Origin of the sequence: Pedobacter arcticus A12 (assembly GCF_000302595.1) — a bacterium.
GTDB lineage: Bacteria > Bacteroidota > Bacteroidia > Sphingobacteriales > Sphingobacteriaceae > Pseudopedobacter > Pseudopedobacter arcticus.
On sequence record NZ_JH947128.1, the window covers coordinates 173,015 to 288,357 of the forward strand.

The 115,343-nt window shown below is 36.9% G+C and carries 69 protein-coding genes and 1 tRNA gene (2 of these 70 running past the window's edge); 7 read left to right on the forward strand and 63 right to left on the reverse strand.

What is annotated here, in order from left to right; translation table 11 throughout:
- The 3 genes in view from B176_RS0116770 to fucP are tightly spaced (at most 4 nt apart) and all read right to left on the reverse strand, a layout consistent with a single transcriptional unit that may run on beyond the window.
- Nucleotides 1-1,018, reverse strand: the 5' portion of a protein-coding gene (locus tag B176_RS0116770; RefSeq protein ID WP_017259994.1) for a UxaA family hydrolase. It extends 626 nt beyond the left edge of the window; 1,018 of the gene's 1,644 nt are visible here — the first part of the coding sequence; it begins with the start codon at nt 1,016-1,018; its stop codon lies off the left edge, out of view.
- A gap of 4 nt (nt 1,019-1,022) precedes the next feature.
- Nucleotides 1,023-1,358: an L-rhamnose mutarotase gene (locus B176_RS0116775; RefSeq protein WP_017259995.1), complete on the reverse strand. Its 336-nt coding sequence runs from the start codon at nt 1,356-1,358 to the stop codon at nt 1,023-1,025.
- Nucleotides 1,355-2,608, reverse strand: a complete 1,254-nt coding sequence (fucP, locus tag B176_RS0116780) for an L-fucose:H+ symporter permease (protein ID WP_017259996.1) — start codon at nt 2,606-2,608, stop codon at nt 1,355-1,357. Before fucP ends, B176_RS0116775 begins: the two co-directional genes overlap by 4 nt.
- Before the next feature lie 104 nt (nt 2,609-2,712).
- Here fucP and B176_RS0116785 point away from each other — a divergent pair, with 104 nt between their 5' ends.
- From B176_RS0116785 to B176_RS0116795, 3 genes are all read left to right on the forward strand, one after another.
- Nucleotides 2,713-3,438 carry an IclR family transcriptional regulator gene (locus tag B176_RS0116785; RefSeq protein ID WP_017259997.1) on the forward strand — a complete coding sequence of 242 codons (726 nt, stop codon included), beginning with the start codon at nt 2,713-2,715 and terminating at the stop codon, nt 3,436-3,438.
- Between the two features lie 200 nt (nt 3,439-3,638).
- Nucleotides 3,639-3,715, forward strand: a tRNA-Asp gene (locus B176_RS0116790).
- A gap of 637 nt (nt 3,716-4,352) precedes the next feature.
- Nucleotides 4,353-5,225 carry an AraC family transcriptional regulator gene (locus B176_RS0116795; protein ID WP_017259998.1) on the forward strand — a complete coding sequence of 291 codons (873 nt, stop codon included), beginning with the start codon at nt 4,353-4,355 and terminating at the stop codon, nt 5,223-5,225.
- 150 nt (nt 5,226-5,375) lie between these two features.
- On the opposite strand, the gene B176_RS19830 is transcribed toward B176_RS0116795, so the two are convergent.
- The 9 genes from B176_RS19830 to B176_RS0116850 form a co-directional block, all read right to left on the reverse strand.
- Nucleotides 5,376-7,139 carry a sialidase family protein gene (locus B176_RS19830; protein WP_017260000.1) on the reverse strand — a complete coding sequence of 588 codons (1,764 nt, stop codon included), beginning with the start codon at nt 7,137-7,139 and terminating at the stop codon, nt 5,376-5,378.
- A gap of 69 nt (nt 7,140-7,208) precedes the next feature.
- Entirely contained in the window at nt 7,209-8,978 is a 1,770-nt protein-coding gene (locus B176_RS20430; protein ID WP_017260001.1) for a T9SS type A sorting domain-containing protein, read from the reverse strand.
- 171 nt (nt 8,979-9,149) lie between these two features.
- Nucleotides 9,150-9,809 carry a hypothetical protein gene (locus tag B176_RS0116815; RefSeq protein ID WP_017260002.1) on the reverse strand — a complete coding sequence of 220 codons (660 nt, stop codon included), beginning with the start codon at nt 9,807-9,809 and terminating at the stop codon, nt 9,150-9,152.
- A 136-nt stretch (nt 9,810-9,945) separates the two neighbouring features.
- On the reverse strand, nt 9,946-11,142 hold the full coding sequence (locus B176_RS0116820; RefSeq protein WP_017260003.1) for a sialidase family protein: 1,197 nt from the start codon (nt 11,140-11,142) through the stop codon (nt 9,946-9,948).
- Nucleotides 11,143-11,302: 160 nt separating this feature from the next.
- Entirely contained in the window at nt 11,303-12,592 is a 1,290-nt protein-coding gene (locus tag B176_RS0116825; RefSeq protein ID WP_017260004.1) for an MFS transporter, read from the reverse strand.
- 32 nt (nt 12,593-12,624) lie between these two features.
- A complete protein-coding gene (locus tag B176_RS0116830; protein WP_202803360.1) occupies nt 12,625-13,269 on the reverse strand; it encodes a bifunctional 4-hydroxy-2-oxoglutarate aldolase/2-dehydro-3-deoxy-phosphogluconate aldolase in 645 nt (214 codons plus the stop codon).
- The gene (locus B176_RS0116835) at nt 13,253-14,266 is read right to left on the reverse strand and encodes a 2-dehydro-3-deoxygalactonokinase (RefSeq protein ID WP_017260006.1); all 1,014 of its coding nucleotides are present in this window, start codon (nt 14,264-14,266) and stop codon (nt 13,253-13,255) included. Before B176_RS0116835 ends, B176_RS0116830 begins: the two co-directional genes overlap by 17 nt.
- A gap of 454 nt (nt 14,267-14,720) precedes the next feature.
- A complete protein-coding gene (locus B176_RS0116845; protein WP_017260008.1) occupies nt 14,721-16,358 on the reverse strand; it encodes a ribulokinase in 1,638 nt (545 codons plus the stop codon).
- A 2-nt stretch (nt 16,359-16,360) separates the two neighbouring features.
- A complete protein-coding gene (locus B176_RS0116850) occupies nt 16,361-17,995 on the reverse strand; it encodes a fucose isomerase (protein ID WP_040540756.1) in 1,635 nt (544 codons plus the stop codon).
- Between the two features lie 268 nt (nt 17,996-18,263).
- Between B176_RS0116850 and B176_RS0116855 the strand changes: the two genes are divergently transcribed.
- Nucleotides 18,264-19,142, forward strand: coding sequence for an AraC family transcriptional regulator (locus B176_RS0116855; protein WP_017260010.1), 879 nt, complete (start codon nt 18,264-18,266; stop codon nt 19,140-19,142).
- A 149-nt stretch (nt 19,143-19,291) separates the two neighbouring features.
- Here the strand turns inward: B176_RS0116855 and B176_RS0116860 are convergent, their stop codons facing one another.
- The 14 genes from B176_RS0116860 to B176_RS19855 form a co-directional block, all read right to left on the reverse strand.
- A complete protein-coding gene (locus B176_RS0116860; protein WP_026063410.1) occupies nt 19,292-21,265 on the reverse strand; it encodes an FG-GAP repeat domain-containing protein in 1,974 nt (657 codons plus the stop codon).
- A 23-nt stretch (nt 21,266-21,288) separates the two neighbouring features.
- A complete protein-coding gene (locus B176_RS0116865; protein WP_017260012.1) occupies nt 21,289-22,728 on the reverse strand; it encodes a sialate O-acetylesterase in 1,440 nt (479 codons plus the stop codon).
- Between the two features lie 143 nt (nt 22,729-22,871).
- Nucleotides 22,872-24,848 (reverse strand): FG-GAP repeat domain-containing protein, encoded by a 1,977-nt coding sequence (locus B176_RS0116870; protein ID WP_026063411.1) that lies wholly within the window; start codon nt 24,846-24,848, stop codon nt 22,872-22,874.
- A gap of 42 nt (nt 24,849-24,890) precedes the next feature.
- Nucleotides 24,891-25,793 (reverse strand): alpha/beta hydrolase, encoded by a 903-nt coding sequence (locus tag B176_RS0116875; RefSeq protein ID WP_017260014.1) that lies wholly within the window; start codon nt 25,791-25,793, stop codon nt 24,891-24,893.
- A gap of 712 nt (nt 25,794-26,505) precedes the next feature.
- Nucleotides 26,506-27,921: a sialate O-acetylesterase gene (locus B176_RS0116885; protein WP_026063412.1), complete on the reverse strand. Its 1,416-nt coding sequence runs from the start codon at nt 27,919-27,921 to the stop codon at nt 26,506-26,508.
- A gap of 16 nt (nt 27,922-27,937) precedes the next feature.
- Complete coding sequence (locus B176_RS0116890; protein WP_026063413.1) at nt 27,938-29,971, reverse strand: SUMF1/EgtB/PvdO family nonheme iron enzyme; 2,034 nt, start codon at nt 29,969-29,971, stop codon at nt 27,938-27,940.
- Nucleotides 29,972-29,991: 20 nt separating this feature from the next.
- Nucleotides 29,992-30,897: a glycerophosphodiester phosphodiesterase family protein gene (locus tag B176_RS0116895; protein WP_017260018.1), complete on the reverse strand. Its 906-nt coding sequence runs from the start codon at nt 30,895-30,897 to the stop codon at nt 29,992-29,994.
- The gene (locus B176_RS20435; RefSeq protein WP_017260019.1) at nt 30,897-32,555 is read right to left on the reverse strand and encodes a sialidase family protein; all 1,659 of its coding nucleotides are present in this window, start codon (nt 32,553-32,555) and stop codon (nt 30,897-30,899) included. Before B176_RS20435 ends, B176_RS0116895 begins: the two co-directional genes overlap by 1 nt.
- Nucleotides 32,556-32,559: 4 nt before the next feature.
- Nucleotides 32,560-34,341 carry a T9SS type A sorting domain-containing protein gene (locus tag B176_RS20440; RefSeq protein ID WP_017260020.1) on the reverse strand — a complete coding sequence of 594 codons (1,782 nt, stop codon included), beginning with the start codon at nt 34,339-34,341 and terminating at the stop codon, nt 32,560-32,562.
- A 25-nt stretch (nt 34,342-34,366) separates the two neighbouring features.
- The gene (locus tag B176_RS0116910) at nt 34,367-34,993 is read right to left on the reverse strand and encodes a hypothetical protein (protein WP_017260021.1); all 627 of its coding nucleotides are present in this window, start codon (nt 34,991-34,993) and stop codon (nt 34,367-34,369) included.
- 86 nt (nt 34,994-35,079) lie between these two features.
- Nucleotides 35,080-36,393 carry a DUF5689 domain-containing protein gene (locus tag B176_RS20445; RefSeq protein WP_017260022.1) on the reverse strand — a complete coding sequence of 438 codons (1,314 nt, stop codon included), beginning with the start codon at nt 36,391-36,393 and terminating at the stop codon, nt 35,080-35,082.
- Between the two features lie 28 nt (nt 36,394-36,421).
- Nucleotides 36,422-37,891 carry a SusD/RagB family nutrient-binding outer membrane lipoprotein gene (locus B176_RS0116920; protein WP_017260023.1) on the reverse strand — a complete coding sequence of 490 codons (1,470 nt, stop codon included), beginning with the start codon at nt 37,889-37,891 and terminating at the stop codon, nt 36,422-36,424.
- Between the two features lie 19 nt (nt 37,892-37,910).
- Nucleotides 37,911-41,291 (reverse strand): SusC/RagA family TonB-linked outer membrane protein, encoded by a 3,381-nt coding sequence (locus B176_RS0116925; RefSeq protein WP_017260024.1) that lies wholly within the window; start codon nt 41,289-41,291, stop codon nt 37,911-37,913.
- Nucleotides 41,292-41,504: 213 nt separating this feature from the next.
- Nucleotides 41,505-42,671 (reverse strand): FecR family protein, encoded by a 1,167-nt coding sequence (locus tag B176_RS19855; protein WP_017260025.1) that lies wholly within the window; start codon nt 42,669-42,671, stop codon nt 41,505-41,507.
- A gap of 230 nt (nt 42,672-42,901) precedes the next feature.
- On the opposite strand from B176_RS19855, the gene B176_RS19860 reads away from it, so the two are divergent.
- Nucleotides 42,902-43,492, forward strand: coding sequence for an RNA polymerase sigma factor (locus B176_RS19860; protein WP_017260026.1), 591 nt, complete (start codon nt 42,902-42,904; stop codon nt 43,490-43,492).
- A gap of 493 nt (nt 43,493-43,985) precedes the next feature.
- Here B176_RS19860 and B176_RS20450 read toward each other — a convergent pair whose 3' ends face one another.
- From B176_RS20450 to B176_RS0116990, 11 genes are all read right to left on the reverse strand, one after another.
- Nucleotides 43,986-47,486 (reverse strand): T9SS type A sorting domain-containing protein, encoded by a 3,501-nt coding sequence (locus B176_RS20450; RefSeq protein WP_017260027.1) that lies wholly within the window; start codon nt 47,484-47,486, stop codon nt 43,986-43,988.
- Between the two features lie 28 nt (nt 47,487-47,514).
- Nucleotides 47,515-49,308, reverse strand: coding sequence for a sialidase family protein (locus B176_RS20455; protein ID WP_017260028.1), 1,794 nt, complete (start codon nt 49,306-49,308; stop codon nt 47,515-47,517).
- Nucleotides 49,309-49,531: 223 nt separating this feature from the next.
- Complete coding sequence (locus B176_RS0116950; protein ID WP_017260029.1) at nt 49,532-50,530, reverse strand: DUF5017 domain-containing protein; 999 nt, start codon at nt 50,528-50,530, stop codon at nt 49,532-49,534.
- A 13-nt stretch (nt 50,531-50,543) separates the two neighbouring features.
- Nucleotides 50,544-51,473 carry a DUF5017 domain-containing protein gene (locus B176_RS0116955; protein WP_161603037.1) on the reverse strand — a complete coding sequence of 310 codons (930 nt, stop codon included), beginning with the start codon at nt 51,471-51,473 and terminating at the stop codon, nt 50,544-50,546.
- Nucleotides 51,474-51,475: 2 nt separating this feature from the next.
- Complete coding sequence (locus tag B176_RS0116960) at nt 51,476-53,080, reverse strand: RagB/SusD family nutrient uptake outer membrane protein (RefSeq protein ID WP_017260031.1); 1,605 nt, start codon at nt 53,078-53,080, stop codon at nt 51,476-51,478.
- Nucleotides 53,081-53,091: 11 nt separating this feature from the next.
- On the reverse strand, nt 53,092-56,238 hold the full coding sequence (locus B176_RS0116965; protein WP_017260032.1) for a SusC/RagA family TonB-linked outer membrane protein: 3,147 nt from the start codon (nt 56,236-56,238) through the stop codon (nt 53,092-53,094).
- Between the two features lie 49 nt (nt 56,239-56,287).
- Entirely contained in the window at nt 56,288-58,060 is a 1,773-nt protein-coding gene (locus tag B176_RS0116970; RefSeq protein ID WP_017260033.1) for a T9SS type A sorting domain-containing protein, read from the reverse strand.
- 100 nt (nt 58,061-58,160) lie between these two features.
- A complete protein-coding gene (locus B176_RS0116975; RefSeq protein ID WP_154648027.1) occupies nt 58,161-58,811 on the reverse strand; it encodes a hypothetical protein in 651 nt (216 codons plus the stop codon).
- Between the two features lie 32 nt (nt 58,812-58,843).
- Nucleotides 58,844-60,112, reverse strand: coding sequence for a sialidase family protein (locus tag B176_RS19875; RefSeq protein ID WP_161603038.1), 1,269 nt, complete (start codon nt 60,110-60,112; stop codon nt 58,844-58,846).
- 238 nt (nt 60,113-60,350) lie between these two features.
- Nucleotides 60,351-63,293, reverse strand: a complete 2,943-nt coding sequence (locus B176_RS20460) for a T9SS type A sorting domain-containing protein (RefSeq protein ID WP_083852741.1) — start codon at nt 63,291-63,293, stop codon at nt 60,351-60,353.
- Between the two features lie 38 nt (nt 63,294-63,331).
- The gene (locus B176_RS0116990; protein ID WP_017260037.1) at nt 63,332-65,311 is read right to left on the reverse strand and encodes an FG-GAP repeat domain-containing protein; all 1,980 of its coding nucleotides are present in this window, start codon (nt 65,309-65,311) and stop codon (nt 63,332-63,334) included.
- A gap of 774 nt (nt 65,312-66,085) precedes the next feature.
- Between B176_RS0116990 and tnpA the strand changes: the two genes are divergently transcribed.
- Entirely contained in the window at nt 66,086-66,532 is a 447-nt protein-coding gene (gene tnpA, locus B176_RS0117000) for an IS200/IS605 family transposase (RefSeq protein WP_017258097.1), read from the forward strand.
- 86 nt (nt 66,533-66,618) lie between these two features.
- Here tnpA and B176_RS0117005 read toward each other — a convergent pair whose 3' ends face one another.
- The 14 genes from B176_RS0117005 to B176_RS0117070 all read right to left on the reverse strand — a co-directional run bounded on the left by B176_RS0117005 (nt 66,619) and on the right by B176_RS0117070 (nt 91,203).
- Entirely contained in the window at nt 66,619-68,244 is a 1,626-nt protein-coding gene (locus B176_RS0117005) for a beta-N-acetylhexosaminidase (RefSeq protein ID WP_040540763.1), read from the reverse strand.
- A gap of 22 nt (nt 68,245-68,266) precedes the next feature.
- Nucleotides 68,267-71,593 (reverse strand): glycoside hydrolase family 2 TIM barrel-domain containing protein, encoded by a 3,327-nt coding sequence (locus B176_RS0117010; protein WP_017260040.1) that lies wholly within the window; start codon nt 71,591-71,593, stop codon nt 68,267-68,269.
- A gap of 3 nt (nt 71,594-71,596) precedes the next feature.
- Entirely contained in the window at nt 71,597-72,973 is a 1,377-nt protein-coding gene (locus tag B176_RS0117015; protein ID WP_017260041.1) for a Gfo/Idh/MocA family protein, read from the reverse strand.
- A gap of 298 nt (nt 72,974-73,271) precedes the next feature.
- The gene (locus B176_RS0117020; RefSeq protein WP_193372313.1) at nt 73,272-74,171 is read right to left on the reverse strand and encodes a hypothetical protein; all 900 of its coding nucleotides are present in this window, start codon (nt 74,169-74,171) and stop codon (nt 73,272-73,274) included.
- Between the two features lie 85 nt (nt 74,172-74,256).
- Nucleotides 74,257-75,078: a glycoside hydrolase family 16 protein gene (locus tag B176_RS0117025; RefSeq protein ID WP_017260043.1), complete on the reverse strand. Its 822-nt coding sequence runs from the start codon at nt 75,076-75,078 to the stop codon at nt 74,257-74,259.
- 345 nt (nt 75,079-75,423) lie between these two features.
- Complete coding sequence (locus tag B176_RS0117030; RefSeq protein WP_193372314.1) at nt 75,424-78,015, reverse strand: family 20 glycosylhydrolase; 2,592 nt, start codon at nt 78,013-78,015, stop codon at nt 75,424-75,426.
- Between the two features lie 20 nt (nt 78,016-78,035).
- On the reverse strand, nt 78,036-79,217 hold the full coding sequence (locus B176_RS0117035; protein ID WP_017260045.1) for an AGE family epimerase/isomerase: 1,182 nt from the start codon (nt 79,215-79,217) through the stop codon (nt 78,036-78,038).
- Nucleotides 79,207-81,294, reverse strand: coding sequence for a GDSL-type esterase/lipase family protein (locus B176_RS0117040; protein ID WP_017260046.1), 2,088 nt, complete (start codon nt 81,292-81,294; stop codon nt 79,207-79,209). Before B176_RS0117040 ends, B176_RS0117035 begins: the two co-directional genes overlap by 11 nt.
- Nucleotides 81,295-81,297: 3 nt before the next feature.
- Nucleotides 81,298-82,833: a sialidase family protein gene (locus B176_RS0117045; RefSeq protein WP_161603040.1), complete on the reverse strand. Its 1,536-nt coding sequence runs from the start codon at nt 82,831-82,833 to the stop codon at nt 81,298-81,300.
- A gap of 34 nt (nt 82,834-82,867) precedes the next feature.
- The gene (locus tag B176_RS0117050; protein WP_017260048.1) at nt 82,868-84,100 is read right to left on the reverse strand and encodes an MFS transporter; all 1,233 of its coding nucleotides are present in this window, start codon (nt 84,098-84,100) and stop codon (nt 82,868-82,870) included.
- Nucleotides 84,097-85,173 (reverse strand): Kelch repeat-containing protein, encoded by a 1,077-nt coding sequence (locus tag B176_RS0117055; RefSeq protein ID WP_154648029.1) that lies wholly within the window; start codon nt 85,171-85,173, stop codon nt 84,097-84,099. Before B176_RS0117055 ends, B176_RS0117050 begins: the two co-directional genes overlap by 4 nt.
- 138 nt (nt 85,174-85,311) lie before the next feature.
- A complete protein-coding gene (locus B176_RS0117060; protein ID WP_017260050.1) occupies nt 85,312-86,262 on the reverse strand; it encodes a dihydrodipicolinate synthase family protein in 951 nt (316 codons plus the stop codon).
- A gap of 84 nt (nt 86,263-86,346) precedes the next feature.
- A complete protein-coding gene (nanU, locus tag B176_RS0117065) occupies nt 86,347-87,885 on the reverse strand; it encodes a SusD family outer membrane lipoprotein NanU (RefSeq protein ID WP_017260051.1) in 1,539 nt (512 codons plus the stop codon).
- A gap of 18 nt (nt 87,886-87,903) precedes the next feature.
- Nucleotides 87,904-91,203, reverse strand: a complete 3,300-nt coding sequence (locus B176_RS0117070) for a SusC/RagA family TonB-linked outer membrane protein (protein ID WP_026063416.1) — start codon at nt 91,201-91,203, stop codon at nt 87,904-87,906.
- A 166-nt stretch (nt 91,204-91,369) separates the two neighbouring features.
- Here B176_RS0117070 and B176_RS0117075 point away from each other — a divergent pair, with 166 nt between their 5' ends.
- Nucleotides 91,370-92,065 (forward strand): FadR/GntR family transcriptional regulator, encoded by a 696-nt coding sequence (locus B176_RS0117075; RefSeq protein WP_017260053.1) that lies wholly within the window; start codon nt 91,370-91,372, stop codon nt 92,063-92,065.
- 163 nt (nt 92,066-92,228) lie between these two features.
- Here B176_RS0117075 and B176_RS0117080 read toward each other — a convergent pair whose 3' ends face one another.
- The 12 genes from B176_RS0117080 to B176_RS0117135 all read right to left on the reverse strand — a co-directional run.
- A complete protein-coding gene (locus B176_RS0117080) occupies nt 92,229-94,463 on the reverse strand; it encodes an alginate lyase family protein (protein WP_017260054.1) in 2,235 nt (744 codons plus the stop codon).
- A gap of 77 nt (nt 94,464-94,540) precedes the next feature.
- Nucleotides 94,541-95,653: an SGNH/GDSL hydrolase family protein gene (locus B176_RS19885; RefSeq protein ID WP_017260055.1), complete on the reverse strand. Its 1,113-nt coding sequence runs from the start codon at nt 95,651-95,653 to the stop codon at nt 94,541-94,543.
- A gap of 157 nt (nt 95,654-95,810) precedes the next feature.
- Nucleotides 95,811-97,289, reverse strand: coding sequence for a T9SS type A sorting domain-containing protein (locus B176_RS20465; RefSeq protein ID WP_017260056.1), 1,479 nt, complete (start codon nt 97,287-97,289; stop codon nt 95,811-95,813).
- A 35-nt stretch (nt 97,290-97,324) separates the two neighbouring features.
- Nucleotides 97,325-101,620, reverse strand: a complete 4,296-nt coding sequence (locus tag B176_RS0117095; RefSeq protein ID WP_017260057.1) for a polysaccharide lyase family 8 super-sandwich domain-containing protein — start codon at nt 101,618-101,620, stop codon at nt 97,325-97,327.
- A gap of 152 nt (nt 101,621-101,772) precedes the next feature.
- Nucleotides 101,773-103,398 (reverse strand): T9SS type A sorting domain-containing protein, encoded by a 1,626-nt coding sequence (locus tag B176_RS0117100; RefSeq protein ID WP_017260058.1) that lies wholly within the window; start codon nt 103,396-103,398, stop codon nt 101,773-101,775.
- A gap of 126 nt (nt 103,399-103,524) precedes the next feature.
- A complete protein-coding gene (locus B176_RS0117105; protein WP_017260059.1) occupies nt 103,525-103,851 on the reverse strand; it encodes a hypothetical protein in 327 nt (108 codons plus the stop codon).
- Nucleotides 103,852-104,009: 158 nt separating this feature from the next.
- Nucleotides 104,010-106,376 carry a hypothetical protein gene (locus B176_RS0117110; RefSeq protein WP_017260060.1) on the reverse strand — a complete coding sequence of 789 codons (2,367 nt, stop codon included), beginning with the start codon at nt 106,374-106,376 and terminating at the stop codon, nt 104,010-104,012.
- Between the two features lie 147 nt (nt 106,377-106,523).
- Nucleotides 106,524-108,863, reverse strand: coding sequence for an alpha/beta fold hydrolase (locus tag B176_RS19895; protein ID WP_017260061.1), 2,340 nt, complete (start codon nt 108,861-108,863; stop codon nt 106,524-106,526).
- A 188-nt stretch (nt 108,864-109,051) separates the two neighbouring features.
- Entirely contained in the window at nt 109,052-110,008 is a 957-nt protein-coding gene (locus B176_RS0117120; RefSeq protein WP_017260062.1) for a DUF5017 domain-containing protein, read from the reverse strand.
- A gap of 10 nt (nt 110,009-110,018) precedes the next feature.
- Entirely contained in the window at nt 110,019-111,929 is a 1,911-nt protein-coding gene (locus B176_RS0117125) for a RagB/SusD family nutrient uptake outer membrane protein (protein WP_017260063.1), read from the reverse strand.
- A gap of 19 nt (nt 111,930-111,948) precedes the next feature.
- A complete protein-coding gene (locus tag B176_RS0117130; protein ID WP_085997938.1) occupies nt 111,949-115,122 on the reverse strand; it encodes a SusC/RagA family TonB-linked outer membrane protein in 3,174 nt (1,057 codons plus the stop codon).
- Between the two features lie 220 nt (nt 115,123-115,342).
- A protein-coding gene (locus B176_RS0117135) for a heparinase II/III domain-containing protein (protein WP_017260065.1) crosses the window boundary here: on the reverse strand, nt 115,343 shows a 1-nt sliver of it. 2,297 nt of this gene lie beyond the right edge of the window; just 1 of its 2,298 coding nucleotides falls inside the window; the start codon falls outside the window, past its right edge — the gene reads right to left on this strand; the stop codon is cut by the window's right edge — 1 of its three bases falls inside, at nt 115,343.

The window sequence follows — 115,343 nt, forward strand, 5'->3', positions numbered from 1 at the left end:
CGCCTAAAGTGACCAGCAAATCTGCAGTATAACCTACTGCAGGATTGGCTGATATCCCACTAAAGCCATCACTGCCACCACATTTTACACCTACGGTTAGGTGCTTTAAGGAAGCTGGCTTTCGTTCAATTTTATTAATTTGTACTAAACCCTGTATGGTTTGCTGTATAGCGCCCTTAATTAAAGCCTCTTCGCTCTGCGTTTTTTGCTGTTCAAAAATCAGCATCGGTTTGTCAAAGTTTGGATGATATTTTTTGATATCTGCCAAAAAGTTGCTTACCTGCAAATGCTGACATCCCAAACTTAAAAGTGTAACACCGGCAACATTTGGATGGTTTGCATAAGAAGCCAGCAATTTACCCAACATCTCAGAATCTTGCCTTGTTCCACCGCAACCTCCCTGATGGTTTAAAAACTTGATACCATCAACATTTTTGAAATATCGGTTTTGACGTGGTTCTTCTGATGGCGAAAAATCAACGTCATTAATTGCCTTTCCATCTTTTAGGTTCTGCAGCAGCTGTTCCGAAAAAAGCTTGTATTTATCGGTTACGGCATAGCCCAATGTTTGGTATAAAGCTTCTTTGATCACATCCATGTTTCTGTTTTCACAGAACACGGTTGGTATAAAAAGCCAGTAATTGGCTGTTCCTACATTTCCGTCGTTTCTGTGATAACCATTAAATGTGCGATTAGTAAATTTAGAAACGTCTGGCTTATGCCATTGATAATCTACTTCGCGGTAATCGTAGGGTTCTGCAGCATGTCTTGTATTTTCGGTAGTCATCCGTTCACCGCTTTTAACAGCGTACTGCACTTTCCCCACCAAAACACCATACATTATAATCTCATCACCCGCTTCCATATCGTTGATAAAAACTTTATGTTTTGCCGGAATTTTATCTTTAATAATTACTGATGAACCTTGGAAAACGATATCCATTCCAGGCATTAAATCCTGCAAGGCAACCAATACATTATCTTTTTTATCGAGTTGTAAAATTAGATGTGCTGACATTTTATTATTGATTTAAATCAAATATTTTATTCATTAAAACCCATTTTTCACCGGGTTTTGCATAGCTCAAAGGTTCTTGAAACTCTAACATCAAGGCGTTCCATTCTTGTACTTTTTTATTGGATGATTCTAATGAGGCTTTCTTCTCGAAACTGAAAGATGTATCAACCTCTATAATCATAAACAAGCGGGTGTTTATCCTATAAATCTGCATTTCTCTTATCCCACAAGAGATCATATTATGGATTACATGAGGCCAAACCTTTGCATGCCAATCATCATAGGCTTTTATGCTCTCCGCATTATTTTTTAAATCGAGTGTTAAACAATGCCTGATCATAAACTAGCTTTTAAAGGTTTTACCTTATGACCGAAAAGACCGAAACAAAGGATAACAACGAAACATACCAAAGGCACAATATAACCGTACTGGATATTGTGGTAAATATCACTAATATGACCAAAAACAGGAGGTAATAAAGCGCCTCCAACAATTGACATAATGATTAAACTACTGCCAAACTTTGTATCGGCACCTAAATCTTTGATACCCAAAGAAAATATGGTTGGAAACATTACCGACATAAAGAAAGCCGTTGTTATAACCACAAATATTGCAAGCATGCCTCCAGCAAACATGGCAACAACACTCAGCAACACGCAGATCAATGCATATATGCTCAATAACTTTACTGGGCTTATATATCGCATAAAAAATGTACCTACGAACCGCCCAATCATAAATGCCATACCCACGCCAAAGCCTGCGTAACTGGCAGCTTCAAGTTCGGTAATTCCGGCAGCTTCTGTAGCATAAAGAATAAAAAAACTAAACACACATACCTGCGCACCCACGTAAAAAAACTGAGAAGCAATTGCCCACCTTAGATGACTGTGCCTTAATGCACTAGAAATACTTACGCCAGTTGATGATTCTTCCTTTATTTGAGGGAGTTTGATGAACCAAAATATGATGGCAACTACTAAAATAACGGAACCTAAAATTAAGTAAGGAAGCTTAACTGATGAAGCCTCGGTAGCTAAAGCTATTGCCCTAGCTTGTGGCTCCATACTTTGCAAAATTGCCTCGGGTACACCTTCTGTGAGAATAATTTTAGCGCCAATAATAGGAGCAATTGTAGCGGCCAAACCATTGAACGACTGCGCTAAATTTAATCGCTGTACGGCAGTTTCTGGATCACCCAATAGAGATGCGAAAGGGTTCGCCGCTGTTTCTAGAATTGTTAATCCACAAGCAATCACGAACAGGGCTACCAAAAAGAAACCATACGATTGTGTATTTGCAGACGGAATAAAAAGATAGGAACCTATTGCAAAAAACAACAGCCCGACGATGATACCCGCCTTGTAACCGTATTTTCTCATAATCAATCCGGCCGGAAGTGCCATCACAAAATAGGCTATAAACACAGCAGAGTCTACCAACGATGCTTGTAATGTGGTTAAGCTAAATGCTTTTTTTAAATGAGGAATTAGAATTGGATCAAGATTGTGCACAAATCCCCATAAAAAGAATAGCGACGTGATCATTACAAAGGCGAACTTTGTAGAACTTTTAGAATTGGTCATTTATAATCTGGCTTAAGATATTAACAAAGTAAATAATTACGTTTATATAAAGCAAAAACTTTATATTGTGGAACGTTTTAAGTACATCTGATTAAAATTAAGGTATGATACAAGTTATAAACCGCTCGATAGACATTTTAGAATACGTTGCACAAGAGGTAAATAAACCTAAACTAATGGGGAATATTGCCCAGGATTTAAACTTGAACACTAGCACCTGCGCTAATATTATAAAAACCTTGGTAAGCCGTGGTTTGTTAAAAAGGGCCGAGGATGAAAAGGGATATCTAATAGGTTCACGGTTGCTCGAAATCAGCAACGGGAGTTTAGGTTTCAGCGATTTGATAGAACGGACAAACCATCTGTTCGTTGACAAACCCAAAGCATTTGATGAAAATTGCCTGATAGCCATTTTAAAAGATGATAAACGCCAGGTCATTTTTAACAAACCGAGCTCACAGCTCATACAAGCTACTACCCCGACAGAAAAAACAGCTTATGATTCATCTACAGGAAGACTGCTGATTGCTTTTTTAGAAGAGAAAGACTTACTGCTTTATATCAAAAAATACGGCTTACCCAATAAAAACACCTGGCCTAAAGCAACATCAAGAATTGGTTTGTTTGAGGAAATCAAAAGAATAAAAAACCAGGGATATGCCCTGATTGAAGATAGTGTGCAGGTGGTAGGCGTTGCAACGCCAATTTATAAGGGCAAAAAAGTGATTGCCAGTTTTAGTATTTATTTACCGTCGTTTAGGTTTAATAACTCGGTTAGAGAAGACATTGTAAAACTGGCATTGGAGACATCGGAAAAGCTAGCTGAATAGATTCCGCTGTTAAAGAATTTTGGATGATTAAAACCGTTGACGATTTGAGTTTTTGATGGAAGTAAAGGATATATAAAACAACCTGTATTATTTTAATTTAAAATTAAGTCGAGATTTTGAATAAATAATCTATACTAACAGTCCCTAACGCAATGTAAGGGGAATAAAATTGAAAATTTAATACAAGTTTTTAACCAAAAGGAGTGGTAGTTCAGCTCGTTAGAATGCCTGCCTGTCACGCAGGAGGTCGCGGGTTCGAATCCCTTCCATTCCGCCAAATACATTTCAAAAATGTGCAAAAGCCTTCAAGTCGCATGATTTGAAGGCTTTTTTGTTTAATAACCTTAACAAAATATATCAATATCCGTTTTTCCCTTCTTTATCAATTATTGATTACCGTTCAATTTTTAGATTTAGGATAATTAACAGGAAAAATAGTATAAGTTTTGCCTTTTCCAGTTTTAAAATTAATTAAATATCCTTTTCCAATAGCTAAATCTTGCTGGCATTTTTACCATTCCAAAAGATGGGATAAATGGAACTACTTACAACGGATTTAAATTTCCGTTATTCAAATCAATTACCCGTAACACAACTTTACGAATATTACTGTTCTCAAACGGCAATCGCCTCCCAATTTAGCGTAATTCTTAGGTTAGTTTGCCTTTTCCCAAGCAACATCTACTATAACATTTCCTCTAGCTTGAATTAAAGTTAATTAAGCTTTCCTCTACTTTCTTAGGTAAGTGTAGAACCAATAATCGCATTGCTAAAAAACACTATTTATATTTTATTAGAAATATTACCCTTCAAAAATTAGGCAGAATAAAAAACTTGCTAGACAAGCAATATGTATATGTTCCGTTTTTACATATTTGGTTATATTTACGTTGAACCTTTTATAATAAAGCAAGATGAAACCTGTTTTAATGCGCCATACCGAAATAGTTGAGCAATCTTTTAAAGTTTGGGAAAACAGCAATCCGTATATACACAATCCTTGGCATTACCATCCAGAGTGTGAGATAACTTATATTGAAAATGCCCAAGGAACCTTGATTATTGGAGATAAGGCAATTGATTATACGAGTGACTCATTAATTTTTATCGGTTCAAATTTACCTCATGAATTTAGAGGCATAAACAAGGAAACACCAGATCTTAAATCAAAATCATACTCCGTACATTTTCAGAAAAATTTTCCGGGTAAGGATTTCTACAAAATGCCTGAACTTGCAGTAATTAATCAATTATTCGATATTTCTGCCAGAGGGATTAAGATACATGACCAAAAAAGCAAAGACTTAGCAAAGAAATATCTTCTTAAACTTTTCAAATCTGAGGGCGTAGAAAGAGTTGGCCATTTATTAAAACTATTAAATATCATCTCACTCTCTCCAAAATTAGAAATCCTCTCGAGTCAAATATTTGGACAATCACCAGAATTACCACAAAATCAAAGGATTAACCAGGTTTGCAAATATGTTATGGACAATTTCAGAAATGAAATTACCATAGAACAATTGGTAACACATTTTCACATGACCCCAACTTCCTTTTCCAGATTTTTTAAAAAAAGGACTAATAAATCTTTCACACAATATGTAAACGAGATTAGAATTGGTTATGCCTGCAAACTGATGTTCCAAGAAAACTTTAGCATCTCGCAAATCGCATTTGAATGCGGGTTCGGGAATTTATCTAACTTTAATCAACAGTTTAAAAAAATTAAGCTAATAACTCCTTCTCAATTTATAGCTCAACTTTCTAAAAAGGATGTATTATAGTGGGAGTTTGATTATAAAAAAAACATGCGCAATGCAAATCTCTTTAAAGTTTAAAAAAAACGGAAAGAGCGACTTAATTTTTAACGATAACTACCTAATATAAGCCGATCCGATAAACTCAGCGAAAAATCAAAATACTTTTCGTTGAGTTTATTGAGTTACTTCGCCACCTACTTTTATATAACTTAGTGTGGCAAGTTGATTATCTGTGACGGCCCCACCCCAAAGATACAGTCGGAATATTATTGCTTTATCAGCCGATATCTTCTGAAGGTCTTTTAAACCAGAAAGATATAAAACAGACTTCGGGTCTGCCTGGCTTTCTATTGGGAAATCGTAATTTGTGATATCCACAAAATTATTACCTCCATCTACACTGTAACTCCATTTGCATTTTTTAGACCTATCATTAGTAACCTCTTTTATTTCATAATCCAAACTAGTGACTGAAAGTTTTGTGTTTTTTTGTGAGTGAAGCTGGAACTGAATATACTGATTGTTCTCCCTAGCTTTAGTACGACTTTTTGTTGGCTTATTGGCTTTAAAACTAAGTCCTTTAGTTCCGTTTACAAACGTAAGCCCATCTCCAAAAACTAATTCAGAAACTTCCAGGTTTTTATTGACGATTATTGGTCTAGTACGCTCATTTTTATCAAAACTCCAATAAGCAATTTCTTTCGTTTTTGTTATTGCGAGTAAATCTTTAGGCGAGTCTTCCACTTTCTTATTCCTGAAGTTTTCTATCCGATGAAAAGTAATCATATTAGCATCATGGTACCTTGCCCCATACCACGATGTACGACTTACAGCAACAATATCATCACCTTCAATCAGCCAATCTGCGTATTGAAAACCGAAGACATCCCATGTTTTAATTTGATAGCCTTCATTCCAACGCAATATTTTGTATTGCATTTCCCAATTTTTTAAATCTTTTGATGAGTAAAGGCATAAAACATTTCTTTGGTGCCAATTGCCATTGTAGGTTTCCAAGCCATTTTGAAAAGTAGAAATTTTGTTCACAATAGTCCAATATTTACCCGATACCTTATCATAACGGATGGTAAACTTTGACTCTGCACCAGGGAAATGGACGTACTCGGCCGGCTTATTATTAAAAGTCACTACCTTTCCATCATTGCTAATGCTGATTATTGCTGCTACTTCATTTCTGGGGATACCGGTAGCCGAACCTTCTAAACTATAGTTGCCTTTTTCCCCTTGCCAGCTATCCATACGCATAAAATCTACCAAGTCTCCATTTGGGGTAACCACTATATTACCCTCAAACCAATTTGGTCTTTTGGCATTTATCCATGTTTCATCAAAACGAATACTATTAGACCTAGTCCAGCTAGATGCTTTTAATAAATCTGCACCTACTGGCGCAGAAATAACAAGCGCATGAAAATCTCTATGCTTACTATCGTCAACTATTTCCTCAAACGCTCGCCATATTCTGCCTTTATGAACCACCACTGGAACAGGTGCTGTATGGTATTTCCCTTTAAAAATAACTCCCGAATTTTCATCTTTTGAAGCAGTCCAGGTATAGCCACCATCATTAGATTTATGTATGATAATGTCACCAAATGAATTGGATATACCCATTAAATACAAACTACCTTCATTTACAAATAAACCTGCCCAATGCCCTACCAAAACTTTAGTGATAAATTTCCAGGTTTTTCCTTTGTCCTCAGACCTATATATTCCCGAACCTTTTGGCATATCATGCGATACAACGTAGGTACCGTCTGGAAGAATAGCAATACTTGGCGATGCTGCTCTAACTTTTAAAGGATCGGGGCTTTGATAGATTACTGTACCGGGGAAAACCGGTTGCGCCTTAACATCAAAGTTTACTAAAAAAAATACAAATAGTAGCGAAATACCTTTAATAAGTCTTCTCATTGTTCTGAATTAAAGTTTGATTACCTGTTTATTAAAATATCATAAATAGCTATTAAAACAAGTATTTGCTTACCAAATAAATTTAGTGATCAATGCTTTTTTATTGTTCGTTAGTTTAGCTACATAGATGCCTTTGCTATTCCCTAAAAAAGAAATTTTAAAACTATTGTTAGCACTGCCGTTTAAATCAACATGCTGTTTATAAACAATACGACCGTTAACATCACTTATCTGAAGCAGTCCCTTTCCACTTACCTCACCCTGCACACTTAGTTCAATAGAATTGTCATTTTGATAAGCTCTCATCTCAGCATTAGCGTTTATGCTATTGTTTATTGAGATAATTTTAGAGTCTTCGTACTTTCCGTCTCGATCTACCTGGCGCAACTGATAGTAATTTACCCCAGCTAATGGCTCATAATCAAACAAACTGTAATTATTAACGGTTGTTGCGTTACCTGCCCCGCTAACTGTACCCACTAAAATATTCGGTTTTACATTTGATGATCTGTAAACTTCGAAGTGAGAATTATTTTTCTCGGAAACGGTTTTCCAAGATAATTTGATTCCATTAAGTTCTTTTTTAGCAGTGAACGATGTTAATGTTACGGGTAAAGTCCCCATATCCTCTACCGTTCCGTAAGTACTTAAACTACTTTCACCAGCAACTAAATTTCTACCTAAACCAAACACAGAGGTAATATCGGTTGCTCCCCATAAATAAATCCTAAATTCTACATTATTAACATCAGTTAGATTTTGTAAATCTACTATAGTACTTACATCCATATCTGCTAATACAGTACCATCATCTGTTGCACTTATTACTCCATTAGCCCCTGGAACTAATGTAACTGCCCCGCCGTCTTTCACGTAAGCAAGCTGGTAATTATTGGCACCAGTTGCTTTTCTACGGTACTTAAAATTAAGTGCACTAACGTTTATTTTAACATCTATTTTGGGCTGCAAATTAAAACTGTAATATTCGTTATTATTAGATGCATCAATATAAGAAGCACTTAGGTTTTTAGAGGTAGCAACAAATCCTCGGGATAAACTACTTAACTCCAACCCCGGCCCGCGTGTTAATGTAGAGGCATTGAGTGCCGGACTTAAAGCAGTAACACCAAAACTAGCTGTGCTACTTGGCGCACTATACAAACTCCACTCTAAAAGTAAAGGCTTATTGGTGACATTTGCCATTAGAGATAAAACCTCCCGCTCTGAAGTATTACTTTTTCCAAATCCAAACCCACTATTGCCTCCGCTAACACTGGCGCCCCAAGCGTATATTCTAAAATAAACCGTTTTCCCAGGCGCAATTGACTGCAGCGCTAAGATATTGGAAACATCTTCTGATCTATCTTCTCCCTGCGTATCTGTTAGCCCAATACTATTGTCTGTACTACCAATTTCTTTAAAAGCACTCTCCGCTAGGTCATCTATACTATATTTCCATCTATAGTTTGTCACAGATTGAGCAGTTGCTGTCCTTAACCTAGCATTTATTGTAGTAAAAGACATATACTTCCCCGCTTCTGCGGTGACTGCAAGCTGATAATAAGACCCAGCAGTATAAGCTTGTGCTTTAGTTTCACCGTTTGTAAAATTAGCAACGTAAGAATAAGTTGAATTGCTGGCGTAGATAATACCTGGCCCACGACTTAAAGTTACTGCATTAATATCTGCTGTTTTAAAATTAGCTGAGATAGGATTATCTTGCCCTGCTAGCAATACCGTTGTAGCTTGATAAAAAGAAGCGATTTTGGTCTGTGAAAAACCATTTACACTAAACATCAGCAGTAGTGATGCGAAAAAAACAAAGTAACTTTTTTTCATAATATTTATTTTAAATTTTAATAATTAATTGATTTTATATACTACTTGCAGGCTAATTTTCCGATAATAATTAAGACTTCAGGTTGTGCTAAATAGCAACCAACGTAAGGTTTTTGGTTTTTTTTTAAATCTATTCGTTTTTAAACACCCTATAACAAACTACGTAGCCAACTAATTTACTGGACTTACCAAGCCTTTAACGGCTAGTACATTGCTTCCTTTCATATTTGATTTTCCAAAACCAAAAGATCTTTGGTCGCCTGTATTAGCAGTAGCTCCCCAAGTGTAAATTCGAATAGTAATTATTTTTGATGATGACACATCTTGCAATTCTTTATACTGAGCCAGACTAACTGAGGGTTGTTTCGCACCGTTATTGTTGAGATCTTCTACAGTAATATCTGCTTTGCCAATTTCTGTAAAATCTTGACCGTCCAAACTGTACATCCAACGGTAAACGTATGGCGATTGCAACTGTCTTCTCAGCACCGCATCAATAGATGTTAACGAAACCTTAAATCCTTTTTTAGCCTGCACAGTAAATTGATAGTATGCATTTGATTTCTTGGATTCTTCTTTTGTTGTATTTACTGGAAAAGTAGCACTAAATCCCCTCGTATTTCCTTGCTTTTTCGGATCCGCTGCTGCTCCTCTTGTTAATACAGATTGCTCTAAGTTAGGATCAATCGTAGTTGCTTTTGCTGTAACATCTTGCCCTTTTGATGGCTCAGGCAAAGAAAATTGCCACGCAGCCACTTGGCTATAACCCGCCGAACTTATCAGCGTAAATAAGCCTATCATAAATGCTTTACCAAAATTTATCTTTTTCATAATTTTCAAATTTATTTTTGTATTTCTAATCTTGTTAATGGCTTTTACATATATCAAATCAGTCTTTGAAGGTTAAAAATTAAAGACTTGCGTTGTTTTTTTTAAAGAAAAACAGTTTTATAACTCCCATACGTCGCTATTTATTGACTCTAGTTTTAAAAACAGCTTTTGCATTTCCATCAATAATATCCTGCTCGGTTACACTACAATAGTTTATCTCTTTTGCCCCTTTTCTATCTCTATCAAATGTGATGTGTATTTTACCATTACTATCTTCATCAGCGTCTGGATATGATACGTTTTCTCTGTTGTCTAACAGTAATTTATAAGGCCAGGTTTCTCCTCCATCTTTCGAGATAAAAGCGGTCATATTAGTCCGTTTTTCATTATCGTTTAAGATTAGCAATAAATTACCCGAGCGTAATTTCCCTACATAAAAACGACTGGCTGTGGTTGGCCCTGTAGTTGTAAAAGGTTGCAAAACAGTCCAAGACTTACCATAGTCTTTACTTTTAGAAAAATAGACGCCTTTTTTTGTACGTACCAAACAAAGGAAATCTCCTGCATTATTAATTTGGACAAGTTGATGTTCGTCAAAAGTTCTTAATTTATTTGGCAAGGTGTTTATGGAAGAATGCTCATTTAGGTAGCCCAGTTTTTTACCTTTTTTATAAGAATAATTATATATAAATGTACCATCTGGGATATAATTAGGTTCTTTGGTGAAATTTTTACCTAACTGCCATATTGAAACAGGAAAAAGCACTTCATCTATTTGTGGAACGTATACCGGTTTATTCATCATAACACCGTAAGAAAGTAGTTTTGGTTTTTCCCAAGCAATTTTTTTACCGTCCCAAGCAACTGGTATTGCATTAACGCCATCTCTCAAATCAAAGTGCATGTTATTCATTGATACTGCATAAAACAGCCACACTTTGCCAAACTTATCTCGCCACAATACTGGATCAAAAAATCTGCTGGTAGTATCTTTTGGATAAACAACCAACTCATCATTTTTCCAGCTGTGTCCGCCATCTGTACTCACGGATAACGTAACATAATTGCCCGGCCCCTCGCCCGGACCGCCCGTATACCATGCTAAATAAATTACTTTTCCATCTTCAGAAGTTGCGATAGAAGAAACCAACTCGTGTTGGCGGTTTAACACCCTGATATCGGTATATGGTTTTTCTAATATAATGGCTGCGTTTGCTCTATTTTTATCAAGCTGTACGCCGTTTACCTGCGCAGTTGAATTGTAATTAAATACCAATAAAAGAGGGAGAAATAAAAAATTTGGTTTTACAAATACGGTAAAATTTAGTTTCATGAGCGCTTTATAAAAGTTAGGTTTTGGTTAGTTTAAAAAACTTATATTTTTTAAACAATTGCTTAGTCAATATTAACAATTCGTTTGATGCGTAGCTTTTAGAAAACTATCAGATACTAATGAAAATATATCCTTATTAGTGTTACATTTTAAATACTTGTTACTTTAAGGGTTTTAGGGTCTGCTTTTTTGTAAGTAGATAAATGATAAGCCAAGCAAATAGATAAGTAAAGCCGCAGATGGTAAATAATAGGTTATAGCCTCCTGCTAAGTTTCCCTGCATCTTATAGCTATCTAATAAGTAACCAATCAATATTGGAAAAAGGATTCCACCTAAGGCACCTGCCATACCCCCTATACCCACAACAGAGCTTACCGTTTCTTTTGGAAACATATCTGAAGCAAGTGTAAATATATTTGTAGCCCAGGCTTGGTGTACTGCAACGGCCAAACTTATCAATCCTACGGCAACCCAAATATCTGTTGCAAATTGAGCCAGTATAATAGAGATTTCTAACACTGCAAATATGAGTAAAGCAATACGTCTGGCTTTTAAAGTAGGCAAACCTCTTTTTATTAACCATGATGAAAAATAACCGCCCCCTATACTACCTACCGTGGTTGCCGCATAAATAAGCATTAATTGCGGGCTTGGTTTAGTGAGGTCGAGATTAAATGTTGATGAGAAATAGGAAGGCAACCAGAATAAGAAAAACCAGTAGATAGGATCTATTAACAGCTTACCAGTAATAAATGCCCAGGTTTGAGGCATTGAGAATAGGCTTGACCATTTTATCTTTTCTCCAGCTATTTCTTGGCTAGTAGCATTTTCATTTTGATCATTCTGTATTAAATTTAATTCCTCGGCAGTTATTCTTTTTTGTTTCGATGGAATTTCATAAAGTACCAACCAAAAAATCAACCACACAAAACCTAAAGCTCCAGTAATCCAAAATACTTCTTGCCAGCCATGATGGGCTAATATCCAGGGCACAACAAAAAGAGCAACTACAACACCAACACTTGTTCCAGCATTAAAAATCCCGGTTGCAATGGCTCTTTCTTTTTTTGGAAACCATTCTGCCACTGCTTTCATTGCAGCAGGGAAATTACCCGCTTCGCCAACTCCCAAACCTACTCTCGCCAAGCCAAAGCCAAAAGCACTCCTGGCAACAGCATGCAACATGCCAGCAACACTCCAAAATACTACAGAAATAGAGTATCCTATTTTTGTACCCACTTTATCTATTATTCTACCAAAAACCAAAAGTCCAATGGCATAAGCTGCGGTAAAGGCCATCACAATGTGTGCAAAATCTGTTTCTGACCAATCGAACTCTTTTTCGAGCGTAGGTTTTAGTAGCCCAATAATCTGGCGATCCATATAATTGATAGTTGTAGCAATAAATAATAGCGCAACTACAATCCATCGATAATTTCTTATTTTCATATTGAACATCTGGTATCTTGATTAATGAGAAACTAGGCAGTTATTTTTTTTACGAAATCTTCAAAATGCGAACTCAACGCACCCCAATCCTTTGCTTCGATATGTTTTTTGTTAAACAAAGGACTTCCAATACCAAAACCACTTGCACCCGCTTGGTAAAACTCTTGGATATTATCAATACTTACGCCGCCTGTAGGCAATAGCTTTATTTGATTAAACGGTCCTTTAATATCTTTTATGAAATTTGCACCCAACGCTGTTGCTGGAAAAACTTTTACCATATCAGCTCCAGCTTTCCACGCTTTGTGAATTTCTGTTGGCGTAAATGCACCCGAAAATATTGGTATGCTTCTTACTTTACAGGTCTTAATAATTTTTTTATCCACTATTGGCGTTACGATAAACTGTGCTCCGTAAGCCATTGCGGTATCTAAATCTTTTAAACTACAAACCGTTCCTACGCCAATGTTTAAATCAGAATAATTTTCAACAGCATAACGAATACTTTTCTCCGCATCAGAACTGTTTAATGTAATTTCTAAAGTATTTAAACCTGCCTTTTTATATACTGGCAAAATTTCTTTCACTAGCTCAAAAGGAATGTTACGCATAATTCCAATAATCGGCACTAGACGAAATACCTCCCAGCTGAATCGATTTTCAATATTTGACATCATGATATTTGGATTGGTAGATTTTGATCTGGCCTAAAATCGTTGCATCTGTCATAGCTTCAGGTAAAACAAAATGAGCCACTGAGCCCATACCGAGTTCTTCAATTGCTTTTTTATAAAGTTCAAACAGCTTATTGCCACTGCACAATATTATTTTCTCCCAATTTCCATTAAGAACTGACCTAAGCTCTGTGCCAATTAACAAACCACTTAAATAAAAATAATTTTGCCGCTTATTGCGATGCTGAAATAGCTCTCCCGTTCTAACGCTAAACAAATTCTTTAGTAGGTTAAACGATGCTGACTTTTGGATGCCATAAGAAAACGCGTCGAAATCATCTAGAGTTAGGTCGCCTGTTGGCATTTCTATAGCTTGTTTCAACAAACTATTTTTTTGCAGAACCGAAAACAGTTCACCCGTCATATAAGTATTAAAATCAACCATCTTACCGTCTATCACTCTAATGTGTTTAGAGTGCGTACCTGTCATAATCAGTAAAGAATTTGAAATACCATCTAAAGATTGTATGATTTGTTCTAACCCTATAAATTGTGTCTCTTCTCCCCTCATTACATCAATGTTTGATTGTACTCCCGAAACCAGCAAAATACTATGGGGGAAAATTTCCGACTCTTCGATTACACAAATACCTGCTTTTTCTCCGCTTAAATCAAACGGCAATACGCTATATGGCAGTTCTACCATTCCAATTGAGGATGAAGCCATACCAGATATAACCAATGGAACGCTTTTTAAAGAAAGATTTATAGCGCTAGAAATATTGTCGATATGAATTTTTAAACGGCTTTGATAAAAAGGCAATCGCTCTACTTCGCTAGTTTCTTTCCACTCATTAAAAACCTTAGACACACCATCCTCGGCGTTACTGGTTGCAACGGTTTTGCTGGAAATTATATCTACTAATTGCAATCTGAGCGAAGAGGTTCCCCAATCACAACATAAAAGGTAAGATTCCGCTGCCAAACTTGAATAACTCATTTAAAATAGATTAACACGGTATTGCTTTAAATAATGTTTACTGATTATTCTCCGTTTCTACTTAGAAAAAAAACGGTGGTTTAATATTACAATAATCGCAAATAGCAGAGGTTAATACTTATGAAAAGCTATCCATTGCTAATGAATTTATATCTAAAAATTGGTTAAGTAATTGAGCTTGTTTTTTGATTACATTTTTATTTCTCGATTTAAAATGCTTCCCTGAATTAGCAAAGAGGGTGTTTTGAGAATATCTCTTTAATATCGAACAATAAATGTTTGGTTGTTTAAGCTTTTCGGCAAAAACCAAAGGACAAAAAATCAGTGATTTTCAAACAACACAAAAAGAGCCATTCATGTGCGTAATGAATGGCTCTTTTTGTGTTGTGTAACTAAGCCTTTATATTGAACGTTTTAAAATTTAAGCAGTTTTAAGGAAACTGTAATATGTTATTTAAACAACTGCCAATTTTGAGTATTTCTGATATAAAACTTCGTAGGTTCTAACTTTATCAACTTCTGGAGTGTAAACTTTATCAAAACCAGAAGTCATTTGAGCTTGTGCCTCGCTAACATTATTGTAAATACCAGCTACAGTAGCTGCAAACATAGCAGCGCCTAATGCACATGCTTGTTCACTGGTAACTACCTTTATTTTTGTATTGAGTACGTTGGCTAAGGTTTGCATCACAAAGTCAGATTTTTTTGTAATTCCACCTAAAGCTAATACTTCGTTAATTACAACACCTTCTTTTTCGAAACGTTCAACTATGGCTTTAGAGCCAAATGCTGTAGCTTCTACCAATGCCTTAAAAACATGGGCCGGCTTTGTATCCAGCGTAATATCTGCTATTAAACATTTAAGATTCATATCTACATCAGGTGTTCGCTTTCCATTGATCCAATCTAAAGCAACAACATCGTCTTTGGTTAAAGGAAGTTCGCCTGCGACTTTATTTAGATAGGGCAAAAGCTTATCATCTAGCGCTTGCAAATCAGACTCTGATAGCATACCCGCTCCCAGACTGTATAACGGAGACAAAAGAAATTCTTTAAACCATTGGTATAAATCGCCAAAAGCAGACTGCCCAGCTTCCATCCCCAACATTTGTGGATGTATAGATCCATCAACTTGGCCGCAAATTCCTTTTATCAATTTGCCTTTATAGGCATCAACATTTGCCACCACCATATCACAGGTAGATGTGCCTATTACTTTCACTAAAGTGTTTTCTTTAATACCGGCACCTACCGCTCCAAAGTGCGCATCAATTGCACCTACTGCAACTACTACGTTTGAGGGTAAACCAAGTTTGGCCATCCATTCGTTAGAAACCACACCAACAGATTCATCAGCGGTAAAAGTATCTTGGTATAATCTTTCTCGCAACCCAGCTAAGCGGTTATCCAACTTATTCAAAAATGCTTCTGAAGGAAGTCCGCCAAATTCCTCATTCCACATGGCCTTATGGCCGGCTGCGCAACGACTTCTTTTTAGCGTTAATGGATTAGTGTTCCCCGTTAATAATGCAGGAATCCAGTCACAATGCTCAACCCACGAAAAAGCTTTTGCTGAAACCTCGCTATCTATTCTTAGAACATGTAATATTTTAGACCAAAACCACTCTGAGGAATAAATACCTCCAGAATACTTGGTAAAATCTACTTCCCAGCTCTTTGCAAGTGCGTTAATCTCATCCGCTTCATTATTTGCACTATGATCTTTCCATAAAACAAACATTGCGTTAGGGTTTTCCGCAAACGCTGGCAAAAGCGCTAAAGGTGTTCCGTTTTCATCAACAGCTACCGGTGTAGAACCTGTAGTATCAATAGCGATACCTTTAATATTCTGCTGTATTTCTGGCGAAACATTAGAAAGCACTTGTTTAATTGTACTTTCTAAACCCTCCATATAATCTAAAGGATGTTGCCTAAACTCAGATTTTGTGGGATTACAATATTTCCCTTGCTTCCACCTTGGATATTGATGTACGGCAGTTGCCAGCTCTTTTCCGGTAAGTGCATCAACTAACAATGCCCTTACGGAATCTGTGCCGTAATCAAGTCCAATTACATATTTGCCTGTTGCCATAGTTATGAAAATCTTTTTCCTTCGTGATCTACATCACCACAAAAATGAACCTGAATACCTAATTCTGCAATTGCTGCAGCTTTTATACGGCAAGCTCTATGTGCAGCTGCTTCATCATCCGCATATACTACATGAATGTGGTTTGCTTTATGCCTAGCCATCATTTGATCACGACTTACGCCATCTAAAGTAGCATGCATAATTGGCCATTGTGGGCTAGTTAAATCCCATCTTCTTTGTGTTTCTTCTTCTGGCAACTTTACAGATTTACCTACTCCTAAATCACAATGTAACTGATTGTTTTGGATATAAATACGGCTCCAAACTATACTTCCAGGTTTACTTACCCCTCTAAGCGTTCCTCCTCCTAAACGAAAGAACATAGGAGGCTGTCTCATGCTATCTGCACCTTTATACCCTCCGGTAAAATGTGATGGTGGAGCAGCTCCCGAGATTAAGAACACCCAAACAAAATCATCTACACCTTCTCCTTTAAAATGTTGGCCCCAACGTAAATCATGCAACGTATTATCGCCCTGCATGCCAAGTTCTTTCCATAATTTATAGGTTAAAAGCGCATCAATACCAGCGCACTCATCTACCTCATTAAAATGTGGCAATGCTTCGCCAGCAAATAATTCTTTTCCAGAAACTGAATATGCTGGTGGGCGTTCTTGGTTGTTTAACAATCCTTCAACCAAATCACTTGCTGGAGCTAAATCTTTTAATCCTTGCTGGTATTGTATACCGATGGTATCGCAACCAAATTCATCTGCTAGGCGTAATGCAGCAATGTACATTTTGCACTGTATAAGCGTTTGGTTTCTGGTTAATTCTGTAGCTTCATCTGTTCCCCAATGAAACTTCATCCCTTTGTCCAACAGCCAGGCTAATATTTTCTCTGCTTCTTCATCTTTCACTTCCAACATTTTAGCATATAAAGTAGATTGGCTCAATCTTTCTTTAAATATACCTGTTGCGTGGAGTAAATCGTCAGGAACAATGGCATTGAACATACCCATACATCCTTCATCAAACACGCCCATAATGGCCTTATCGTCTCTAAGTTTTTTGCCAAATGCTCTGCCTATTTCTTCATCTTTACTAGGTATCGAAACAGCAGACATGGATTTAACCTGAGTACTATCATGCGTGATTTTTGCTGTTGTTAACCATTCGTTTAGTCCCTTTTTAAAGAAATTATCTGTAAAATCCTCGCTCCATAAAAAGCTGTATTTCACATTGGCTTTGGTAAGAGAGCCGGTTAAATTAAGCGCACCTACCAAACCAGGAAATTGCCCACTCCAATTTGCAACAATTAAAATAGGTCCTTTATGAGTAGTTAGACCTGCTAAAACATGATGACTATACTGCCAAACACTTTCTGCAACGATAAGTGGCAAGTTTGGATCTAAGGTTTTAAACACTTCAATTCCCATTCTCTGAGAATCTATGAATCCATGTTTTTTTATTGGATTGTAAGCATGTCCTCTTTTAACGGAAAACCCTTCGGCAGTTAATGCCTCTGCTAATTGTTCTTCCATTTTTGACTGTGCGTCCCAACAACTTAAATTTGCTGATTCTCGCAAATCTCCACTACATACGAGATAAACTTGTTTATTTTCAGTTATTGCCATAATAATTGGTTTTGGGTTTATTTTTCTTTGTCTGTTACTGAAATTATACTTTCATTAACTTCCTAAACAAATATGCTAAGCAAAACTCCAAATTCTATAAGTGTTTTTACCCGCTTTATATACTATATTATCCTAGATTTTTGTTTGAGCACTTTTTTGTTTTATATTAGATTTAAACCAAAAACGAATATTGCTTCTAATAAGAGCCCGTGAGGATTTCTTATTCCAAGAAAACAACAATTTTTATATAAGACAAATTTACATAGTGATGAAGCCTTATTTTCATAAAGTACCTACTAAATTAGAAACTTCATTTAGTATAAGAAATGACACATTACCTAATTTTGGTACACTTTGGCATTACCACCCAGAGCTAGAGCTACACCATGTAAAAAAAGGAAAGGGTGTGAAATTTATTGGGGATAATATTAGCAATTTTTCAGACGGAGAGTTAATTCTGATTGGAGAAAACCTGCCTCATACCTGGCGATGCGAGGACAATTATTTTTTACCAGAATCTAAATTAAGAGTAGAAGCTTGTGTAATGCACTTCTTACCCAATTGCTTAGGACAAGATTTTATAAACTTACCCGAAGCACATCAGATTTCGAGGCTTTATGAGAAAGCTAAAAAAGGATTGATTATCAAAGGAGATACTAAGAAAAAAATAGTCTCGTTGATGGAAAAAGCTGGCGATGCTGTTAATCTGGAAAGGTTAACCATTCTACTTTCAATATTGAGCACTTTAGCAAATTCAGAAGAATACGACTTTATTACTTCGACAAGTGCTTATTTTGCTCCAAATAATTTAGACACAGATCGTATTAACAAAATTTGCGCTTATACTTTAACCAATTATAAAAACGAAATTACCATTTCGGAAATCTCGGCGCTTAGCAACTTAAGTGTCACTTCTTTTTGTAGGTATTTTAAAAAAATGACTAAGAAAACGTATTATGATTTTTTAACAGAAATTAGAATTAGCCATGCCTGCAGAATACTTATTGAAAGTGAAATGACTGTTGAAGTAATTTGTATGGAGTGTGGCTTTAATAACCCGTCTAACTTCTACAGACACTTTAAAAATATTACGGGACACACACCCGTTGAGTATAAAAAGAAGTATTTGAACAAAGTAACGATTTAAGTAAAATCTCGCAACCAAAACCTAAGAATTGCCTATCTGCAATTTTTATACGCTCCTTATCCGAAGAAATTAAAGAAAAAGAGGCTGTTCTCACATTTATGAGACAGCCTCTTGATACCTGTAATAGGTTAGTTTAAAATTCCTTATTGCTATTTTGTTCTTGGATTAGGCAGGTAATAAAAATGCCCGTCTTCAGCACCAACTAATAAATCGGGGATTCCGTCTTTATTCCAGTCAACCACAGTTGGGCTTGTATCATGCCCGGCAAGCACCAGTTTGGCTACTGGTTTTTGGTTTTTAAGTTGCACTACACCATTTTTAACACCCATATTCTGTAATACAGTCACATTCAGACTATTTACCAAAACATCTAATTTCCCATCGCCGTCCCAATCAGCTATCGTAAATTTTCTTCTTCCGCTTTGCCCGTACTTTCCAGTATTTAAACTTAAAGCACCCGCTACGCTATCTGTAATATCATTCTTTTGGTTGTATCCAGAAAAATCTGTTCCGTAGAAAATTCTTTTTGGTTGTTTTAAAATCAGCTCGCCCCCTTTTTTTATCCGCTCAAAATAAGAAAGGTAACCACCAGTGTCTAACATAATTAAATCTGTTAAGCCATCTTTATTCCAATCTGTTGCAAAAGGTGTTGTTCTCCATTGTGTTACTAAAGATTTTGGTTCTGGATTCCACCAATTCCAATGCGGTTTAGGAATTGTAGCATTTCCCCAATCAACAGTAACATTTTGTTCTTTCGCCAATTTAGGCGCTTTTTTTGTACCGATGTTTTTATACCAAATTACTTTTCCGAATATAGAATTTACGATAACATCTTTTAAACCGTCACCATCCCAATCTGCTACGGAAAGTGTAGTATAACCCCATTTTGCTTCTGCAGGGCCTTGTATTGAACCATTGTAGCCAGCCATTATCCTGATGGCTTTATCATCGCTTTCCAATAGTTTAGGCGCTGCCCAACGTGGCATTCCGTTATACATTCCTAAGTTTTCAATAAAAGCAATGTGTCCGGCAGAGTTTCCAACAATAATATCTTCATCCCCATCATTATCCCAATCTACACTAAATGGTGTAGCCAATGCGCCAAACTTCACATTGTCTGCTTTTTGTTGCAGGTATACGGGATTTTTAAATTGTGGCATTCTGTTTATCACTTTTCCGGTATGCTCAATCAATGCTACTCTTCCATCCTCGTCGCCCACTATTAAATCCATAAAACCATCATTATTCCAATCAACAGCTACAGGAATAATCATTTCTAAATCCATTTTAATAATTCCACTGGCGTTAGAAAGAAGCTTACCTTCTGCATAAACAGGCTTTTCTCGGGTTCCAACATTTTCGAAATAAGTCATTTTATCCAAAAATTCGCCACATATCAAATCCAGATCTCCATCTCCATCGAAATCAGCAAAATTAGGCGTTGGGGCACCAAACACATCTATTTCTTTTCCAGCTGCTTTAATTCTTCCTTTATTGACATATTCACCGTTTACGTTTTCTATCAGGTAAACAAAGCCATGTAACGGCCCTTTTGTCCACTTTCCTTCGCTATTAAAGGCATTATCCCAACCATAATCTCCCCAATCATCAATACCAACTACAATATCTATATCTCCGTCATTATCATAATCAACCAGTTTCCATTGGTTAAACCGATTTCTTCCAACGATGTCTTTCTTTATAGAATCAACTGGGAATAATTTTTTCCTATTTTTTGAAATGTTATTTTTCAAATCCAGCAACTCTGCACCTGGCACAGTAAAACGCGGTTTGCCGTTTATATAAGAAACCTGAATATCTTTGAGCGACTTAGCTAACCATACTGGTTTTTCGAATATCGGGTTTTTACCTCCAGTTTTATTTTCAAACAAATAAAGGCCGTTAAACGGTTTTCCCTGGCTAGAAACCAACAAATCCATATCGCCATCACCATCATAATCCATCGGAATTGGCCATGCCCATAAACCCACACCTAAATCAACCGTTAAACCAGGATTATTGTATTTCAAAAACTGAAAATCCTTTTCCTCTTGTGCTTGCGCTTTTATATTAAAGGATATTACTCCTAATACAGCCGTTAAATAAATTCCTATTCTTTTCATCTTATGGTTAAAATTATGATTACCTATTTTTCTACAACGCTCCATTTATCTGTTCTGAAAGAAGAAACAGGAAGTCCGGCGTTGTTATATAAATCTCCCATTGCCCAAGCTTTAAAGGCATATCTCGCTGCTACTGGCTTTGTTACTTTATCTGATGAAAGCGTAAGCTGGTTGCCGTCTACAACTACTTTTGCAGGATAAAACACCTTATCTGCTCCGGCTATTTCAAAATTGTTTGAATCTTTGTTTTTTAACACCAAGCCTCCTGCTGTATTATCAAAACTTAGTGAAATGGCATTCCCTTTTACCTTGCTTTTTTTATAAGTTGCGCCAGTGTATGGGATATCATCAAACTTATAGGTTTTGGCGAGTGCCAGATAGGAAAGTCGCTCTGCTACGCTCTTTTTGTTTGGTGGATGTATGGTATTGCTTGCGCCAATATCCATTAACACAGCCATGCCGGCATTCTTTATCTTTTTCTCTGCCAAAAGCTGCGATTCTCTTAATACAGGTACATAAGGAACCAACTTTAATGTTGCTTGTGATAGCTTTTCTGTTTTAGAAATATAAGGGGCAATTTGTGCATAGTAAAAAGCAAAATCACCTACGCCCCAATCTTTACGCCATTGCTTAACCATGGCTGGAAACATTTTTAGGTATAAATCTGGCTCGTTACGGTTTTGCTCTCCCTGATACCAGATGGCGCCTTTAATATTATATCCCTTGATAGGATTAATCATTCCGTTGTATAAACCTGTAGCGGTATTTTTATCCTTATTTCCTTCGTTTGCTTGTACTGGAACTTTTGTTTCCGGAAAACTTGCCAATGCGCTTTCGCTCATCCAAGCTTGCACTACTGTTCCGCCCCAATCTGCTTCTATAATACCTATTGGTACATTTAGTTTTTCTTGAAGTATTTTAGCATAAAAATATGCTATTGCACTAAAATCTGACGCATTTTGTGGTGATGCGTTTAACCAAGCCCCTTTACAATCATCTAAAGGTTTTTTCCAGCTGATGTTTTGTACATTAAAGAATCTTATTTTTGGGTTAGCAGACCCTTTAATTGCTTCTTCTGAGCCTTCCACAGGTTGTCCTTTAAATCCTTTTAAAGGCATCTCCATGTTAGACTGCCCAGATGCTAACCAAACTTCACCAATTAATACATCAGTAAGTTTTAATTCTTCGCCATCGTTAATGATGATGGTAAATGGACCGCCTGCGGTTGGTGTTTGAAGCTTGGTTTTCCAGTTTCCAGTTTTATCCGGAGCTGTGATATAGTTCTTTCCATCCCACGAAGTGGTTATACGCACTTCTTTTGTAGCTTTTCCCCAAATATTTACTAAAGAGTTTTGTTGCAAAACCATCCCGCTAGAAAAAACGGAAGGCAAAGTAACTTTAGCAAATAAAGTTCCAGCGTATAAAAACGCAATAAAAGAAAAGATAAAAATTTTAAATTTCATTTGATTTGGTTTAGATATCCATTCAAATACTTGAATGTAATAAGTGGCTAATATGAATACAAGATAGCCTTTTACTTAGCAGGCATTATTACTGTTTTTGACTGCTTTATGTATTATATTACCCTGTTTTAAGTTGTAGCTTATCACCAACTTAGGTCTTTTCTATCGTAAAAAATAAATACGCCTGTTTCAATGCCTACCACTAAATTAAGTCGATTTGCGCTTGAACCTATTTTTGCTGCGGATACTCCAATCTCATGTCCTCCTAAAGAAATGTTTTGTCCTTTAAACTTCAATACCTTTGGATACTCATAGTGAGGCTTTACATCCGTCCCTATATTTTTAAGAAAAAGTACCGTAGAGCCTCTTTTTGGTTTCATATTAACTGGCAAACCTGTGGTAGTATCTGGAATGGATTGTTTACCGTAAGTGCCCACCAACAAATCTCTTACGCCGTCACCGTCCCAATCAACAATCTCAAATTTACCTCGGCCTACTGTACCACCTCCTAATTTATTTCCTCTTATGTTTATGTCGCCTATTTTTAATTTGCCACCATCCTCTAAATTATATTTATCCAACTGCCAGTATAAATGAAATTCATCATCCTTATCTGTGGTTATATAAGCCATCCTATCTCCTATTTTAGCAACTCCAGGCCTTGTTCTCCAGGTTCCATACATATCCATTCCGTCTAGATATAAGGTATGTTCTCTGTCTAACTTTGGGTTCGTTTTAGTGCCAATATTTCGGTAAAACATAAACTTACCTCTGCTATCTCCCGTTAAAACATCTAATAAGCCGTCTCCGTCCCAATCGATTACATTTGGAGAGGTATAACCCCATCTAGCTTCACCGGGGCCTTGAATATCTTCTCGGTAGCCAGGTTGTATATGTATAATTTTACCGTCGGCTTTTAGATATTCTGGGTCGCCGTAAATAGGGCTTTCATTGCTTCCTGTATTTTTGTAAAAAAACAGAAAACCCATAGAATTACCTGCAATAATATCTGTTTTCCCATCGCCATCCCAATCTGCCAAAGACGGCATAACTAAAGAACCTCCGTATATTTTTGGATTCTCTTGTAGTAAATGTTGGGGTTTGTGCATGGATAGATTCCCGACTTTATCCAATTTATTGGTGTTCTTATAATAGTAGATTCCTCCTTCGCCTACTGTAATTAAACCTTGATTTTCCTGATTATCGTAAAAATAAGCTGGTGATGAGTGTACATTGGGGTTTCTAAGTAGTATTCCATCTTGATCTACTGCAAAATGGCGTTTCCCCAATGTGCCAGTCTTTTCGTTTAATTTATAAAATAGAATATTACCTAATCTTGTACCAGAAAGAATATAACTATTGTCCGCGTGGGTATAGTTTACAAAACCTTCTATAGTGAATAATGCCTGATTTAAATCGGTTAAAGCTTTTACATCTACAGAAGCTACTTCTAAACTGGTTGACATTCCACCGTATATCCCTAACTTTCTAAGTTGATAAGGCCAAAAACCTTCGGCATTATAGGTTATTTTTTTAGGAAAAGTTTCTCCATTACTAAATACTCCTTCTTCTCCTACTGAAAAAAGAAACTGATAGTCTCCATTTTTTAAAGGGATTACACCAAAATCAGAAAAACCTTTGGGTGTACCTTTGATGTTGATACGTTTAAGCTCTGAAAAACTTAAAGTCTTTTTATCAAACTCGGCATAACGCAATGTTTGTCCAAAACTCCATATACCATATATCTTCCCTGTTTTATCTTGTACAATTAGCCCTCTATTTTTCCCTTTATCTTCAAACGGAACGGTAATTTTAATTGGCTCGGAAAAAACAGGGGTACCTGTTGGAGACAACTTTTTGAAACAATAAAGATAAGTGCCTCTACCATGCCCATCTGTACCCTGTAAAAACAAATCTTTTTTACCATTTGATTTTACCGATGCAAAACCCATGGAATATCCATTATAAAAAGGCAATGAAAGTATACCTACTCCACTAGGGTTTCCATTTTGTATAGGTTCTCCGCTAACCAATTGTGGTGCTTTAATTTGAGCATTTAACAGCTCAACAGTTAGTATTGATAGCGTTATTAAGCCTAAAAAAATATTTTTATTCATCATAATTAAATTTAAACCCTTTATAAAACAGCAATTAACAAGGCTTTAAAAGTTGTTTTGCTTCAAAAAATTTAAACAGCGTTCAAACCATTCATCAGGAGTAGATTTGTTGTTAAGCCCAAATCCATGCCCGCCAGCTTGATATAAGTGCATCTCTGCTTTTACTTTGTTTTTTAATAATGCCTGATAAAACAGCAGGCTATTTTCTATAGATACAATTTTATCATTTTGAGCATGAACTAAAAAAACTGGTGGTGTGGTTGGAGTAACCTGCTGTTCGTTGCTATAAAGGTTAAGCAATTCTTGAGATGGATTTAAGCCTAATAGTTTACTTATAGATCCACGGTGCGCATATTCTCCGAATGTGATTACCGGGTATAATAGCAAAGCAAAATCAGGACGAACACTTGTATTTTTAGGGTTTGCTATCAAAAACTTATCAAAATGCGTTGCAATGGTTGATGCCAAATGTCCTCCGGCAGAAAAACCGATTACTCCAATTTTAGCAGGGTCAACATTCCACTCGGCTGAACGTTCGCGGATCAATTGAATAGCTCGCTGCCCGTCTTGCAACGGACCAATTGTTTTATCCAACATGATAAGGTCGCTTGGTAATCTGTATTTTAATACAAAAGCAGCAATACCATTTTCGTTAAACTTTTTAGCTATCGCCGTACCCTCTTTAGTAATAGACAAAAAACCATAACCCCCGCCAGGGCAAATTACTACAGCAGTCCCTGTTGCTTTATCTTTTGCTGGTAAATAGGCAGTAATTGTTGGTTCAGAAACAAAGCGTATCTGATCTTTAGAAAACTCTTCTATATAATCTACAGGTACTTGCTTAGCATTGGGCACCCCGTTTGGATATAAAAGAATAACCTTTTCCTGGCTAAATACTGTTAAAGAGAAGAAAGTAACTACTAGTGTTAAAATATGTTTTATATTCATTAATTATGTTTTTTTGATAAAAAATCCCTCGTTTTATCTCTACTCGTTAACCAATCTCCAGTTATTACTATTTTTTGAAGGAAATGAACGTTAATAATTACAAAACCCAATTTATAGAGAAAAAAATCACATTACATAACATTTGTTTTCCAAAACATCCAATATGTTATCATCTATTTTATCACATAACTAAAACGTTTCACCAAATTTACCTTAAAGAAGCCATTCTGGGTTCAACCAAGATTTAAAAAATATTATTTAGAAAGTATGGTTAGGGAGGTATTGTCGACCTTATCTATATTCTTTTTTGCCTAATAAGCTACTAGGAAAAAAACTACGTCCCATTGTTGAGACAATACAGTAATAGCATGCTTTTTAAAACCTTTAAATGGGAGTGTTTGTACTGGTTTTGGCATCCTCCAAGCATTTATATGATTACAAAAAAGGATATTACTAACTTCTATAATACGCCAAGGTTACTTACATTCCAATTTAGAATACGCTTCTCTCTTATATAAGTGTAGATAAAATCTAAAAACTCAATTAACAAAAATATGAGACTACTCGTCTCATATTTTCTAAGAAATACTTTGTGGCAAGGTTGATAAAAAAAAACTAACCCTACCTCCTGATTCGGTAATCAAAAGAATTTATCTGCCTTGGACTTCCGTTCGAAAGCTTTTTAATAATCTACTAACTACGTAATCTGTTCTTATTTCATCTTCCAATTATCTGTACGAAAAGAAGAAGCCGGCAACCCTATCCCATTAAACAAATCACCTTTTACCCAAGCTTTAAAAGCATAACGTACCGCTACAGGTTTCTTTACTTTATCTGAAAAAACGCTAATTTCAGACCCTTTAATTTTAGCGGTTGCTGGATAAAAGACCTTATTATTACCGGCTATCTCAAAATTTGTAGATTCCTGATTCTTAAAGTATAAACCATCAGCTAAGTCAAAAAACAATATTACCTTATCGTCGTTTATCTTCATGTTTTTATATACTGGTCCAGACCATTTAATATCTTTAAAACCATAACTTTTCGCTAATGCGAGATAAGATAATCTTTTGCTTACACTTTCCTTATCTGATGGATGTACCGTGTTTTGTGCCCCAACATCCGTTAGTACAGCCATTCCTGAATTTGGTATATCATCCAAAGCTTTCAATTGAGCTTCTCGTACCAATGGAAAAAAAGCGTAAGATTTATCTGTTGGTTTATCGTAAGGTGCTATCTGTACATAATAAAAATCCCAATCGCCAATATTCCATATCGTTCTCCATTCTTTTACCATTGTGGGCAGCAATTTTGAATACTCGTACCAATTTTTACGATTGGTTTCTCCCTGATACCATATTACCCCTTTAATTCCATAGCCAACTAAGGGATTAACCATTCCGTTGTATAAACCAGAAGGTGTGTTTTTAGATTTAAGTGCTTTATTTTCTACCGGAGGAACCCATAAATCAGGGAAAGACTTCAAACTGTTTACTGTCATCCACGACTCTATTCTTGTTCCTCCCCAAGCTACTTGAATAATTCCAACCGGTACTTTTAACTTCTCCTGCAAAATTTTAGCATAACCATAAGCTACGGCACTAAATGTTGTTACTGAGGCAGGTTTAGCAGTTTCCCACGTTCCTGAACAATCATCAAGAGGCATTGCCCAGCTAACTTTTTTTACCTGAAACAAACGTATTTGTGGATTATTTGATTGGGCAATGGTTTCATCAGCGTTTAACACTGGCTGATTTATAAACCCTTTTAAAGGCATTTCCATATTTGACTGCCCTGATGCAATCCATACTTCTCCAATTAAAATATCTGATAACACTAAATTTGTTCCATCATTAATGGTTATGGTATACGGACCTCCGGCAATTGGAGTACTCATTTTCGTTTCCCATGTTCCGTCTGCTGTTGATTTTAGTGTATATCTCTTTTTATCCCACGATGTAACAATAGTCATATTAACTGCAGGTGTCGCTTTACCCCAAATAAGCACATTACTTTGCTGCTGTAATACCATGCCATTTGAAAATACCGACGGCAATTTCACTTTGGCTGATAAATTATTGGTGAATAAAAGTAAGATTAGGGTTATTGGTATTAAATTTATTTTCATCGTTTTCTTCTTTTTATTAATCGGCATTTTCCATTAGCCACGTTAAATTAAATCTATAATGTATGTTACTACTAACCAGATGGATTATATCATCAGGACTTTGTGTTGCAGCAAGATATCCCATAGGCTCTGCATTAAATTCACTGGTTTCAAAAAAACCTGTCCATCCGCCCCCATTAAGGTAGCGGTGTTTACCATCTGTTAGCAATTTTTTCACAGGCCAGGTTTTTCCCTCGTCAAAAGAAACGGCAGCAAACATTCCATACCCTTTATATGCTTCGCCCTGCTTATTCTTAAAAATCATTCCACGCCTATTCTCATCTTTTTCTCTTGGATGATTAGTAAAAGAAATCAATAAAATCGCACCTTCATTCAGTCTCTTTAACACCAATCGCTGTCCGGCATATATCGGTAAAAATTCAGAAGCATAATATGTCCAGCTTTTACCCATATCTTTTGAAATACTTAAAGGCATACGTAAGCCAGGGTATTTTTCTCCTCCATCGATATCATTATTTCTCCCTAATGCCATTAAGTCTCCATTTTTTAGTTGTAAAACTCCAGCATGTATACCTGCAATCAATGGCCCTTTCAGCCCTGCTTTAAAAACAGGATTGTCAACAATAGCAGAAGGTTTTTGCCAAGTTTTACCGTTGTCTTTACTGATATGAATTGTGCTTCCTCCTGATTGCCCAGGGTGTGCGTCTGCCGCCTGTACCAACCAACCTTCTTTCGTTTTAAACATGCCTGCTATAACCTGATTTTGCATATCGTGTTCTGCATTGGCTAATTGTGGTTTAGACCACGTTACTCCATTATCTGTACTGATACGAGACACCATTGCTAGGTTTTTCCATCCTCCGGCAACTTCCATACCGTTCATGTGGAATATTGTACCCTTTCCATCGTAAAATAATGATGAACCAGTCAGGTTCCTATCTGCAACTCTAAAAAACTCTGACGGCTCATCCCATTCAGTATTTCCTGCTCTTAATCTACTTGCTAGTATTACCATTTCCCTTCCTGATTCATCATCAGTAGAAAACCATATAGCCAATAAATCTCCGTTAGGACACCAAGTTATTGCTGGACAATGATTGTGGAGATAGAATGGTGTTTTGTTTTCACACGAGGGTTCTTTTACGTAATACATCGGCTCCATAAAGATGGCTTTTTTTTGAGGCTGACTCCACTTAAATTCTTTTTGCACTACGTTTAGACCATACGTGTTCTGCTCATCAACAGGCATTGGTTTTGTGGTGGGTAATTCTCCTTCTACTACCCTAAAACCGATCATCCAATTTTTATCTTCCGGAATCATAGCCATACGGTTTGCTGAGCGGAGAAATTCAGGAGGTGTATTGTGGCTTCCGCCACGAGTAACCCTAAAATCTCCATTTACTCTGCCAACAGGGTCTTGTTGTTCACTTTTTGAATAAGACCCGTACCAGTCATAACACCATTCTTCTACATTTCCATGCATATCATACAACCCCCAGTTATTTGGAGGAAATTGAGCAACCTGTAAAGAAACTGGCTTAGGGTCACGGTTAAATACCTGCGATTTGTAAAGCTCTTTAGGTAGTTTACCTGCCATAGAGAAACCAGATAATGTTCCTGCTCTGCATGCATACTCCCATTCTGCCTCGGTAGGTAAACGATATTTTTTTCCTTCTTTTTCTGACAACCATTTACAAAACGCTATGGCATCTTCATAACTCACAAAAATAACGGCTTCGTTATCTCCTTTAGACAATCCCTTTTTTCCGCGAAATTGTTTATGCAAGGGGTCAAACTGTTCATATTGTGCGTTGGTTATTTCTGTAGCTGAAATTTTAAATGATTTTGTAATATGTACTACATGAGCTGGAGCTTCATCGAAATCCTTTCCTCTTCCGTCCGATCCCATATAGAATTTCCCAGATGGAATACTTATCATTTCTTGTTTGATACTATTTATTTCCTTATGGAGGTTTGAGGTTTTAGCTTCCTGCGCCGATACAAAATATCCTATCCCTAATATCAAAAACAAGATTAAATGTTTTTTCATTTGCTTCTTCATTTACTAATTCATTTTCTACTTACATCGTTAAATAAATCTGGATAATCAGAAATAATCCCATCTACACCCAAATTAATCAGATGCATTATTTCTTCTTTCGTATTAACCGTCCATGGTAGCACTTTGATATTTCTTTCGTGACAATATTTTATCATTTCATCGGATACCGTATTGTACTCAGGACTGTAAACTGCTGGATTAAATCCTAATTTCTCTATCATTTGTTGCGGTCCAATTGCACTTTTACCAGTTAGTAAAGAAAGCTTAACATCAGGATATTTACGATGTAACACCTGAAGCGGTCTCCTATCAAAAGATTGGATTACCGTTTTGGACACAATACCTTTCTCTTGCAGTACTTTATAAACAATATCTACAAATTCTTCAGGAAAGGGGTTTTCTTTACCATCACCAGATTTTCCTGATTTTATTTCCATATTATAATAGATTTCTCTGCCTTGCTTAGTAGCCAGTTTTTCTGTTTCATCTATTAAATCTGTCAATAAAGGTTTAATGGTTGCAAAACGTTGTTGTTTGGGAAAATCAGGATGCGGTTTCAATCCAACATCATATTTTCTGATACTATCATAATTCATCTGATACAACAAATGAGCTTTTGCTTCTTCTGGTGAGAGATATTTTCCCTGCGGAGTTGTGGTTATATTTTGATGAAAATACACATCATGGGAAACCACAATCTTTTTGTCTTTGCTAATACATAAATCCATTTCCAAAGTATTTACCCCTGGCAAATGCATTGCAAGTTTCATCGCCTCTATGGTGTTTTCAGGAAATAATCCTCGTCCACCACGATGAGCTTCCAAACTCAACTGAGAAACAACTAGCTGACTATAAGAAAACAAACTGTATAAAATACCTGCTGTTATTAAAATTATCTTTTTAAAGATCATCATTATTTAATTTCTCCGTTAACTACTAATGCAGGTGTAAGTGAGTTACTTTTACCTATCCTAAATCCATTATTTTGTGTAGCACTTAATCCCCCCCATGCATATAATCTGAATATTACTTTGGTGGCGGAAGGTATATTTTGCAGTTCGTTAATGCTACTTAATTCAACTTGTGGCTGCTGAATGCCATTATTATCAGTAAATCCTGTAGAAACTGTTATCGGTTTTCCTATGGTTTTAAAGTTATAACCGCCATCGATACTGTACTTCCATACGTAATTTCTAGGAGCATTTTCCTGAACTCTTAGCACAACACCAATTGAAAACAGTGATATCTTTTTATACGATTTGGCTTTAACGCTAAACTGATAATAAGCACCTGATTTTTCTGCCGATTGTAAATCTGCTAATACAGGAAAGGCAGAAGCAAAAGAGACAGCAGCTTTTTGTGGGATTATACCTCCACCGCGGTTTAACACAGAAACCTCCAAAGCCTCATTGGTATAGGTTGACCGGCTACTTGTTTCATTTCCAAAAATCCCATCAGTATCAAAATTCCAGGATACTAAAGGTTTCCCTTTAATCATTGCTGGATCTAAAACTACATGTCGTATGTTTTTACGTCTCCAAGAGTAGGTAATATGTACCAATCCATCCTTACTTTGGATAACTGCGGGATAACTATACCCACCTTCTTTATCATTTTCTATAACCAGTAATGGGTACCAGTTTTCTCCATCTTCTGAAATGGCTATATTAAGCGGAGTTCTGGAGGTTTCGCTATGGTTATATACCATTAATTGTCGTCCGTCTTTTAATGTTACTGCATCGTTACCTGAATTCGGGTTTGGTAAATCCAATAATTTGAGTTTATCCCATGTTTCACCTCCATCTGTAGACCAAATACTGAATACTCTTTTATCTTTCAATGTTCGCCCTACAGCTTGTAACCTTTCATTTCCATAAAGCAATATACTAGGTTGTATAACTGGTATAGAGCGATCTGTTACTGATGCCGTTCTCGTCCAGGTTTTCCCAAAATCATTAGAACGTTCAAAATGCAACATAGAATTGATACTCGAAGGACTCAGTATTCCTTTCTCTCCTATCTTTACAGGTTTGTTTTTTATTGGTCCATAAATTCCTTCGGGCAAACGTTCTGGTTCGCTCCATGTTTTTCCACCATCTGTCGAGCGCATTAACATTCCCCACCATTCTGGAGTAGTAGGCCCTACTTTATAAAATAGTATTAAAGGACCGCCGTTTGGTACTTGATACAATACCGGATTCCAACAAGGATATTGAATTTCTGAACCATCAATTAACTTGGTTATTCCAGTAATTACTTCTACTGGTGCTGCCCATTTACCATTTTCCTGCCTAGACAACCAAATACCTACATCCGGCTCTTTTTCTTTTGTACCGCCAAACCAGGCAGCAACTAGTCCTGTTGGTGTTTCTTCTATAGTAGAGGCATGTAATTCTGGAGTTGGAGGATTAACACATATATCTTCCATTTTAAGAATTGCAGAGTTCACAGCATATATAATTGTATCTGGTTTCTCCTTTGGCGTTATCTCTTCTCTTAAACTACTTGCTTTACAGGCTACAAATATCCAAAAGCAACAAATACCAAGTACACAAACATTTAATTTCCTCATCTATCTATTTTAAAAATTTAGTACTAATGTTTTCATATGCAGTAATAAAAGACGCGATATACATCCCATTAGCGTTAACAGGAATTTGTATTTGATTATTACCTTGCTGAAAATCCATTGAAGATTCATATACTTTACGTCCGTCAATGCTTACAACCTGTATTTTTCCTTTTCCAGCTCTTGCAGCATAAACAGAAAGCTGTATGTCATTTTCTGATAATTTAGAAATGTTCAAGGATGTTTTATTAAATCCAGTATTTATATGAACGATGGAGCTTTCTGTTGACTTACCATCATAATCTACCTGTCTTAATTGGTAATAGTTATCTCCTACTAAAGGATCAGAGTCTATAAAACTATAGTTGTGTAAACTTGTAGAATTTCCGTTACCTGAAACTGTACCTATTACTACGGGTGTATTTCCGTCTGATGAACGTAATACCTGAAAATGGGAGTTGTTTTGTTCCGATTGTGTTAACCAGTTTAACTTTACCGAATTATTTTCTTTTTTGGCGGTAAACGAGGATAAAACTACGGGAAGCGTATTCATCTGTACAACTTCTCCTCTTATGGTTAAAGCATCTCGGGTAGTGGTAACACTTGCCCCTATCCGGAAAGAATTATTACTGCTGGCACTGCTCCCTCCCCATGCATATAAACGAAAAATAACCGGGTTATTAAACTGCTGCATATCTGTAATTCCTGAAAGATCTACAGAAGGTTGTTGGATACCATTATTATCAGTAAAACTAAAGTTTGTCGTTGTAAGGGTGTAGGGGCTTCCTATATCCTGGAATGTATTGCCATTGTCTTTACTGTAACGCCATATATAAGTTTTCGGGGCATCAACTTGCACTCTTAAAATTACATTTAGTGCAGAAAGATTTATAAGAGCATTGCCTTTAGGTGTAATTGTAAATTCGTAATAAGAATCTGCAGCAACCGCTGCTGCTTTATCAGCATTTATCGGAAATGCAGACGAATATGCATTGCCCGCGTTTTGAGCTGTTACCCCATCTCCTCTACTTAACGCAGATACTTCTATATTAGGATTAACTCGTGTTGGCTGTGCTATTGCGGGAGGATTTACTGTTGTACCCACTATGCCGTTCAGGTTCCATTCCGTAAGAGAAACAGTTGTTCCATCTATAGACAATGCTTCTTGAGGGGAAGCAGAAGGGCTTTGACCTATCCTAAATGAGCCTGATCCCGACGTTGCTACCGCCCCGCCCCATGCATATAAACGAAAAATCACAGCTTCACTAATATTCTGTAAATCACTTATACCAGACAAATCTATCAGAGGTTGTATATTTCCACCGTTTGCTGCGAAGTCGAAACCGATATCTGCCAATATAACTGGAGAGCCTATATTAACAAAATTCGCATCTGCATCTCCCACTTTACCATATCTCCAAACATAAGCTGAAGCAACATTAGGCTGGATTCTTAAGATAAATCTATTAATTGCACTCAAATTAACAGCCACACCGGGCTTGGGTGTAATGGTAAATTCGTAATAAGCTTGTGCTACTATGGCGGCATTCATATCCGCATAGGGCTGTGTGTTTGGAGGAATGAGTGTGCTGGCAAAAGTATTGCCTCCTGTCTGAGCTGTCAACCCAATTCCCCGACTTAAATCAGATACTATTACATTTGGCGCAACAACTGTAGGCGTTGCTGTTGGTTCGCTACCTACTTTACCGTATAAATTCCACGCTGCAATCTGGGCGTTTAATTGGCTAACCGTAAATACAGCTAATATTATTGTAAATAACTTTTTCATATTAATTATACTTTATTTCTATTTATTACTTTTTTTTTGAAACTTTTCCACTTAAAGACAGCGCATTTCTTGTGGCACCACTTTTACCTATTCTAAATCCATTATCTTTAGAACCTTCTGCCCCTCCCCAGGCGTATAAACGGAAAGTAATAGTTTGTGAAGAAGAGACTCCTTGTAGCTCTTTATAAGACGAAAGATTTAATGTTGGTTGGGAGACACCATTATTTATGGTAGGCGCAGATTTTACATCTTCTTTTCCCAAATCAGTAAACTTAATACCATCTGTACTATACATCCATCGGTAATTTCTGGGTGCATTGTTCTGAACCCTTAAAACCACCTCTAAGGCGTTAAGAGAAACGTAATGATTTTTTTTCGTCTTTACTGTAAATTGATAATATGAACCTGCTTTTATAGCTTCTTCCTTATTTTGATTTACAGGGAAAGCAGATGCAAATGAATAGCTGGCTTTTTCGGGCTTTACACCTGGGCCCCGAGATAATATTGATACCTCCAGATTTGAGTCTGTCATCGTTGATGCACTTACTCGTTCATTTCCTTTTACGTCACTTAAGAAGTTCCATGCAAGTATTTGTGCATCAACACTATAAGACACACAGGATATTAAAAAAACAAATAGTAACTTTTTCATTTTAAAAAATTAGGGTAAAAAATTAATAAATTAGTATACCATCCAGTCAGTATTTTTCCAGATGATATTTTTTATGATATGGTTGATTAAAATTCTTCTACAGTTCCCTCGATAGCTAATGCATGCTGCGCAACAGTAAGACTTTTACCTATTCTAACACCATTATTGCTGGACACACTGGTTCCGCCCCAAGCGTATAATCTAAACATAACAGGCGTAACAGAAGTCAGTGTTTGCAAATCATCTATCATAGAAAGATCTAATTGTGGTTGTTGTATTCCATTATTTTCCGAGAATCCGGTAACCCAGGTATAAGGCTCTCCTATATCTTTAAAACTGATACCACCATCCATACTATACATCCATATATAAGTTTTTGGGGCATTGGTTTGTATCCTTAAGATGATATCCAATGCAGATAAACTTATTTTTGAAATACCTTTAGGCTTTATGGTAAATTGGTAATATGATCCTGCTGTAATAGCGGCTGCTTTATCTGCATTAATCGAAAAAGTACTTGCGTAAGAGCCTCCTGCTGTCTGCACAGCTAAACCAACACCTCTACTTAATGTAGATGTTTCTAAATTGGGATTTGTTATGGTAGAATTGCTGATAGCTTCATTACCTATAGCGCCCAGTAAGTTCCATGCAAGAATAACTGTCTTTGCTTTTATATCTTTGATATTTCGTGGCCACAAAGAAATTTCTGGCTCGGCAGCACCTACAGGCAAATACATCAAAGCGATACCTGTAACAGATACTGTTGCAGGTAATTGTACCATAGCGTAACTAGCTGTAACCTCGGTATGTAGTACCATTTGTCCTGTTCCATCACTAAGAACTCTATCTCCGCTATAGCTATCACCAGAAATAGGTTCTGGCACAAAATCCCCGGCATAAACTTTTACTAGTGTGCTTTCATAATTACTGGAATTTGACTTTAGTTGGGCTATAGAGATAATTTTCGACTCTAAAACATTGCTTTCTGACACCAGTTGTATAGCATTAGTTGCTATATCTTTAATTTTTAAAGAACCTTCTTCTTTGGTCAATATTGCCCCATTAATATCAACAATTATAGAGTCTCCTGGTTTAAAGTTATTAGCCTGATTACCTACTATTAAATTAATTCCTCTTATCTTTTTTCGTCTATTTTGCTGTAAGACCAACATACCTTCTTGAAGGTTTCCAGAACTAGCATCAGAAATTACTATTCCAGTTATTTTTGTAGCACCAGACATATTTGTATTATTTAACACAAGGTCTTCTCCTTTATAAAGTAACCGAATATCTTCTACAGAGATGACTGCGCTTAAAATTCCATCTGCCCAATTTGTACGTTTACATGCTATAAATACTAACATTGTAAATGCAGTGAGCAACAATAATATTTTTTTCATTAGTTTATATTTTAGCGTTATAAATTAATTACGGTCTTTGCCACCATACTTTGGTATTAATATCATCAGCCCCTTGTCTTCCTATAGCCTCCAAATAGTTATCTCTATTTGTAGATTGAAGATATACTGGATAGTTAATTCGAGCAGGCATTTCCTGATTATTTATTAGCCCTAATCCTTTAGGCAAATCAGGATAACCTGTTCTTCTATATTCAAACCATTGTTCTAAATCTGTAAAGAAGAGAGCATAATACTTTTGTAGAAGTATTTTTTCTATTTTACTACTTGGTCCTTCGTTATTATCCCACTTTATATGTATACCATTTAAATAATTAGATGGCACAGAAGCCCCCCATAAAGTAATGCCGTTCGTAATACCAGCTTCATAATGAGTTTGTGCATTTCCGTTATACCAACCTCTTATGGCCACTTCGGCTAAAATAAATTGCAATTCAGAATAATTAAGAATATTGCCTAATAACGGATCTATTTTTAAAGCCAGAGGCATTGCAGAACGCGGAGTTGGAGACGCACCCACAGGATAACCGCTTGGAATCCCAGCATATTCCCCTTGAGATAATGTTGCCCATTTAGCTATGCGAGGATCTCCCCAGTTTTTCAAATTATTCACAAAAAAATCGGCCAACCTAAGTATATTCCAATCCGCATCCCTATCTGTCTGAAAAGGTGACTGATAAGGCAATACACCTGTCCATTTCAATATTGCAGATTCCGCATTATTGGAAATTAATGGGTAATTTGAAATTTTTGTTTGTACAATCTCGGTTATTTTATCAGTTGCAACTGTACCTGCTTTACCAGAAACTCTTAGTAGCAAACGCAAATACAAAGAATTCCCAAATTTCCTCCAGTTAAGCGCTACTCCTCCATATATAGGATCAGAACCAGCAAGTTCACCTGTTAAATTAGCATTGGTTTTTAGAAGTTCATTTGCCTGCTCCAGTTTACTAAAGATATCCAGATAAATATCTTCCTGTTTATCAAACTTAGGCATCAATACACCTTCTTTACCTTTATTAGCATCGAAATATGGTACATCTCCATATGTATCCGTAAGCAATGAAGCTACCCAAGACTGACAAATTAAGGATATTGCCATGTAGGTCTTGTTACTATTATTGCTGTTTATTTTATATAAATCTTCGGCACTTGTATATAGATTTTTAAAATTAGTTAATTGCAAATACCAATTATTCCAATTATAATCTGCTTCTGACTTACGTATATCATAGCGAAATATTCTACCTTCCACATCTCCTGTTAATACATGAACCTGCATCAATTCATTATTAATTCTTTTTGCAGAACGGTTCATATTTTTGGCTACAACATCCGTAATTGCCGGTGCCAATAGTGCCTGAGGCAATGCAAATTCACTAGAATTGGGGTTCTTACTTAATTTTTTAAATCCGTCTGTACAGGAAGCTGTTAAAAACACGACCAGACAGATACTTATGATTTGTTTAATTTTTTTCATAATTGTTCTATTTCAATAATTAAAAACCAACAGTTAAGTTTATACCAAATGTGCGGGTAGATGGGAATTGAGCAATCTCAAACCCTTTATCTATTGAGCCGTTGTTTAAGGTTCCAAACTCAGGATCGAAAATAGGCCATGGGGTAATCATAAATAAATCTCTCCCATAAAGTCCAAGAGTTGCTTTTTGCAGACCTAATCGTTTATTAAGTTTTTGTGTAAAAGTATAATCAAGTCGTAGCTCTCTTAATTTAATAAAGTCTGTACTAAACATACTCCCTTCCAAATTCTCTCGTCCATAATGCCTAGCATAATAAGTCCAAATGTCTTGTGCTAACACATCATTTGTTCTAAATGTGCCATCTCCATTACTAATTACTCCGTTACCTATAATTCCATTATAACGGCCAGGAAGCGTGTTTTCTAATTTTCCTTGTTCCGCCAATAATGCATGTGTTAAGGAGTAAGATTTACCACCATACTGCCCATCTACCAATACATTTAAACGGAATTGTCTATACCTAAATTCATTGCCAATACTTGCTCTCCAACTGGAGTTGCTGTTTCCTAGATAAATGGGTTCTGGTGTAAGTACAGGATATCCATTTTCATAAATAATCTGACCATCTGGAGAACGTTGGTAGCCCGGTCCATAAATAGCACTTATATTCCCGCCTACTCTTGCTTCTATAGAGCCTCTACCAGACAAAGTGTTTTGTAATTGCAAAGAGAACAAGCTATCTGTAAGTCTCTCTACTTTGTTACCATTGGCAGAAAATGTTGCAAATACTTTCCAATTCAGCCCTTTTTTGCTTTTTAGAGGCACCCCATTGGCTTGAATTTCCAAGCCTTTATTACTTACTAATCCTCCATTAACTATAACATTACTATAGCCTGCCCCTCTATCAAGGGTAGCTGTAAGAATCTGATCCTTGGTATTACCCTGATAAACTGCTACATCAAATCCTAAACGGTTTTTAAATAAACGTACATCGGCTCCTAACTCATAACTGGTTGTATATTGTGGTTTTAAGTTTTCGTTTGGTAAGGTAGTAGGGTTTAAAAGTCCTCCTGAAAAATTGCTTGCAGTTACATATGCGTATGCATTCTGATAAGTCCTAGTTCCGCCACTTCCAACTCCTGCATAAGAAGCCCTTAGTTTTGCAAATGTCACATAAGATGGCATTTTTACCATATCAGAAACTACCGCACTGAGGTTAACTGAAGGGTAAAAGAATGACACATTATCTGTTGATGTTGGGGTTGCCAAAACACTATTCCAATCATTTCTTGCAGTAATATCTAAAAAGAGATAATTATTATACGCTATGGTACCAAGACCATAAAAGCTATTAATATTGTACTCGCTTCTGTAAGGAAGTGCTGTCAATACATCTCTGCTATTTGCCAGAGTAAACACCTGAGGGTACTGCAAATTATTTGCTCTCAATTCATCCTTTATATAACGATTTTGTAATCTGCTTCCTCCTCCAGAAATTGAAACATCAAATTTATCGCCCAATTTCCTTCCATACTTTAACAAGAAATCGCTATTTACTTCCTGTGCAAATACATTCATTGTGCGGTACATACCATTGGTAAACTTCTGCGTATCCATTGGTCTTTGCTCTGAACGGTTTTCATAAGAAAAATCCATAGACGTTCGAACCAATAAACTCAGGTCTTTTGTAAAATCATAGCTTGCTTGGATATTACCTGTTATCGAATTCCGATTAAGCTTATTTAGCATTTCATTTACTATCAAGTAAGGATTATCAGGAGAAGTACTGAACGGATAACTTTGATCTATTCCTTCTAACCCAGGCATCCAATAATCTTTTAACCAATCTAAATTGCCATTAGGCACCTGCATAATATTCCAATACATAATGGTTTGATTATTATAACCTGAGGCAGGTAAATTATCGCTCTTTTTATTGGTATAGTTTATTTTAGTGGCTATTTTCAATTTATCTGTCACCTTTTGACTAGCCGAAAGAGCAACAGTATTTCGTTTATATCCTGTATTTGGGATTATCCACTCGTTATCTACATTAGTTAAAGAAAACCTTACAGATGTTCTTGCTGTTCCACCATCTAATGTTATACTATTAGTAAACGTTTTCCCAGTTTCAAAAAAATCTTTTCTATTATTTGGATAGGGTATCCAAGGAGATCGCTCTATAGCTCCTTTATGTGTGATTGGATCATATTGAAAATATTGTTGACCGGCAAACTTTGGCCCCCAGGCAACACTAGAACCTCTAGTACTCGCACCATCAGGTGTTGTTCCCCAAGAAAAATAATTTACACCCTCAGTACCAGAACCATATTCATATTGATAATCTGGCCACCGAGATATGCTTTCGATAGACGTATTAGAAGTAACGGTTACTCCAATACCTTTTACTCGCGGTTTTCCGGATTTAGTGGTGATAATGATAGCCCCATTTGCACCTCTTTGCCCATAAAGTGCCGCCGCACCTGGCCCTTTTAATACACTCACGCTTTCTATATCTTCGGGATTGATATCGCTCAATCCATTACCAAAATCTACAGGAGAGTCTTCCCCCAAATAAGAAGCATTTCCTGTACCCGTTGTACGCCCACTACTATTATTAATTACAACACCATCTATTACAATTAGCGCATCATTATCTCCTGTTAAATTATTCTCTCCTCTAAGAATAATTTTATTTGACCCTGCTGGACCTGCTCCAGAACGGACTAAGTTTAATCCAGCAATTTTCCCCGACAACGCATCTGTCCAATTGTTAGACAGTACTTCTGTAAGTTGCTCTCCACCAATCTGGGTAACCGCATATCCCAAAGATTTTTCATCACGTTCTATTCCCAGAGCCGTTACCACTACTTCTGTTAAAGCTGCAATCTGTTCCTTTAGGACAATATTCAGATTAGTTCTTCCTGCAACAATGATTTCTTGTGAATTAAACCCTAAAAAAGAAAAAACAAGAATACTTTTTGCATCAGGAACTTTAATAGTAAAAGTCCCGTCTGTTGCAGATACAGTACCCCCAGCTGACCCTTTTATTCTAATATTTACTCCTGGAAGCGCAATCCCTTGTTCATCAGTTACCTTTCCTTTTATTTGTACCGCCGACTGCTCGGGTTTAGCTTTAATTGTTACCGTCTTTTGATTAATTACATAGTTGAAAGGTTGTGTCAACATCAGTCTTTCCATAGTCTGAATTATTGAATTGCTTTTTAAGGAAAGTGTTACTGGATTTGCTTTTTTCAACAACTGTGCGCTATATAAAAAATCATAACCGCTTTGTTGTTGAATCTTAACCAAAACCTCTTCCAAGGCAACATTTTTCACCTGTATATTTATATATTGGGCATAGGAACTGGCGCTGAGCTGTAGAATACAGGTTAGCATAAGAATACTTATCAATCTCATTACGCGAAAAAGTTTCAGATAAATACAGGTGTGCTCTCCGCAAATAAATGCGATGATTTTTTTATACATTTGAACGTTAGGTTTAATTTTCAATTGATTCTTCGATAAAATTCGGTTGATCCTGACTATTTTTCCCGGAAACGGTACGAACGTTTTCGGGATTTTTTATTTGTAGGATGACTTTTAAAAAAATTAATCTGTCACAATTATCCTCCTTTCTTCAGTCGGTTTTCCATCAATTATTCTAAATTTCACAAGACCAGTTAATTCTAATCCTTTTAATAACTCTTCAAGATCTTTAGACTTAGCGTAAATACCTCCAAATACTTTCTCGTCAATATTGTCTTCATATTCTACTTTTACATTATACCAACGAGAAATCTGTTTCATCACCTCTTTTATATTATCATCTCTAAACATGAAATACCCTCCTTTCCAAGCGAGCACATGTTGTAGATTAACCTTTTTTACATCAATATTTTCATTAGACACTGTAGCAAGGCCTTGTTGCCCTGGCTTTAAGATTACAGCCCTATCTCCGTTTGTTAACCTTACAGAACCTTCGGCTAATGTTGTTTTCACAAACAGATCATTATCATAAGCTGATATATTAAAGTGCGTACCAAGTACATGTACTTTCATTTTACCTACTGTTACTATAAATGGCATTTTTTCATTCTTGGCGACTTCAAAATAGCCTTCTCCCGATAGTTCTACATTTCTTTCAGTACCCGAAAATTCCGAAGGATAGCTTAAAGAAGAGGTTGCATTGAGCCAAACTTTTGTTCCATCTGCAAGAACCAGCTTATATTGTCTACCACTTGGAATAGAAATTCTATTTAAAGCAGTTCTAAAAGTGAACGCATTACCTTCGTTTTCAGAACCTTTATAAGTCAATTCTCCATTTTTCGTTTTTAGAATTTCTGTACCTCCTTCATGGGTTAACAAACCGTTCTTAGCCTCATCTAAAGGAATCATTGAGCCATCTGCCAATGTCAGTACAGCTGTACCTGAATCCGGTCGGGCTACAGTTTTTGTCTTTAAGACAGTAAGAGCATTGGTTTCTACTTGTTTCTGTCCGAAAAAATAAAATGCTGTACCTAAAGACATCACCATTAATGCTGCGGCAGACCACCTGTACCAGAATTTCAGGCTTTTAACTTTTTTACCAGAAATCGTTTGGTTAATATTGTTGTATATATTTTTACCTAATGTTTTTTCTTCGCTACTTAATTTTTCAGAAGTATCCTGATATACCTTAAAACCATCATTGTATTCCATAAGTACACGTTCCTCTTCCTGACTACATTTTCCTGAAATATATTTCTGATACAATTTTATATATTCTTCTGAAGTCATATAATTGGTTGGTCTTTATTATAAAGAGGTATAATCATTCATCATACACACATACATTTCTATTTTTTTATTAATAATCTCTTTACCGCATATTTATTTCTTGTTAACCTTCTATGCGCACATTTACAATTGCATGGTCAATAATAAATTTCATCCATTTAATTTGAAGAATTGCAATAAACTAGTTAATTTTAGCTTACCCCTAGAAACCAAATAATAAACTTATCTGAATGCTAAAAAACCAATCCGATGATGAATTGTGGAATGCTGTTGTAGAAGACAATAACAGAGCATTTACAACTTTATATAACAGGTATTGGCAAAAATTATATAAAACAGTGTTCTATTATGTAAAAAACAAAGAAGTGGCAGAACAAACTGTACATGATACTTTTGTGATTCTTTGGAATAGAAGAAAATATCTTAATATTGCAAATTTCGCTAACTATATACATGTAACTGCTCGTTACCATGTTTTTAAAGAACTTAAAGCAAGAAAAATATCTCCTTTAGCGTATATTGAAAATTATGATACTTTAGAAACTGAAAAAGAATATAATGGTGCAGAACAGCGATTTCAGCAACAAGATTTTGAAACAGAATTAAAAAGTTGTATCAAACCTCTTCCTAAAAGGTGTAAAGAAATCTTTTGGTTAAGTAGAATTGAAAATCTTTCAAATGATGAAATAGCCGAAAAATTTGGTATTTCCAAACGTACTGTAGAAAATCAGATTACATACGCATTGAAACATATTAGAACCGTACGCATAGATACATCTTGTGCATTCACTTTATTTACGATTTTTATTTTATACAGCTGAGATTTGTGGGATAACTATAAAGTCTTTTTGTAAATATTTACTTTAAATCTTATTTCTAATACGATCGCTGAACTAATCGCCTACAGCTTCTATACAAGAAAACCATTGATCAAACTTCTAACTCATCAAATAACACTATTTTAATCTCAAACTCAGGTAAATAAAAACTCTGTCGCTTCCCTTATGTCTTTAAAAACCTTAACGTAAAAAAAACTCTGATTTTATTTCCTATTGCAAGGCACAGAGGCATTACTAGAAACTACTTCTAACGACATAAAATGCTATTGGTCGCAACTAAAAATCCTTAGCTACTGAGTTTTCCGAATGTTAACCTTACTTGTGCTATTTCTTGATCTTTTAATTTTAAACTACGCAAAAATACAACATTCCTCCTCTTCAGTTTTATTTGAGGGAGGATCATCAGTAGCATCTTTGGAAGATCGATCTTAATTTATGGTAAGTACTTCTTCTACGTTTATCAGAGAGTGATAATTTAAAATTTAACAAACTTTACTACTTGGTTTTTTAATATCGCTAAGTACATTCCTTTAGCTACTGATAATGGTAACTTGATGGTATTTTGTCCAGATTCTAAATTCACAGAAGCTTGTAAAAGCAATTTTCCCGATAAATCTAATATTCGTAAGTTTTCTTTTGTGTTGGTATTACTAGTTACAAATACTGTAATATATTGTTCATCAATTGGCGAGTAAACGCTAAATCCAGCTGTTGCAAAAGAAAAGTCTATGGCTAAAATTTCTGATAAACTTGTTTTACCATCAAAATCAATCTGTTGTAGCTGGTAATAATTATAACCTTTAGCAGGCTGTTTATCTATATATTGATAATGATATAGCTGACTTGCTTCTACTTTACCTAACGTTGTAAAATTATGTCCGTCAAGGCTTCTTAACACATTAAAGTAAGAGTTGCTGGTTTCTGATAGGGTTGCCCATTTAAGTGTAACCATATCTTCGTTCTTTTTGCCTGTAAAGCTACCCCATGTTACAGGTAAAGGGTTGTCATCTTCTTCAACTACACCACCTATAATTAAAGCATTTGCTCCGGATAAGCTTTTGCCTATACCGAAAGAATTATTGGTAGTAGCTGTTGCGCCCCAAGCATAAACCCTAAAAGTAATGGTTTTATTTGCGTTAACATTTTGTAAATCAGCATAAGCTGCAAGGTTAATTTGTGGTACAGCCTGCCCATTATTAACGGTTGTAACGATGCTATTATCAGCCAAACCTAAATCATTAAAATTTACGCCATCTGTACTGTAACGCCAACTGTAATGGTGCGGTGCATCTTCTTGCACCCTAAGCCGAGCATCTAATGTTGAAAGGGAAAATTTATAACCCGCATTTGCTTTTAGCGTAAACTGTAAATAGTTGCCCGCATCTATTGCATTTTGCTTAGTAGCTGTTATTGGAAAATTACCAGCAAATGAAGATGATGAACCAGAAGTTCCAGCTACATTATTCCCTCTAGTTAATACAGATTGTTGAAGGTTTGGAGAAAATGTTGTTGCATTACTAGTTAGCTCTTGACCTGTAATATCTGGGTCTGCAAATGCCCATGCAGTTATTACCTGATCACTCGTTGTACCGTACAATCCCAAACAATAATCATCAGTATAAAGGCCAAAACCAAAACCACCTGATGTTGTTGATGCATTCCATGCATATAATCTAAATCTAATACGGTGCGTTGATGAAACGTTTTGTAAGTTAGAAATCCCCGATAAATCTATTGGCTGTTGTGTATAGCCAGAGCTTGCTGTTCCTATAAACGGAACATCTGTAGTGCCTAACTCTATAAATTCGCCATCATCCACACTATAAGTCCATCTATAAATTGTAGAGCCAGCAGAGTTACGTCTTAATTTAAAATTCAATTTATTTAAAGACATGTATTGCCCACTGTTTGGCTGAACAGCGAATTCATAAAAATCATCTCCAAGTAATGCTTCAGACTTAGTATCTACAGGTGTTGTGGAATAATACCCACTATTTAACCCAGCAGCAGTAAAACCAATTCCTCTGGTTAATGCGGCTGGCATTAAGGCTGAACTTTTTGTTTCAGCTGCTTTATTATTTGCAGCTGTACCTGTTAACCCTTGAAATTTCCAACCTACTAAAGGTGTTTCTAAAGCGGGCGTTTCAAAAACTTTACCGCTAACAACTAAACTTGGTTTTTGTTCGCCATCTGCAAATCGCCCGACAGAAAACCTTCCGGAAGAACTAGTTGAGCCCCATATATACAGCCTAAAGGTGATTTTTTGTGATGCGGATATATTTTGAAGATCTCTATAATTGACCAACCTCACCGTTGGTTGCACATTATTATCTGCATCTTCTACCATTCCAAAATATTCTCCAGAACCTATTTCTGTAAAGTTTACCCCGTCTTTACTATAGGCCCAACGGTAGCTTTTACAACCCGTCGTGTTTTTAGAGAAAATGGCATCTATAGAGGTTACATCCATATTATAGCCTGGCTTTGCTTGAACTTCAAATTGCAGGTATTCGTTTCTATCTATAGCTGTGGTTTTTGAATTATGCTGCGTTTTACTGCTTGAGCTAAATGAACGGTTAAAACTCATAGCCTGAAGTCCGCTACCTCTGGTTAAAGCTGAGGTTTGAACATTATTATCATTATATGTTGAAGTAGTGTTAGCTTCTGAACCTGATGTAGCGGGATTACCAAACTGCCAAGAAAGAATAGTAGGGTCTGGTTGAGTAAGTGGTGCTAAATCTGCAGGTGAGTCTGACATGGTTAAGCCTCTAAAGTTTGGCAAACGATGAAAGGTTATCAGGTTAGCATCATGCCAATCAGAGCCGTACCATGATGTTCTGGCAACAGCTACAATATCATTTCCGTCAAACTGCCAATCTACATACTGAAAACCAAAGTTTTCTCTTCTAGTAATTATATCTCCTTCATTCCATCTAATAACCTTATAATGCTCGTCCCAATTTAATAAATCTGTGGAGCTCATTAACATCAGCACATTCCGCTGATTCCAAGGCCCGTTGCTTGACCCATTGCTCCAACCAGAAAAAACAGTTGTTATTTTGTTAACAATTGTCCAATACTTTCCAGAAACCGCATCATAACGGATACTGAACTTTGTCATTGCTCCTGGAAAGTGTATAAAACCTGTTGACGGATTAAAACTTGCAGTTTGTCCATCTGCGGTTACGTTTAACTTTGCAGCAACCTCATACCTAGGTATACCTGTTGCATAACCATTCATGGTCAAGGTTCCTCCGACAGCTTGAGGGGTAGCCAGTCGGATAATGTTTACTATTTCTCCGTTTGGATCAACTACCACGTTTCCTTCACACCATTCTGTTTTATCGGCATTGAACCAACTAGGGTTTAAGGCAACGGTTGTGGATTTTGTCCAACTGGAAGCTTGTAAAAGATCTGAACCTACAGGTGCAGAAAACACAAAGGAATGAAAATCTCTTTCATTATCGGGGTCTGGGCTTTCTTCAAATGCTTTCCATACTCTGCCGTTATGCACAACAACCGGCGTGGGGGCAGTATGAAACCTTCCTGGCAACAACAGTCCATTACTTGCATTCGTAGAAGATGTCCAAGTGTTACCTCCATCAGTTGATTTATGAATAACTATATTATTAAAAGATTTGGCTACGCCCAATAAATAAACTGCATTATCATGGTAAAACAAAGACGACCAATGGGTGTCTTTCACCAATGTTAGCATTTTCCAATTTATTCCATTATCCGTTGATTTATAAACCGCAGTTATTGTTGAAGTTATATCATGCGATGCCAAATAACTACCATCTGCTAAAATAACGACACTTGGCGAAGCATAACTATTTGATAGAGGTTCTGGACTTTGCGCTACTACTGTGCCAGGAAATGGGTTAAATCCTTGCGAAAAACTTAGACTTACTAAACACAGTTGCGTATAAAAAACAAATAGTGGTGTAAATATTTTTTTATTGATATGGATCATATGCTTATTGTTTTTAATTGCACATTATTTATAACACTCTGCCTCCAATGAGGATATTCTCATTAAAGCCTAAAGTTGTACCCGTTTTACTTCCGCCAACAATGTAGCAGCGTAATGTACCCGTTTTACTTCCGCCAACAATGTAGCAGCGTAATGTAACTCCACTTTTAGCGTCAATTTTATTCAAGGGTTCATAAATCTGTAAGTATAAAGGCGGATCTAATTTCATATACTCTGGGCGCTCTACTACCAATGGAAATAAATATTTTGTAATGGGATAAAACGAGGCCCCATCCACACTGTACATCCATTTAAGCTTAATATCCTTACGGTTTATCTGAGGAATGCTATTTAAGGTTTCAACAGAAAAAGCTTTGATTTTGGGATTATTTATCTCGATATCAAAGTAGCGTCCTGCTTTTAAAGCCTCTTTTTCATTTTTTGTAGACTTAGGTTCATTGTTAAACCTAAAACTACCATCTGTTGTTTGCGCCAGCCCGTTACCCCGTTTTATGGAAACATTAAAATCGGCACTCTTAAAATTATTTTGGGCAATATTAGCAGGACTAATGATAAGTAAAGTTGGGTGCTTAGTGTATTTACTTAAGTCTTCGGGTTCCTTTTTATTGTTAAAATCTCTAAAGTTTTCTATCCGATGAAAAGTAATCATGTTAGCATCGTGGTAACGGAGGCCGTACCATGAGGTTCTGCTTACAAAAACGATGTCATTTTTTTCAAACTGCCAATCAATATATTGAAAGCCAAAGGTATCCCATGTTCTTAAATGAGCACCTTCATTCCATTTCAAAACTTTTTGTTTGACCTCCCAATTTTTTAAGTCTTTAGAGTTTAAAAGCACCAGAACATTCCGTTGATTCCAGTTGCCATCAAAAGTTTCTGGCGAGTTAACAAACGAAGTTATCTTGTTGGTAATTGTCCAGTAAGATTTGGAAACAGAATCATATCGTATCGTAAATTTACTTTCGGCACCTGGAAAATGAACAAAATTACTAGGCTCATTTTTAAACTCCATTTTCATGCTCTTTTCGTTAATATCAATAATGGCAGCTATCTCGTTTCGGGGTTTGCCCTTTGCGGCTCCCTGTACTTCATAATCAACATTTTTGCCCGCCCAAGTTTCTAGGCGCATAAAATCTATCAACTTTCCTTCTGGGGTAACAACAATGTTTCCCTCAAACCAATTTGGGCGTTTTGCATTCAGCCACTTTTCGTCAAAACGAATGCTGTTTGTTCTTTGCCAGCTAGAAGCTTTCAACAAATCAGATTTTTCATCTGCGCAAATTGCAAAAGCATGAAAATCTCTCTTATTTTCAAGGTCAAAAGCCTCTTCATAAGCTCTCCATATTTTTCCTTTGTACTTCACAATTGGTACGGGTCCGGTGTGGAACAAACCTTTAGCAAGTAATCCTGTTTCTTCATCTGCTGCAACTGACCAAGTTTTTCCGTTATCTTTTGATTGATGGATAACTATATTACCCCAGCCTTTTGTGGTTCCCATTAAATACACATTACCGCGATGCTCAAATAAATTAGCCCAAATTATAGGAGAAACCTTGGCAAGCTGTGTCCATGTTTTACCTTTGTTTTTAGAAATATGGATACTTGTTCCTTTATCATAATCATGAGAGGCCAAATAATCTCCGTTAGGTAAAACCAAAATACTTGGAGAAGCTACCCGCTTGTTTACTGGATCTTTAGTTTCAAAAACTACGGTACCAGGAAAAGGATTAGATAGCTGACAAAAAGCTGTATTGCTATTTAAAAGAATAAATAGTACCAGCAAAATACGTGTTGCTTTCATAATATTAAATAAGCTTATAATGAGATTATGAACCCCAAAATGTAAAACGATGTTTTTTTTAATCTGTGTAGGCTATTTTTCAAAACTGTAAATCCTGAACAAACAGAGCAGAACCGAAAAATGTACTGATAACATCAAATCGTCTTCTGCTCTGCTTAGGTTAATCAAAGTATAAACTTGTAAATATTACCTTTAAACACTTACAATTTGTTATACATCTATTTTATGGTGCTATTGTAATGTTTACCTTTTTAACAATTTCGCCGGGTGCGCCAGAATTAAGGTTAGAGGCAAGAAAAACAGCTTCGTACGTACCTGCTTTACTGTAAACATATTTATAATCTGAGATGCTTTCTTTCCATTTAGGGAGAAGAATTGTGGGTGTGTCTTTTCCTGCATTAAACTGTGGCAACACAATAGCTTTAGTTACAGCATAACCGTCTTTATATGGGCCAGTTGTATTGTTAAAAACGCCTGTCCATACAACCTGTGTACTAGTAATACTAGGTAAATTACTTCCGGTTTGAGCGGCAGCATCAGGGTTTAAAACCCACTTAAAATCAAACTGCATTTGCGTATACAAATCGCTAGACAAAGAGCTCTTATCAACTACAACACCTTGAAGCTTAAAGTTTTGAACTCTAAACTGGGTTCTACTTGAACCAGCAGCCGTTTTACAAAGCCAAGCAAGATAAACAGGTTTTGAAGCCGTAAAAAGATCAGATATGTCTACAGAGCCAGACTGTGCATAAGTAGTGCTAGTAGCCTGCAGTACATCTTGCAAATTGAACCGACTGGTAATAGGAAGCCAAGTTGCCGACTTTACGTTTGTATAATCATAAACTCCATTAAAATCGGTAGAATATAACAAGGACGCACAATCAACATTGGTACTGTTTGCCGGTGTTTTATTAGAGTCGAAACTAAGTTTGGCAAGCACTTCGTAAAAACGCTCCTTGTTACGGAATTCGTAATTATTGCCTACTGCTCCAGAGTAAAAACCAACCAAATCCGAGTTACCTTCTAAATTGAACTTAACGGTATCTCCTACTTTGAAAGTAAGGTTTTGGTCTATCTGTGCGTTAAAGGCTAAAGGTTCTGGAGTGGTTGGTACCTCGGTATCAACTTCTTCCTTTTCGATATCGTCTGCAGCCTTATTACATGAGCTTATTAGGGCTATTAAACCTAATATGATCGTATATTTTTTTATTAAATTCTTCATAACGTTATATTTATCACTCAATAACCAACTTTATTGTTTTAACAGCTTCTTTTTTGCCTTTGAAGTTTATGTTGTATCCAACAAAAGTAACTTCGTACGTTCCGGCTTTATCGAAAGTATAGTAATACTCTTTCATATTCTCGGTTTGTATACTCTTAATCACTTTGGGCTTATCAAGACCTAAGTTTATCTGCTCGGGTATTGTGACAGGCCCACTTACAGCATAGCCTTCTTTCAAAAGACCTAATGAATTATTAAATATACCGTCCCAATAAACTAAAGAATTAGTAATGGCTGGTACATTCGACACTTGATTAGCGGCCTCATCATTTAAAGCCCATTTAAACCCGAGTTGCGACTGACTATATAATACGCCAGAGAGGTCACTATCACTTAGCACTTCGCCGTTGACGTTAAAATTCATTACTTGAAACCGTGTTCTCTCTGAGCCAGCATTTGTTTTACAATACCACGCAAAATAAATCGGCTTTCCTTCTTCTATTAAATCAGAAATATTTGAATTACCGCCATCTGAAAAAGAGGCTGATGTACCCACAATTGAAGGAATATTAAATCTACTAGATATCTTAATCCAGTTTACACTCTTCACATTATTGTAGCTATAATCTTCGTTAAATTCTGTTGTGTAATATAATTCGGCACAATCTTCATTATTTCCAGAATATTTTGCCGCTCTAAAGCTTAAACTAGGAGTCATATCATAAATACGTTCCTTATTATAAAAAGTGTAATCGTTTCCGTTTGCGCCAGAGTAGAAATTAATCATATCTGGACTTCCTTCTATATTAAACTTTATTTTTTCACCTACGGCATATACATTCTGCGCCGTTGAAACGCTAAACACAGGAGTATTAACTTCATAAGAATCTTTACAGGCACTTATCGCAAATAATATCCCTATAGCTACTAAATATCTTTTCATGATTACCATCCTTGATTTTGAACTAATTTTTTGTTAACTCCCATTTCATAAGAAGGGATTGGCCACCACATATCTTTAGGTTCCACACTTCTAAAATATCTTCTTGCTCTAACGTAATAAGAGGAAGTATAAGTCTGAGGCGTTTCTGCTTCCCTAACTACCATATTATCAGAAAAAACATTCCAACGCACTACGTCGCTTTTACGAAGCATTTCGAAACATAATTCACGTGGTCTTTCTTCTCTAACTTCTCGCTGAAAAGCGATGTAGCTTTTATTACTGAAATCTGATGAGGCATTAGCTTGAGTGGGGTTTAAACCTCTAGCTCTTCTTTTAACCATATTTAAATACCTTAAAGCGTTATCATCCGCACCTTTAAAATATTCATTGTAGGCTTCTGCATACATTAACAATACATCCGAATACCTTAAAATGGGAAAGTTTTGTGGTGTTTGAGATTGTAATTTTGGTAAAACAGTTTCATACTCTCGCCTAAACTTACCGCAAAATCTTTGGTATTTAGAATCGGTAACTATCCAATTGGTAAGCGTTGCAACGCCGTTATTATTTACATAATAAAAGGGAGCAACATTCCAATCCCGGCGACTATCTTCAGGCCCAGAATATAAGCCATATACATAGTCTGTTGATCTTAAAACACCAATAGCTAGTCCTACAACATTATCAATAACAGGGTTTTTTATACCATTGTTTCTGCCCACCATACCAGATGTTGGATAAACTCCGGTACCATCACTCTGAAATTCTATCTCGAAAATACTCTCTTTGATATCATATCTATCTTGCGCATAATTGATAAAAACTTGTTGGTATGAAGGGTTTAAAGCGTGAAAGTTTTCATTAATAACTTTAGCTGCGTAAACCATTGCATCTTTATAGCGTTCTTGTTCATCATATGGATGCCCGGCCAAATACAGATTTACTCTTGAAAGCATACCCCAAACAGCAGATTTAGAAACACGCCCGCCTGTACCTACTTGGCTGGCTGGCTTTACCAATTCGGCGGCTTTTTCCATATCTTTTAAAATCTGAGCATACACCTCTCTTCCGGTGGCGCGTTCTTTTTGCAGACTTTCTGCTTTGGCACTTTTAATAGGCTTTAAAACCAAAGGGACACCCTGAAAACGGGTAACTAACATAAAATAATAATACGAGCGCAGAAATAATGCCTGTCCTTTTATATCGTTTCGTTTAGCATCAGTAATATCAATAGCTGCATTATCTATGTTGATCAACAAATTGTTAGCTCTATCAATACCAGTATAGCATGATCGCCAGTAGTTTTGAATTTTTGAATCGGTAGACTCTATATTATAATCGCCAACGCTATTTTCGTCAGAACCATAATCCTCGTAAGCTTCATCAGCTTCTAAACCCATCCTACCTAGCATATTATTGCCGTATAAATTACCGTCTGCTAAAACAGCATAAACTCCGTTTAATGCATAATTAAGCTCGGTTTCATTACTGTAATAAGTCTCTTTTAACATAATGTACTCAGAAGGATCAATTTCTAAAATATCGTTACAAGAGGTTGCTAAAAAAAGGCATCCCACTATGGCTATTTTTTTTAGTATATTTTTCATATTCTATATATTTAAAAGAAGATTTTAGCACCAAAAGAAATGGTTAAGTTTTGTGCATACGCTGAATAATCAAACCCTGGAGTTAAAATGGAATTTCTTGTAGAAACCTCTGGATCTAAACCCGAATAATTACTCCAGGTGTATAAATTTTGCGCAGCTACGCTAAAATCAACGCTAGATATTTTACGTACCCATTTTTTAGGCATACGGTAAGTTAATTCAACTGTTTTTAGTCTGATAAACGAACCGTCTTCTAATTGTTTAGTTGAAAAATAACCTACAGGTCCGGCTCCACGTGTTCTAAAGTTTTCATTAGATGGGTTATCTACTGTCCATCTGTCTTCATAAGATGCGAACTGGTTTAACCCACTTCTGTTAGAAGCATTTCCTTCAAACATTAAACGGTTGGCATTCATAATCTGATTGCCATAGTTCCATTGAAAAAACACATTTAAACCAATATTTTTATACTGAAAATTGTTATTAAGCCCACCATAATGTTTTGCTAAAGTGCGTCCCATAACCAACTTATCCTTATCATCAATCAACAAATCTCCATTAACGTCTTTGTATTTAATATCTCCTGGCTGTGTAAGGCTTCTATCTTCGTACAAAGAAACTACTCCGTCTTTAAGCATATTGGATGCATCAAAATCTGATGTTTGATAAACACCATCCCATAGCAAACCATAGAAAGAAGAAACTGGCATTCCAATTTGCGTAATGTATAAGTTAGATGCGTTCCAGCTTGCTGTAAAAGACGGATTGGTAAACATTGTTTTTTCGTCGTCTGTTAATGCCAATACTTTATTTTGGTTAACTGATATATTGAAACTAGATCTCCATTTAAAGTCTTTCTTATCAATATTTATCGAGCTAATTTCTACTTCAAAACCTCTGTTTCTAATGGATCCAATATTTCTGAAGATCCGTTGGTAACCTGTTGCATACGGTACATTGGCGTTCAACAATAAATCCTTGGTGTTTTTATTATAGTAATCAACTACAAAATTCAATCTGTTTTTAAACAATGAAATCTCATATCCAATATCTAACTGATAGGTTGTTTCCCATTTTAATGACTTGTTTCCGAAATTGTCCATAGTTAGTGCAAAATCAGGGATTGCACCTCCTGTACCAATGCCATAATAATCGCCCATTTGTACAATGTTAGACGTAGCAAAATCACTTATACGGTTATTACCGGTTGCTCCCCAGCTTGCTCTAAGTTTAGAGTCGCTCACATAAGGAAGTTTTTTGAAGAAGTTTTCATTACCCAACCTCCATGCTGCTGCAAATGAAGGAAAATATCCCCATCTGCTTTGTGGAGCAAATTTTGAAGATCCATCCGCCCTAAATGTTGCAGTTAATAAATATTTACTACGATAATTATAGTTTACACGTGTTAAATATGATAAAAGCATATTGGCTGATGAGGTATAGATTTGATCTTTTGGATAGCCCGAACCTAAAGACCGAATGCCTAGCTCCTCATTAGGAATTTTAATGGCAGTATAGCCATAACGATCTTGGTTTTCTCCTTGAATACTAACTCCAACTAAGGCATCTAAACGATGTCTTGCGTTAAACTTTTTATTATAGGTAACGGTGTTTTCGTTCATCCAGTTCACATATTTTCTTTCTGAGATGCCACCATGTATACCATTGGCATTATTTGCCGAAGGATAACCTCGGTAAGTTTGTGAATTATTAAAGTATTCATCTACCGTTGTTCTGGTATTATAACCGCCTCTCATATTCAGCTTTAAATCCCAAGGCAAATTATAATCAACCCCAATATTACTGGTAAAAAACGTTCTGCTTTGTTCTCTAAATTCGTTTCTTGTAGAAACAATTGGATTCATAACCAATAAGGTCTCGCTGCCTCCTTCGTCATCATCAAACAACATGTCTTCTAAATCGCCACCGGTAGTTACAGGTCTATAGCCCCAAGTTCTATACATAATATAGGTAGCGTAAGAATTATTACCAGATGCCTGTGCATTGGTTAACTGACCATAATTTTTATCAGTAGAGTAGTTTAAATTCAGGTTAAATTTTAGGTTTTTATTAATTTCCTGATCTACTCTGGCCCGGCCTTGATATCTGTTGAAGCCAGAATTAATTATAACCCCATCTTGATTAATTAAATTACCAGAAAAAGAGTATTTAGTACCTCTGTTACCACCTCTTAAAGATAAATTATGGTTGTTCATAATAGCCGTTCTAAACAGCTTATCCTGCCAGTTATAACCTTGAACATTTTTATAATCCTCTAACGTACGGTTGGGTCTAGTTAAATAAATAGATTCGGCATCTGCCGGAGTATACTCTAACTGGTATTTAACAAACTCGTAAGGATCCATCAAATCCATAAATTTATTAGCTTTCTGTAAAGCGTAATTTACATTGTAGGATATTGTTGGCGAACCTTCTTTACCTTTTTTTGTTTCGATAATTACCACACCATTTGCAGCTCTACTACCATAAATAGCAGTTGCAGAAGCGTCTTTTAACACCCTTAATTCCTCAATCTCTTCTGGATTAATGGAAGACAAACTAAAACCTTCTATCGGGAAGCCATCTACTACATAAAGTGGAGAGTTATCCTGAGTTATTGAATTACCCCCTCTAACAATAATATCAGACTCTTCTCCTGGTTGGCCAGATAATGCGCTAACCTGCAAACCAGCAACTCTACCAGCAAGAGCTTGCGCAATATTTGGTACTGGTGCCCGGTTTACATCTTCCATTTTAACTTCTGAAAGTGCGCCTGTAAAGTCTTTTCTATTTACAGTACCGTAACCAATTACCACTACTTCGCTTAAAGCTTTCGTATCTGGCTTAAGTTTAATTGTTTTTTGGAAACCTTGCACTGCAACAAACGTAGTGGTAAAACCCATATAGGTAATCTCTAACGTTTCTTTCTCAGATGCTTTGATGCTGAACTTTCCATTAATGTCGGTTATTGCAGAACGCTTAAAGTCTTCTTTTACTTTAATATTAACCCCAATTAATGGTTCGTTTTTCTCAGCATCTAATACTTCCCCATTAATTGTTTTAAGCGTTACTTTCTGTGCAAAAACATTAGAAAGGTTTAGCGTAAGCAGTAAACAAAGAAAAATGCGAATGGGTGTTTTTTTAATTATCTGCATCATTAATTATTATTTTACGTAGTAAATAGTTTGTTTGATAAGCATCAAGTACTTACCAAATAAACTTAGTGGTTAATATTCTTGTACTCGTTTTTAAAGTAGCAATATAAATTCCTTTGTTGGCTACAAAAGGCACTTCAATAACATCATTGTTACCTCCATCTAAAGAAACTGTTTGTTTGGAAACAACCCTTCCGTTGGTATCTATAATTTGTAGCAAACCCTCGCCTGCTATTGCACCTTGTATATTAATTTGTAATGAAGCATCTTTTTGATGAACTTTTATTTGTGCTATTTCATCAATACTGTTTTTGATGCTGATAATATCAAATTCCTGACGTTGGCCGTCTTTATCCACTTGCTGTAATTGGTAATAATTAGTGCCATTAACAGGGCTATAATCCATTAAACTATAGTTTGTTGTAGCAGTACTGTTACCTGCGCCGTTAACCTTACCTAGTAAAACATTAGGCTTACCCGTAGTTGATTTATAAACTTCGAAATATGAATTGTTTTGTTCTGAAGCGGTTTGCCAGTTTAATCTGATTCCGTTGAGTTCTTTTTTACCTGTAAATGAGGTGAGTTTTATAGGAAGAGGATCTTCTTCTTCCAACTTCCCTTTGATGTAAATACTGTTAAAAGCAGTGGTTGTAGCACTAAAACGACCGAATCCAGTCACGCCAGTCTCGCTAGTATTACCCCAAATGTATAATCGGAATATTACGTTTGTTTCTGGAAGAATATTTTTAAGGGCAGCAATTGAGCTTAAATCAAGGTACATATCTAATCCATCTGACTTTGCTGTAAATACGCCAGACGAACCTATATCTGTGAAATTAACGTTATCAAGACTGTATTTCCACTGATAACTTGCAGGTCCATTAGCTAATCTCCTATATCTATACCACAATTCATCTAATGATGCTTTATACAAGGCAATAGACTTTAATTCGAGTTGATAATATTCATTATTTTCTACTGCATCAGAAAGAGTTACCGAGCTAATGCCTAATGTAGAAGTGTAAGAAGTTGCAAAATTACCCGCTGTTAAGCCTGCACCTCTTGATAATTTTACCGTATTTAAATTAGCGCTTTTAGCTGTAGCATCTACAGACCCTGTAGTGGTACCCGATAAACCGCTAAATTGCCAAGAAGCAATTTCTGAATTAGTAGAAAGCGCTACGGGAGCTGCAGTAGTTATTCCTCTTAGCATGAGCGAAGCAGAACCAGCAGCTGAAGAAGACTTGCCAATAGCAGAAGTATTTGTACTGGCAGTACCTACACCTCCCCAACCATACAACCTAAAAGTTACCTCAGTGTTTTTTGGAACATTTTGTAAGGTAGCAACTGAACTTAAATTTAAAGTTGGCTGGGCAACTCCTGCGTCAGCACTGGCGTTATATACCGGAAAAGCACTATCAGTAGCTCCTAAAACCGTAAAATCTAAATCTCCAGCTTTTTTGTATGCCCAACGGTAATTTTTTGCCCCACTTGAGTGCGTTCTTAACTTCACATCTATACCAGCTAAAGACATATATTCTGCAGTGGTTTCTACATTAAATTCTATATAAGCGTTTGCTGTTTTAGCATTCTCATAACTATTAGATGCCTCAGCAAATCTTATTGAAAAACCATAAGAATATCCTCCGCCCACAACTGCACCTCCACCCCTTACTAAAGTAGAACTCAACATATTTGGATCATTATAAGTGGATCCAGTAGCGTTAGCTGTAGAGAAATCCCATTCCAATAATTGCCCGAAAACCTGTGTTTGCGCACTTACCATAAGTACTACTAAACAAACCATTAAGTAAATTTTCTTCATACTATTAATTTTTAAATTGGTTAATAATTGATTTTATTTCAAGACCTTAATTTAAGTCAGGCTGAGCGGAGTCGAAGCCTCCCGCTCAGCCTCACATCTTTTATTTACTTACTGTTCCTTTTATAGCAAGTACATTACTCCCTTTACTATTTGATTTACCAAAGCCAAAAGCCCTTTGGTTCCCCGATTCTCCAACACCTCCCCAAGCGTATATTCTAAATGTGATGGTTTTAGACGCTGGTACATTCTGCAAGTCTTTGTATTCTGCTAAACTAATTTGCGACTGCTTAATTCCGTTATTATTTAAATCGTTGATAATTACGTCTTCAGTACCTACTTCTTTGAAGTTTTCGCCATCTAAACTATACATCCAGCGGTACACGTGTGCTGATACTTCCTGTCTTCTTAAAACTGCATCCAAAGACGCCAACGACACTTTATATCCTGCTTTAGCTTTCACAGTAAACTGATAATAAGCTCCTGATTTTTTAGCTTCCTCTTTATTGGCATCTATAGGGAAGTTACCGCTAAACCCTCTGGAATTCCCTTGTTTAGGAATTGCATTTGGACCTCTTGTTAAAACAGATTGTTCCAAATTATCGTCATTAGTAGTTGCTTTTGCAGTACGATCAATACCTTTTGAAGGCTCGGGCAAAGCAAACTGCCAAGCCAGTATTTGACTGTAACCTATGGTGCTTAAACACATAAACAAACCTAAAACCAGTACTCTAGACAAAACCTTCTTCTTCATAATTTTCATTCTTTATTGTTATACTCAATTGATTAATTCGTGGTGTCTGCCAAATCTGCGGGAGAATCGGCCATGGTCATTGTTCTAAAATTTTTAAAACGATGAAAAGTGATATAATTAGAATCGTGATAATTTATGGAGTTCCAAGCTGTTCTTGATACTGCTATAATATCTCCTCCATCAAAAACAAAATCGAGGTATTGAAAAGCATATTTATCTTCCATGGTGGTGGTTTTACCTTCGTTCCACCTTAAAACTTTGGTATGCTCTGTCCAATTCACTAAATCTGGAGAGGAAGTTAGCATTACCACATTTCGTTGATTATTTGGCAAAGTTTTAAAAGACGAACCAGGCTTGTTAGCTGTTATTTTATTTACTAAACTCCAATACTTCTTAGAAACTGGATCATAGCGAACAGTAAACTTTGTTTCGGCTCCTGGAAAATGTACTAAGCCTGTTTTGGTATCGAAAGACATCTTTTTACCATCAGGAGAAACTGCTAGTTTCCCCGCAACTTCATACCTAAGCATCCCTTCGGCAATACCATGCAACTTATAAGTGTCTTTTGGCTTTTGTCTAGTTTCTAATCTTATCAGGTCTATTAAGTCACCATTTGGAGCAACAACCATGTTACCTTCTCTCCATATAGGTAATCTTGCGTTTAACCAAGTAGTGTCAAATACAATTCCGTTACTTCTTTGCCAGTTTTTAGCATTTAATAAATCGGATTTTTCTGGAGCAGAAATCACTAAAGCTTCAAATCGTCTTGTATTTTTTGAATCTGGATCTTCTTCATAGGCTTTCCATACCCTGCCGTTGTGTTTAACTACGGCTGTAGGTGCGGTGTGGTAACGTCCTTTAAAAAGCAATCCTTTATCTTGGGTGTGATTTGTAGTCCAAGTTTTTCCTTTATCAGTAGATTTAGAAATTACTACATCTCCGATAGAACCTCTAGTTCCTAAAAGATATAATGCGTTTTCATTTACAAATAAAGAAGCCCAATACATTTCACTTACTTCGCCTTGCTTGCTCCAAGTAACCCCTTTATCTACTGACCGGTATATTACAGTAACTCGGGGCTCATTTTTATACAAAACACCATAACGATCATGCGAAACCACATAACTACCATCGGGCAGTATGGCTATAGCGGGCGAAGCTACGTAACTGCCCTTAATTGCTTTAGCAACTACAACACCCGGTACCTCCTGAGCATTTACTGATATGTAACAAAAAAAAACAAAAACTAGCGTTAAGTATTTTTTAAAAACACAAGTTGTTATTTTTCTATCGGAGAACATCTGCACCATTTTTATAAAAAGTAATATTAGGTTTACAAAACAGCCTGTATCCTGTTTGGCGACTGCTTCTTTGCTATCTATAAAGTTAAACAGCTATTGGTAGAAAAATCTTATTGTAATTATCTGATGTATGTACTTTATTATCATTCGAAACAGATTAAAATAAAGAGAAACAAAAAACATACAAAACATAAGTCTTCCATGCCTTAATATTTCTTCTATACCCAAAACGTGATTACTATTTTTTAACGAATTTTAAGGCTGATTTTTCCTTTTTTCCTTCATACACTAGTATGTAAATACCACTGTTTAGAGAAGAAACATTTAAACTTGTTTTAACCGAGCCCAGCGGCACATTATATCTTATTAGTTCTCTTCCATCTGCTGAAAAGACCTTAATTTTTTCATTTACGCCAGAGATTTTATGAGTAATATTTAAAGTATTTTCTACTGGATTTGGAGAAATATTAAAAATGAGATTTCGCTGCATTTCTACCGTAATGATCTCGCTGTACTTATAAGTATCATCACCGTTTACCTGTCTTAATCGGTAATAATTAACAGTAGAGCCAACATTGTTGTCAATAAAAAGATAATTATGATTACCCGCAGAATTAGCTGCCCTTATAGTCCCTAACGCAACGAACGCTGTGTCATCAGCTTTTTTTTCAATGATAAACTCTTTTGTATTCACTTCATTTGTAGTTTGCCAAGTAAGCGTTACTGATGAGTCTATTGAATTGAGTTTTCCGTTGAAATATAAAAGACTTAGCGGTAATGCCCCAAACGTAACAACTAGATGATGGTTTGTATCTGTTGAAATCTGAATATTTGGATCGGTGTTTTCGGGATACAATATACTGGTAGGCTCTTCAAATCCCCTCCTAAATATATAAACCGGGTATTTCCCATCTATGGCTGTTTTGGGTACAGTTGCAATTTCCATTTCGCCAGCAGTTCTAATAAAATATCCAACAGCTAATTGCGACCATCCAATTTCAGAGCGCCCACATCGGTTAATCTCTGTCCCATACTGGTCAAATATCAATATACTATAGTAATCAACATCTCTAATCCTTGATATTTTTTTATCCCAAATGGCAACTATTTCATCACCAGGCAGGTTTTGCTGAAACTCCCCATACCTTTTAACAATCGGGTTACCCACGCGATGATCCAACAATAAATCTGCTGGCGGTGTGGGGTTAAGTTTAAATTCATTGCTATTTACGCCTCCAACTGCAGTAAAAGCAGGAGTTCCTATTGTCGAAAAAACTTCAACCCGCTTTTCATTTCTAGGGATTAATTCATTAGCATCATCATGAAAATCAAAAAGAAAAGATTGATTGGGGATGGTACTATAATCGCTTTTTACATACCAAATATCTACCGTTTCATTTGCCTGATTATTTATAGTGGTGTTCTTTAATGTAAAGAAAACTGGATGTAACACAATTGGATGATTGGTACTTACAAAATTGTTTCCATCTATGGTATTGCCTTCTGTACTCAGCTTAATCCCGATGGAACAATCAATAATATCATTGTTTTTTATCACATTATAAAAAGCATAATCTCTACCTTCTTTGGAAATATCGTAAGAAGGATATCTTCCCATACGAGAGCCAACGTGTACTGCCATTGAATATCCTTCGAACCTATTGTTTTGGATAATAATGTTGTTGGGGATTTCGGTTCTGAGGCTATTACCTTCTCCAGCGTTTCTGTAAATAGATATGCCAATATGTTTAAGCGCTGGGTTTGTTACCAATGGCTTTAAAAAAGTATTATTGATGATATTGGTATTATAAAAGGCATCACCAATAAAATCTCCGTAAGAAGGTTGGTTTTGGGTTAAAGCATTATCTCTAAATATGTTGTTTTGGAAAGTGTTACTATTAGATTTACTGCCCGAATAAATAGCGCCATAACCATTTTCTACCATTGAGCAGTTTTGCATAATTGCATTATCGCCATTGGTATATAGGGCAAACCTGTTTCTTGCAAAAGCACAGTTATCTATCGTAATTGGATGTGCAATACCCGAATTACCTAACCTTATTCCACGGTCGAACCCTTTTAGCGTAAAGTTTTTAATAACGGTTTGCTTAACACCAGATTGTTGCGGTAACGCATATAAAACTCCGCTTATAGGCACACCATTAGTCCAAGGGGAGTTTCCGGCACTATACAAATTTTCTAACGGCTGGTTCTGTTGAGTAGTTGCTATATCTATTACAACACCATTTCCATTAATCTCAATACCTGATTTAACAATTTCAAATAAATAGTTTCCGTTAATCTCAATACCTGGAGTAGTAACAACTTCAAAGGGATAAGAAGTACTAAATTCTGGTTTCCACGGAGAAGAACGAAATGCAAAATCCACATCTGTACTCAACTGAAAGGGTTTCGTTATTTTACCAAATTGATCATAATGATCTGCCCAAATTACCGTATCCCAAGGTGCAAAAAGACTGGTTGACATTGCAAGTGGCGTTACAACACCATCAATAGCGAGGGCTACATTATTGCTTGATTTACCAATAGCAAATGGAGCATCTGTTGCTGTAGCTCCCCAAGCATATAATCTAAAGGTAATTACACTATCAACAGGTACATATTGCAATGCCTCAATAGCAAACAGATCAATCTTTGGCTGAAGGTCTCCAGATGGCGAAATTTCCTCATGCTCTACATCAGAATTTCCAATCTCAGTAAAAACCATATTATTAGCTGCTTTACCATGTTCATTTACGCTAAATGCCCACCGGTAAGTGTTTGGTGATGGATCCGTTCTACGAAGCATAACACGCAATGCAGTTAAAGAAACGTTATAACCAGCTCTAGCCTGTACAGAAAACTCGAAATATCTGTTATTCTGTTTGGCATCTAACTTGGTTCCTCCATTAGGAAACGCACCGTTAAAAGTACGTACAACCCGGCCTGTTGGCACTCCAACTCCCAAACCACGTTTTAATACTGATATTTCTAAATTAGGATGCGTTGTTGTTGAGCTGATGGTTTTCTCCGTACCAAATGAATTTCCTGATGCATCTTCATAACCTTGCGCAAACTGCCATGCTATTATCGGATTTTTAATATCAGTTATTTGGCTATAAGCTGTAGTAACACTTATAAGCATAAAGAACAGCAACTTATAACTAAATATTTTTCTCATCAAATTCTGTCTATAAACAAATAATTAGGTCATTGCTATTACCAGCTTAAATCTTTTCTATCGTAATAAATAAAAGTTCCATATTCTGTACCTACAACTAGGTTTAAAGTTTTTCCATCTCCTCCGATATAACTTGTTGTGGGAGCACACTCATGTGCTCCAAGTAAAATATCATCTCCTTTAAACTTCATCATTTTAGGAAACTCGAAAACGGGATTAGCATCTGTACCAGCATTCTTCATAAACAATACGGCAGCTCCCTCGTTTTTTTTGGCTCTGTTATAAGGCAAACCTGTGGTTGGGTTTGGTATAGATGCTCCTCTGCCTGTACCTACAAGCATATCTTTTACACCATCTCCGTCCCAATCTACAATATGGATTTTTGCTCGGCCAACTTGCCCTCCTTTACGCCTGTGTCCATTGATGTAAGATCCGTCAGTTAATTTTAGTTTGCCGGCATCTTCAATATTATGTGCATCTATTTTATAGTAAAGATGAAACTGGTTATCCCTATCTAGGATAACATATGCGTCTTTTCCTGCTAAATTTGCCACGCCAGGTGTAGAACGCCAGCCACCATGAACATCTAAACCTTTAATAAAAAGCGGTTGTTCTATGGTTAACTGCGGCTGTGTCTTGCTTCCTTTGTTAATATAAACCACAAACTTACCACGGCTATCTCCCGTCAGGATATCTGGCAAACCATCTCCGCTCCAGTCATAAACTACCGGACAAACGTAGCCCCACCGTGATTCATACGGGCCTTGTATATCTTCTCTGTAGCCTGGCTGAACATGAATACTGGTACCTCCGGCGGTTAGGGCTTCGGGGTTTTGATAAGCGGGCTGGACATTAGTTCCGGTATTCTTAAAAAACAGAATGTTCCCAGCTGAATTACCAGAGATAATATCTATCAACCCATCGCCATCCCAATCTGCTAAACTTGGTACTACCAATGAACCGCCATAAAGCATAGGGTTTTCTTGCATAACCGCACTTGCATCTTCAAAAACAAGGTTTCCGTTTTTATCCTTTTGCTGGGTATTCTTATAGAAAAATATCCCTCCTTCGCCAGAGAGCAATAATCCCTCGGTATTCTTAGGTCCTTTAAAATAGCCTGGATATCCGTTTACCGTTGGACTACGTTGTATGATATGATTTTTGTTTACCACATATTTGCTGGAATGTAGTTTTCCCTTAGCTACTTGGTAAGCATGTATATTCCCGAACCTTGTTCCATAAATTACATACTGTTCTTTATTAGCTGATTGGTATCCGGTATATCCACTAATGCCATAATAAGTTTGATCTAAGGTTGTTAAGGGCTTAGCATTAAGTGTTTTCAAATCATTTAAATCATCTGCTAAGGCCGCGTAGGTTCCTACTTCGATAAGCTCATTAGGCCAAAATCCTTCGGGAGTATAATATGCACTGTCCGTTTGTATTTTAATTACAGGCGAACTGCTTTCGTTAGCAACCGTAAATAAAAAAAGATATTTACCTTCTGGGGTTTTTACTACGCCAAAACTTGAGAAGCCTCGGGGCAATCCGTTAACAGTAATCGTCTTTAATTCATCAAAAGAAGTTGTTGATTTATTTAAAACTGAGGACTTAATTACCTTACCCCCAAAGCGCCAAAACCCAAAAACTTGCTTGTCTGCTGTTTCAACTATGGTGCTTCTATTTTCCCCAGTATCTTTAAAAGGGAGTTTCACTTTAACTCCTTGCGAGAATACGGGCTCTCCTTTTTCTGTCAGTTTTTTAAAATAATATAAATAAGTGCCTGGCGCTCTACTATCTGATTGGATAAAAAGATCCGGATATTCATCATTATCTACGTTTGCCAAGCCCATAATTAACCCGGTAAGAGAAGGACTTGCAAATTGACCTACTCCATTAACAGATCCGTTTTTGATAGGCTTTCCACTCTCCAACAATTTTCCTTGTGCATGACTTAGTGTACTAGCTGTAGCAAAACAAAGCATTAACAAGCTGTTTTTAAGTAGTTTACAGAACATTAGTTTTAGATTTTTAGACTCTAATTTGGTAAGAGCCTATGTTTATAATTGCAAAAACTAATGTATTAGAATTGTATGAAGATGTTGTAACGTATATTTTCTACAATATCCAATATATTATCATGAATTTGGATAATGCGACATAACTTAGAATAATTAGTGGATTTTCTAATTTTGAAATTAATTATTCCAAGGTTTTTACGGCTATTAGCAATACGTCTTGTGTATGTTTATAAACATACTTTTGAGATGGAGAAATTTTATAATATCCTAGCAATCAAAGGATAGCAAAGCAACTCTTGGCATACTAACTATCAATTGACATTTTACTTCTATCACCCTGTAAAAAACTATAAGTCCAACCTTTTATCATTGTTTAGCAACAAAATTATTCTTTTTAACCGCTAAACCTTATTAAGGGTACTTACCTAGTTGACGTATTAAATTACCATTCTTCTAAACCTCTTTAAATTCTATTCAGCTTTATTCTGTTTCCAGTCATCCGTTCTAAACGGTAAAGCTGCAATCCCATAACTGTTATATAAATTAACATATTGGTAGTTTTTAAACCCATAGCGTACAGCCACTGGATTTTTAACTTTTTCGGAAAAAACCGAAAGCTTATTATTTGTTCCCTTAACGTTTTCTACGGTTGCGGGGTAAAAAACTTTGCTTTGTTTATTTACAGCAAAGAAAAGCACTATCAAAACATCTTCAATCTCTTTTGGTTTGATTCCTCGAAGCTCTGCTTCGATTTTTTTGTAATTTCGGTATGTGAGCGAATATATTCATAAGAAGCATAATGTATCAGTTTTATTATATCATTTTGTATGTCCGGCAAAATATAGGCGAGTGGTATTCAGTGAAGCGGTTGATATCAGTCTAAAAGAAATTTGTGTTGAGATTTCTAAACGGTATGATATAATTTTCATTGAAATTGGGACAGATAAAGACCATGTTCATTTTCTGATTCAGAGTGTACCTATTGAAAGTCCAACAAAAATAATTAGAACTGTAAAAAGTATCACAGCAAAAGAGATTTTCAAAAGACATCCTGAGGTTAAGCTGAAATTGTGGGGCGGAGAATTTTGGTCTAAAGGGTTTTATGTTAACACAGTTGGGAAACATGGAGATGAGAGTACAATTCAGAATTATGTAAAGTCTCAAGGAAAAGCAGAAGAATATAAAAAAATACACAGTCAACAGTTAGAAATGTTCTAATACCTCTGGGGCTCTGCCCCGAGGTAGTTTATTATCGCTGATCAACTGCGTATTATTCCAAGATTTATTTATAATTAAGTTGTTCACTACTCAGCTTCAACAGCATGCTTTGCATATTTTAAACCGGCACTATCAAATCTTTTAGTCAGCACCTGCAATCTGTTTTTAAAATCGTCCCAGTTTCTATTTTCTTTAGGCGACCATAGCACTTCAGAAAGGGCACTCATCCTAGGCAGAACCATATATTCTACATAATCAGAAGTTTTCATGTACTCTGTCCACACGTTTCCTTGAGCTCCCAATATAAACTTGCTTTGCTCTGGACTTAACTCTGCAGGCGTAGGCTCATAGGAGTATACTTTTTCAACTGAAGTAAAACCACCAATTGCTAAAGGCTCTTTATCTACGTCTTTTGATTGATAATGGTCAAAATAGCAGTATTCTCCCGGCGTCATAATAACGGTATGATGTTGCTTTGCAGCTTCTATCCCTCCTTGAATACCTCTCCACGACATTACCGTAGCGTTGGGTGCTAAACCGCCTTCTAAAATCTCATCCCATCCTATAATTTCTCTGCCCTTGCTATTCAAAAACTTCTCTATTCTTTGGATAAAATAGCTTTGTAAACCGTGTTCGTCCTTTAATCCTTCTTTTTGGATAATTGATTGCGCTAACTCACTTTTTTTCCATTCTGTTTTGGGAGCCTCATCACCACCAATGTGGATGTATTTTCCAGGGAACAATGCAATTACCTCGGTTAACACATCTTCTAAAAACTTGAAGGTTTCTTCTTTAGGCGCATAAATTTGGTCAAACACACCCCATTTAGTCCCAACTTCGTAAGGTCCGGTACCGTTACCAAGTTCTGGGTAAGCGGCCAAGGCTGCTAAAGAGTGCCCGGGTAATTCTATTTCGGGAATAATGGTAACGTGTTTAGTAGTTGCATAAGCAACAATATCTTTAACCTGTTCCTGGGTGTAAAAGCCTTCCACCGGTATGCCATCGCCTTTGTAGGGGTCGAAATTTTTGGCTAACATAGTTTCTTTACGCTTAGAACCAATCTCTGTTAATCGAGGATATTTTTTAATTTCAATTCGCCAACCTTGATCTTCTGTTAAATGCCAATGAAAAGTATTCATCCGGTGCATTGCTATTAAATCAATATATTTTTTGATAAAATCGATCGGAAAAAAATGTCTTCCAACATCTAAATGCATCCCACGGTAAGCGTACCTGGGGCTGTCTATAATTTCAACAGCAGGCACCGAAACCTGCTTTAGATTAGTATTTGCATCTTTAGATTTAACAGGTAATAACTGTGCTAAGGTTTGCAATCCGTAAAAAATACCGGTTGAGGTTTTACCTTTAATCGTGATTTTTTTACTGTCTACATAGAGTTCATACCCTTCTGTTGCTTCTATAGATGGATCTAGCAAAAGCTCAATGGTGTGGGTCTTTGATTTTGCATTTGTTTGAAAAATAACCTTGGGAAAGTAATTTTGCAAAATACTTTTAAGAAAAGTTCCCTCGTTTGCCAAGCCATCGTTAAAAACAAGGTTCGTTTTAGCAGAGACTATAAATTTCCCTTCTTTAGGAATTAGTTTAGCAGGGAATGGAATAATTGCGTACTTAGGTTGCTCGTCTGCAAGGGCTTCTGCACTTTTACCTACCAACAAGATAGCAGCAAAAAGGATTAATAACATGTGTTTCATAAATTTTACTTGTTTAAAAAAATTAATTGGTAACTGTCTTCTTGTAGTTTTCTAATAGATTCTCTCTGGATATATTCTTAAACGGAACCATATAAAAGGTATAGGAATTTATTTCGTTTCCTTTAATCTGATATTTCTTTTGGGGTTTTGAATACCAGCTATCATCACCTCCAACGCCTCTTTGCTCCATATCAATGTTTAGCTGCACCAAATCTCTTTCAACAATATCAGTCGTATGTTTGCTTTTATTTACTGCTGGGTTAGGATTTTCTTTATCCGGTCTTTTACTGTTTTCATAAGATAGGCCGGTGGTGATATCAAAATCCTCATTAAGCATGTGTAAAGCGCTCAACCCTAAATTCCTTTTATTATTTAAGGAAGAAACAATCATTAAACCGTTGTGATTTGTATCGCTAAAAGCAGCCCATCTCACATTTGTTTTATAACCGTTTTCTTGAGGGCGGATATAAGGCACATATTGGTCCTTAACATCAGACTCATATAAATCCACAAAAGCAGCTGATTTTCTGTCCTGATAGTTCTCCCAAGGACCCCTACCAAAATAAGTCATCTGACTAAAAGCTTTCGGCAACTGCATTTTCATTCCTACTCTAGGGATATCTGCTTTGTATTGGGTAGAATCGAGTTTATTTTCCACTTTTACAATGCCCGAACCATAAATGGTATATAAGGAACTAAACGTGGTTTCAACTCCTGGTAAATGGTAAGCAACGCTAATTTCTACTGCTCCATTTTTACTTTTTTGAATGTTAACAGTGCTTACTTTAGCAGCTAATGTGGCATTTTTCCATTCGATATTTTTGGTTTCCATGTGGTTACCTAAATCATTATCTGTTGGTGCTCTCCAAAAATTAGGCTGAGGACCGTTTCCATCTTTAATAAGCTCTATACCTTGGTATTGATACGAGATGATTTTACCTTTTGATTGGTCAAATTTTAAACTTAGGTTCTGGTTGGAGATACTTACCAATTCTTTATTTGTTGATAAGTTTAAAGCAAGTTGACTGCTTAACTCATTTGGAACCCATTTGGTCATGTTCAAAGGAATTTGCTCATGAGCTATTTCATAACCTTGTTTAAGTATGCCCCAATCACTTTTTAGCGTAGCCGATAAGTGTACAAAATACTCGGTATTTGCGGAAACTTCAATGCCATTTAAAGGAATATATAGCAATTTACTTACATGGGGTGTTACATGCAGGCTTCCTAAATCCAACGTTTGCAATGTCGCCCCATTCGCCTTAATTTGAACAGTAACGTCGAATTTATCCAGATCGATAAAATCGTATAAATTCTCTACCAATACCCTTAGTTCTTTGTTGCCGTTTATACCTTTGTTTTTAAAGTTGATGTACTCATAAACCTTTTTAACCTCATGTAAAGCAGGGTGTGGTTTACGATCTGGGAAAACAATCCCATTATTTAAGAAACTATTATCAGTAGGCATATTTTTACCATAATCGCCACCATAAGCGTAATAGCGTTCACCTTTTTCATTAGTTTTCCAAAAAGATTGATCTACCCAATCCCAAATAAATCCTCCCTGTAAGTTTTCGTACTGTTCTATAATATCCCAATAATCCTGAAAGTTACCTGTGCTGTTTCCCATCGCGTGAGCGTACTCGCTCGGAATATAAGGCCTGTCGGTTCGGTTTTTCCCTACCTCTTCAAAATCGGCAGGTGATGGATACTGAGGCACAATAATATCTGTATTAACATCCATATCGTAAATACTACCGTCATGATCTTTGTATGCTCGTTCGTATTGTACAGGTCTTTTTGATTGGTCTAAAGCCTTAATAGCATCGTAACCTTTGTAAAAATTAACGCCGTTACCAGCTTCATTTCCCATAGACCAGATAATTACGGAAGGGAAATTTTTATGGCGTTCTACCATGCTAGTCATTCTACTTAGGTGTGCTTTTTCCCATACTGGTTTCTTAGCTAAGGAATATTTGCCGTAATACATTCCATGCGATTCGATATTAGCTTCATCTACCACATAAATACCATATTTACTACAGAGCTCGTAAAAGCGGTCGGCCCGAGGGTAATGACTTAATCTAACCGCATTGATGTTGTTTTCTTTCCATAAACGGATGTCTCTTAATATCGATGCTTCACTAATTACATGCCCTGTTTTAGGGTCTGTTTCTTGTGTGTTTACTCCTTTTAAAGTGATTCTTTGGCCGTTTACCAAAAGCAGTCCACCCTTAATTTCTACTGTTTTAAACCCAATAAAAGATTGGATGACTTCTAAAATATTTCCTTTTTGATTAGTTGTTGAAATCACTAATTTATATAGGTTTGGAGTTTCTGCCGTCCAGGTTTTTACATTTTTAATTAATGCAGAAAATTTTATTTCGGTACTGTCTAAAGATTTTAGTGCTACCTTTTTAAAATCTTTTGCAATTAAGGAGTCTTTTGCATCGATCAATTGATAGTTAACGGTAATATTATCTGTTTTGGGATGATGATTTTTAAGCTGAACAGTCAGCCCTAAATTTCCATCTTGGTAAGAGTTACTCAATAAAGATGTTACTTCAAAATCTTTCACCCTTAACTTAGGCTGTGCATACAGGTAAACACTCCGCTCAATCCCGCTAACTCTCCAAAAATCCTGACACTCTAGATAAGAACCATCGGTATACCTGTAAATTTGTAATGCAATGGTGTTTTTACCCAGCTTTAAATATTTAGATACATTAAACTCGGCAGGCAGTTTGCTATCCTGCGAATAACCTACATAATTGCCGTTTATCCATACAAAACCGCCCGATTTCATCGCACCTATGTGTAAAAACACTTCTTTGTCTTTATCCCAATCCGGTGCTATCGTAAACTCTCGTTTATAAGACCCAACCGGATTATTATCATGAGGAATTTTACCTGGATACTTAGGATAGATACCCTCTACAAATTCCATTTCCTTAGAAATAGGAGCTTTAAAGTCTGAAAATTCGTATTGATGGTTCACGTAAATTGGAACGCCATATCCTTCTAATTCCCAATTAGCCGGCACTTTGATATTGTCCCATGAGCTCACGTTATAGGTGTCTTTAAAAAAATCCATTGGGCGTTCAGCAGGAATTGGTGCCCACTTAAACTTCCATAACCCATCTAATAGCACAAAATTTTCGGGAAGAAAACCTGCTTGATTTGCCGATTTCTCAGACGAATAAGACATAAAACCTGCGTGGGCGTCTTCCTTGTTTTCTGAAATTACATCAGGGTTTTCGATATAGTGATAAATATCCTGTTTCAACTCCTGCGAAAAGCAAAATTGACTGCCTAACGCAATATAAATGATGATAATAATCCGTTTCATATTTTAAAAAGTATCTTTCATCCAATCGTATGGTTTCCTATTAATCCACATGCCTCTAGTAAAGTCTGGAAAATCTTGAGGTTCTCCATTATTTTCGATAGAACGTTCTGATAAAGGTGTTACTGCACTCCAAGCGGCCGCATCATAAGCATCCATTGGTGGGGCAATATTTTGTTTAGCGGATTCAACAAAAGCATTCATTACATAAAAATCTATTCCACCATGACCGGCTTGGGTAGCTTCACTTCCATATTTTTTCCATAGCGGATGGTCATAATCTTTCAACCATTGATCCATGTTATCCCATTCATCGTGTTTCTTGGATTTTCCTTCAACATATATACGTTTCGTATGGTAATCAAACTCTGTTAATCCGTTGGTACCCTGCACTCTAAAACCTAAAGAATATGGGCGTGGTGAGTTACAATCGTGGGTTATGATAATGGTTTCGCCATTTGCGGTATCAATAGTGGTAGTGATCACATCCCCTTGTTTCCATTTCAATTTTGCATTGGGATGATTTTCGCCTCCATTTGGATGGTTTACAATGTATTGGTGTAAGCCTCTGGCTTTTGTTGCATGTGATGTTAGTGATAAAAATCTATTTCCTGCGTTTATATTTGCCATGGCAGCTATTGGTCCTAATCCATGGGTGGGATAGGTATCTGCATTTTGCATCAGAGAGTGCTGTGTACGCCAGTGCGCTTCTGAAAGGCCTTTTTCGCCAAATTCCACTCCTCCACCATAAGGCTGTTTACCATCGTTGAACTTAACACCTCTGAGGTCATGTTGGTAACCGCATCTAAAATGTAATAATTCCCCAAAAACGTTTTGCTTGACCATATTAAGTACAGCAAGCACATCACGTCGGTAATTTACATTTTCCAATATCATCAAATGAGTTCCGGTTTGCTCATGTGTATTTACCAAATCCCAACACTCTTCCAAGGTATTTGCTGCAGAAACTTCTACGCCTGTATATTTTCTTGCAAGCATAGCGTCTTTAGACATCCTTACATGCCATAACCATGGTGTTGCGATGACCACGGCGTCTACCTCTTTTAAATCAAGCAGGTTCCTATAATCCAAATCATTTGCACCAAATACTTTGGCCTTTTTTTGCCCAGCTTTTTCAATTCTTTTTTGTGCAATATCAATTCTGTTCTGATCCACATCACAAATAGCCGTAATTAAAACATCGTTTCTTAATAATAAGTTATCCAGGTGGTTTGTACCGCGAAGTCCTACGCCAATCATCCCTACTCTCAATTTCGTACTTGCATTAGCTATACTTCCTAAGCCGAATGTATTAGACGGTATAATAGCCGTACCTACACCCGCAATTAATGAGTTTTTAATGAAATTCCTTCTTGTTCCCATCGGTTTTTCTTAAGTGATTTAATTTTTTAGTTATTTAATTGGTTAGATTTAGATCGATACATCGGTATATTATGTATGACTTAACAAATATATAATCTTTAATTAGTTATATCAATTCTTGAAAACAACTAATAATAAGTAATCCGTATCTGTTAAATATTAATTGCCCCCAAAACTTTACCTTATATATTTATTTTAAACGAATGCTATTTTTCTTTAGCGCAAGTAAATAATATGTAAAATGAGTTCGCTTGGCAGATAAAACAGTCGTTAATCGATTAAATTAAAAAACGTGTACTTATATCTTAGCAGTAAAAACAAGACCATACCCAATCGCGTTCTTTGTAGCCTCATTAAATTTTGTTTTTTGTGTTTCTCGCGATTTTAAAAATAACTCATCCGTTCCGCTTCCAGTTTCGTATTTGCTGTAATTTGCATTAATACCTAAAGAGAGCTTCCGACAAACTTGAAAGTTTAGCATCGGAGTAACGTTTAGCCCATAACCCTTTGCTGTTTGTTTAAAACTAACTGGATGCTCAAACTCTCCTATTAAAGTCCAATCTCCTAATCCTAAAAAATTAATTTGATGATAGCTTACCGACGTTATAAACCTTGCATTTTTAATCACCCCAAAATTAGCTTGTAACGCAATAAAAGGTCCCACCCATTTTGCTGTGTACTCGCCGATTCTTTTGCTATCGATATTTATACTGTTTATAAGATATTTTTGTGAACTAATGCCATATCCGATATAAGACTCTAGCATTATCTCTTTAATTTTGAATAATTTATAGCCTGCACCTATTTTACAATCATAAAATTTCCCTTTATCTCCATTAAAGTTTTCTGAATAAGAAATGGAAGTCCGGTTATCTTCCTCAAAATCGCGATCAGAAACCACACCTGAAGTTACCGTCGAATAAGTATAATTTCCCATTAATACAAATCGATTAGATACAGTCAATTTAAGATTTGCACCAACTTGAACACTTTTAATCGACGTCCATTTCAGTTCAGACAATATATTTGGGTTTTCCCCATTACTATTCCCTGCGATTGACCATGAAAAATTTTCTGTTTGAGTCCCCAAATTTAAAGAAGCCTCCAAACCATCTTTTTGATAATTTTGAGCATACAAGAACTCTCCGTATAAAACGGTTAATAACCCTATCATCAATGCAAATATCCCCTTACTCAAAATACCTTTTTACAAATTTTATAACATAATAAAAGTTGAGCTATTGCCCAACTTTTATCATAACGTATCTCTTGTTAATATTTGATTAGTTAATTGTATATACCCTCACGTAGTCAACATCCATCTGCGCTGGCAACTTAGTGTCATCTACGTTAAATCCTGGCCAGTCTCCTCCAACTGCTAGATTTAGTAATAAGTATTGGGCTTGGTGTAACTCCCATGTGCCATTTGGCGCTCCTAATATATTTTGAGTTTTATATAATACCGAATCTACATACCATTTAATAGAACTAGAAGTCCATTCAACAGCATAAATATGATAGCTACCAATTGTAGTTGTGGTGTTTCCAGTTGAGCTTTGATGCCCATTGTTATCCCAATGCGTTGTACCGTAAATCTTATTATTGGTATTCAACTGCTCCATGATATCAATTTCCCCACATTGTGGCCAAGGATATACGCCAATATTTGCACCTAAAGTCCAAAACGCAGGAAATTCACCAAGAAAAACTGGCAATTTAATACGAGCCTCTATACGTCCGTACTGTTTAGTAAATTTATTACGCGTGTTGATCTTCCCTGACGTATAGTTTTTCCCACCGTAGGTTTCTTTTTTTGCAATCAAATGCAGAGCCCCATTAGACACGTATCTGTTTACGTCTCTATCAGTATAATATTGTAGTTCATTATTCCTGATACCGGTTTCGCTTGTCCATTTTGTTGCATCGGGCGCCCCCGTGTAATTAAACTCATCCTGCCAAACTAATGTTAATGCTCGTTGGGTGGTTGTTTTTTCGTCTAAATTTGTGTCAACCTGAGTAGTGTTCTTTTTACAGGAAGTTAGTAGGGGGTTCAATAAAAAAAATAAGCTCCCCACAAAAAAATAATTAAAAATTTTTCGTTTCATAATGGTTTTTATTTACGGTTGATTGGTTGTAAGAGATACACATTTAAGACGAGTAACCTAAACCTAAGTAGTATAGATTAGAAAAATCTTATTTTAAAACACTTTTATCGATAAAGGCAGATGTGTTAATATTAAAGAATGGATTTGATAAATAGGTAATCTGTACAAAACCCGATATACTAGTCAAAAATAGTTGACAGAACACCTGTATCTATCTATGAAACGGCGAGGTGTATCGAGTCAAATTGAAAGCGATTTCAACTCTACCCATACTACAGAACCAGGGGTTCTTCAGTATTCTTTGATAATTACTTTGGATATACAGAGACGGCTTAAAGCGAATTATTAAGGTGTTACATTTACTATTGTAAACATCCATTTCTCTGGATTATTCCAATTTCTCCCGGCAAATCTACCAATGGGAGCCTTAACTTTAAAAGTGTTCCATCCTTTTTTTAACTGCAAAAAAGTTGGCGCTCTATACTCATATCCTTCGTTTGCGATTGGAACCTCCAAATTACCTTTTTGTCCGCCATGTAGCCACTGTGGTGGTTCAACAAGTTCTCCATTTAGCCAAACTTTAGATTGGTGGTTATCCCAAGTTCCCTCTTGTGGTGTATCGGTAGCTTGAGACCTCGAAAAATTATTAAATCCTATCCAAAACCCTCGAACCGTATCTTGGTCTGACCAGATTTTGTGGAAGGCATACCAAGTAGTATTTTCACTGGGTTTTGTTAAAACACCTTCAATTTTTGGAGCCCACCAATGCCTTAAAACAATAGTACCTCCAACTGCCAAACTATTGGGTTTTGCTTTTTCTGGATCAAATCCAGGGTTTTCAGGTTCAAATTTAACAGCTAAATTTCCTTTGTTTATATAAGGTCCAAAAAGTTTCCATGTAATATCAGACTGCTTAAAATAAGGAAACGAAAGTTTTTTGAAATACAACTTCTTATGATCCATCAATCGGTTTTCGAAACCTTCAAATGCTTCAAAGGCTTCCTCTCCTTTTAAATTTGCGTTTGCTACCCAACCCGCATAACCACCGCCTACCCAAGTACGTTCCGCAAATGCGAGCATGGCTGGGTAAACTCCATTCATTTTAATAACATCTTCTTCCTGCGCCACGGCTCTATCTGGCCACAGACATAAAGTGGCTCCAAGCGCTTCTTTATTTCCCGAATCCACATCTGCCAACTGGCGGTTAAAAATAGTAACCACACTTTCCAAAGGATCCATATGGTTTAGGTACAAATGCCTGGAATCTATATATTGGATTTTAGTTTTACCAGCAGTTAAACCTGCATCGTCCATCCAAAGCTGCCTAATTGTAGATTCATCAAAATTTCCGCCCGGTTCCCAACCAATTATTGTTTTATTTAGTGATTTGAGAAAAGCGGAAATTTCCGGTAAAAAGTTTCTATTCGTTATCTTAACTTCATCAGCACCAATATGGATATAGGAAAGTTCATAAGTCTCAAAAAATTCTTTAAGGATATTCTTAACAATTGCTAAACCAGCATCGCTCTGCATATCTGTTTTCATTGCTCGCTTAAATGCAGCACTATGCCCAGGCATATCAATTTCGGGTAAAAAAAGAATATGTCTGTCTTTGCAGTAATTAATTAAATCTTTTATTTCTGCTTCGGAATAGTACATGCCCTTGTTACGTTCCATATATTCGGGCATGGTAAGTTCTGGATAGGCTTTAACGGCTAACCGCCAAGCTATATCTTCTGTTAAATGCATGTGAAATACATTTAATTTGTAAGATGCCATTATGTCTATCTGTTGTTTTAAGAGTTTAACAGACTGGTAATTACGTCCTACATCTACCATATATCCTCTCCACGTAAAGGCGGGTGTATCGTTTATTTCTACTGTGTTTATAAAATATCCATCACGGCTTAATTGCTTTAGCGTTTGAATGCCGTAAAAAAAGCCGGCTTTTGCTTGCGCTTGAAGTAAAATTTTGTTGGTATCAACTTTTAAATGATAGGATTCTGAATTTGGACTTAGCGATAAGGGTTCTTTTTGTTGCGAAAGCTGAATAAAGCAATCATCGGTTTTTTTTTTTGTGATACCCACCCGAAGTCCAAGTTTATATAAGATTTCTTGAAGTAAGACAGCTTCCGTTTTTAACGAGTCAGTATCGTAAACAATGTACTTCACTTTATACAGCGGAAATAATTCTTTGCCCAAAACAACGCTTTTAGGTTGCGGTATAATCGAAGCTTGTTTGTTTAAATCATACACATAAGGATACAAAAGATGTTTCCATAAAGCATAGCCAGCACCTTTTAAATGCAAACCGTCATTGGTAAAGTTGGCGTTCAGCTTTCCTTGCTTATCGCAAAAATCGTTGTAGAAATCAAGGAACGTATAATTGAGCTTTTTTGATTCGGATTGTAAAAGCGTATTGACCTGTAAAATGGAAGCTGTTTTATTGGTATGTGTAGCAAATGTTTTAAAACTGTTGTTAACCGGCAAAATGCTTTGAACAAAAATTTGTGTCGAGGGGCTTTCTTGTTTAATGTAGTTGGTAATTAAACTGATGTTCTTAAACAAACTGTCAACGCTGACGTTTCTGGCCAGGTCATTTATCCCTATTAAAAGGAAAACCTTTTTTGGTTGTCTGTTAATTAATGAAGGTAAACGGTTTATAACACCAGCGCTAATATCGCCGCTGATACCCATGTTTAAAATATCAGTATCGCCAAAAATTGTAGCCCACTCTCCTCCGTCTGTTATACTATCGCCAATAAAAAGAGTCTGATGCTCCTTTTTTGGCAATGTTTCAAAATGACTTAGCTTTTGCCAGTAGTAGGTAGAAAAAGCGGTCTGAGAAAAACTTGGTAATGCCAGTTGCGCAAACCCGCTTATACTACAGAAAAGAATAAATACAAGAAAATAAAAACACCTAAACAACTTCATCATCATCGAGAATTACAAATACTTTAATAACCTAATTCACCTAATAACTGTGCGCAATACCATTCCTGGCGGGGTAAATGAAAAGGTCCTTTAAACAGATTTCCTTTTGCCGTTTGAGCTACCGAACCGTCTTTGTGTAAATAACCAAACCACTCTCCATTCTTCTTATCGTGAAATTTATCATAAGCATAATCATGAATCATTTGATGCCAGCGGGCATACTTCTCATTGCCGGTTAAAGTATAAGCTAAAAGTGTAGCGATAATAGCCTCATTTTGTGGCCACCAAAACTTCATGTCCTGCCAGTATTCTTGCACAGGTTTATCATACACATCTTTAAAATAAAATATCCCCCCGTGTTCTTTATCCCATCCCCTTTCCCACATATAATCAAGCATTTTACACCCTAATTTAATCAATTCGGGATCATTATTACGATATTTTGCTTCGTGTAAAATAAACCAGGCTCCTTCAATAGCATGACCGGGATTAAGTGTTCTTCCATCAATATGATCAATAATTTCACCGTCTGGAGAAACCTGCTCCATTACACACTGAATATCATCTTTTACAAAATATGTTTTGATCTCTTCAATCCAATTGCTAATCAAATCATCACAACGTGGGTCGCCAATAGTTTCTCGCAACTGTTGAGCGGTATTCATCATAATCATAGGCACTCCAATTCCTCTTGATGGACGAGTATTTGTAAACTTAGCTGGTAATAAGCCTGGTGTGGTGGCATATTTTATGCATTTTCCAAATAAGAAACGGGCTTTTTCTGCTGCAGCTTCATCACCACTCGCTTTTGCATAGGCGGCGTTGGCTATTACTGCAAAGGTTTCTGAAAAGTAGTAACGCCGTTTACGGATCGGTTTACCATCACGCGTAACGTGAAAAAACATTTGCCCATCAGTATCAAAACAATGTTTGTTCAAAAAATCAATACCAGACTTTGCCCCGGCAAGCCATGCTGCCTTTGGTTCTATGGTATTGTATAATGTAGCTAAAAGCCAAGCTCCTCTGCCTTGAATCCAAACTGCCTTATCATCGTCTATCAAGGTGCCATCTTGGTCACGCATAAATAAATATCCACCGTGTTCTTCATCAATTGATTTCGGGAACCAAAACGGGATGGTATCTTTTAATAATTGATCTTTATAGAACTTAGCAAGTCCTTCTAATTGTTGATCGTTATATTTCATTGCTTTGGTTTAGAGGCATACAAAAAGTAGAAGCTGGCAACTTGGCTTCGTTAACAAGATTTGCTTTAGTAAAAGGTTGCCAAGCGTATAAAATTTTAACAACTTTTAGGTTTTGGGGGATGTTTAAATGAACCTCATTTTTAAAAATTGTTGCTTTAACGGCTAATCGATTGCCTTTGTTGGTAACAATTTCAAACCCTAATAACTGAGGGTTATCGCCAAATGAGAGGGCAACTGTATTGCTAAAAGTAATAATAATAGTGCTCTTATTCTGTGTTGCTTTTAGCGGAATGGGACCTGTAGCAACTATATTTTTATGGTAAGTATTTTTCAATGCCAATAAGGCAAGCCGTTCTCCCACCTGCTTTTTTTGGGTAGGATGAACGTTTAATGAGTCACCCAAATCGGAACTTACGGCCATCCCAGAATTAGGAATTAAGCTTTGAAGTTTTCCTTGAACATCTCTAAAGAACGACCAAGAGGGGCGATCTATGGATGATAATTGCACATAATAAAACGGAAAATCAAAACCCCATTTTTTGCGCCAGCTTTTAACCATTAGCGGAAATTCATGACTAAAAAGTTCTGGGTTGTGCGCATTACTTTCGCCCTGATACCATATTGCTCCTTTAATTGGAAAACTGGTTAGCTTTGAAATACCTGCTTCGAAGTTGTAAGTTGGTTCATAAGGATGTCGTTGTTTAGGATTTGTCGCATTTTTCAGATTCATAGCTGCCCGCTCTCTTACCCAAGGCTGAATAAAATCCGATTTGCGCCAATTATCCAACATATCAACCATCAAGTTATCTTGCTCCATGGTTTCCCTGTCTATCCACGATTCAAGAGTTGAACCACCTACCGCCATTTGAATTAATCCTATTGGAATATGCACCTCTTTGTTTAGCTTTTCTCCAAAGTAATAAGCAATCGCAGAAAATTGAGCTCCGGAATTTTCACTAAGCGTATCCCATCTACCAGAGAAATAATCAAGTTGATTTATTTTAGCAAGTGTAACAGAATCCCAAGAAGTATGATCGGTTTCAGCAAGCGTATTAAATTTCAACAATCTGATAGGCAAATTTTTGTTTAAATGGCTTAACGTAGCTTTTGCTGTGGCCGATGATTTTAGCGGAAAAGCCATATTCGACTGACCTGAACATAGCCACACATCGCCGATTAAAATATTTTTGAGCGTAATGGATTGGTATTGAGTGGATATTTTTAACTGATATGGTCCGCCAAATTTCATTGCTGGCAACTGTACTTTCCATTTACCAAATTGGTTGGTAATTACTTCCTTTTTAATCTGATTAAAGCTAATCTCAACTTTATCATTGGCATTGGCTGTTCCGTAAATTGCAATAGGCTGATCTCGCTGCAGAACCATGTTATTGGTAAATATGGGGTCCAATGTAAATCCACCAAAATCTCCGGTTATATGCTCATAAACTGTTTTTGCTATTATCCCAGTTCCTACTACATCAGGATGGAGGTTGTCTGCAAAAAGATTGGGGTGATGATTTAAAGGTGCATTTAAATCAATCAATTGTGCTTCATTGGCTTTAGCAATGAGGGGTATTTTATCTTGAATTTGTTGATACCAATCTCGTGTACCCGATTTAAACCTTGGGTGTCCACTAAAAATTGGCGTAAGCTTACAGATGTATATTTTAATTTCAGGGTTATCTTGTCTTAATGTATCTATAAGCCATGCGTAATCTGCTTCAAAATCGTTTTTATAATTAGGCCAGTTTCTGGGGTCGGTATCATTTAAGCCTAGGTGAACAATGGCTATATCAGCATGAAAATCTAAGGCGTTAATAAACTCTCTAGTCTTATAAAAAGGATTATGTCCTTTTTTCAACAATGTAGCTCCACTATGCCCAAAATTACTGACCAAGTATTTATCGCCTAGCAATTGTTGCAACTGGGCTGGATAGGATTCTTTTTCTGGATTTTTAAGTAAATAACCAGCGGTTACAGAATTTCCGATACAGGCAATTTTAATTTTTTGAGCATAAGCGTTACCCCCAATCAAAAAGATTAGCCAAATATTTAACCTGAAAAAGAATTTCATGGTTTATCTAACAATTTCATTGACGGGAATCCGAACAAAATAAAGGTCTTTTACGCCTTCATAAAACAGGCCAATAGTATTATTATCTATTTTTGTAAGCGCCGAATAGCCAAAAGACTTTCGCTCATCAATTAACAGTTGGTTTTTAGCTAACCAGCTTTCTGCCAAATCCAAACTTGCTTTTATCGTGAAATTATTTCTTTCGGATGAACTATTGTTGTTTCCAAAAAAAACCACTTCCTTTTGCTTTCCGTTAACATCCATACCTGCCTTAATAAAGCTGGCCATACAAACTGGATCTGGCAACGCACTGTAAGATGTATAATGTTCCACCCATGTTTTCCCCATATCTACTGTGGTGGCCACGCTTCTAAAAGCACCCCGATTATCTCGCATGTTAAGCATCAACACCCCGGGCTGAGTTTCTATCACTTGACTCTCTGTGGTTTTAGATTTAGGTCCGTCTTCTGTTTTCCAGGTAATTCCATGGTCTTCGCTATAAACAATATTAGAGTAGGGAACGGATTTACCATCCCAGTATTGGGCTGCAAAAACTATTTTACCATCCTGCATGGCAATCCCATTACCTGGTCCATTAAAGAAAATGTTCCAAGCTGGGTTCTTCACTTGTGCGGTTATACTCTTCGGTGCAGACCACGTTAAACCATCATCCTCACTGCTCACCAATACAAACTGACCCGTTACATCTTCCGATAAACCCGGTTTCGAACCGGCAATAGACCTATTTCCTTTACTCCACAGTGCAGCAACCCATATTTTATTTGTAACCGGATCAAATAGTATTGCAGGATCACCTACACCGTTATTTGTATGAGGTTCGCCCATGTCCATAATCACCTTCATAGGTTCCCAACTCTTGCCACCATCAACGCTTCTATTCAGTCCCACATCAATGTTTCCAGGTAAATCAACAGCGCTTTGATAGCGGATATCATAAACAGCAATCAAAGTTTGCTTATCTGTGGTAATAATTCCCGGTATCCGAAAAGTATTTACGCCTTCATCATTGGCTTTTCTAACTGCAATACCCAGTCGCTTAACGTAGCTATCACTGTTTTCCGTTACTGCATACTTTTTTGAATTTGCACCTTGTAGGCCTTTTACATGAAATTCTACTTTAGCATCGATATCCGCATTTTCCTTTAATTTAGCACTAAACCAGATGTAATGTATGCCAGGTTTAAGCGTAATTGTAACCGGTATATTAAATGAAGGGGATACTGGAGAAATAGACGCTAACTTATCTTGATCAGAGAACTGTGAATCTTTACCAGTCGAATAAACTTCGATTCGCTCAATTGCTTTAATACCAGCTACATTAAGTTTGCAAAACATGTTTTCAAGCTTTATTGTGTGTCTTTTTTTAGAAACACAAACCTCAATCCTCAATAGCTGGTTTGTAGCTAACCCTTTAATTAGCGGAACCACTGGAGATATGGATGTTACTTTAATGTTTTCTGATGCAATAACAGGTAGTGTACAGGCTATTAACCCAAGCACAATAAGCTTTCTCAGCATTTTAAAAGTTTTAAGCCTCATGATCTTTAAATTTTTAAGCTTCTTCAAAATTGTTGAATTTTGGACGCAAGAAGTACAATTGAATAATTACAGCAAAAAGAACGATAATGGAAAGCATCGCGAAATCGTTCCCTAAATGACCAGCATCTGTAGACTTACCTAACAAATCTGTGATGAATGCACCTGCAAAAACTCCAGTCATATTCATAACACCATAGGCGGTTGCCCTATGTTTTGCAGATACAAACTGACAAAGTATGGGCATATTATTGGCATCAAACATTCCATAACCAAAACCGAAACAAAAAGCGGCCCCAACAATATTTAACAAGGAATGCCCCATACCCATCAACAGCAACGATGGTATGGTTAAAATTAAGCCAATGGCACTGGTGTAAACCCTACCTTTAATATTTGTTTGCACCCATCTGTCGGACAAAATCCCTCCAAAAATGACCCCTAAAAAAGATGACGTTGCCACGGTAATGGTAGAGATTGGCCCGGCCATTGCCATATCAATATTTAAATTACTGGCAAATAAAGTTGGTAACCAATTTTTAGTGGCCCAACCCGGTAGGCTTGGAATAGTGAAATAGATTAATATTACCCAAAACGATATATTGCTGAACAATAGTGCCAGTCCTTTAAAAATGGAAGGTTTGATTTTAACAGCAATACCTTTTGCTTCAACAATAATTTTTTTCTCTTTTAGGAATAAGATTAGAATAAACGCATAAACAATCCCGACAAGGCCGAAGGAATGGAATGCCGACTGCCACGAGAACTTTGATGCAATTGTTGCTCCAAATCCACCTAAAGCCTGTCCGAAATAAAGCCCCGTCATATGAATTCCAATAGCTAAAGAACGTGTTTTTGAACTATGATAGTCGGCAATTAAAGATAAGCCAGCTGGAATATAAAGCGCTTCACTAACGCCCATTAACGCCCTAAGCCAATAGATTTGGTTAAATGTAGTGGCATAACCCATTAAAAAGGTTACTAAAGACCAAACCATCAAACTTCCAACAATAAGCCATTTCCGGTTTAATTTATCGGCTATAATCCCCGAAATGGGACTCATTAAACCATAAATCCACAGAAAAACGGCCATTAAATATCCAAAGTTTGTTGCAGATTTCAACTCGGAAATATCCATCTGCATAGCGGGTTTCATGGTAGATAGCATTTGCCGATCCATATAGTTCAGCATCGCTACAAACCAAAGTAGGGCAACAACTACCCATGCGTATCTTTTGGTATCTTTCATCTTACTATTTTGCCAACAAGTATATTTGGGGTTCGTACCCCTGCTTTTACCTCTCCTCCGGCTATTATAATTTCATTCTGAAAAAGAACAGCTTGGGTTGTTACCGTTCCGTAAGGAAGTATATTTTTCAATATTGTCCAAGAATTATTACTAGGACTGTACCGTAGGATCTCTTTACTAAAACCCGGATGGTTAGCTTGTACCCAAACCTTTTTAGTATTTAGTATTTCCTTTTTTAAGTAATCCTTTTCTTGGGCGATATCTGCAATGAGCTGTTCCGTTTGATGAAAGGTTTCTCCTTTATCTCCACTAAAGAGGAACAATTCACTTCCAAGTGTTATTCCTGCAGATGCAGCCAAAGGATAAGGCAAACTTTCTTTTGTTGACCAAACTTGGTTCTCAAAATCAAAGGCGTACACATTTTTATAGATTGTGCTGGTATCACCAACATTGCTTTTGCGCCCGCCTATTAAAAACATCTCTGTTTTGTCTTTAGCTACAGCGCTGAGTAGAACAGCATGCGAAACGGGTTGAGGAAGCTTTGGCAAATTTTTCCATCCCAAATTTGGGTCTTTAAGATTTAAAGCTAAAAACTGGTTACTTACTTCGTTTTCTGTTTCGCCCCCAACCAGATATACGATGTGATCAATAATAGTAAGAGCAGCGTTGCTCGAAGCTTTTGGTAAGTCTGGCAAATACTCAATTTCAATTTTACTATCTTTCGCTTGCCATTTCAAAAGCAATACCTTTTTAGTTTTACCATTTCCATTTTCCCCTCCTGCAACTACTAGTCCTTCATTACAGCTTCCCACGGCACTATAAGCGAGTTGATAAGGTAATTTCACTTTGTTATTAAGACGAATTAATTTCTCCTTGTTTCTTTCTAAACAATAAACAAAAACATCATCATAGTAGGCTTTTTTTCCACCCATCCAAGGTTCTTTGTCTGGAAAATTAGTCCCTCCTGCCACTATAAAGGCATCATTATGACATCCAGAAATTGCTCCAGCCAATCCCAATGATGTTAGCTGATGCCCGGACGATGGAATGTTAGTAGATATACTCCAGCTCATATTTTTAACATGTTGATTTTGGGCCATTAATACTGTAAATGGAATAATTGTGGTTAGAAAGGCGATGTATAGTTTTATCATTCTCATTAAACGTAGCAGTACACACGAAAGAACAATCTTTCGTACCAACCCTCTAAATTACACTGTAATTAAAGATTTATCAGCAGGGTTTATTGATTTAAATTTTGAAAAACCTAGATTCGCTACATCATTTTTAAACAAAATAAACTGAGCAGCGTCCATATTCTTAACTGGTAATCTAAATTCGCCACAGTCAATACCTACCAGCTTCATATAGGCTTTCCCAGTTGCTATACCACCGTACTTACCCAGTAAGCGGATAAAATCAATCGATTTTTGCTGTAATGCTACTGCCGTTTTTAGATCATTAGCGTCAAAGGCGGCTATGAGTTGATGGTATAGTGGTGTAAAATAATTAAAGGTACTGCCCACTGCACCCTTGGCTCCTAAAACCAGTGCCGAAAGCATATTTTCATCACGCCCCCACAACATATCATATTTGTTGTTTTTGAAATTCATACAGGAAAGAAAGTCCATAAAGTCTTCATGGGTGTACTTAATTCCCGCAAAATTCGGAATCATTTCATCAACTTCTCCCAACAGATCAATCATATCAACACTTGCCCCAGTTAATACCGGAATATGATAATAATAAAATGGCATTTTAGGAACTTCAGCAGCGATTTCTGCACACATACTTGCCAATATTTTAGCGTTTGAAGGTTTAAAGTAAGACGGTGAAGTAAAAGATACCCCATATAAACCAATACTTTCCGCATGTTTGGCTAAAACTTTGCAATCCGCAATACAGGTTCCTCCAAGCAACGTCATCACCCTAAAATCGGGATCTTTATTTGTAGCATTTGCCCAGGCTTCAGCGATGGTCATTTTCTCTTCCTTGGTTAAAGAGACACCTTCACCAGTAGACCCGCATATAAAAGCACCTTTCACTCCATTAGTTTTCAAAAGTTGGTAGTATGTAGGGATAATAGATGGATTGATTTCACCTTTGCTATTCAACGGTGTAAAAGGAGCTGCAATTAGCCCGTGTAAATGCTGAAAATTCATGTATTGTAATTATATATTTGTGGTAATTAAAATCAAAAAGCTGTTATCGTAATTGTAATAACTACGATAACAGCTTGTAGCTCATTAAAACGGTGGGTATCCGTCTGTTTGTTTCAATAATCTATTATTCGTAAGTGTTGCTCTATCAATTGGCCAAAATAATTTGTACGACGTAGCAGTAGTAAGAGAAGTATTTGCATAAACATAACTATCACCCATCCTTCTTAAATCGTACCAGCGTTTACCTTCTCCAATAAATTCCAAAAATCTTTCTTTTAGAATTGCTTCATTTGGATTAACGTCAATCGCTTGGGTAGGATAACCTAAAGTCAAAGCATTGTAATTCGACCCGTACGCCCTTGCTCTAACTAAATTAATTTCTGTTGATGGATCTTGTGACAACATCACCTTTGCTTCGGCTAACAGTAGTAGTAAATCAGCATAACGATAAATAGGAAAGTCATTGGTATAAGCTCGACTACCCGCACTCTGTTCTCCCACATATTTTTTAAGAAATGCACCTGCAATAATGTAGTTAGCACCGGACTTCGAATACGCAGCTTGGATGGTTAAGTTTTTCCGAGAGTCCGAATCGTTGAACTTTTCGTAGGTAGCAATTTTAGTTGGAATACGCAGTAGTCCCCCATAATTATCTGTAACAACATCAAATTTTCTTGGTACTGCAGCATCGTAAAAATTAACGATAAGGCCTGTTTGCGGAACATAATTACCTATAAAGCTCAAAGTAGCTTCATCTATTTTATTTTTTGATGCAAAAATAATTTCGCTATTGTCTTTATTGGTAGTTGAAAAAACATTAGCAAAATTCGAAACCAATGATAAGCTGGTGTTTAATTGAATATCTGTTAATGCAGTTTTCGCGATGGTTGCATCTGCTGTTCCTCCACCACGGTGAGCGGTCCACAAATACACTTCAGCTTTTAGCATTTGAGTAGCCGATTTACTCCAAACTCCCTTTTTATCCTTTGTACTGAAAGCATAATTTGTTCCATAATTTGTATTGGATAAATCAATATCAGCTTTGATCAGCGTCATTACAGCAGGTAAATCTGAGGCTGCTTTTGCTAAGGTTTCAATGTCAATAGAAAAAATCGGTTCAGTCTGGATAATTACTTTGCCCCATGTTCTGTATAACTGAAAATAGTAAAAAGCTCTGAGACCGTATGCCATCCCTAAGAACTCGCTCTTTTTCGCATCCGATAAAATGGAAGTTGCATTTACTTTGTTGATCAGCAGGTTAATTTGATTGATATTACTGTAAAACTGACCAAAGTCACTCACGCCAGAATTATCAATATCTATAGTTTGCAACCACATTTTCTCTACTCCCTGCGTAGCTTCTCCGGTAAAAGCCGATGTAGAACCAGGATCTGTACCAAAAACATCTGAGCGTAGTTCCCCTAAATACTGAAAATTTGTATTGTGTGAGCGAAACCGATTATATATACCATATGCAAATGCATCGAATTGATCTGCGCTTTGCCAGTAACTTGCGTCACCTAAACTACTTATGGGCTTTAGGTCTAAACTATTTTTACACCCTGCTAATAACATGGCTGTTAAGCCGATAAAACATAGTATGTTTTTTATATTTTTTTTCATAATCTTGAGTATAATTGGTTAAAAACCTACTTGTATTCCCATCACAAAGGTTCGTGGAGTTGGATAGGTACCACCATAAATACCATTGATAACTCTTATGTTATCGCTATTTACCGTAGTTGGTGGCTCTGGAGACGGCCCTGAAAACTTAGTAATGTAAAATAAGTTACTACCTGTTACATATACCTTTGAATTTGAAAGAATTTTTGATTTGCTCATGAGGCTTTTAGGGAAGTCATAAGAAATGGTTAACTCTCGCATACACAGATAATCTCCTTTTTCATAAAAGCGTGAATTATTTCCATTCAAGAATGGCGACGCATTATTTGCTCTTGTATAGTTTTGTTTTGATCCATTTACCTGATCGGCATAATAAACTTTAGGAATATCTGTATTTGTATTGGTAGGAGACCAAGCATTTGCTTGTAAAGTAACATAATTTAAGGTTCCTTGGAAGTTCCCTAAAGTTCTTGCTAAAAGATCATTATAAATGGTATGACCTAGCGCAAAATCCCAACGGTTAAACACACTAAAGCCTTTATAAGATGCGTTTAAATTAAACCCTCCTGTCCATTTTGGGTATATATTACCTAAATAAACCTGATCTTTTGTATCAATAATATCGTCTTTATTTACATCTAACCAATTTACATCTCCTGGCGTGATTCTTCCATTAGCTCCCACAGGTAAATTTGGACCGGTAATTCTACCGATAAGATCCTGTCTATTGTTTGCAATAGCTATAACATCTGCCGCGTCCTTAAAAATAGAAACTTGTCTAAAGCCGTAAATATCGCCAATCGTACCTCCTTCTTGTAAGCCGCCTACCCAAATTGGATTACCTGTTGACGGATCATAAACTTGTAAACCCCCTTGTCTGTTATTTTCATTTCCGTTATAAGGAAGTTTTAAAATTTTATTTTTAACAAAAGCAGCGGTAGCACCGGCACCTACTCTCCAATCTCCAGATTTTAGAATAACTGCATTTACACCGAGTTCTAATCCTTTATTTTGAAAATTCCCTAAATTGGTTCTAAAACTAGAGAAACCAGTATAACCAGGTAGATTTAAATTTGTCAACAAGTCACTCGTTTCTTTGTTATAATAATCGAAAATGAAAGTAACCCGATCGTTAAGTAGACCTAAATCAAGTCCAAAATCCGTTGTTTTACTTTTCTCCCATCTTAAACCCCCATTGATAATTCCAGTGTTTAGGAAGCCTGCATTCCCGTTATAATTAGTCTGGAGGCCATAAACCCCTTGTACTTCATATCGGGAAAGGCCAGCGATATTTCCGTTTTGACCATAACTGATACGTGGTTTTAAACTTGAAACATATTTACTGATTGTAGAATTTTCAAAAAATTCTTCACGATGTATGTTCCACCCAGCAGAAACACCTGGAAAAAATCCGGCCCGGTTACCGGCTGCCAAATTAGATACTGCATCTAGTCTGAAAACGGCAGTAAACAAATATTTCTCATCAAAATCATAGGCTAGGCGCCCTAAAGCAGAATTAATTTTATATTGAGAAGCACTGGTGTAATTACCACCAGCTGCAAAGGTTGTTGAAGCATTTGCAGTAGGAATATCATCAGTAGGTGCATTTTGCCCTTGTACTTGTGCGTTGTAAGATTTTACGTTAAATAACTCTCCACCACCCATCACATTCAAATTGTGCTTGCCAAATGATTTGGTATAATTTAAAATAGCATTGTACTGCGTTTGAAAGTCTTGTTCGAAAAGACTGGTTGAGGCTCTAGAAAAACTGCCACCAGAGTTTGCGAAAATCTGAGCGTAACTTTGAGTAGATTTTTGGAATGATCGGTTTAATCTTTCTTTTAAGTAAGCATTTCCGGTAGCTTTTAAGTATAAACCAGGAATAATATCCCATTTAACACTCGCATTCGCTACAACTCTATTTGTTCCATCTGAACGGTCAACCCTACTTAACCAATACAATGGATTTCCATCACTTATCCCGTTACCGGGATTGGGAAGCGTTTTCGCTTCATCACGCCACGGATTAAATGTTGGCCAAATTGCCAGATTACGATATAAAGTATTTGCTTCACTGCCAAGAACCCCAGTATTATTAGCTGTTGACAAAGTTAAAGCAGAGCTAACCTCTACATTAGGCTTTACTTTATATGAACCATTAACATCACCTGTATATCTTTTGTATTTAGAACCTACAATAACACCATCTTCATTGAAAGCGTCAAAAGAAGCGAAATACTTCCCTTTATCATTACCGCCACTTGCATTTACATAATGGTCTTTTGTATAAGTATTTCTAAAAACAATATCATGGATTTCTCCTCCATGGTCTTTATACATAATTTGACCACCGTAAGGATCATCTACAATTTCCCAACCTGCCGGCAGTACGGTTGTTCCCGCAACATAGCTTTTAATATCAAAAGTTGCTAAATCTGCTGCGTTTGTAGATAAGCCTAAACCTCTAGAACTGTTAGCCTGTGCCAATGTTCTTCCTGCATTCAAATAGCCTAAACGCGTATAATAGATAAAATCTTTCGCATGCATATAATCGTACCCTTTCCGTTCCGCATTATACCCTCCAGTAAATTTGTAGGAAATTTGAGAGCTACCCAGCTTACCACTTTTGGTGGTTATCAAAATAACGCCATTATTTGCCCTTGTACCATAAATAGCTGTAGCAGAAGCATCTTTAAGAACATCTATAGATTCGATATTTTCGGAGGAAATATCATTTAATGGCCTAATCACTCCATCTACTATCACTAAAGGACCTTGGGGACTATTAATAGATGCTCCTCCACGAAGTGTTAAAAAGAAATCCGCCCCTGGCTGTCCAGATGTGGTAACTACTTGTAAGCCTGCTATTGAGCCTTGCAATGCGGAACCAATATTTGATCTCGGTGTACTAGCTAACACTTCCTTGTCTAATTTTGAAACTGCATTGGTTAGGCTTCTCCTGCTCTGCGTACCGTAACCCACAACTACTACTTCACTTAAACGTTCATTACTTTCGTTCAACAAAACACCTATTGTTGTGGATTTCCCCACCACTACTTCCTTTTTTTCAAATCCGGTAGAACTAAATATAAGTACATCCCCAGCTTTAGCAATAATGGCAAATTTTCCATCTACATCTGTAGATGTTCCTACGTTTGTTCCTTTAATTTTAATTGCTGTACCGGGAATGCCACCTCCCGTAGCATCGGTTACGGTACCTTTGATGGTACCATTTTGTGAAAAGGCTGAGAGCGCAATTAAGCAAACAGCCATGCTGAGCCATACAGCCCTAGCAAATGTTTGGTAATTTTTTTTCATATCTGGTTTAATTTAGTTGGTTTCACATTATGTTATACATAATGTTAAACAAAGTAAATAGTTTTATTGCTTATTTGCAAATACTTAGTCACTTTTTTTATCTAAAAACTAGACAGTTAACCTATATTTGCCTTCAACGGCATTTGGAAGCGATTAAAATACAACAATGGGAATCATTAACAGTTTAAAACAATTAGACACAAGTTCTTTAGTGGACAGGGTAGAAGACAAACTTGTTCAGCTTTTACAGGAACGAAAACTTAACGTCGGTGATAGCATCCCTACAGAGTTGGAGCTATGTGCAGCATTAGGCGTAAGTAGAACGGTTGTGCGTGAAGCAATGTTGAGGCTAAGGATGATGGGGCTGATTGAGTCCAAGAAAAAGAGAGGCGCAGTGATTACGAGTCCCGATTTATTTGGAATTCTCGCCAAGAGCATGAATCCACATATTTTGGATCAAGGAACGTTACGAGAAATTTTTGAAATAAGACTCGTTCTAGAAATTGGCATGGCTGATTTTTTGTTTAAACGTATTACACCCGAAGATTTGGCTGAACTTCGAGAAATTGTAGAAAAGGATTTGGATTCTTCACAAGATCATATTTTCAATATTGATTATGAAGTTGCTTTTCATGGAAAGCTTTATGACATTACAGGTAATGAAACGCTTAAAAAGTTCCAAAGTCTATTACTACCTATATTCGATTTTGTACATAACAGTGGGCTGCTTAAAAAGCAAAAAGAAGTTTACGAGTTTGTATCGCACAAGGAACTTCTACATATATTAGAAACGGGTACACCAGAGCTTTTTAGAAACGCCATGAGAAAACATCTCGAAAATCATTTCAGTCGATTATTTTAAAACTGATTTGTTAACTAAATTACTCTTTGATATAGTTTACGTTACAGCCTAGAGAGAACAAAATCCCGCAAGCATTGCTTGTTACAAATATATTCTATTTCTTTTTAATAATGGACAAAATAGCTTGCAGTAGCCATTTCCACAGACACGTTTTAACCTACATTTATTTTATTTCAACGATATCCTTTGTACCTTTCACAATCAACTTTAATCTTCCTTTAGTTGTTAAACCAGTTCCAGAAATTTCATTTCCTGATGCTTTTTGAGCAATGAAAGATAGTTTCAAGCCATCAATTGTTGTTAATTTTCCTCCAATCCCACCATTTACAACTACAGATTCTACTACATTAGCGGCTATCGACCCTTTACTTCCCGCAATGATAAAATAAGCTTGCGCTGTAGCTCCAGCAATCTTTTGACTAACTACTCCCGTCGGTAACGGTAGATTTTTCTGACTAGTGACATCAAAAATCCAACCTCTTCGGAATGGTTCATTTTGAGCACTTATTACAGCTGTACCTAAATTTACACCACCTTTAGCGAAAGGCAAGATATGGAGATCGGAATTCTGACCCTTCACAATCAAAGAGCTACCTACTTTCTGAACTTGTTTTTGGCTTTGAAATAAAGCTTCATACAAATGGCTATTGCTGTCTTTTGGTTCTATCCAATCTAATATCAGCCATATCCCTGGCTTGATAAATAAGATATCTCTTTGGTGCGATATTTCCAATAGAGGTTCTGGGTTTTGTATGTGCAGATACTTATAGTCCGCATATCCATTATTGTAAACTGCACTTAAAAAGTCATACTTATCATTACTGACCCACAAAGCATCATTAGGCTTTTTATTTTCATATAAATGTCTGTTTCCATATCGATATTGACTTAGCCCATCGGGGCTAAGCGTATTGTGGGCTACTGATGAAAGGTAATACTTTCGCCAAATATCTTTCGAGTTGTAGGTGTAAAAGCCCGGATCTACAAGGAAAAGTTCACCATTTGCAAACAGCTCAAAGCTCAGTTTATCCTCATGCTGATGCGCCAGACCATAGGGTCCCGCCTTTATCGCCATGTAGTTATCTTCTTTATTCCATCCGGAGCGCATTATATAATAACCTGCCCAGTCGAAAGACACAGAGGTATAATCAGGTTTTACGCCCTTAGCCCTATCGGTTCCAAACCACTGAAGTATATTCTGGTCACCTGTCAGAGTAGCGATGCTGTTTACCTGTCTACGTATTGTTTGTTTATTATCTTGCGTCTGCACCATTTCGTTAAATGCAGGTATTGTACCGTCGGGTCTAGAAAAATCGACAAGAAATTTTGCCATCGCCTTCAATTTTTCCGTAAATTCAGGTAGTGGTTTTGTACCAGATTTCTCCGAAACAGTCATAAACTTTGCAAAAGTGGCCATTACTCCTTGATGGTATCTCGGACAGAGCTCTTTCTCAACCCCATCTGGATAAACCACATAATTCATTTGATCCAAACCTCTCTTTAAAGCCCAGTTTGCCCACTCCTTCGTTTTTTTAAATTCCGGTAGCGATACTGAAACCTTTTGAAGCACTTCAGCATCAGCAACACCCATATTGTGATAGGTTAGATAGGGATACTTCTCCATCCGCAAAAGATGATTATAGATGCCCTGCATGATAACTACAAAGTCTTCGCTTTTCAAATTTGGTGAATCAATTATGGAAAAAAGAGAATAAACGGTAGTGCTGATTCTAGATGAAACAGACAACTTGCTATACATCAAACGGTCAAACTCGGATGGTATAATATTATCTTCGTTTTTCTCTTTAAGTGGTACCGGAAATTTTTCAATAAAATCACGCATCAAATAAACAAGTTCTATTGCAAAGCGTTCGTCTGTGGTAGAAGCGTATGCACCCGCTAAAATTGGCAAGCCTCTAAACCGAACTGTATTTACCACCCATTCGGGATTTAGCGGAACACCATTTTTCCCAGTTGGATTGTATAGCCAATCGAAATCTTCGTTAAAAGTGTGTTTAACACCTTGAAAAAAGTATGTTCTTTGGAGCAAATTTTCAGAAAGCTCTCTTGCATCCTTACTTTGTGGACGATTAGAAATATTAAAAATATCTGTAGCTAAAGTTTTATGCTTTTTATAATACTTTAGCAATTCAACACCAGCTTGTTTATAGTTTTTTGTATCAACTGCCTTTTTCACATGCCTAAGATCGGATATCGTATAATCGATACTGTTGTAAAAATCTTCAAGGGAGGTAGAAAAAATTGGATAATTATATACAGGCTTTGCTTCAGAAGTATGTATTTTTATTGCTGTACGCCCAGTCACCTGGGTTAACGTTAAGCATGAAACAGCAATTGCCATTAGCAGGATAAATCCTAGTTTTGTTGATTTAGTCATTGATGATGAAGAAAAATTATCTCTAATTCAGCTTTTGTTATTAATTACGCATTAATGCTGATGAAAACTAGTGAGCTTTATTTAAGCAACGGTTTAAGTAGCTTCTCAAATGCATTCGCATATTTTAACATCCCCATATCTGTGGGATGGGTTCCATCAACGGAATCATTCATATCAAACCCTATATCAGCATAGGTTAAATAATACACATTTTTAACTCCTTTTGATTTCAACTCTTTATAACTGTCCTGTAATTCTTTGTTCATAGCGGCTAATCCCCTCGCTCTTGCAGAAGTAAACCTACCTTCCGTATAGTGCGGCTGTTCAACCACTACAATTGGCGTATTGGGATGCTTTGCCCTAAGCGTGATTACAGCGTCTGTATGTTTTGATTTAATATTTTTAATATCAGCACCCATATTTGCCACACAGTCTATTATGAATATTTTTGCATCCTTTTCTGCCATTAAATCAATAATTTCCTTCTCTAACTTTCCGTTACCAGAAAATCCTAAGTTTACAACGGGCGTGTGCAGTTTACGAGAAAGTATATTAGTCCACGCCATGCCTGGCCTTGATGCACAGCCGCCTTGTGTAATGGAAGTACCGTAAGTGATAATAGGCTTCTCGTCCGTGACTGGGATAAATTTGAATCCACTTCCTTCAGGCACACCAATTTCCAACCATTTTACCCCATTATACAATGGTAGAAACAAGTGAAATTTCCTGCCTGATTTATATTGATCTTTATCTAAATCAAGACTTGCATAGCTATAAGTTATCGTATCTTTAAAGTCAGCCTTTCCATTTGCCCAAGCCCAAGACCCGTCTTTATTTTCGGCGAACAAATCTACCCCAGACACACCCGTAGCTGGGAAATGGTTCATTGCATATTTTTTTTTAGTGGTCACGTACCGGATAATTATTTGTTCGGCAGTTGTATTGAAAACTAATTCCAACCCTGCGGCAGTGCGAGATAAGTTCCAAACTTCTGGTCTCACCGTATTTTCCATCTTGCTTGGCAACCTATCATAAAATGATTTTATTTCTTTGTCGCTCCAACCTTGATTATGCACTGTTGGATATTTCTCGGTAGCAGGATTATGCCACTTTATCTCCGTTTTTTGGGCTATAGCATTACTAACTAAAAATAGCATTGCTAATAGCAATTGCAGGCTGAACTTATTCATTCGTTGATTTAATTTACAAATAATATACTACATTTTATTCTTCTGTTCTACGATAGCATTGAGAGATATACTTTCCTTAAAATTTCTTCTCCTTTAAGAAAATTATAGCGTTACCCTAAAAGAGAAACACTATAAATATCTTGAGCTAAAAAGACAGTTAGTCCTCAGCAATAAATTTCACAGTTTGAGAGCGGTTTCCAACAACTAAATGGACTAAGTAAACTCCAGACTTAAGATTAAGATTTCCTAAATCAACTTTTGTATAGCCTGCGCCCAATTCCGCGGGTATGGTACGCAAAATATCGCCTAAAATATTCGCTACTTTTACGCTTCCACGGCCGGCTGTGGCTGAATGAATGGAGGCTACCAGATTATTTGTCTCTTTATAAACAACAAATCCGTCTTTTACCAAGTCGGTAGTTACGGCCCGCACTTCAGATTCAGTAGAAGTACCATTAAAATCAACTTGTCTTAATTGATAATAGTTAGTGCCAGAAGCAGGCTTATAGTCTGTATAGGAGTAATTTTTAACATCGTTAGAATTACCCGCCCCAGAAACCTGTTCAATTGTTTGGAATTCTTTCCCTGTAGACGAACGCAAGATATCGAAATGAGCGTTGTTTTTCTCTGATGCCGTAGTCCAGTTCAGTTTCACTGCATCGTTCTGTTTTTTTGCTGTGAAGGAACTTAAAACAATCGGTAAGGTAGTTACCGCATAATCGAAGCGGATATTGCTAAAAGTTACAGTGGATGTTGGCGTAGTAGCATCCCCACTTAAATGACTGAATCCAAAAGCATTGATTACTTTGTTTACTGGAACTTCCGTTTTACCGCCTATGGCTGCTGGAAAATTTACAGCTCCTGCAACATCTAGTTGCACTCCGTCAATCCAAACATGGTATGCCTTGGAAGGGATAGTTATTGTATTGGTTCCATAAGTATACTCTTGTTCTGCAACAGAATTATTCATAAAAACCTCCAGTTCGTGATTTCTACCTAAAACAAATGCATCGCTTTTAACATCCGGGTATGTTGTACCTGTTGTACCACTACCTGTTGGATTGTTTCTTCCTATCAGTTTGATACCTGTTGCACCATACAATATTCCCAATGCAGCAAAAATATCTGCATTTGTACCACTAGACAAATTACTATTACTTGTAAAGACCCCCGATGAAGTAAACCCATCGGTATTTCCCAGCATTAAACGTATCAAACCCTTTGTTCCAGAATCACCAAACTTTAAGGTTGTCGAAAATCTGGATATTTCTGTGGCACCTGCAGCATCAATAAGAGATAATTTATTGGGCCCACCATTTGCAATCAACACTTCTAGACCAGTTGGATTTGGAAAAGGGACAAGTTTATAACCGCCATTGAATTCCGCAGCACCAGAGTACCGCAAGTACGCTGTACCCGAAGATGGCGCTGGCATCCAACCCAGTGACGCTGTTGTTACGGTTTCTTTATATCCATCCGTAGGTATTGGCTCCAAAGAAGCAGGTTGTCCTGGTGCCCTATTTCCACTAAAGTCGTATACATAATTAGTTCCAGCGTTTTCCCAATTTACAAACTGAGAATGTGCTTGTATAGCGCCCATCGTGAACGCTACCGCAAGTAGTAGTGTTTTTTTCATAATTATTGTTTTTAGTTATCGTATGATTATTAAAACTATTTTTTGATAAATGTTCCCTTTTCGTAAAGAGAAGTCCCATTTACCGTAGTTATATAAACCGCTGGTGCTAAATAGCTAGCATCTAAAGTCAAAATATTATAACCTGTTTTCACAAACGTAGACCTACTCTGGACTACTTTACCATCTATGCTTACTATTCTTATTTCTGCTTGGGTATCAAATTTCGAATAGAACCTCAACTCCATTTTATCACTCACGGGGTTAGGCATTATACTGAAGGGTTCACTTTTGAGTGGTAACTTTATTGCTACCACATCGCTTTCATAACTCTGTGTTCCATCCTTATCCACTGCAATCATTTTATAATAAATATGAGGTTGATTGGTAGAGAACTGCGCATCTGTAAAAGTGTATTGAACCTTTTTTTCAGAATCACCTGTAGCATTAACACTCCCTATAAGGTTATAATTTTGTCCGTCGGTACTGCTATAAATTTTAAATAAGTCAACGTTCTTTTCAAATACTGTAGACCATTTTAGTAAAACATCTCCTTGTGAGTAATCACCGGTAAAAGAGGTGATGGTAAGTGGAAGTAGTGTAGGTTTTACATACTGCAACTGAATGTTACTTAAGGTAAGTTGGGCAGCATTACTTGTAGGCAAAGTACTAGCATTACCTGTAAAAAGGAAAGCACTCAACTCCTTTTTACGTTCCAATTCGCTTGCTGCAAATACACCTAATTTAATCCCATCCACCCAAAAATCAAGCATTCCGGCATCTACTGTGTAGGTTTTTGAACCGCGTACATAGTCTTGTGAAGCATCGTGGTTGTTAGCGTAAACTTCTACATCGTATGTTCCTCCTTTAACAAAAGGTGCATTATTTAAAATTGGATAGGAAATACTCGACCCTGATCTTTGCCGATAGGAGAAAACTAGTTCATTGGCTGTACCAATTGTCCATTTAAGTGCTGTAAATACCTCTGCTCTTTCTGTATTTGGTAAACCGGAGCCATCATTGAATCTATTAACATTATCACTACTCTCCAAGTGATTTCCCATCGCCATTACCCAAGTACCGTTGGTGGGCTCGGTATTAAAGGTCATCCTAAAAAACAAAGCTGTCACTGCCGATGCATCTGTTCCATAAACAGAAAACTTACCAATGGTTCCTGCGGAGGAAGCGGTTATTTTGAGCGCCGCTGTTTCTCCAGTTCCTTCCAAGTCAAAACTAGGGGCACCGCTTGCACTACCTACACGGGCCATTCCCTTAGTAGGATAAGGCAGAAAGCCTGGATTAGCACTGGTAGATATGGATACTCCTGTTGACCAATTGCTACCTTGGTTTCCTGTACCTGCACCCAAATCATAGTTTAAACTATCACTTTCTAAAACCCATTTGCCAGGTTCGTGTAAAACAGCTTCACGTACCAATTTGATGGTGTTTGAGAAGCCATGCTCTAAAACAAATGTAGCAGTCAGCTCATCTCCATTTTTGGTAATACTGGCGTTATTGGTATTCTCATCAATATCCCATCCACCCTTTAAGGTTATACTTACAGTGCTAGGTCTCGCTAGCCAGTAGTAATCCCAAGACGTTTTATTCTCTGTATTTAAATCGGGTATATTGATTGTTACAATAAGAGAGTCTATTAATTTATTGGAGCTTAATGCTTCTCTAGCACCCACTAATGCTTTATTGGAAATACTTTTTATGTAGCCGATATTTACGTCCGTTTTTGGGTCGAAAAACACGTAAGAAGTTAGCTTTTTAGGAAGATACTTCACAACGTGTGCAGTATTACTTTGTTCCAGTATTTCATAAACAACACCAGAGTCAATTTGCGAAATCACTGCTTGCATAGCAGAAGGAGTAACATCAGGTACTACTACATAGGCATATTTGCCATCCGACGGTTTTGTCCCGTGACTAATCCATGCTTTGCTTGCATTTGCTGTCGCTGTTACCGTTTCATCATCTGATGATTCTAAAGGAGTAGATTGCGACCCTCTGAATACGCTGATGTCTCCATTTCCTTTTGGGATATAAAAACCTGTTTTTTGAGCAGTTAATAACCAAGCACTTGCTGATGCTGTAGAAATAGTGGTGTTAAGTGCCCCAGAAACTGGCGTAGTGGAGTTAACGTAAATTGCGGGATTGGAGCCAGTTGTTACTGCTTGAAAAAGGTTGGTAGCTACGTCTCCAAGTGCATTGCTGGTAGTAATGTTAGTTCCCAAACACAGCATGATATCGTCAAATGCGAAAACCGACTTCTTAAACGTTAAATCACTTGATGTATAATAGGTCTTAGCATCTTGCGAGAAATCTAAAGCAAAAATACCTTGATCTCCTAAAGACAACCCTCCAGCGAAACTGTTTTTCTGGAATTCAGTTGAAGTTGGCTTTAAAGCAAGTAAACCTGTATAAGTAGGAAAATGTACGGTAGTAGTACCGGGCATCATATTCCAGTCCCATCCATTACCATACAGAATATAACCGCTGGAACTAAGGTTCCCTCCGTATAATATCTCTAAAGAACCATAACTCTGGTATCGTCCCCAGCGGTTATCTCCAGCATTGATCTCTGAACCGAATAATTTATCGGTTGACCCTCGCATCACAGCTACATAGTTTCCTTTTCTTTTAACTGCCATGGGACCATAAGCATAGGGATAGAAACCATCATAATTTACCGCAGGAGCCGAATAAGCATTTGTGCCAGTTAAATTGTTGTAAAATGAAGCTAAAGCGGGATCAATTGGTTCCCCCATAATGTCCCCACCTATTTCTATCAGTGATTTTAATTGGGTCAACTTCACCGATACAGAACTTTGGAAAGGGGTTCTGCCAGACTCTGCATGAGCAAACAAGGTACCTTTCGAAGTGCCGATAAATAGGTTTTTCATGGCGAAAACCATATTATCATAAGCTTGTTTGCTAACCTTAAAACTAGTGCCTTTTAAATTGTACACAATATTGGTCCATTCGCCCCAAGCATACATATAGCTTACATGATGAGATTGGTGGTGAAAACCCATTGCATCTGGCTTTATGCCGTCTCTAGCCCCATAACTTGATTCTGTATTCCGTTCTAAGAATCTTTTAACCGCTTTTAAATCTCTCACTGCAAGGGCATCATCTTGTTCCAAAACTGCTAACTCTGGTAAAAATTTACCTTTCAGGTATAAAAAATCCACATTATAACCAGGGATGTAAGTATTCTCATGTACAATACCGAACATATTTGACCATTTCAGCATTTTCATCACGTCGCTTCTCACATCCACCGGATACACAGGTAACGCATCAATAAAACCCAGAGGTAATGCTAATGGATTGGCATACGAGTTTGTTCTGAGCACACTTCTTCCGCCTTCAGCAAAACCTTGATCTAGGAGATACTTTGTAAAATCGATTAGCTTCACTTTAGCGTCTTCATCCGTATTTTGCCGATACGCTCTTGCCAAATAGCCACAATAGTTTGCTAGCCTAACAAGAGTGTCTGCATCATAGATATCGGATATTCCTCTGCCCGTAATTGTATTATCTGGATTGTAACGGATGTTGGAAAAGTTAACGTAAGCTTTGGCTTCGGCCAGATCAGTAGAAGAAACAGTAGCAAGGGTGCGAGCTAGGCGACTTCTTACAACATTCAAATCAGTTAATTCTTGGGCGGAAGGTAACGTTACCGGAATATTAGGTACGTTTAAAAAACTTGTTAGGGCATTACCATTCTGACCATTAACTGCCTGCTGTCTAAAAAAGGGATAATCGATAGCCATGTGAGGACCTGGAATTCGAACAGCATCATCGCCTATAAACTTTACCGAGTCTAAATAAATTGTTTTAACAGCAGTCGGATGCACTGGCTTATACGTAACGACACATTTCTTAAGTAAAAAGCCAGCAACTGTACCATTGTTTACTGCGTAGTCATAGTAATAACTACGGTGGTAATCTCTCCATCCTTTAAAGTTTAGCAGCATCTTTCCTTGCCGACGTTGAACATTATTTTGATCAAAAAATGTAAAATACAAGGTGTCGTTAGAAACTTCTTTGCTGTAAACGAAAATCTGAGCAGAACCAGTACTGGTGCTTGCAATTTCCGTTAAAGGTATATTCAAATCAATTGCCCTTAATTCATTGTTGGCAGCAGCAACCCATTTTAACGCCTTAGCACCATCTTTTAGATGCTCATCACTGAGTGCTAATGGCGTGGCGCCACTGGTACTCCAATTGGAAGGTATGGATGAATTGAAATCAACATAACGCTGCTGTGCTGCAGCAAATCCAGTAATAAGGCACAAGGCAACAGATAAGTATAGTTTCATTGCGATTCTTTAAATTTTGCCCATAGGCATGTCAAGATGGTTGTATTACACAACCAGTGTAGCATCAGGTTTTTAAAACTGCGTAGGGTTAACCAACAAAAGGATGTAATTTCCCTTTTGTTGATTTTTAAATCGGATTGATTTACTTTAATTTATTTAACAAATTTTACTCGCTGTTTTTCTCCATTACCTTCTACTGAAAATATATAAACACCTGGAGAAAGCGTAGTTGTATTTAATGTAAACTGGTTTTTACCGCCAACAACTTGAATATTTTGGCTCAACAGTTTTTTGCCGCCCATATCTATGACAGAAACAGCAACATTTGCAGGTTTATCTGAATAAACTGAAACATTCAATCCAGACTCTGTACTTGTAACAGTGAGTTGTTCGGCATTAAATGAACTATTAACTGCAATCACCTCAGACGAGGAATATTTACCGTTATAATCTACCTGCTTGAGTTGATAGTAATTTATCCCCGAGATAGGGCTATAATCTTTTGTACTATAATAGTTGATTTCAGAGGAATTTCCATGTCCAGTAATCCGTTTTATTTCTTCGAAAGAAACACCATCGCTAGAACGCAATACTTCAAAATGCGAATTATCCTTTTCAGATACCGTAGTCCATTTCAAATTCACTGCATTCGCATCATACTTTCCGGTAAACGAAGTTAAGGTTACTGGAAGTGTTGCGTTAGTAGTTGTTACGTAATCAGCTTGAAGGTCTGCTAACTCTATGGAACCATAACTTAACTCTGTTAGATTAGCCGCCGTTCCGTTTGTATGTACCGCAAATGTATTAATTGCTTTCCCAGTACTAAGGGATGATTTTCCAGCGACTGCTATATCATATTCTCCAATTTTTACCCCATTAGCCCACAAATGAACAGCTTGAGAATTTACAGCGTAAATATCTTCATCAACAACATAATATTGTTTAAGTGCAGAATTATTGCAATACAGTTCTATATTAGAATCACTACCGTTTGCATTAATGGGTAATTCTGGCATTGCAACAAAACTTGCTGCTCCATTTACAAATGGATCTCCTCCTCCAGGGGTACTCACCTTCCTGTGCGAAACAACCATAGCTGTTTGTGTTTCATTTACTTGCAAACGAAAAGAAGTAAAAAGACTCTCGCTGAGAGAAATAGTTGATGTGCTGGTAATAGCATCACCGCCTCTAAACCATGCTCCTACTCCGGAAAGCCCCGTTCCGCTGTCATTATATCCCAACATCAAATCATAATAACGGCTACCCGACCCCACTCCTGGCTGAACAACGTTTCCGTCTCCATCATCATCTTTATAATGGGTCTTAAGATTGAAGGAAAATTTGGCGATGGGGCTAGCTACGGCATCATCAATGTTTCTAATAAGCAATTTACTCAGTTGGTTAGTTGCATCGATTTTCAAAGATTTAAAAGTGGCGCCGTCTTTAATTAAAGTGTACTTTACCCTGGCGCCATTAGCTGCCGGATCTGCTTTTCCAGCTGATGCTCTTGTGTGTATATTGGTAGTACCAACCGACGCAGGAAACCATCCTGGAACTGTAGCCGTTGAAGTTGTTGTAGTTCCAGCCCCAGGCATATAAAGACTCGCTGGAACTTCAGACTTAAAAAGTATGGTTTCACTTTCATCTACAAAATCAGCATTGCGGTCTCCGGTTAAATCATAAGACCAAGATGCTTTGGTGCCGTTCCAATCTTTGTCTTGAGCATTTACCACACCAGCAACGAAACAAAAAGAAATTAGTTGTAAGAGTATTTTCATAATAAAGATTTAGTTGTAAGAGATAAGATAGAAGCACCCCAGTTAACCTAGCTGTGCTCCTATACCGATTAATTAGAAAGGTATCGACTTAAACGAATAGGCAAAGCCATATACTTTCTGAAAATTTTAATTTGATTTCGCTTTATCTTTTAAATATTTTGTTTGTTCAGGAGTCAAAAGTTTCCAATACTGCTTTGCTCTTTCAGAGGTAAGCTTTCTTACTTCCAAGTCCATTTCTTCCTTTGATAGCCCACTCTTAGCTTTCACTTCACTTACGCGATCCTTAAATTCTGAAACCAATGTCTTTACTGCTGCTCTTTGTTCGGGAGTTGCATTTATTTCATCCATTGTTTGGGTTGAGTAATATGGAATTGCCTTAGTTTGACTGTAGCCTTCAACTGTTAGTGCAGATAAACTGAATGCTACTGCAAGTGTCAATAAAATCTTTTTCATAATTCTAATTCTTTAAATGTTTAAATTGGAGTAGCTAGACCGCTACGTTAACGTACCCTAAAGATACTATTTTTTCTAAATAAACAAAATTTTGATGCTTAAATTTTAGACTTATAATTAATTGGGCTAGAAAAATTGACTGAAGCGCTTAATCAAAATCATTCCAACTCATGGTTGGCTTTAAGCTTACTGATGAAATCGGGCAAAAGAACTGTACCGTTGTGTTTTAGATGAGCCAATATATCCAACCCAAGTCTCGTATTAGTGTGATTGTACTTCACAGATTTGTTAAGTTGAATAAAACTATAGGTTTTTAAAGGATTGGCTTTTGAATCTCCCATGGTCTTTGGCAGCATTAAAATGCAGTTTACAAATGTAGTTCCTAACGTGGCGCCAAGGTTAAAAGAAACTTGATCGGAGGCCGGTACAAACTTACACTCTTTAAAAATCAAGCTTCCGTGATATGAATTACCTTCACCTAATAAAAGATTGCTAATGCTGCAGTTTTCAAATTCAATTTCTGCGAGGTTATTTTCCAGCTTACAGATTACATTTTTACAGTCTTTAAACCTAATTAACGGGACCAAAGCTTTCTTATGTAATTTTTCATCTTGCTTAGCAATTGAAAACTGCGGAGAATCTATTGAGGATTCTTCCAAATCTATATTATCAAAAATCAACCGAGCATTGGGATGCAAATAAAAAGAGTTATCAACAAAATCCTTTTCCAAACTAAAAGTGTTAGGCTTTGCTAAATTCATTATTCTCACTCCTTTTTCTCTTCCTCTTACAGTGATGTTCTTCATCTCAACTGTTGAAGGAAAAAACAGCTTCCCACTATTTAAATAAGAGGAAACCACTACAGTACTAATAACCCAGCATATAGCTGTAGATTCTGGTACACTTCTATAATCGATAATAAAATCTTCTATTTTGATGTTGGCTGCGTATCCTATGGCATATTTATAATCTAGGTCTTTGGCATTATAGCTAATGATAGCCGAACTACCCTGATGAATTGGATAAAGCTTACAGTTTTTAATTACAATATCGCCGTCCCACCTGGAACCATAATCTGGTCTAAAACTGATAAAGTTATTTTGGTAAGCACTCGTGTTTTCGACACGAAGCTCTCCGCCACCGGTTACAGTAACGCCTTTTTGACCAAATTCAGAGTCGACAATGGTAATATTCCAGCCAAAAGAATGCACATCAAATCTGTTTAAGAAACAGCGTTCGACCCGCAGGTTTTTAACATAGTTAGTTCCAAATATACCCCAATGTATTTTCCCGGCCTCGGCAGTTATATTCTTAAATACAACATTCATCATCACACTACCAGATATACCGTATGTACCTTGTGGTACATTTAATAACTTATCACCCCCTCTGGTTTTTTCCCAAGGAAGCAAACGTATATTTTCGAGCTGAACATCAAATACTCGGGACAGATTATAAAACCCAGATCTAGGTCTACGAGCTATATCCTTGTTTCCCTGCTCTATACCAAGCCACTGGTTCTTTAAAATAGTTCTACTCCGCTGAATCTGGATACCGTTTGCCATATATTTACCGCTTTGCTCATCCGGACCTTGACCCGAAAGGAAAAACGTACCACCCTCCATGGTTAAATATGATTTCTCGGCAGGGTAAGCTGTTAACGATGTATAGTCTGAAAACTCTAAGAAGACTTCGCCCATAACTCTTCCGTCTGTTTCAACGTAGAAAAAATCCTGTTGCGATTTACCCGCAGTAGCATTGCCACCTTGTCTCGCCCCGGCTTTCTGATTGCTATCTATAATGACAACCAAAGAGTTTGCATAGTCTGTTAATTCTGCGATGTTTCTCGTCTTTGATTTAAGCTGCTTCAAAAAAGACTGCTTTTCTAAATCGGTAAGGGTAATTCGCCGACTTTCCTCTTTGCTTTCTATTACAAACCGAGAGGTAGAAGTGTTATACTTTTCATTGATATGGAAAATAGAGTTTCCCCAATTAACGTCTGTTTGAATTCTAATATGATTACTTTCTGTAATCCAGAAATCACCAGACAGGTTGCTTACAGGTAGGTTATTTTTATTTGCATAGTTATGTGCCTTTCTAATTTGGACTCCATCATCACTTTTACCATCCGATTTTGCCCCAAATACCCTGTAATTGACTTGCGCAACATTTATCAACTTGGCTGTGAGTCCATTATTTAAGCTTATCAGCTCTCCCTCATCTACCTTCTCTTTTGTTTTGATGATAAGATAGGCAGCCCCACCGCCATCTCCAGCATCATAAAAACCGCTAGTATGTGCTTGATCGCCTTCCTTTAAGGAGTTATCCTCCTTCATTTCCGCTACACTCCCAAATACAAACAACGAACCTTTCTTTCCTGCTTTACCACCGTTTCCCTTAGCGGCGAAAACTCCTAACGATACAGTTGATAAGCCAACTATACTCAGTGCAGCTAACATTTTACGTCTGCCAAAAGATTTTACATCAGACAAGTTCGCTTCCGAATCATTTTCATTTTCTACCATACCAGTTTTTTTAAATTCAAAATAATTCTTAGGTTATGACAACAGCATTCTTAAATAGGAACTTGGTCAATCAAGATAAAGCATTCGAAGACTGAGCATCCCGCCCAAAAAGTGAGTAAAAATCTTCGAAAAGCTATATATATCTTTTTACCTTCCTTGGTTAACTTGATTAAAAAATTTGATGATCTCTGTTACAGACTCCGGCGAAAGTCTGTTGATATCTTCTGGCTGATATAGTTGCAAATTATTTGATTTACCATACAAGCCATAAGCTACCTTAGACGCTGCAACGGCATTTTCAATTTGTTTGCGATCTCCGTATCTATCTAATGTTGGCGCTACAACCATCATAGGTCTAGGAGCAATACACGCTAACATTTCTTCTAAGTCAACTGGAGCATCTTTAGGCGTATCCGCAAAAAAGCCCAATCGAGGGATTAAACCATGCAAGTGAGACATTGTTCTTATGGATTCGTATTGCAAGTTAGAGCTTCTGTATGGAGAAAACCCAGACACCGAAACCAATGCCTTTACCCTGTTGTCTAAAGCTGCGGCGTATATGCCCACAGTTCCACCCAAAGTGTTTCCCAAAACAAAGATTTTGTTTTGATCAATATTGTTGATTTTGTATAAGCCATCTAACACACCGCTTACGTCAGTCACCATTTTTCCCATTTTAGACCAAGAAGGGTTTCGTTGATAAAAATTAACAGCTTCTTCCATTCGGCTACCGAAGCCAAATAAGTCAAACGCTACAACTGCATATCCCTGAGCTAAAAATTGCGAAAATAAAACATCGTTTGACTGACCGGCTGTGAGCTTATTGTAGCCCTTGGCATAACCAGTAGAGTGTGCATATTGATGTAAGTAAATCACTGTCGGATATTTCTTATCCTCAATTTTCCCTTTACTATTTTTTGGATAATAAACACGAACTGGAATATGGTCTCCCATGGCTGCATAAGGGCCATAATAATGGGCAATGCCATTTTTTGGCTCTGCGGTTCCTATTATAGACTCAATCCAATCGTATCTTGATTTAAGAGCAATATCAATAAAATCTGGCTTAACACTACCTGGCTTCTCACCTAAAAGCCAACTAACATTTGTTAAAACTTTCGATTTTTCTTTCTCAAAATCAGCGATACTCTTATAATTCGCTTTTAGGTGTATTGCTTTTTGGTTTCTCGCAACAATTGCCAAATCACTATGATTTTTTAGCCAATCGTTATAATCATAGGTATAAAACAAGTTGTTATGCCAAGTAATGTTATTTCTGTTGAACTGCTTATCCAAAAAATCCAGGGTAAATTCAACATCTCTGGAGGCAACCGCATGTTCTCCTCTTCTTGTATGTACCCCTATTCGGTCACCTTCGCCTAAGAATTCATATACTTTCTTTGTGGCATAATAGTTTTGTTCGTTGGCCCATGCATTCAATCCAGCCTCTGTTACCGAGTAATGAAATAAGAGTGCCCTAGGTGCTATTAGCGATGCTAGTGAATTTTGATCAACAGACAGTCTATCTTCGTTACCAAAGAAAAACCGTAATCTGGGATGAAACCAATGAGCATTTGCAGCAGTTACCAAATCAAGGGTTTCACTAGCATATTGTGGATCACCAAATCTCCAGGGTGCATCGCCACCTGTGCCTGAACTACTGGACACAACGGCAGTAATTCTTTCATCAAACGCAGCTGCCCAAAGTGATTGCTTCCCGTTTCGCGAATGACCTGTAATTGCGATTTGGTTTTTATTAATCTCTGGACGCGTGTACAAATAATCGATAGCTCGTGACGCACCCCAAGCTCTTCTCATTAAGGTGCTGAAGTCGTAATTAGGATATATTTTTTGGTAGGCCTCTGTATCGTCTGCACCATCGCTTGCGGCATAGGTACAAACTGCGTAGCCTCGTCTTAAAGCTAAACGACCCCAGTCTTTGTGAGTAAATTGAGTCATAAATACTGGCAGGTTCTTTTTACCCTCTGGCAACCACAACTCTAAATGTAATACTGCAGCGTGTGATGGTCCAAAACTTAGTTTTACTTTCACAATCCTAACGTTATTCGAAACAGAGTCCAAGAGTATCTCACTCTTTAGATTTTTTGGTGGATCTGGAAAAGTTCCCGAAATCCAATGCTTATATTCTTCTTTAATCCACTCTCTTTTCTTTTGCCATTGCTCTTTTGTCTTAATCGGCAATTCTTTACCGTTTTCTTCAAACACTAATGGATCTGGGAGAAAAGGAGTAGATTTCATCTTGGCAAAATTCGGAGGAAGTTCACCACTTCTTTTAAGCCAATCTACCCAAGTGCTGTCTTGTACAGATACTCTTCTCGTGTTTTTTTGAATCCTTTGGTCAATGATTATCTTCTTTAAATCTGTTAGATATTGCTGTCTAATTTGAAGGTCATCTTGCCCGTATAACCGCTTGCCTACTACTGAAGTCAACAATAATAGAAAAATGGCAATAATATTTTTTTTCATATCTTTTTTTTCTAATCACCTGATATTCAAAATACCTAGGTTTATCTATCATTAACACCTACCTCAAAAATCAATTTAAAAAAAGAGGAGTACTACTTTTGTACTCCTCGATATTTCAAATAACATTTCAACATCAATTGGTGCTTTCGTTGTTTAAATAGCAACCACAAGAGGTTACTTAGCAACGATTAGTTGGTAACAGTAATCTCTAATTCTTTAATAACCTGTTTACTGCTCGATATTGTAGCATTTGAAGCTAAAAATACAACTTTGTAAACCCCAGGGTTCGGATAATAGTGGGTGTATGAGTCAACTGGTGGATCTACATACTCCTTTAAAGACACGCTACCTTCTGAGCCCAAGCTAATTTCTCCAGACTCAAACTTTTTGGACACGCCCCAAACTTCAGCATTTAAACGGTATCTTGGACTAGCAGAGTTATAATAACCTAACAATAAGATTGATGTCGAAGCTACAGTTGTACTTTGTAAGGGTACTTCTTCTGGAGTTAGGTATCTATCAACAAGTTTCCATGCCATTCCCTTGTAATCCGCTAAATTAAGATAGTTTCCACCAATCGTTTCCGCAATTAATGAATGGGATCTTGCTCGCCAATTCCGGGAAATTGTACCAGTAGGCATTGATGCAGATTTTACTCGGTGTGCGATGTAAAATGGTTTTCCATCCTCTAAATACGAGGTTAAATCTGCAGTCCCTGTAGCGGTCCACATTGTTTGCCAAGGCCCTTTTGGCCCCCAGACAAATAGGCTTGAAAGAGGTCTCCAAGTAGCTTTTTCGACGTTCTCATAGTCATAGGTACCATTAAAATCACTAGATATAAATATATCAGGCTCTACGTCTTGGTCAACACCAACGTTGTGAGTTTGAAACGAAAGAAAAACTTTTTTTATCTGATCTATCCGATTTTTATTCCGGTATTCATAGTCATTGCCTACATCACCAGAGTAAAAAGAAATCTGATTGGCATCACCGCCAGTTATCTTAAAATTTACCGGATCTCCAGCTTTAACAGTGGTAGACTCGGCAGACACGTCAAACGTTAAATCTTTTACACTATCAAACTTCTGGCATGATACTGATAATAAGGCGGATATAACCGCGATTGTTAATAAGATCTTTTTCATATCTAATATTTTAGTATCCGTAATTTTGGGTTTTCAATCCTTTATTTAGCGCCATTTCATAAGTAGGAATAGGCCATAACAAATCCTTTTGAGAAACATTTTGAAAATACTTCACGGCATTGCTTGTTAACGAAGTAGCCGCTATTCCTAAAGTTGCATCACCAAATATCAGATCATTTTTAGCTCTCTCCATATAATCCAAGTATTTACCCCATCTAACTAAATCACCTTTTCTCAAACCTTCAAAACATAACTCTCGGGTTCTTTCTTGTTCAATATATTCTTGAAATTTTTCATAACCTCCATAAATATTTTGATCCAGCATGTAAGTAGATGTTCTTCTTTGACTTAAAACTGCCACGCCAGCCCCAGATGTACCACCACCACCAGAAATGGTAATTGTAGGTACACTTGTATACCCTGACCCTGGCTTAAGTACTTTTATATGAGTTAGTTTAAAAGTTGTGGGATGTACAAATGCTTGCAACTCTGCTCCACTACCGCCACCGCCACTTACTGTTACGGTTGGCGCCGCAGTATAGTTGGCTCCAGGGTTTGAGATACTTACAAATCTAATGCTTTCTGCTGCTAAATCTTTTCCATAAGCTCTTCTTCTAACCTCATTTACTGCTGCAATTGCATCAGAAGTAGGGCCACTATGAATTTGGTTTTCGGCTTCAGCAAACATCAACAATACATCAGAATAGCGCAATAAAGGAAAGTTAATTGATCCAGCATTTTTGAACTTCGGAAGAACAACCTCTAATTCTCTACGCCATTTGCCACTCGCTCTGCCTAATTTTGTTGTGATTGGAATGGCTGTTTCAACTACCCCTGGATAGCCAGTAACATTCGCTGTCGTATAGTTAGATATGGACCAGTCACGTCTTTCATCTTTAGAGATAACATCGTCTGGATTCTCAAAAGTATACCACGTACGAGCATTAGTTAACACATACGCATAACTGTAGATATATTTTCCATTTGGGTCATCACCACTGAACAGGATTCCATTATTACTTCCTATTCTCCCAGTTTCAGAATAACCATTGTCTGTTGTTCCATTACCGTAAAATTCCACTTCCCATATGGACTCTTTAATATCATACTGGTTTGTACAATGTTTGATAAAAACATCTTCGTAAGATGGATTTAACGCATGTTGGAACCCGTCTTTCGGATCTGGTTTCATCACTTTATAAGCCCAGTCACGAGCATCTTGATATTTGGTCACATCTTTAATTGGAAAACCTGCCCAATGTAAATACACACGAGCCAAAATACCACGCACCGCTGATTTACTAACACGTCCTCCGTATCCAACTTCCTGTGCAGTTCTTACCAAGCCCTCCGCCTCAATCATGTCTTTTTCTATTTGCTGATAAACTTGTACAGCAGGGGTACGTTCTGCGTACACCTCTAAGGCATTATCTATTGATTTAGTCATTAGTGGCACATCACCCCATAATTTCACTAACATAAAATGATAATAACCTCTTAGAAAAAGTGCTTCGCCTTTTACCACAGTTCTTTCTGTGCTATCCATCTCGGCTTTATTCAAATTTTCTAAAAGTAGGTTAGCCCGGTTTATCCCGTCATACCAAAACCTCCAGTTTTTTGCAACGTTTGGATCTGAGCCATAAGATAAATTGACTGCGACCCCTTCAGAAGCGGTGGCGCGGTAATACGAGTCATCTCCTTCTAATCCCATTCTTCCTTGCATCTGGTCACCATAAGTTTCAGATCTTGCTAAGCGATCATAAACCCCCGCTAAAGCTGCTTTAACTTGTTTACCATCTCGATAAAAAGTCTCTAGCGAATTTTCGGTAAGCGGTTCGTTTTCCAGAAATTTCTGACATGAAACAAATGAAATCGCAATTAATACCGCTGTTAATACTTTTATTCCTTTTATAGCGCTCATAATAAATTTTATTTTTTTGTTAAAGAACAACTCTTAACCCTAATACAACAGTTCTAGAATGCGGATAAGCTGAAAAATCAAAACCAGGTGTAAGAACACCACTTCTTGTAGAAACTTCTGGATCATACCCAGAATAGTTGCTCCACACAGCCAAGTTCTGTGCTGAGGCTGTTAATCCCAACGAAGAAATTTTGTATTTTGAAAGAAACTTCTTAGTCACATAATACCCTAACTCAATTGTTTTCAATCTTAAGAACGAACCATCTTCGATATATTTTGTAGAGTAACGAGCCGTTGGACCTTGTCCGTTAGTCCGATAGTTCTCATTGGTTTGATTTTCTGGCGACCATCTATTTGCATAACTCTGGAACTGGTTTAGGTTGTTGGCTGTTGTACCTTCAAACATAATTTTATTGGCGTTTACGATATCATTTCCATACGTCCATTGTAACAGCACACCAAGTTTAAACCCTTTATAGGCAAAACTATTGTATAAACCACCACTATGAATTGGGGTTCCTCTGCCTATAATTGTCCTATCCTTATCATCAACAAAACCGTCTCCGTTTAAATCACGGTATTTGATATCACCAGGTTCAACAGCTTTGCCATCTGGGTTGTTAAACGGAACGCCTGGCTTTAATGTAGTGTACACTCCAGATCCATCATCTTCAAAATCACTGTATTGGTAGTTACCCTCCCAAACATAACCAAACATTTGACCGGCAGGCTGACCTACTTCTGCTATGTACAATGGTGTATTGATGTAAGCGTTGTTCCACGAAACATTTTGCAACCAGATGTTTTCTCCGTCTGCAAGACTTAATATTTTGTTGTTATTGAAAGCAATGTTAAAGCTCGACTCCCATTTAAACTTTTTATTATCAAAGTTTACAGTATTTAATGTTACCTCTACACCGTTATTACGCAACTCTCCAATATTTTTATAAACTCGATCATAACCTGTATGGTAAGGCATATTTGAGTTCAATAATAGATCATGCGTGGTACGGGTATAATAATCAACAACCAACTCTAGCTTATTTTTAAATAATGCTAAATCGTAACCAATATCAAACTGCTCTGTAGTTTCCCACTTTAAAAAACGATTACCCAGTTTTGAATTATACGCTCCTAAAGTTGGCGAATTGTTTCCCCAAGAGTAAGACGCCTGACTTTGAGAAAATTCTAATAAATCTATATAAGCATAATCTGAAACTCGGTTGTTTCCCGTAAAGCCATAGCTAATTCTCAATTTAGCATCATAGATAGCTTTAATATCCTTCATAAAACTTTCTTTAGACATTCTCCACGCGAACGCTCCAGAAGGGAAATAGCCCCATTTGTGACCCGGAGCAAACCTTGAAGAACCATCGGCTCGCATGGTTGCTGTTAAAAAGTATTTAGACTTATAATTATAATTGGCTCTTCCGAAGAAAGATTGTAAAGCATACTCAGATGCACCACCATCAATGGTATATGCCTCACCAGCGCCTAAACCATCTATTCCCTTGGTTTCATCAGGCGAATTTATCCCGATAAAGCCTCCTGATGTAGTTTTGGAATGTTGATTTGAAAAACCCAATAAACCGTCCACATTATGTTTTTTATTGAAGGTATTCTTATAGGTCAATGTATTCTCATTAGACCAAGTAAATCTTTCAGAATAAGATTTACCGCCCCATTGCCCTCTCACGTTTCCAGGATATCTTTCATTCCCCCTACGTGTTTCAGAGTTATAGAAATACTCTCTATCAGAGTTAAGATTATTGATAGACCCTGTTGTTTTAAAGGTCCACTGTTTATTTAGCTTATAATCTACGTAAGCATTGGTTACCAAATTGCCCCACGATCTTTTGTTATATTCGTTTTTTATGTCCAGTACCGGATTTACACGATAATCGTTGTTAAGATCAATATCCTCATCAACGATTTCGTCTAACAAGTCATCCTCGGTATAATCAAATCTCCCAGTCACTGGTCGGTATCCTAACACCGCGTATAACAAATAAGAAGATACAGCAGAACTGCTACCACCGGCAACTGCCGCCTGGCTACCATAATTACTCCGTTGAGAATAATTTAAGTTGATCCCCGTTGAAATCTTTTTATTTACTTCTTGGCTTAAAGACACTCTTCCTTGGTACCTATCCTGACCAGTATTGATCAAAATAGCGTCGTTATTATAAAGGGATCCCGAAATAGAATATCTCGTACCGCCGGCGCCACCTCTTATGGCTAAATTGTTGATATAACTTTTGCCTGTTCTTAATACTTGGTCTTGCCAGTCTACGCCTTTTTTTCCAATATAATCGTCTAATGTTCTACCATCTGTTAAATAAGGCGCTCCTCGTCCTTTTTCAATCTGGTATTTTACAAACTCGTAGGGTTGCATTACCTCTAAGCGTTCTACAATTTCTTGTGTTCCGAAAGACCCATTATAAGAAACTACGGGTTGCCCAACTTTTCCTTTCTTGGTTTCAACAACTACAACTCCGTTAGAAGCTCTAGCACCATATATCGCAATAGCGGACGCATCCTTCAAAATATTGATAGATTCAATATCATTTGTGTTCAGCGTGGAAGGATCAAAATTCTCATTAGCAAATCCATCTACTACATACAACGGAGAAACATCTTGTGTTAAAGATCCAGCACCACGTATTACCACGCTAATGCCTTCATCCCCTGGTTGACCGCCCGATGCACTCACCTGTACCCCCGCTATTCTACCAGCTAATGCCTGCTCAAAAGACATTACAGGGGCTTGTTCCAGTTGTTCAACACGAACTATACCTACAGAACCCGTTAAATCTTCTTTTTTTACTGTTCCGTAACCTACTACCACTACCTCCTGTAAAGACCTTGCACTAGATTCTAGATTTACAGTAAGTATACCTTGACTACCAACCTTTACTTCCTGGCTTTCATAACCGATAGAGGTAAACACTAAAACATCTGTTGTTTTAGCCTGGATACTAAAGTTACCGTTCCCATCTGTAATTGTTGTGCTATTCCCTGTTTTAACTTTTACAGAAACGCCAGGTAAGGTCTCGTTCGATTTAGCATCGAAAACCCGGCCATTAACCGCTTTTTTGGCCTGAGCGAAAGAAGCAACAGACACTAACAGAATGAGGCTGTTGGCTATTGCTAATGAGCGCAACAATTTACACCACTTTTTCTTTTTGTACATAATTATTGGTTTAGGTTTTTTTGTAATTAAAGTCAAACATGCATAGCAACACATGCTTAACAATTGACTAAAAAAAATTTATTATAAAGGTTTAACTCGTTTGGTTTACGTACCCGCAATATATTCGTAAATAATCTCTAATACAAATTTTTTCAACATTAATATTAATTAAAATGTAATATCTAACACTTGCACAAGAGAATTACAATACTAATTTGTCT

Coding starts and splice junctions, on each gene's coding strand:
- B176_RS0116775 (WP_017259995.1), bottom strand. CDS start 1,358: ATGATCAGGCATTGTTTAACACTCGATTTAAAAAATAATGCGGAGAGC.
- fucP (WP_017259996.1), bottom strand. CDS start 2,608: ATGACCAATTCTAAAAGTTCTACAAAGTTCGCCTTTGTAATGATCACG.
- B176_RS0116785 (WP_017259997.1), top strand. CDS start 2,713: ATGATACAAGTTATAAACCGCTCGATAGACATTTTAGAATACGTTGCA.
- B176_RS0116795 (WP_017259998.1), top strand. CDS start 4,353: ATGAAACCTGTTTTAATGCGCCATACCGAAATAGTTGAGCAATCTTTT.
- B176_RS19830 (WP_017260000.1), bottom strand. CDS start 7,139: ATGAGAAGACTTATTAAAGGTATTTCGCTACTATTTGTATTTTTTTTA.
- B176_RS20430 (WP_017260001.1), bottom strand. CDS start 8,978: ATGAAAAAAAGTTACTTTGTTTTTTTCGCATCACTACTGCTGATGTTT.
- B176_RS0116815 (WP_017260002.1), bottom strand. CDS start 9,809: ATGAAAAAGATAAATTTTGGTAAAGCATTTATGATAGGCTTATTTACG.
- B176_RS0116820 (WP_017260003.1), bottom strand. CDS start 11,142: ATGAAACTAAATTTTACCGTATTTGTAAAACCAAATTTTTTATTTCTC.
- B176_RS0116825 (WP_017260004.1), bottom strand. CDS start 12,592: ATGAAAATAAGAAATTATCGATGGATTGTAGTTGCGCTATTATTTATT.
- B176_RS0116830 (WP_202803360.1), bottom strand. CDS start 13,269: ATGATGTCAAATATTGAAAATCGATTCAGCTGGGAGGTATTTCGTCTA.
- B176_RS0116835 (WP_017260006.1), bottom strand. CDS start 14,266: ATGAGTTATTCAAGTTTGGCAGCGGAATCTTACCTTTTATGTTGTGAT.
- B176_RS0116845 (WP_017260008.1), bottom strand. CDS start 16,358: ATGGCAACAGGCAAATATGTAATTGGACTTGATTACGGCACAGATTCC.
- B176_RS0116850 (WP_040540756.1), bottom strand. CDS start 17,995: ATGGCAATAACTGAAAATAAACAAGTTTATCTCGTATGTAGTGGAGAT.
- B176_RS0116855 (WP_017260010.1), top strand. CDS start 18,264: ATGAAGCCTTATTTTCATAAAGTACCTACTAAATTAGAAACTTCATTT.
- B176_RS0116860 (WP_026063410.1), bottom strand. CDS start 21,265: ATGAAAAGAATAGGAATTTATTTAACGGCTGTATTAGGAGTAATATCC.
- B176_RS0116865 (WP_017260012.1), bottom strand. CDS start 22,728: ATGAAATTTAAAATTTTTATCTTTTCTTTTATTGCGTTTTTATACGCT.
- B176_RS0116870 (WP_026063411.1), bottom strand. CDS start 24,848: ATGATGAATAAAAATATTTTTTTAGGCTTAATAACGCTATCAATACTA.
- B176_RS0116875 (WP_017260014.1), bottom strand. CDS start 25,793: ATGAATATAAAACATATTTTAACACTAGTAGTTACTTTCTTCTCTTTA.
- B176_RS0116885 (WP_026063412.1), bottom strand. CDS start 27,921: ATGAAAATAAATTTAATACCAATAACCCTAATCTTACTTTTATTCACC.
- B176_RS0116890 (WP_026063413.1), bottom strand. CDS start 29,971: ATGAAAAAACATTTAATCTTGTTTTTGATATTAGGGATAGGATATTTT.
- B176_RS0116895 (WP_017260018.1), bottom strand. CDS start 30,897: ATGATGATCTTTAAAAAGATAATTTTAATAACAGCAGGTATTTTATAC.
- B176_RS20435 (WP_017260019.1), bottom strand. CDS start 32,555: ATGAGGAAATTAAATGTTTGTGTACTTGGTATTTGTTGCTTTTGGATA.
- B176_RS20440 (WP_017260020.1), bottom strand. CDS start 34,341: ATGAAAAAGTTATTTACAATAATATTAGCTGTATTTACGGTTAGCCAA.
- B176_RS0116910 (WP_017260021.1), bottom strand. CDS start 34,993: ATGAAAAAGTTACTATTTGTTTTTTTAATATCCTGTGTGTCTTATAGT.
- B176_RS20445 (WP_017260022.1), bottom strand. CDS start 36,393: ATGAAAAAAATATTATTGTTGCTCACTGCATTTACAATGTTAGTATTT.
- B176_RS0116920 (WP_017260023.1), bottom strand. CDS start 37,891: ATGAAAAAAATTAAACAAATCATAAGTATCTGTCTGGTCGTGTTTTTA.
- B176_RS0116925 (WP_017260024.1), bottom strand. CDS start 41,291: ATGCTAACCTGTATTCTACAGCTCAGCGCCAGTTCCTATGCCCAATAT.
- B176_RS19855 (WP_017260025.1), bottom strand. CDS start 42,671: ATGACTTCAGAAGAATATATAAAATTGTATCAGAAATATATTTCAGGA.
- B176_RS19860 (WP_017260026.1), top strand. CDS start 42,902: ATGCTAAAAAACCAATCCGATGATGAATTGTGGAATGCTGTTGTAGAA.
- B176_RS20450 (WP_017260027.1), bottom strand. CDS start 47,486: ATGATCCATATCAATAAAAAAATATTTACACCACTATTTGTTTTTTAT.
- B176_RS20455 (WP_017260028.1), bottom strand. CDS start 49,308: ATGAAAGCAACACGTATTTTGCTGGTACTATTTATTCTTTTAAATAGC.
- B176_RS0116950 (WP_017260029.1), bottom strand. CDS start 50,530: ATGAAGAATTTAATAAAAAAATATACGATCATATTAGGTTTAATAGCC.
- B176_RS0116955 (WP_161603037.1), bottom strand. CDS start 51,473: ATGAAAAGATATTTAGTAGCTATAGGGATATTATTTGCGATAAGTGCC.
- B176_RS0116960 (WP_017260031.1), bottom strand. CDS start 53,080: ATGAAAAATATACTAAAAAAAATAGCCATAGTGGGATGCCTTTTTTTA.
- B176_RS0116965 (WP_017260032.1), bottom strand. CDS start 56,238: ATGATGCAGATAATTAAAAAAACACCCATTCGCATTTTTCTTTGTTTA.
- B176_RS0116970 (WP_017260033.1), bottom strand. CDS start 58,060: ATGAAGAAAATTTACTTAATGGTTTGTTTAGTAGTACTTATGGTAAGT.
- B176_RS0116975 (WP_154648027.1), bottom strand. CDS start 58,811: ATGAAGAAGAAGGTTTTGTCTAGAGTACTGGTTTTAGGTTTGTTTATG.
- B176_RS19875 (WP_161603038.1), bottom strand. CDS start 60,112: ATGTTCTCCGATAGAAAAATAACAACTTGTGTTTTTAAAAAATACTTA.
- B176_RS20460 (WP_083852741.1), bottom strand. CDS start 63,293: ATGAGAAAAATATTTAGTTATAAGTTGCTGTTCTTTATGCTTATAAGT.
- B176_RS0116990 (WP_017260037.1), bottom strand. CDS start 65,311: ATGTTCTGTAAACTACTTAAAAACAGCTTGTTAATGCTTTGTTTTGCT.
- B176_RS0117005 (WP_040540763.1), bottom strand. CDS start 68,244: ATGAAACACATGTTATTAATCCTTTTTGCTGCTATCTTGTTGGTAGGT.
- B176_RS0117010 (WP_017260040.1), bottom strand. CDS start 71,593: ATGAAACGGATTATTATCATCATTTATATTGCGTTAGGCAGTCAATTT.
- B176_RS0117015 (WP_017260041.1), bottom strand. CDS start 72,973: ATGGGAACAAGAAGGAATTTCATTAAAAACTCATTAATTGCGGGTGTA.
- B176_RS0117025 (WP_017260043.1), bottom strand. CDS start 75,078: ATGAAACGAAAAATTTTTAATTATTTTTTTGTGGGGAGCTTATTTTTT.
- B176_RS0117030 (WP_193372314.1), bottom strand. CDS start 78,015: ATGATGAAGTTGTTTAGGTGTTTTTATTTTCTTGTATTTATTCTTTTC.
- B176_RS0117035 (WP_017260045.1), bottom strand. CDS start 79,217: ATGAAATATAACGATCAACAATTAGAAGGACTTGCTAAGTTCTATAAA.
- B176_RS0117040 (WP_017260046.1), bottom strand. CDS start 81,294: ATGAAATTCTTTTTCAGGTTAAATATTTGGCTAATCTTTTTGATTGGG.
- B176_RS0117045 (WP_161603040.1), bottom strand. CDS start 82,833: ATGCTGAGAAAGCTTATTGTGCTTGGGTTAATAGCCTGTACACTACCT.
- B176_RS0117050 (WP_017260048.1), bottom strand. CDS start 84,100: ATGAAAGATACCAAAAGATACGCATGGGTAGTTGTTGCCCTACTTTGG.
- B176_RS0117055 (WP_154648029.1), bottom strand. CDS start 85,173: ATGAGCTGGAGTATATCTACTAACATTCCATCGTCCGGGCATCAGCTA.
- B176_RS0117060 (WP_017260050.1), bottom strand. CDS start 86,262: ATGAATTTTCAGCATTTACACGGGCTAATTGCAGCTCCTTTTACACCG.
- nanU (WP_017260051.1), bottom strand. CDS start 87,885: ATGAAAAAAAATATAAAAAACATACTATGTTTTATCGGCTTAACAGCC.
- B176_RS0117070 (WP_026063416.1), bottom strand. CDS start 91,203: ATGAAAAAAAATTACCAAACATTTGCTAGGGCTGTATGGCTCAGCATG.
- B176_RS0117075 (WP_017260053.1), top strand. CDS start 91,370: ATGGGAATCATTAACAGTTTAAAACAATTAGACACAAGTTCTTTAGTG.
- B176_RS0117080 (WP_017260054.1), bottom strand. CDS start 94,463: ATGACTAAATCAACAAAACTAGGATTTATCCTGCTAATGGCAATTGCT.
- B176_RS19885 (WP_017260055.1), bottom strand. CDS start 95,653: ATGAATAAGTTCAGCCTGCAATTGCTATTAGCAATGCTATTTTTAGTT.
- B176_RS20465 (WP_017260056.1), bottom strand. CDS start 97,289: ATGAAAAAAACACTACTACTTGCGGTAGCGTTCACGATGGGCGCTATA.
- B176_RS0117095 (WP_017260057.1), bottom strand. CDS start 101,620: ATGAAACTATACTTATCTGTTGCCTTGTGCCTTATTACTGGATTTGCT.
- B176_RS0117100 (WP_017260058.1), bottom strand. CDS start 103,398: ATGAAAATACTCTTACAACTAATTTCTTTTTGTTTCGTTGCTGGTGTG.
- B176_RS0117105 (WP_017260059.1), bottom strand. CDS start 103,851: ATGAAAAAGATTTTATTGACACTTGCAGTAGCATTCAGTTTATCTGCA.
- B176_RS0117110 (WP_017260060.1), bottom strand. CDS start 106,376: ATGGTAGAAAATGAAAATGATTCGGAAGCGAACTTGTCTGATGTAAAA.
- B176_RS19895 (WP_017260061.1), bottom strand. CDS start 108,863: ATGAAAAAAAATATTATTGCCATTTTTCTATTATTGTTGACTTCAGTA.
- B176_RS0117120 (WP_017260062.1), bottom strand. CDS start 110,008: ATGAAAAAGATCTTATTAACAATCGCGGTTATATCCGCCTTATTATCA.
- B176_RS0117125 (WP_017260063.1), bottom strand. CDS start 111,929: ATGAGCGCTATAAAAGGAATAAAAGTATTAACAGCGGTATTAATTGCG.
- B176_RS0117130 (WP_085997938.1), bottom strand. CDS start 115,122: ATGTACAAAAAGAAAAAGTGGTGTAAATTGTTGCGCTCATTAGCAATA.